The organism is Magnetospirillum gryphiswaldense MSR-1 v2 (genome assembly GCF_000513295.1).
GTDB lineage: Bacteria > Pseudomonadota > Alphaproteobacteria > Rhodospirillales > Magnetospirillaceae > Magnetospirillum > Magnetospirillum gryphiswaldense.
This window is the reverse complement of record NC_023065.1, coordinates 3595058-3710400: the sequence shown is the minus strand read 5'-3', so window position 1 is coordinate 3710400 and position 115343 is coordinate 3595058. Positions and strand designations below refer to the sequence as shown.

The following is a 115343-nucleotide window of genomic DNA, read 5'->3' as shown; positions in this document are numbered from 1 at the left end:
AGTTGGCCGGTTATCCGCGCGCGGTCGGCACCGCCGCCGGCCTGATCTTCCTGCTGTCCCTGGTCCCCAACATGCCGTTCCTGCCGTTTGCCCTGCTGGGCGGCGGCATGGCCGCCGGCGCCTTCTTCCTCGACAAGACCCAGCGGGCCAAGACCGAGCGTGAGAGCATCGAGACCGAGGAAAAGGCCCGCCAGAGCGCGCCGGTGGCGGAAGAACCCATTTCCACCGCGCTTCGCATCGACATGGTGCGCCTGGAGCTGGGCTATGGTCTGTTGCAGCTGATCAACAACCCCAAGGGCGTCAAGCTGACCGATCAGATCAAAAGCTTGCGCCGGGCCATGGCCGCCGAAGTGGGCTTCGTCATGCCAAGCGTGCGCATCCAGGACAACATGCAGCTGCCGGCCAATACCTATGTGGTCTACATCAAGGAAGTGGAATCGGGGCGCGGCGATCTCAGGCCCAACCAATTGCTGATCATGGACCCCCGGGGCGACGACATCACCCTGCCGGGGGAAAAGACCAAGGAACCCACCTTCGGCCTGCCGGCTATGTGGGTCGACCCCACCAACCGCGAGGAAGCGCTGTTCCGCGGTTACACCGTGGTCGATCCGCCCACCGTCATCACCACCCACCTGACCGAGGTGATCAAGGACAACATGTCCGAGCTTTTGTCCCACGCCGAGACGCAGAAGCTGCTGGACGAGTTGGACAAGGAACACCAGAAGCTGGTGGCCGAACTGATCCCGTCGCAGATCACCATCGGCGGCTTGCAGCGGGTGCTGCAGAACCTGTTGAACGAACGCATTTCCATCCGCGACCTGTCCACCATCTTGGAAGGCATCGCCGAGGCCTGCGGCCATACCCGCAACGTCACCATGATCACCGAGCACGTGCGGTCACGGCTGGCCCGGCAGATTTCCGACCTCAATACCGGCCATCAGGGGTTCATCCCGCTGGTCACCTTGTCGCCGGAATGGGAGCAGGCCTTCGCCGAGGCGCTGGTCGGCCAGGGCGAGGAAAAGCAATTGTCCATGTCGCCGTCGCAATTGCAGGATTTCATCACCCGCACCCGCCAGACCTTCGAGCGCTTCGCCATGCAAGGTGAAACCCCGGTGCTGCTGACCAGCCCCATGGTGCGCCCCTATGTGCGCTCGATCATCGAACGCTTCCGCCCCATCACCGTGGTGATGAGTCAGGCGGAGATCCATCCCAAGGCCAAAATCAAAACGCTGGGGCAGATATGATCGGGGGGCGCGCTTAGGCCATGAGGCTCAAATCTTTCACCGCCCCCACCATGGCCGAGGCCATGGAACTGGTCCGCGTCGAACTGGGCGACGAGGCGATCATCGTCTCGACCCAGCGGGCCGCCGGGTCCAAGGGCGTGCGCATCACCGCCGCTCTGGAACCCGCCGACGCCGATCTGGCGGTGGCGGAAATGCTGGAGGAATCCAGCCTTTCCTCTGCCGCCGACGCGGTCAAGGCGGCCTTGGAAAACCACAATCTGCCGCCCCGGCTGCTGGAGCGCCTCGTCAACGCGGCGCGTACCTCGGACATCACCGAGCCCACCTTGGCCTGCGCCGCTGCCTTGGAAGCCGGCTTCGCCTTCGCCCCCTTGCCGGAACATTCCGCCCCCCGGCCGTTCATGCTGATCGGCCCGCCCGGATCGGGTAAATCCATCGCCGCCGCCAAGCTGGCGGCACGCTCGGTGCTGAAACAGCGCCATGTCGGCATCATCACCTGCGACAACATGCGTGCCGGCGCGGTGGAACAATTGGCCGCCTTCACCCGCATCATGGAAATCGAGCTGGTGCGCGCCCGCGGTCCCGATGCGTTGCGCAAAGCGGTGGAGAACGCCACCGGCATGTTCGACCTGATCGTCATCGACAGCCCCGGCTTGAACCCGTTCAAGCAATCCGACCTGGATTTCCTGCAAGCCCTGATCGAAGCCGCCGACGTCGAACCGCTTTTGGTCATGGCCGCCGGCGGCGACCCGTTCGAGGCAGCCGAGATGGCCGAGGCCTTCGCCGGCATCGGCGCCACCCGCCTGTTCACCACCCGGCTCGACACCACCAGGCGCCTGGGCGCCATGCTGGCCGCCGCCGAGGCCGCGCAACTGGCGCTGTGCGACGTTTCGGCCAGTCCGCATGTGGCCAGCGGTCTCGCCCCCATTTCCGCCCTTTCCCTGGCCCGGCTGCTGCTGCCACAACCGCCAGCCCCTGAAAAACAAGACGAAACCTTCTGGACCCACGAGGCACCCGCATCATGACGACGGCAAGCGATCTCCCCACTTTGGCGCCCCGCCCCGCGCCGCGGGCCAAGGGCCGCAACGTCATGGCGGTGGCCTCCGGCAAGGGCGGCGTCGGCAAGACGTGGTTCTCCATCACCCTGGCCCACGCGCTGTCGCGGGCCGGGCGCAAGGTTCTGTTGTTCGACGGCGATCTGGGCCTGGCCAACGTCGATATCCAACTGGGCCTGATGCCGAAAACCGATCTGGGCAGCGTCGTCGCCGGGCGCATGACCCTGAATCAGGCCTGCGTGCCCTATACCGAGGGTGGGTTCGACATTCTGGCCGGACGTTCCGGCAGCGGCACGCTCGCCAATATTCCGCTCTCACGCCTGCAATTGCTGGGCGACGATCTGGTGGTTCTGTCCAATTCCTATGACAAGGTGGTGGTCGATCTGGGCGCCGGCGTCGAGAAGACCACCCGCAACTTCGCCCAGCAGGCCGGCACCATCATGGTGGTGACCACCGACGAGCCCACCTCGCTGACCGACGCCTATGCCTTCATCAAGGTCACCCACATGGAGCGGCCCGGCACCGACATGCGCATCGTCGTCAACATGGCCAATTCCACCCGCGAGGGCGAGCGCATCTACAACACGCTGTTGAAGGCCTGCGAAGGCTTCCTGAAGATCAGCCCGCAACTGGCCGGCGTCATCCGCCGTGATCTCAAGGTGCGCGAGGCCATCCGCAACCAGACGCCGATCCTGACCCGTTCGCCCAATTCCGAAGCCGCCGCCGACGTGGAAGCCATCGTCGAGCGTTTGCTCAGGACCTGACGCCATGTCGGCGATCCTGCCGCCCTCGGCCAATCCGGCGCCGCCCACCAGCAGCGCCGGACCGGTGCCGGTCAGCGTGACAGGAGATGCCAAGGCCCTGGCCGGCCTGCCCGCCGGCGCCCTGATCGAGGCCATGGCTCAGGCCCGTCCGACCAAGGGCGTGCTGGAAGTGATGACCGCCGACGGCCCGCTGCAATTGAAGGTCTTGCCGCCGGCCACCTTGCCGCCCATCCCCGAAGGGGCGCGCCTGCTGCTGCAAACCGGACCCAATGGCGCCCTATCTCTGATGGCCGTCAATGGCCGCGCCCTGGGTGGAGCGGCCTTGACCGGAATGCCGCCGGGCTTTCTGGGGGGGGCGGTGTTGGGCGGCGGCGTCCTCGGCACGGGGCCGCAACCACCCAATACGCAGACGGCGACAAATCCAGCGCAGCACAGCGTACAGACCGCGCCCCCTGCTACCGTGCAGACCGGTGCGGCGCCGGGGATCACCGCCACTGTGATCCGCCCGGCGCAAAATCCCGGCGCCATGGACAGCCCGACCGCGACCGGTGGATTACCGAACAATCTTCCCGCCGGCACCCAATTGACCGTGCGCATCGCCGGCATCCAGCCGCCCCAGCCCCAGACCGGTCAAATTCCCACGGGTAATCCCACTAACAATTCCCAGCCTGCCAGCGTGCCCAACCCGGCTCATGCTGCGCAGCAAGGGATGCAGCATAAACCCACAATGTCGCCGCCGGCACCGCCCGGCGGCACCGCGTCACCCCTGCCCATGACCGTCACCGCGCCATCGGCAAGCGGTGCCCCGCCCATGCTGAGCGGCACGGTGACCGCCCATCCCCCCGGTGGTCAGGCGGTGCTCAACACCAGCATCGGCACCATCGCCGTTCCCACCGCCCAGTCGGTCGCAATCGGCAGCGTCATCAGGCTTGAGGTGGTGGCGCCTCCCAATCCCCCCGCCGCCCCGCCGCCCAATGTGGCCGCCGCTAAACCCGAGGGGCTGACCGCGCAAGGCTGGCCGGCGCTGACCGACACCATGGAAACCCTGGCCACCAACGACCGCCAGGCGCTGGACATGATGATGCGAGCCATCCCCCAGGCCGGGCCGCGTCTGGCTGCCGCCATGGTCGCCTTCACCGGGGCGATGCGCACGGGTGATTCCCGCGGCATCCTTGGCGACAACACCACCAAGGCGCTGGACAAGGCCGGGCGCCGCGACCTGGCCGAACGACTGAAAGCCGATCTGTCGGCGCTGTCGGAGGAGGCTGGCAGGCCGGTCGGTGGCGGCGACTGGCGGTTGCACACCATGCCTTTCGCCCACGGCGGTCAGGTCGACCCCATCCACCTGTTCGTGCGCGGGGCCGATGGCAAGGATGGCCGCAATCAGGCCGGCAGCGCCAATGGCGATCAGCGTTTCATTCTGGATTTCAATCTGACCAGCCTGGGCCGGCTGCAATTGGACGGATTGGTGCGGCGCGAGGACAAGCTGTTCGACCTGATCATCCGCACCGGCGACCCGCTGCCACAAGAGATGCGCATGGACATCATGCATATCTTCACCCAGGCGTCGGAACTGGTGGGCACCAAGGGCAGTGTCGCCTTTCAGGCGGGTGGGCGCTGGATCGACATCCGCACCGACCAGACCGGACCGACCAGCATTCAGGCGTGATTGGACCCTATGGTGGTGACTTTAGAGCATTTTCACATCGAGCGTCCATATCCGTCGTGGGCGAAGAAATTGGCGCATTCCTCGGGCGGAAACAGGTCGATGAGTTTTCCGATCACGTCCCATAAGGTGTTGATGGTGCGGGCTTGCGCCTTTCGCAGCAGGCTCTTGAGCTTGGCGAAGGCGAGCTCGATGGGATTGAGGTCTGGGGAGTAGGGCGGCAGATACCGCAGGGTGGCCCCTCGGGCTTCGATGAGTTGCTTGACCCCTGCCACCTTGTGGGCGGGCAGATTGTCCATTACGACGATGTCGCCGGGCCGCAAGGTCGGAGCCAGGACCTGCTCGACATAGGCCAGGAAGATCGCGCCATTCATCGCCTTGTCGATGACGAAGGGGGCGGAGATTCCGTCATGCCGGAGCGCCCCGACGAAGGTGGTCATTTTCCAATGACCGTGCGGCACCGCAGCCAGCAGCCGCTGACCGCGCGGCGCCCGTCCGTAGCGCCGGGTCATGTTGGTCGATGCCCCGGTTTCATCAAGGAAGACCAAGCGGGTTGGGTCCAGCGCCGGCTGCTCGGCTCGCCAGGCGATGCGTCCTTCGGCTACGTCGGGACGTTCCTGCTCGGCAGCATGCGCACTCTTTTTTTCAGACTGAGGTCGAGCCGCTCAAGCGTGTTCCACAGGCCGCCGACGCTGATCGACACGCCCAATTCGGCCAGAACCCAGGCGCGCAACTCAGCCAGCGTGGCATCGGGCTCGACCTTGATCTGCGCCTGCAACGCCTCAAGGTGAGCCGCCAGCTTCTGTCCTGGCCGCCCAGGCCGTGGCTTCACCGTCGTCTCGCCGGTGGCCCGGCGGCGGCCTTGGGCCTTGTAGATGTACGAAACGCTCACCCGGAACAGCGGCGCCACCTCGTAGGCGCTCATGCCGCTGTCCACAGCCGCCAAAACTCTATCGCGCAAGTCCTGAGAATAGGACTGCCCTGAGCGCCACGTCATCGCATCATCCTCGGGAGCGTTGTTACCGAAGATGTTGAATCACAAAATGACCTCAGGGGGAATCCTCTACCGATTCCGCTCGGCGTGAAACCGCTCTAGTCGCACCAGCTCTGCTTGGCTCGCCCGCCATATTCCCGTGCCAGTTTGTTGGCGATCAGCAGGGCGGCCATATCCTCGCCCTTGGCGGTGATCATGCGGGCGACCACCCGCTTGCCATATTTGTCGGCGATAACATCGCGCAGGGTGACCCATTCGTCGGTGGTCAGCTTACCAGCCACGAATGCCTCGGCCTGATCGGCGGCGGCTCGTTCGGCGTCACATTTCCCGCGCTTTTCCGGGGTATCGATTCCGGCCAGACGGACACTGGTTTCCACATCCTGGCCCAGCCAGATGCGGGCGCGCACCATCACGGTGTCGCCATCGACGACCCTGAGCACGCGAGCCGGAATGGGGCCGGGCAAGCGATCATCATCGGCCCAGACCACATGCGGGACGCAAAGCACGATCACAGCCAAAGATGCGGCAACGATATTGTGTTTTATGGGCAATTTACGCGCCGTAAAGTTGCGTTATTCGTCGAATGGCCTCAAAAATTGAGGCGTCACACAAGCTTTACGGTAAAAAAGGAAACAAGGCAAGAACATTTGTGGTCAAAACACCTGCGCACCCTTGCGGCGCAAAAGCTTTCCATCCAGCGTCACCGATTCCTCCGGCGTATCGCCGACCACCGTGCACACCTTGACATCGGGTAGGGCGCGGGCGATGCAGCACGCCAGATCGAAGCGTTCCTGCAACGACAAATGTTGCAGGGGGGGATACATCTGTTCGTCATTCAATCGGATCGTTCCCATGATACCCGCCCATTTTACTGTCAGAACAGATCGATGCCGTCATCGGTCAAGTCCTCGCCGCGGAACACCACTTCGTCGCCGATCTGGCTGCCCAGACGGGCATGGACCTCGGCATCGGGGATGGTGCGGGCGATGAAGGATGCGAATTCGTACAGATATTGCGGCCCGTCCACCGTCAACGGCTGATAGCGGCTATCACGGTTGGCTTCCAGCTTGACCATGAACATGGCGTCCTCCTGTGCGTTGTTCAGATCATAGACCCGATAGGCGCACAGGGGGGTATGCCAAGAACGATGAGCGGGGCTGGCCCGAACTCATGCGCAAACACGTAAAATTGTCAGGGATTTTTAGCGCTTGAGCATGTCACCAAATTGCTTGGTGAAATCGGCGCGCACGGCTTCGGCCAGGGGTGGCCATAGATTGGGGGCAATGGTGCCGGCACTTTGCCCGCCCATACCGGTCAGGCCTTGGGCGCAAACCCAGTCGGGGCTGATGGTGTGGCCGAACAAATCGGGCCGGGCCAGGGCGCGCTGTCCGGCTTCGCCGAATTCCTGTTGGTGCTGGTGGCCGTAGCGGGCGACGATGGCCGCCTGCCGGGCCAAGCCCGAGACGGCGCGGCGTGCCGACGAATCGCGGCAGCGCCCGGCATCGTACTGGCCGCGCATCAGCGCCACCGCGTACCATTCCAGGGCCTCTGTCCCCCGGTCGGCGATCAGCAACCGGCGTGACAGGTCGAACAGATAGCCCGAGGACAGGGCCAGTTGGTGGCGGCTGGTCCAGGCGATGACCTGGGCGTCTTCGCCCGACCCCAGGGTGGCGACCCGTCCGAACAGATCGGCCTGTGCCATCCAGTCGGCGGGCGGTTGGTCGGGCAGTTCAGCGGCGCCAACGGCCAGGGGAGAGGTCAACAGGGCAGCGACAAAGGCTGCCGCCGGAAAAATACGCGGCATCATATCCCTTTCACCTGTCCCGTCGTCACCTTAACCGTCCCCCCGCCTCCCGACAAGGGAAGCGCGACGGCTCAACGCTGTTCCTCGAGAAAGCCGTGGACGGCCTGGAACAACTGGCGGCGATTCTTTTCCAGCAGCAGCATGTGGGTGCCTTCGCCGATCAGCACATAGCGCCGGGCCGAGGTGCCGGTCAGGTGGGCGAACACCGACAGGCCCATGGCTGGCGGTGTGTCGGCATCCCATTCGCCCTGCACAACCATGGTGGGGGCGGAAATGCGCTCCGGCTGCCAAGCCGGGGTTTTGGCGCCCCAGGTCTTCAGTGCGTCGGCGACGGCGCCGTTGGGCACTTTCAGCAATTGCTCGCCGCCGGCGGTTTCGGCCAAGGCGTTCATCCAGGTCCGCTTCGCTTCGGGGGTGATCAGTTCCTTGCGTTCCTTGTCGGGCAGGTTATGCCCCCAGCGCTCGCCGATCAGGAACAAAGGCACCGAGCGCCAGGCGCCCAATTCCTTCAGGGCATCGGCGGCGGTGGGTTCGTCCGAGATCCAAGGCGGCGAATACAGCACCAGCTTGTGGATCTTGCTGGAGGTATTGGCGGCATAGCTGCCGGCCAGGGTCGCTCCCCACGACCAGCCGATGATGGTCAGCTTTTCCAGGTTGCGCCGCGACAGGATGTATTCCACCGTCTTCGACACGTCGCGCAAGGCGGCGGTGTTGTCCACCAGTGGCGCCTTGCCCTCGGGTGGCTGGGCCATTTCCGCCGGCTTGCTCGAGGCACCGTAGCCGCGGATATCCAAGGCATAGACGTCATAGCCACGCCGGGCCAGATAATCCATCCAGCTTTGGCCGTCGATGGCGTGGTCGAAGGTGGCGATGCCGGGAAAGGTCGCCCCATGCAGGAACAAGACCGTGGTCTCCGGCTTGGGGCTGTAATATTCCTCGGGGTGCTTGTTGCGCAGATGCAGGCGCAAATTATCGTCGCGGGCGTCGAATTGCAGGTTTTCGGTGACGATGGCCGATGGCGGCAACACCTTTTGCGCCCAGGCGGGCGCCCAGGCGAACAGGGCCGACAAAAAGATCAGGACGCGCAGCATGACAACTCCCCAAGTGGTCAGGGAGTCATGATGGTCGCCGGCTCACGCCAAGTCAAACCCCGCCAGCGTATGGGGCCGGATCGGACAGGCCGGCATCGGCGAACCCCTTCAGCCGCAGCCGGCAGGCGTCGCAGCGACCGCAGGCGTGGCCATGGACATCGGGGTCGTAACAGCTGGAGGTCAGGCCGTAATCCACCCCCAGACGCTTGCCTTCGGCGATGATCTGGGCCTTGGTCAGCGAGATCAGCGGGGCGTGGATGGTCAGGCGACGCCCTTCCACCCCGGCCTTGGTGGCCAGATTGGCCATGGTCTCGAAGGCCTTGATGTATTCGGGCCGGCAATCGGGATAGCCGGAATAATCCACGGCGTTGACGCCGACGAAGATGTCGGCGGCGCCCAGCACCTCGGCGAAGGCCAAGGCGAAGGACAGCATGATGGTATTACGCGCCGGCACATAGGTGACCGGGATTTCCGCGTCCATCTCGGCCTCGGCCCGGTCCTTGGGCACGGCGATGTCGGCGGTCAGGGCCGAACCGCCGAAAAGGCGCAGGTCGATATCAGCGATACGGTGGTCGGTGATTCCGGCCGCAGCCGCCACCTTGGCGGCGCAGGCCAACTCCACCTGATGGCGCTGACCATAGCGGAACGACAAGGCGGCGCAGTCGAAGCCCCGTTCCGTCGCCAGGGCCAGCACGGTGGCGGAATCCAATCCGCCCGACAGCAGGATGACCGCCTTCTTTGTCATGGGCTTACAGCGAGAAATGCGAGGCGACGAAGGAGTCGATATCGGCCTCGGCCCAGCCCTTGGCCTTGAGGTCGGTGCGGATGGCGTTGACATCCACATTGGGCCAGGTGTGGCAGCTGTCCACCGTATGCTTATCGGCGTCCATGATGCGGAAATCATAGGGGCGCTGTTCGCTTTGGAAGACGTCGTAATAAAGCACCTGATCGACGTGGTTGTCGGGCAGGAAGGTGAGGATGCGCGGCTTCAGGGTATAAAGCTCTTCCGGCCCCTTGATGTAATCGGCAGCGGCGATGATCACCTCGTCACCGGTCTGGCAGGTGCGGGCGGCGGCGCCGTTCAGGATGCAGCAGCGCGATCCGGGCTGGCCGAAGATGACATAGGTGGAAATGCGGGCGCCGGAACTCTTGTTCCAGATTTCCACGAATTCCATGGGATAGATGCCGGCCAGGGCGCATTGCTCGGGGTCGAGCGTGATCGAACCGTGATAGTTCAGATCGGCGCTGGTGACGCGGATGCCATGGAACTTGGCGCGGATAACCTTCATCATGGGAAGCACCGGAGGTTGGGGCGACGGATTTCTCGCGGACATAGACTAGAAGTGCCGGGCATGGCAATGGAATCTTGCTCAGGAAGGAAATCAGGCATGATCGCGTCATTGGATCATCTGGTGCTGACGGTTGCCGACATCCAGGCCACCTTGGCGTTTTACGGCGATGTCCTGGGCATGCAGCCGGTGACTTTCGCCGGTGGGCGCCACGCCTTGGCCTTTGGCGCGCAAAAAATCAACCTGCATCAAAAGGGCCTGGAATTCGAACCCAAGGCGCAACACCCCACCCCGGGCTCCGCCGATTTGTGTTTCGTCGCCGCCATCGACCTGGACGCGGTGCAGGCCCGCCTGCGGGCCAAGGGCGTGGTCATTGTCGAAGCCCCGGTGGCGCGGACAGGGGCGGTGGGACCGATTTTGTCGGTTTATATCCGCGATCCCGACCATAATCTGATCGAGATATGTACCTACGGCGCATAAAGCCATTGATTTAACCACGGGGCCGAATCAGTATTTGGCGGTTAAGTCGACCCTGAACCCACGAGATATCGCCCATGGACGCGCAAAAGCTGGCCAAGGTGCTGGCCATGGCCGCTTCGGACAATGAAACCGAGGCGCTGCATGCCCTGCGCACCGCGCGGCGTCTGCTGGACAGCCACGGCACCGATTTCGTCGGTTTGGCCGAGCGTCTGGCCGGCGGCGGCGCCTCCGAGGCGCTGGAAGACGCAGTGTTCGACCTGCGCAACGAGGTGCGTCATTTGCGCAGCGAAAACGAACGTCTGCGGCAAGGCCGCCCGGCACAGGCCGGCACCACCGTGCCGCCATCGTTCCAAGACGCCGCCCGCGATGCCGCCGAACTGATCCGCCTGCGGGCCGAACTCGATACCCTGCGGGCCGAGATGCTGCGGGTGCAGGCGCACGAGGTCACCGTGCAGGAGCAGTTCCGCCACGCCTTGGCCGAGGCCGGGGCCTTGGGCTTGCGTCTGTCCGAGGCGGAAAGCCGGCGCATGCGGCTGGAGGCGGAAAATCGCCGCCTGAGCCATGCCAACCACGCGCTCAAGCTGGATCTGGCCGAGGCCCAGGCCCTTGCTCCGACAGCGAAGGCTGTAGTGGTCGCCAATCTGCCGGCTGAACGGAACAAGGGCAAGAAAGCTGCCGTTTCCGCCAAAGGGCGCGGACAGTACGCTCTGTTCTAGTTCGTATTAGTCCTAAAGTGCATCCTGCAGACCTGTTTTTTTCTGCTAACTTCAGGTAATGACCATGCCCCCGGCCTGACTTGCGCCGGTTGCATCTGCCTGGAGGAAAAGATGGCCTTGTTGACCTGGAGTGACGAACTCAGCGTCGGCGTCTCCGCTTTGGATCAGGATCACAGCGCCCTGGTCGACCTGATCAACGAGTTCAGCCAAGCCATCGACGAAAAGCGCGGCCCCCAGGCGGTCGGCCCGGTTCTGGCCCGGTTGCGCCAGCATGTGGGGGAGCACTTCGCCCGCGAGGAAGCCTTGCTGCACAGCAGCGGTTACCCCGAGGCCGACGACCATGCCCAGCAGCATAATCACACTTTATCCCGTCTGCGCGAGTTGGAGGCCCTGGCCGCCGAGGACGATGCCAAGGCCGCCCTGGCCGTGCTCGACTTCCTCAAAGCTTGGTTCATCAATCACGTGGTCGGCAACGACCTGAAACTACGCGACTTCTTCCGCGAAAAGGGCGTCGCCGATCTGGGCGTCGGCGATCGTCCGTCTCTGTGGGCGCGGCTGGCCTCGCGCACCGATTTCCTGCCGCTCAAGACCCGTATCCTGCTGGTCGCCTGGGCGCCCCTGGTGGTGATCGCGGCCCTGGTCCTGGTCAATCTGTCGGAAGCGGTGGAAAAGGTTGGACAGCAAAAGGAAATCATCACGCTGACCCAGTTCAGCACGGTCAGCAGTGCCTTGATCCATGAATTGCAGAAGGAACGCGGTTCCTCGGCCCTGTTCCTGGGCAGCAAGGGCACCCAGTTCGGCCCCGAACTGGCGGCGCAGCGTCAGCTCACCGATAGTCGTCTGGCCGTGTTCCGTCAGGAATCCGTGCCGATGATGGCCAGCCTCGGCGGCCCCCAGGCCGAGCGGCTGAAAAAGGCGGTGGCCGACATGGAGAAGCTGGCGGAAATCCGCCAGGGTACCGACGGCCAGACCCTGCCGGTGCCGCAGGTGCTGGGCTATTACACCGGTTCCATCACTGATCAATTGGCGGTGGTCGAGGCCATCGGCCTGCTGGCCAACGATGCCGAGCTGTCGGCCCACATCACCGCCTATGCCGCCATATTGAACGCCAAGGAACGCGCCGGGCTGGAGCGCGCCACCGGGTCCGCCGGTTTCGCCGCCGGCAAGTTCACGCCGCAACTGCACCGTCGCCTGGGGGAATTGGGGGCCGAGCAGAAGGCCTTCCTGCACGTCTTTCGCAACACCGCCGGCGGCCCGGCCATCGCCGCCCTCGACAAGGCCCAGGCCGACGAGTCGGAAAAAAGGGTGGCCGAATGGCGCACCATCGCCATCGAAAGCCCGTTCACCGGCAGCCTGAACGACATCAAGGCGCCCGATTGGTTCAAGTTGACGACGCGGCGCATCGACCAGATGAAGAGTGTCGAGGATGCCGCCGCCACCGTGCTGATGGACCATGCCGGGGCCGTACTGGCCCGGCTGACCTCATCGGCCTGGACCCAAGGCATCCTGCTGCTGGCCCTGGTCAGCGTCTGCGGCCTGACCAGCATGCTGATCGTCGCCGGTCTGGTGCCGCCGTTGCTGGCGGCGCGCAAGGCCACCGCCCGGCTGGCCGAGGGTGACCGTACGGTGGAAGTGCCCGGTCAGCAATTGCGTGACGAATTGGGCGAACTGGCCCGCGCCATCCAGTTCTTCAAAGAAAAATTGATCGCCGCCGAATTGATGAGCGCCACCACCAATGTGGACAACCAGGCCCGTATCGAAGCCATGTTGCGCAAGGAGCGCGCGGTGAGCGAATTCGACGAGCGCATGGCCCGGTTCGTGGAAGAGGTGGGCGAAAGCGCCCAGTCGCTGATGCTCTCCGCCGGCACCATGACCGAAGTGGCGTCGGAAACCACCGCCCGCAGCGACGATGTGTCGCACGCCGCCAACGATACCTCGCAGCGGGTGCAATCCACTGCCGCCGCCACCGAGGAACTGGCCGCGTCCATCCGCGAGATCGCCCGTCAGGTCCAGACCCAGGCCACGGCCACCCGCGACGCGGTGGATCAGGCCAAGACCACCAACAGCCAGGTGGACGGCCTGCGCGTCTCGGCCGAACGCATCGGCGAGGTGGTGCAACTGATTCAGACCATCGCCAGCCAGACCAATCTGTTGGCGCTGAACGCCACCATCGAGGCGGCCAGGGCGGGCGATGCCGGCAAAGGCTTCGCCGTGGTCGCCAACGAAGTGAAGTCGCTGGCCAACCAGACGGCCAAGGCGACCGAGGAAATCATCGATCAGGTCAGCGCCATCCAGTCGGCCACCCGCTCGTCCGTCGATGCCATCCGCGCCATCACCGACCGCATCGCCGGCATCAACGAGATTTCGGCGGCAGTGGCGGCGGCAGTCGAGGAACAAGAGGCGGCCACCGCTGAAATCAGCCGCAACGTTCAGGAAACATCCATGTCCACCGATCAGGTCAGCGCCAATATCGGCGAGGTTCTGCACGCCACCCAGCGGGCGGAGCAGGCGGCGCGGGTGGTTTCCGGCGCCGCCGAGACTTTGGGCGGTCATACCGAGTTGCTGCGCAGCGAGGTGCGCAAGTTCCTGGCCGAAGTGCGGTCGTGATCGGTGGGGCTGGACTTGGCCGCGCCCAGCCCCATATAACCGGGTTATGACTGATACCACTGACCACCCCTTCCTGAAGATGCATGGCTTGGGCAACGACTTCGTTGTCCTCGACGTGCGCCAATCCGGCTTTGCCCTCACCCCGGCCATGGCCCGCGCCATCGCCGATCGCCGCACCGGCTTGGGCTGTGATCAGGTGGTGGTGATCGAGACAGCGCGCTCCGGCCTGTCCGACGCCTGGATGAGCCTGTGGAACGCCGACGGCTCGGTCACCTCGGCCTGCGGCAACGCCACCCGCTGCGTCGCCTGGCTGCTGATGCAGCAGGCCGGCAGTGATCATGCGGTTATCGAAACCAAGGCTGGCCTGCTGGATGCCGAAATGCGCGGCGACAAGCTGGTCGCCGTCGACATGGGGCCGGCGCGGCTGGACTGGCGGGAAATCCCCCTGGCCAAGCCGGTCGACACCTTGCATATGGGTATCGGCATCGGTTCCCTGACCGACCCGGTCGGTGTCAGCATGGGCAATCCGCACGCGGTGTTCTTCGTCGGCGACGTCGCCGCCATCGATCTGGCCGCCCTCGGGCCGGTGCTGGAACATCACGATCTATTCCCCGAACGGGCCAATATCGAAGTCGCCCAGGTGCTCGCCCCGGATCGCATCCGCATGCGGGTGTGGGAGCGCGGCACCGGCATCACCAGCGCCTGCGGCACCGGCGCCTGCGCCACCCTGGTCGCCGCCGCCCGGCGCGGCCTGACGGCGCGCAAGGCCGACGTGGTGCTGGATGGCGGCGTGCTGACCATCGAATGGCTGCCCGACGACCATGTGATGATGACCGGGCCGGTGGCGTTGGTGGCCGAGGGGATGCTGGATTCCAGCCTGCTGTCATGACCAACCCACCCAAGGTCATCACCTTCGGCTGCCGTCTCAACGCCTATGAATCCGAGGTGATGCGCGAGCACGCCAAAGCGGTGGAAGACGGTGTCGAGACGGTGATCGTCAACACCTGCGCCGTCACCGCCGAGGCCGAGCGCCAAGCGCGCCAGACCATCCGCAAGCTCCGGCGCGACCATCCCCATGCCCGCATCGTTGTCACCGGCTGCGCCGCCCAGGTGAGCCCCGACAAGTTCGCCGCCATGGCCGAGGTGGATCAGGTGCTGGGCAACGCCGAAAAGCTGCACCCCGACATCTTCGCCCATCCGCCCGAGGACCGCATCGTCGTCACCGACATCATGACGGTGCGCGAAACCGCCTTGCATCTGGTCTCCGGCTTCGAGGGACGGGCGCGGGCCTTCGTCGAGGTGCAGACCGGCTGCGACCACCGCTGCACCTTCTGCATCATCCCCTTTGGCCGCGGCAACAATCGCTCGGTGCCCATGGGACGCATCGTCGATCAGGTGCGCGGGCTGGTGGCGCAAGGCTTCGCCGAGGTGGTGTTCACCGGTGTCGATATCACCGCCTATGGCAGCGATCTGCCCGGCACGCCCAGCCTGGGGCAGATGGCAAGGCGGCTGCTGGCGCAGGTGCCGGAGCTGCCGCGCCTGCGGCTGTCGTCGCTGGACCCGGTGGAGGTGGACGACGATCTGCTGCGGCTGGTGGCGGAGGAGCCCAGGCTGATGCCGCATTTCCATCTGTCGGCCCAGGCCGGCGACGACATGGTGCTGAAGCGCATGAAGCGCCGCCATCTGCGTGATGATGTCATCACCCTGGCGGCCAAGCTGCGCGATCTGCGCCCCGACATCGCCCTGGGCGCCGACATCATCGCCGGCTTCCCCACCGAGGACGAAGAGATGTTCCGCCGCTCGCTCGATCTGGTGGACGAGGCGGGGCTGACCCATCTGCACGTCTTCCCCTACAGCTCGCGTCCCGGCACCCCGGCGGCGCGCATGCCCAAGGTTCCCGGCGACGTGGTCAAGGAACGGGCGGCGCGGCTGCGGGCCAAGGGCCAGGCGGCCATGGATTCCTTCCTGGACTCGCGCCTGGGCCAGAGCGCCTGCGTGTTGGTGGAAAAGGACGGCCAGGGCTTTTGCGGCCATTACTTGCCGGTACGGGTGACGGATGCGCCGGCCGAAGGCCGGGTGGTGACGGTACGCCTGACCCACCGCGATGGCGCCGCGCTGGTGGGCGAGCCCACCGCCTGAGGTCATGGCCGGGCTTGACCCGGCCATCCACCCGGTGCCACAACGGGGCGTGTTTCCACCAGATTTCCATAAAAGGACCAGGGCATGAGCGGCAAGGGATTGTTCGGGCGGCTGTTCGGCGGCAAATCGGAAACGGCGGCGACGGAAGCCGATGCCGTGGCGGTGCCACCCGTCGAGGCGCCCGAAGACGAAGCCGTCCTCGTCGATGACCCCCATCCGGCGGAAATCCTGGCCGAGGCACCGCAATCCTGGCTGTCGCGGCTGAAAAGCGGCCTGACCAAGTCGTCGTCCAAGCTGACCCAGGGACTGGGCGATCTGTTCACCAAGCGCAAGCTGGACGACGAGGCCCTGGAAGATCTGGAAGACCTGCTGATCACCACCGATCTGGGGGTGGGCACCGCCGCGCGCGTCACCAAGCGTTTGGCCAAGACCCGCTTCGGCCAGGATGTGGGGGCCGAGGAAATCAAGCAGGTGTTGGCCGAGGAGGTGGCGCAGATTCTGGCCCCCGTGGCCAAGCCGCTGCAACCGGCCTGCGTGGCCCGCCCGCATGTGGTGCTGGTGGTCGGCGTCAACGGTTCCGGCAAGACCACCACCATCGGCAAGATGGCCAAGCATTTCAAGGATCAGGGCAAACAGGTGGCACTGGCCGCCGGCGATACCTTCCGCGCCGCCGCCGTCGAGCAGTTGAAGGTGTGGGGTGAACGCACCCAGTGCCCGGTTTTCTCGCGTGAGACCGGCGCCGATGCCGCTGGTCTGGTGTTCGACGCCATGGCCGAATCGGCCAAGCGCGGCGACGATCTGTTGTTCGTCGATACCGCCGGGCGCTTGCAGAACAAGGCCGATCTGATGGAGGAACTGCGCAAGGTGGTGCGCGTCATCAAGAAGCAGGACGAAACCGCACCTCACGACGTGCTGCTGGTTTTGGACGCGACGGTGGGCCAGAACGCCCATTCCCAGGTCGAGGTGTTCAAGGACATGGTCGATGTCACCGGTCTGGTGCTGACCAAGCTGGACGGCACGGCGCGCGGCGGCGTGCTGGTGGCCCTGGCGGAAAAATTCGCCCTGCCGGTTCATGCCATCGGTGTCGGCGAGAAGGCGGAAGATTTGCGTCCCTTCGACGCCAATGCCTTCGCCCGCTCCTTGGTTGGGTTGGATTAGGGATTTTCTCATTTTTAATTCATTGCCGGTGGTCCGCCGATCACCACCCCACCCGCCCCGATCCACCCTTATGGGTGGGGTAAAACCTGACCCGGGTAGGTTAATGTGCTGTGACTCCAAGGGTTTAGCTGCGAATCGTCATTTGCTGCACTGCAACCCGCGAGAAAATCGGCAATATCAAAAACTTCTAATATACTGAACGGGTGTGCCAATCCGCTTGCTCTTGGCCGCGAATCGGGTTACCTAAGCCCCCCATGGCGCATGCTGCGATGCGTCGCGGCCCACCCGTTCGTCCAGAACATCGATCACGTTCGAGGGAACTTTATCCATGGCACGCAAGAAGATCGCTCTCGTTGGCTCCGGTAACATTGGCGGCACGCTCGCCCACCTCATCGGCCTGAAGGAGCTGGGCGATGTGGTGATGTTCGACATCGCCGAGGGCATTCCCCAGGGCAAGGGCCTGGACATCGCCGAATCGACTCCGGTCGAGGGCGTCAATGCCCGTTACTCCGGCGCCAATGACTATTCCGCCATCAAGGACTCCGATGTGGTGATCGTCACCGCCGGCGTTCCGCGCAAGCCCGGCATGAGCCGCGATGACCTGATCGGCATCAACACCAAGGTCATGGTGTCGGTCGGCCAGGGCATCAAGGAAAATTGCCCCAACGCCTTCGTCATCGTCATCACCAACCCGCTGGACGTGATGGTGTGGGTGCTGCAGCAGGCTTCCGGCCTGCCGGCCAACAAGGTCGTCGGCATGGCCGGCGTGCTCGACTCGGCCCGCTTCCGTCACTTCCTGGCTGAAGAATTCAACGTTTCGCCGGAAGACGTCACCGCCTTCGTCTTGGGCGGTCACGGCGACACCATGGTGCCGTTGACCCGTTACTCCACCGTCGCCGGCATTCCGCTGCCGGATCTGGTGAAGATGGGCTGGACCACCCAGGAGAAGCTGGACCAGATCGTGCAGCGCACCCGTGACGGTGGCGCCGAGATCGTCGGCCTGCTGAAGACCGGTTCGGCCTTCTACGCCCCGGCTGCCTCGGGCATCGCCATGGCCGAAGCCTATCTGAAGGACAAGAAGCGGGTCATGCCCGTCGCCGCCCTGGTCAAGGCCGGCCAGTTCGGTCAGAAGGACGACATCTACGTGGGCGTTCCGGTGGTCATCGGTGAAGGTGGCGTCGAGCGTCTGGTCGAGATCGAGCTGTCGGCTGAAGAGCAGGCCGCTTTCGACAAGTCCGCCGACGCCGTCCGCAGCCTGGTGGCCGTGGCCAAGGGTCTGCTGTAAGCCTTAGGCGCTCGGCCCGCGATGCCGGGACGGCATCGCGGGCCGCAGGCGCCCTTTCGTTGAATTGCGCGGCGTCGCGCCGGACGGCCCTTGCGGGCTGAAGGGCGTGAGGTCACGACAGGGGAGCGTAAATCCATGAATATTCATGAGTATCAGGGCAAGCAGGTGCTGGCCAAGTACGGCGTCGCCGTGCTCAAGGGCGGCGTTGCTTATACCCCCGACGAAGCCATTCAGGTGGCCAAGGATCTGGGCGGCCCGGTGTGGGTCGTCAAGTCGCAGATCCACGCCGGTGGCCGCGGCAAGGGTAGCTTCAAGGGCGACACTTCCGGCAAGGGCGGCGTCCGCGTCGTCAAGAGCGTCGAGGAAGTCGGCGCCGCCGCCGATGCCATGCTGGGCAAGGTGCTGGTCACCGTCCAGACCGGCGAGCAGGGCAAGGAAGTCAAGCGCATCTACGTCGAACAGGGCTGCGACATCCGCCGCGAACTGTATCTGGGTCTGCTGATCGACCGTTCGACCTCGCGCGTCACCATCATGGCGTCCACCGAGGGCGGCATGGAGATCGAAGAAGTCGCGCACAAGAGCCCGGAAAAGATCCTGAAGGTCGCCATCGACCCGGTGCAGGGCTTCCAGCAGTACCATGGCCGCCAGCTGGCTTTCGGCCTGGGCCTGACCGGCAAGCAGGTCGGCGCCGCCGTCAAGTTCATGGGTGCTCTGTACAAGGCGTTCATGGACCTGGATTGCTCGATCGTCGAGATCAACCCGCTGGTGGTCACCGGCGACGATCAGCTGATCGCGCTGGACGCCAAGGTCAACTTCGACGACAACGCCCTGTTCCGTCACAAGGACATCGAAGAGATGCGTGACGAGTCGGAAGAAGATCCGGCGGAACTGGAAGCGGCCCGTCATAGCCTCAACTACATCAAGCTCGACGGCTCCATCGGCTGCATGGTCAACGGTGCCGGTCTGGCCATGGCCACCATGGACATCATCAAGCTGTACGGCGCCTCGCCGGCCAACTTCCTCGATGTCGGCGGCGGCGCCACCAAGGAACGCGTGACCACCGCTTTCAAGCTGATCCTGTCGGATCCCAACGTTGAAGGCATCCTGGTCAACATCTTCGGCGGCATCATGCGCTGCGACGTCATCGCCGAAGGCGTTGTCGCCGCTGCCCGCGAAGTCAGCCTGAACGTCCCGCTGGTCGTCCGCCTCGAAGGCACCAACGTGGAACTGGGCAAGAAGATCATGGCGCAGTCGGGTCTGCCGATCATTGCCGCCGACAACCTCGCCGATGCCGCCGAAAAGGTGGTCAAGGCCGTCAAGGAGGCCGCATAACATGGCCGTTCTCGTTAATGCCAACACCAAGGTGATCTGCCAGGGCTTCACCGGCGCTCAGGGCACCTTCCACTCCGAACAGGCCATCGCCTACGGCACCAAGATGGTCGGCGGCGTGACCCCCGGTAAGGGCGGCTCCAAGCACCTGGACCTGCCGGTGTTCGACACCGTCGCCGAGGCCAAGGCCAAGACCGGTTGCAACGCCAGCGTCATCTATGTGCCGCCGCCGTTCGCCGCCGACGCCATCTTGGAAGCCATCGACGCCGAGATCGAGCTGGCCGTCTGCATCACCGAGGGTATCCCGGTGGCCGACATGCTGACCGTCAAGCGTGCCCTGGTTGGTTCCAAGACCCGCCTGATCGGGCCGAACTGCCCGGGCGTCATCACCCCCGGTGAATGCAAGATCGGCATCATGCCCGGTCACATCCACCAGCGCGGCAAGGTCGGTATCGTCTCGCGTTCCGGCACCCTGACCTATGAAGCGGTGGCGCAGACCACTGCTGCCGGTCTGGGCCAGACCACCTGCATCGGTATCGGTGGTGACCCGATCAACGGCACCAACTTCGTCGACAGCTTGCAGATGTTCCTGGACGACCCGGAAACCGAAGCGATCATCATGATCGGTGAAATCGGCGGCGACGCCGAGGTCCAGGGGGCCGAGCTGCTGCGCTCGTCCAAGATCAAGAAGCCGACGGTTGGTTTCATCGCCGGTCGTACCGCGCCTCCGGGCCGCCGCATGGGCCATGCCGGCGCGGTGATCTCGGGCGGCAACGACACCGCCGACTTCAAGATCGACGCCATGCGTTCCGCCGGTATCGCTGTCGCTGACAGCCCGGCCTCGCTGGGTTCGACCATGCTCAAGGTCCTGAAGGGCTAAGAGGTATAAACGGCCCGATGCACCCGCCGGAGCATCGGGCCGTATCCTTGTCTTGGTTTTAGCGCCGTGACGGACGGCGCCCGGCGGCGCCGCCCCGTCCCGACTTGGCAGAAAGGGATGCGGTATCCCCCGCGTCAGCCCAATATGACGAACCAGTTCGACGAAACGTCCTTCCTGACCGGCGGCAACGCCGTGTTCATTGCCGAGCTTTACGCCCGCTATGTCGAGGACCCGTCCTCGGTGGACGCCTCGTGGGTGCAGTTCTTCACCGAACTGCGGGACGAAGGCGCGGCCATTGCGCAAGATTTCAAGGGTACCGCGGGCGCCAAGCGCGACCTGAAGATCATCGGTGCCGTCGACCCGGAAGCGGCCGCCGCCGCTGCCGCCGCCGCCAAGAAGGGCGGCAAGGATGCCAAGGCTGCCGCTCCGGCGGTTGACCCGGCGGCAAGCCGCCAGGCGGTGCTGGATTCGATCCGCGCCCTGATGATGATCCGCACCTACCGGGTGCGCGGCCATCTGGAAGCCGATCTCGATCCGCTGCACCTAGCCAAGCGCGAGCCCCATCCCGAGCTGGATTACCGCACCTACGGCTTCACCGATGCCGATCTGGACCGCGAAATCTTCATCGACAACGTGTTGGGTCTGGAAAGCGCCACCCTGCGCCAGATCATCAACGTCGTCCGTGCCACCTATTGCGGCAAGATCGGCGTCGAGTTCATGCACATTCAGGACCCGGACCAAAAGGCCTGGATCCAGAAGCGTGTGGAAAGCGTGCGCAACCACACCGACTTCACCCCGCGCGGCAAGCGCGCCATCCTCGAGCGTCTGGTCGAGGCCGAAGGCTTCGAGCGCTTCCTGCAGCTGAAGTATACCGGCACCAAGCGTTTCGGCGTCGAAGGCGGTGAATCGGTGATCCCGGCGCTCGAACAGATCGTCAAGCGCGGCGGTCAGCTGGGGGTCGAGGAAGTGGTGGTCGGCATGGCCCACCGTGGCCGTCTGAACGTCCTGGCCAATTTCATGAAGAAGCCCTATCAGGTCATCTTCTCGGAATTCCAGGGCGGCACCGCCAATCCGTCCGACGTGCAAGGCTCGGGCGACGTCAAGTATCACCTGGGCACCTCGGCCGACCGTGATTTCGACGGCAACGTCGTTCACCTGACGCTGCAGCCCAACCCGTCGCATCTGGAAGTGGCCAACCCGGTGGTGATCGGTCGCGTCCGCGCCAAGCAGCAGCAGAAGAACGACGCCGAACGCAAGAAGGTGGTCGGCATCCTGCTGCACGGCGACGCCGCTTTCGCCGGCCAGGGCGTGGTGCCGGAAACCATGCTGCTGTCCCAGCTCAAGGGCTACTGCACCGGCGGCACCATCCACATCATCATCAACAACCAGATCGGCTTCACCACCGCGCCGGAATATTCGCGCTCGGGTCCGTATTCGTCCGACGTGGCCAAGGGCTTCCAATGCCCGGTGCTGCACGTCAACGCCGACGACCCGGAAGCGGTGGTGCACGTGGCCCGCATCGCCACCGAATACCGTCAGGAATTCGGCGCCGACGTGGTCATCGACATGATCTGCTATCGCCGTCACGGCCATAACGAATCGGACGAGCCGGCCTTCACCCAGCCGCTGATGTATCGCAAGATCGCCAGCCATCCGACCACCCGGGCCATTTACGCCCAGCAATTGGTGGCCGAGGGCTCCATGAGCCAGGAAGAGGCCGACGGTCTGGTTACCGCCTTCCAGGAAATGCTGGAGCGCGAATTCGACGCCGCCAAGAGCTTCAAGCCCAACAAGGCCGACTGGCTGGAAGGCAAGTGGCAGGGCTTGGCCCAGCTGGCCGACGAAGAGGAATTCCGCGAGGAAAAGACCGGCGTCGCCATCGACACCCTGAAGGACGTGGGGATGAAGCTGGCCCAGGTGCCGGCGGACTTCAACATCAACCGCAAGATCCTGCGCCAGATGCAGGCCAAGGCGGAAATGATGCAGACCGGCCAGGGCATCGACTGGGCCACGGCGGAAGCCTTGGCTTTCGGCACCTTGCTGACCGAGGGTCATGGCGTTCGTCTGTCCGGTCAGGATTGCGGTCGCGGCACCTTCTCGCAGCGTCACTGCCGTCTGACCGACCAGGAAAACGAAAGCCGCTACGAGCCCCTGAACCATATCCGCGAAGGCAATCAGGCCTATTTCGAGGTCATCGACAGCCCGCTGTCGGAAGAGGCGGTGCTGGGCTTCGAATACGGCTATTCGCTGGCCGAGCCGAACACCCTGACCCTGTGGGAAGGCCAGTTCGGCGACTTCGCCAACGGCGCCCAGGTGATCATCGACCAGTTCATCAACTCGGGCGAGTCCAAGTGGCTGCGCATGTCCGGTCTGGTCATGCTGCTGCCGCACGGCTACGAAGGCCAGGGGCCGGAACATTCGTCGGCGCGCTGGGAACGCTATCTCCAGTTGTCGGCGGAAGATAACTGGCAGGTGTGCAACCTGACCACTCCGGGCAATTACTTCCATGCCCTGCGTCGTCAGTTGCAGCGCAACTTCCGCAAGCCCTTGATCATCATGACCCCCAAGAGCCTGCTGCGTCACAAGCTGTGCGTCAGCCCGCTGGAAGACATGGCCCTGGGCTCGCGCTTCCGTCGCGTGCTGCCGGAAGCCGAAAATCTGGTGGCCGATGCCAAGATCCGCCGCGTCGTCGTCTGCTCGGGCAAGGTCTATTACGACCTGCTGGAAGAGCGGACCAAGCGCGACATCAAGGACGTCGCCATCATCCGTGTCGAGCAATTGTACCCCTGGCCCAAGGACACCCTGAAGGCCCAGCTCGCCCGCTATCCCAACGCCGATCTGGTGTGGGCGCAGGAAGAGCCGGCCAACATGGGGCCGTGGACCTTCGTCGATCGTCGCCTGGAATTCATCTGCGACGAATTGCCCGACAACAAGGCCAAGCAGGCGCATTATGTCGGTCGCAAGGCCGCCGCGTCGCCGGCCACCGGCCTTTACAAGACCCACAACGCCGAACAGGCGTGGATCTGCGAGACCGCGCTGACCGGCAAGCCTGCCGACATGCCGGTGCCGTTCCGCCGCGCCACCGCTCTTTCGCGTCTCAACGCCTAGGTTCAAATAGGGAAACCAGAAGATGACCACTCAGATCACGGTGCCCACCCTGGGCGAATCCGTTACCGAAGCCACCATCGCCAAGTGGTTCAAGAATGTTGGTGATGCGGTCAAGGCCGACGAGCCCATCGTCGAGCTGGAAACCGACAAGGTGACCGTTGAAGTGCCGGCCCCGGCGGCTGGCGTGCTGACCGAGATCGTGGCCGCCGCCGGCACCACCGTCGAAGTCGGCGCGGTGCTGGGCTCCATCGGCGCTGGTTCCGGCGCTGTCGCCGCTCCGGCGGCCAAGCCCGCCGCTGCTCCGGCTCCGGCGGCTGCTCCGGCTCCCGCCGCCGCTCCGGCCCCGGCTGCCGCTCCCGCCGCCGCCGCTTTCCCGGCTGCCGCCAAGCTGGCCGCCGATGTCGGCCTCAACCCCATCGCCATCGCCGGTTCGGGCAAGGGCGGTCGGGTGACCAAGGGCGACGTCATCGCCGCCGCTGCTGCTCCGGCTGCCGCGCCCAAGGCTGCCGCCCCCTCGGGCCCGCGTGCCAAGGCCGATCTGGAAGACCGCGTCGCCATGACCCGTCTGCGCCGGACTATCGCCGGCCGCCTGAAGGAAGCGCAGAACACCGCCGCCATGCTGACCACTTTCAACGAAGTGGACATGGGCGCGCTGTTCGCCGTGCGCAACCAGTACAAGGACCAGTTCGAGAAGCGTCACGGCACCAAGCTGGGCTTCATGTCCTTCTTCGTGAAGGCCTGTATCTCGGCGCTCAAGGATTGGCCGGCGGTCAATGCCGAGATCGACGGCACCGATCTGGTCTACAAGAAGTACTACGACATCGGCGTCGCCGTCGGCACCCCGCAGGGTCTGGTGGTTCCGGTGGTGCGCAATGCCGACCAGCTCAGCTTCGCCGGCGTCGAGCAGGCCATCGCCGGTCTGGGCAAGAAGGCCCGTGACGGCAAGCTTTCCATGGAAGACCTGACCGGCGGCACCTTCACCATCTCCAATGGTGGCGTCTATGGCTCGCTGATGAGCACGCCGATCCTGAACACCCCGCAATCGGGTATTCTGGGCATGCACAAGGTGCAGCAGCGTCCGATGGTCATGCCTGACGGCAAGATCGAAGCCCGCCCGATGATGTATCTGGCGCTGTCCTATGACCACCGCATTATCGACGGCCGCGAGGCGGTGTCGTTCCTGGTGCGTGTCAAGGAATGCATCGAAGACCCGCAGCGCATCCTGCTGGACATGTAACAAGCTGGGGCCCCGCGCAAGCGGGGCCCCTTTGTTCTGATTAGAAATCGGGGAAACTGATCCATGAGCGAAAACAGCTTCGACGTCGTCATCATCGGTGGCGGCCCCGGCGGTTACGTCGCCGCCATCCGTGCCGGCCAGTTGGGCCTGAAGACCGCCATCATCGAAAAGCGCGGCGCCCTGGGCGGCACCTGCCTGAACGTCGGCTGCATCCCGTCCAAGGCCCTGCTGTCGGCCTCGCACGCCTATGAAGCCGCCAGCCACGAATACGCTGCCTTCGGCGTCAAGATCGGCAAGGTGGAAATCGACGTCGCCGGCATGATGTCGCACAAGGACAAGGTGGTCAGCGACAACACCAAGGGCATCGAGTTCTTGATGAAGAAGAACAAGGTGACCTACCTGATCGGCGCCGGTGAAATCACCGGGGCCGGCACCGTCAAGGTGACCGGCAAGGACGGCGAGCAGGTGGTGACCGCCAAGGCCATCATCATCGCCACCGGCTCCGACGTCACCCCCTTGCCGGGTGTCGAGATCGACGAGGAGGTGATCGTTTCCTCCACCGGCGCGCTGAAGCTGGACAAGACCCCGAAGAGCATGGTGGTCATTGGTGGCGGCGTCATCGGCCTGGAATTGGGCACCGTGTGGCGGCGCCTGGGCACCAAGGTGACCGTGGTCGAGTTCCTCGACAAGATCCTGCCGACCAATGACGGCGAAGTCTCCAAGACCATGCAGAAGATCCTGGCCAAGCAGGGCATGGACTTCAAGCTGGGCACCAAGGTGACCAAGGCGGAGAAGAAGGGCAAGGGCGTGACCCTGACGGTGGAACCCGCCGCCGGCGGCACGGCTGAAGAGATCAAGGCCGACGTGGTGCTGGTGGCCATCGGCCGCAAGCCCTACACCGATGGTCTGGGCCTGGAAAATGTCGGCATCGAGAAGGATGCGCGCGGCTTCATCAAGGTCGACCATTACTTCCGCACCAACGTACCCGGCGTCTTCGCCATCGGTGACGTCATCGGTGGCGCCATGCTGGCCCACAAGGCGGAAGAAGAGGGCGTCGCCCTGGCCGAGCTGCTGGCCGGTGAACACGGCCATGTCAATTACGACGTCATCCCCGGTGTGGTCTACACTTGGCCGGAAGTGGCTGCCGTCGGCAAGACCGAGGAACAGTTGAAGGCCGAGGGCATCGCCTACAATGCCGGCAAGTTCCCGTTCTCGGCCAATGGCCGGGCGCGGTCCATGAACGAGACCGAAGGCTTCGTCAAGGTGCTGGCCTGCGCCGCCACCGACCGCGTGCTGGGTGCCCACATCGTCGGCCCCAATGCCGGCGACCTGTTGGCGGAAATGGTCATGGCCATGGAATTCGGCGCTTCCGCCGAGGACGTGGCCCGTACCTGCCACTCGCATCCCGGTTTGGGCGAAGCGGTGAAGGAAGCCTGCCTGGCCGCCAACAAGCGCGCCTTGCATACCTAAAGTTCAGGATTGTCCAAGAAAAACGAAAGGCCGTGGGGTGGCGACACCCCGCGGCCTTTTAATTTGTCTTCGCTCTGGCCCTTGGATACCCGCTATCAGGCGGTGGGCTGAACCACCTTGCAGGCTTGCTTGGCCTTGGTCAGCCGCTTGCAGGCGGCGCGGGCCTGATCCTCGGTGAAACCGGTCAGGCGCGAGCGATAAACCACCTGCTTGCCGGATTTGGCCTTAGCCACGTCAACGGTGGCGACGGAAACCAAGGCACCCAATTTCTTGGCGGCGGTGCTGGCGGCCTTGTGGGAAGTCTTATAATCGCCGAAGGCGCCGACTTGGATGCCCCAGGAATCGGGATCGGCGTCCCCCACATCCTGATCCGCCGCCGGGGCCTTGAACGATGCCCGAGCGGTATTGCTGCCCTTGTTCGTGGGTTCACTGGCGGCGCTGGCGATCAGCTTGTCCAGATCGGCCCGGTCTTCTTCCTCGATGGCGGCGGACCGCATTTCGGCGCCGCGGCCCAGGCGAGCGAAGCCCTTGTCGAGAATCTGCGCCATGTTGTTGTCACGCCAACCGGCGGTATTGCCGCCAAAGACGACGCCGACGATGCGCTTGCCGTCGCGCTTGGCCGAGGCGATCAGATTGAAGCCCGAGGCGTTGATATAGCCGGTCTTGATGCCGTCGGCGCCTTGATAGCGCAGCATCAACCGGTTATGGGTGCTGATGGGCTGACCCTGCCAGTTGAACTGGCGGGTGGAGAAATAGTGGTAATAGCGGCCATGGTGGCGGACCAGGGCGCGGGCCAGGGTGGCCTGATCGCGCGGCGTCGAAATCTGCCCCATGTCGGGCAAGCCCGAGGCGTTGCGGTAGGTGGTCGAGTTCATGCCCAATTGCCGAGCCTTGCGGGTCATCATCTCGGCGAAGTCGTCCTCGCTGCCGCCGATGGCTTCCGCCACCACCACGGCGACGTCATTGGCCGACTTGGTTACCAGCGACAAAACCGCGTCTTCCACGTCGATACGGTCGCCCACTTTCAGGTTCAATTTCGACGGCGACTGACGGGTGGCATGGGCCGACACCGGCATGCGCGAATTCAAGGTCAGCTTGCCCTGTTCAAGCGCGTCAAACAAAAGGTACAGCGTCATCACCTTGGTCAACGAGGCGGGGTAGGACCGGCGATCGGGATTGACGGCATAAAGCACATTGCCGTTATCGGCATCGACGACGATGGACGCATAGCGATCGTCGCGGGCATGGGCAGTGTGCGGAGCCAAGACCAAAATGGTCATCAGCATCAAGGCGCGACCCACCAAGCCGGTGATGTGACGGAGCAATGGCAATGGTCCAACCTTCCCCTGGTAAAGACGGCAGATTAACAATCCGCCGAAGACCTTAAAGAAATCACAATTTCGTGTCCACTTTCCCGGCGTTCGTTCGATAACTTCCATTCAGACGTGTTGGCGGCGACGTGGATTTGAGCCTATAAAATTTGTGCGTTGGCGAAAGGATGATTCCATGCGGCGGATTTTCCCAGTCTTGCTCTCGGGTTTGGTTTTGGCCGGGTGCACTTATGGCGGCGGCGATATGGGCGATCCGCTCACCCGCAAGTTCCATTGGTTCTCGTATGTGGCCGGCGACGACATCCGCGCCACCTGTCAGGCCGGGACGCCCGATCGCTTCCGTCTGGTTTATAACGGTATTTACGACCAGCAATTGCGCCTGTACGAACTGGATTCGGTCCGCCGCGTGCTGACGGTCAAGGTGACGGCGCCGGGCAATGCGGCGGACTTGTCCGCCGACGACCTGCTGGGGCCGTGGCGGGCGAGCGAAGGCAAGGTGCAATTGGATGAGGCGGCTTACGCCAGTCTGGTCGGCGATTTCACCGCCGCCGGACTGTTCGGCCCGCCGGCGGTGGGGCGCGAATTGCCGTCGCGCGGCTATCACTGGGCGGCGGCCAGTTGCAAGGATGGCCAGTTCCGGTTTACCGGGTGGGCCTATCCCGAGACCGACCTGAACGCCCTGGCCTTCGCCGCACCGCTTTTCGCCGCCGATCCCACCAAGATCGCCGTGGCCCGGCCCGGCCCGATCCCCGTCGACCCGCAATACGAAGCGAAGCTGCGCAACGGCGAGGTGTCGACGTTTTCACTGAAGGTCGGAGCCCACGGAATGGTACGCTAGGGAGGCTAAAATTAAGCTTTTGCTGCACTGCACAAAATGACCTTGACTTTGCGCTTGGGGATCGCACACACTGCCTATATTGCGTCGCAGCATGCGCTCTTCTGGTGTGCCCGGCGCCCCATCTGATCGCCAGCCCATAGGGATGCTCCGCCAATGACTACCCCCGCCAAGCCCGCCGCCAAGAAAACCGCTGCCCCCAAATCCGCCGCCGCCAAGGTTGCAGCCAAGCCCGCCGCGACCGCCCCGGCCCCGACCCCGGTCGCCGTTGAAGCTCCGGTTGTGGCTGAAGCCCCGGTCGTCGTCGCTGCCCCGGTTGAAGTTGCGGTCCCGGCTCCGGCTGTGGTTGAAGTTGAAGCTCCGGTTGTGGTTGAGGCCGCCCCGGTGGTCGAGGTTGTCGCTGCCATCGCCGAACCGGCCCCGGCTCAAAGCGATGCCGCCGCCCGGGCCCAGGCCGCGGCGCTGAAATCCTATGAAGAATTGTCGGCTGCTGCCAAGGATGCCCTTGATGCCGTCGTCGCCTCGTCGGAAGTGCTGTCGCAGGGCTTGCAGAATTTGGGCAACACCGTCTATGGCCTGGCCCAGCAGAGCGTTGACGAAGGCGTGGCCTTGTCCAAGCAATTGATGGCGGCCAAGACCATGCGCGAACTGATCGATCTGCAATCCGCCCAGGTCAAGGCGCAGTTGGACCGCCTGTTGACCGAGGCGCCGCGCCTGGGCGACCTGTCGGTCAAGCTGGTCGAGGATGCGGTGGCGCCGTTGAACGCCCGCGTCAAGGCGGTGGTCGAGAAGTTCACCAAGCCCGGCGTCTAAGCTGGTTTTTCCTGCTATTTTGACGGCCCGGCGCAATGCGCCGGGCCGTTTTCTTTTTCGCAGACGCAAAGACCCTCTTTTCGTTCTGCGATTTTGCCCAATATGATAGGCGTGTACCGATGGGCACCAATCTCGCAAACGAGACCATGAGCGATCATAACGACGACAAGCAGAACGGCGACAATCAGACCGGGGTGGTCATCAAGACCCGCCCCAAGACGAAAAAGCCGTCCATGTACAAAGTGCTGATGCTGAACGACGACTACACGCCGATGGAGTTCGTCGTCCATGTGCTTGAGCATTTTTTCAACAAATCCCGCGAGGACGCCACGCGCATCATGCTGCATGTCCATACGCGGGGCGTCGGGATCTGCGGCGTGTACACGTACGAAGTGGCGGAAACCAAGGTGACCCAGGTCATGGATCTGGCCCGGCAGAACCAACATCCGCTGCAATGCACCATCGAAAAGGACTAGCTGCCTAACAGCCAAGGAGAGGGCCACATGCTGTCGCAAAATCTTGAACAAAGCCTGCGCCGCGCCTTGGCCCTGGCGGCGGAGCGCCGCCACGAATACGCCACCTTGGAACATTTGCTGCTGGCGCTGACCGAGGACAACGACGCCTTGGCGGTGATGCGGGCCTGCAATGTGGATGTGGGGCGCCTGACCGGGGACCTGCGCGATTTCGTCGATCATTCGCTCAATGATCTGATCAGCGACAAGCTGGTCGAGCCCAAGCCCACCGCCGGTTTCCAGCGGGTGGTACAGCGTGCCGCCATCCACGTGCAAAGCTCGGGGCGGGAAGAGGTGACCGGCGCCAACGTCATCGTCGCCCTGTTCTCGGAACGTGAAAGCCACGCCGTCTATTTCCTGCAAACCCAGGATATGACCCGTCTGGACGCGGTCAATTACATCAGCCACGGCGTCGCCAAGGCGGCGGGCCGCAGCCAGAATCGCACGGTGCACGGCGCCGACGAGGAGGCTAATCCGGAGAAGGTGGTCAAGAAGGGGCACGAGGCGCTGAACGCCTATTGCATCGACCTCAACAAGAAGGCGAGTGTCGGCAAGATCGACCCCCTGATCGGGCGCGAGGCGGAAATCGAGCGCACCATCCAGATTCTGTGTCGGCGGTCGAAGAACAACCCGCTTTATGTCGGCGATCCCGGCGTCGGCAAGACCGCCATCGCCGAGGGTCTGGCGCTGCGCATCGTCAAGGGCGAGGTGCCCGACGTGCTTAGGGGAGCCACCATCTTCTCGCTCGACATGGGCACACTGTTGGCCGGCACCCGCTATCGCGGCGATTTCGAGGAACGCCTCAAGGCGGTGGTGACCGAGTTGGAGAACTTCCCTGGCGCCATCATGTTCATCGATGAAATCCATACGGTGATCGGGGCCGGGGCGACCTCGGGCGGGTCCATGGATGCGTCCAACCTGCTGAAGCCGGCCCTGGCCTCGGGGGCGCTGCGCTGCATCGGCTCGACCACCTACAAGGAATACCGCAATCATTTTGAAAAGGACCGCGCCTTGGTGCGCCGGTTCCAGAAGATCGACGTCAACGAGCCGTCGGTCGAGGATTCCATCAAGATCCTGAACGGCATCAAGGTCTATTACGAAAACCACCACCACGTGAAATATACCAATGACGCCATCAAGGCGGCGGTGGAACTGGCGGCCAAGTACATCACCGACCGTAAGCTGCCCGACAAGGCCATCGACGTTATCGACGAAGTGGGGGCGGCGCGCATGCTGCTGCCCGAATCCAAGCGGCGCAAGACGGTGACGGTCAAGGACGTGGAAGACATCGTCGCCAAGATCGCCCGCATCCCGCCCAAATCGGTGTCCACCAACGACGTCGAGGCGTTGCGTACGCTGGAACGCGATCTGAAAACCCTGGTGTTCGGCCAGGAAAAGGCGATCGAGGCCCTGGCCAGCGCCATCAAGCTGGCCCGCGCCGGCCTGCGTGAACCGGAAAAGCCCATCGGTTGCTACCTGTTCAGCGGCCCCACCGGCGTCGGCAAGACCGAGGTGGCGCGCCAACTGGCCCGCATCATGGGCATCGAGCTGACCCGCTTCGACATGTCGGAATACATGGAGCGGCATTCGGTGTCGCGCCTGATCGGCGCTCCGCCCGGCTATGTCGGCTTCGACCAGGGCGGGCTCTTGACCGACGCCATCGACCAGCATCCCCATTGCGTGCTGTTGCTGGACGAGATCGAAAAAGCCCATCCCGACCTGTTCAACATCCTGTTGCAGGTGATGGACCATGGCCGCCTGACCGACCACAACGGCAAGAACGTGGATTTCCGCAACGTCATCCTGATCATGACCACCAATGCCGGAGCTGCCGACATGGCCAAGCCGGCCATCGGCTTCGAGCGCGAATCGCGCGAAGGCGACGACCAGGAGGCCATTCAGCGCATGTTCACGCCGGAATTCCGCAACCGCCTGGACTCGATCATCCCGTTTGCCAGCCTGAGCACGGAAATCGTGGCGCAGGTGGTGGATAAGTTCGTCATTCAGCTGGAAGCCCAGTTGAGCGACCGCGATGTCCATATCGAACTGACCGAATCGGCCCGCCAATGGTTGGTGAAAAAGGGCTATGACCGCGCCTTCGGCGCCCGTCCTTTGGGCCGGGTGATCCAGGAACACATCAAGAAGCCGCTGGCCGAGGAATTGCTGTTCGGCAAGCTGGCCAAGGGCGGTGTGGTCAAGGTGGGCGTGGATGATGACGGCAAGCTGACCTTCATCATCGAATCGACGCCGGGCAAGGCAGAGAAAGTGCCGGAACTGGTGGAGTGACCGAGGACGAGATCAAGGCCCGCATCCTCTTCAAGGACCAGGACGTCATCGTCCTGGACAAGCCGGCGGGGCTGGCGGTGCATGCCGGCCCCAATTCCCTCGACCATCTGGAACTTTATCTGGATGCGCTGAAATTCGGCTGGTCCATGGCGCCGCGTCTGGCCCATCGCCTCGACCGTGACACGTCGGGTTGCCTGCTGTTGGGCCGGCACGACAAATCCATCAAACGGCTGGGCAAGATGTTCATGCAAGGCCGGGTGGAAAAATCCTATTGGACCGTGGTCCATGGTACGCCGCCCGAGGATACGGGCGAGATATCCGCCCCCATCCACAAAGTCACCGGCAAGGGCGGCTGGCGCATCATCATCGATGCCGCCGGCCAACCGGCGGTGACACGGTGGCGGGTGCTGGGGCGCGGCGACGGGCTGTCTTGGATCGAATGCACCCCCTTGACCGGACGCACCCACCAGATCCGGGTGCACATGAAACATCTGGGCTGCCCGGTGCGCGGCGACGTCTATTACGGCCCCGACCCTGAAAGCGAGTTGGGCTTGCACCTGCAATCCCACGCCATCGGCGTGCCGCCCCTGTCGACGGGCAAGGATTGGATCAGGGCGGAGGCGCCGCCGCCGCCGCATATGGTTCAGGCCCTGTTCATGTGTGGCTGGATAGGGTAAGTCCCAGGTTTGCCGTCGTCAGGGGGAAGACATGACCGAAGCCGCCCATATCAGCGATCAGCCCTATCCCATACGCCGCCTGTTTTATAGAAGGGTGGTCCCGGCCTTGGTTCTGTCGGCCATGGTCTTGTTGGGTGGTGGTTGGGTGGCGGTCAACTCGCTGGAACGCCATGTCTATCTGGAAACCACCCAGCGGCGGGTGGAGACCACGGTGGATTTGGCGGAGCAGGCGGAACCGCAGGTGTGGATGCGGCTGTTATCGGGGGAAAGCCCGGCCAGCGTTTTCGCCGATCCGGCCAGCGCACGGGCGGCGGCCATGCTGGAGGCGGTGGCCAAGGACGGCCACGCCCTGCAACTGAAGATTTTCGACCGTCGCGGCACCACCTTGTACGCCACCGACACCGCCGATATCGGCGTGCGCGAGGAAAACGCCCTGCTGCGACAGGTATTGACCGACAACAAGCCGGCCATCGAGATTGCCCGGCGGTCGGCGGAAACCCTTTATGAAATTTATATCCCGGTGGAAACCGCCGGCCAGCGCATCGCTTTTGAGGTCTATGAACCGGCCAGCGTACTGGACGAGATCATCGCCGACAGCTTCATCCAGTTCGCGGCGCTGCCGGTGGCCATCCTGCTGGCCCTGGGCCTGTGGCTGGCCCGCATCGTCCGCAGTGCCCAGGCGGATATCGATGCCCGCGTCAGTGTCCAGCAAAGCTTGCGCCGGCAGTTGGAACGTTTCGTCTCGCAAAGCGCCGGCGCGGCGGCGCGGCTGTCGCCCGACGGCTCTGTGCCGATCACCCGTGCCGGCATGACTTTGTTCTATTCCGACGTGCGCGATTTCTCCAGCCTGGCAGAATTTCATCCGCCCAAGGCAACGGTGGATTTCCTCAACGAATTGATGACCCGGCAGGTCGAGGTGGTCAGCCGGCACGGCGGCGACGTCGACAAGATGATCGGCGACGCGCTTCTGGTGCGCTTCGAGGGCGCCGACCGCGAGGCCCGCGCCCTAATGGCCGCTCAGGAAATTCTGGCGGATCTGGCGGCGCAGCCCATGGCGCGCGGCATCGGCATCGGCATCTATGACGGCGAGGCCATCTTGGGGGCCATCGGGCCGAAGGAACGCCAGGATTTCACCGTCATCGGCGATAGCGTCAATCTGGCGGCGCGGCTGTGCTCTTTGGCCGAGGACGGACAATTGGTGGTCGACGAGATGGCGTTGCGCCGCTCGGGCCTGTCCGATGCCGATTATTCGGCGGCGGAAGACAACAAGGTCAAGGGCCGCAGCGCCCTGGTCAGCGTGCGGCGCTGGTCGCCGAAGGCGACCTGACTAACCGACGCCGAAGGCGACTTAAATACTGACATCGACCAGTTTGCCCAGACCGTTCTGGGTAGGGGATTGGGCGGGCGGCTGACCCTCGACGGCGGCGGCCACCAACTGGGCGACGGCAGCATCCTGCTGTGCCGCGTGGCGCAGCATGCGTACACCCAGATCATGGCCCTGATGGCCTTTCCATCCGGCCAGGGACAATTCGGTCATGCCGGTCACGTCCATGACATGCTTCCCTTTGCGCACAAAATCCCGATCCACCCTTATACCACAAAGCGAGGGTTGATTTTGACGGTACGAAGGTATGAGCGTGCTATAACGTGTAAGACCAGATCCCGATGAGGTCGCTCGATCGGGATTTGGCTAGGCCCAAGGGGCCGCGCGGCTTATGCCGCGGGAGGCAAGGGTTGCGGAGCAACCCGCCCGCCGCTTGAGGGCGTCGCTGATCGGTCACGATCAGCGGGATATGGTGTAAGCCATCGGGGGCGAAACACGGACTGGGTCATGGAACATCTGATCGCCATCGTCTTCACCCTGACCTATGTGGGCATGGCCTTGGGACGGGTGCCAGGACTGACCCTGGATCGTACCGGCATCGCCTTGATCGCCGCCGTGGTCTTGCTGGCCTCGGGCCAGGTGAAGGTCGAGGATGCCGGCGCCGCCATCGACATGCCCACCTTGCTGCTTTTGTTCGCCCTGATGCTGGTCTCGGCCCAGTTCCAGGAAGCCGGGCTTTATCGCGTCGTCGCCGGCAAGGTGGCGGTGTCGGTGGGCAGCGCCCATCGCCTGCTGTTCCTGACCATCCTATCCGCCGGGCTGCTGTCGGCGGTGCTGGCCAACGACATCGTCGTCTTCGCCATGGCCCCCATGCTGGTGGAGGGCATCCGCGGGCGGGGAATGGACCCACGCCCGTTCCTGCTGGGGTTGGCCGGCGGCGCCAATGCCGGCAGCGCCATGACCATCATCGGCAATCCGCAAAACATCCTGATCGGTCAGGTGGGCGGGCTGGATTTCTGGCATTTTCTGCTGGTGTGCGGGGTGCCGGGACTGGTGTCCATGCTGCTGGTCTATGGCTGCATCCGGCTGTTGTGGCGTCATCAACTGGCCATCCCGCCAGTGCCGGCGGCGGAAGGGCTGGTGCCCCCCTTGGACTACTGGCAGACCGTCAAGGGGGTGGCGGCGGTGCTGGGGCTGATGGTTTTGTTCGCCACCGACTTGCCGCGTGAGGTCGGTGCCCTGGCGGTGGCCGCCCCCCTGTTGCTGTCGCGGCGCTTGGCCAGCCGCGACATGATCGGTGCGGTGGACTGGCACCTGCTGCTGCTGTTCGCCTGTCTGTTCGTGATCACCGATGCTTTCGCCGCCAGCCCGTGGGCGGCCTTGGGGGTGGAATGGCTGGCGGAGCGGCAATGGCTGCCCGACCGCATCACCGTGATGACGCCGCTTTTGACCGTCGCTTCCAACACCATCGGCAACGTGCCGGCGGTCATGCTGATCCTGTCCATGTGGCCCATTGAAGGCGACGGTCCGGTCTATGGTCTGGCGTTGTTGTCCACCTTGGCCGGCAATCTGCTGCTGGTGGGGTCGCTGGCCAACATCATCGTCGCCGAGCGGGCGGCGGCCTCGGGGGTCAAGTTGACCTTCACCGATTTCGCCCGCGCCGGTATCCCCATGACCCTCGCCTCGCTGGCGGTGGCCTCGGGCTGGCTTTTGCTGGGCGGCTGGATGGGATGGTAGATTATTTCGGCGGCTGGGTGGCCTGATAGCGCTGCATGGCTTTTTCCATCGCCTCCTGGGCGACACGTCGACCGATGACGGCACCGGCACTCATGCTCCGTTGCAGCAGCGGCCCTTGCTGGGCGGCCATTTTCTGCCCGGTCGGAGTGCCGTAGAATGTGCGCATGTCGTCGATTTCCCCCTCGCTGAAGGTATCGCTGTACAGGGGGATGGTGCTGGCGATGAAATCACCAATGGCGTTACGGAACCCGGCGTTCAGTTCCTCCTCGACCATGGCGACCAGGGCCGGCGGGGCGTCCTTCAGGCTTTGACGGATCATCGGTATGATGTTGCCGGTCATCTGCGTCATGGAGTCCCGTATGGCTGCCTCGGTGCCGGTCTCACGGATCAGGGCGCGGATCTTATCAGATTTGGTATCGGCCAGGGCCGGGGTGGCCCAACTGATCCAGGCCAGGGCGACGATGGTGATGGCGCGCAAAAGCATCTTGTTCCCCCTATGAATTCAATCGGGGAACTATGCGATCGGTCGCGCACAAAGTACAGCCCTTGGTTTTATTGGTGCGGCCCGAGCTGACGTGTTGGGTCATAGCCGTCGCGCAGGGCCGCCAGCATGATCTCGGCGCAGGCGACCGCGTCGGACAGGGCGTCGTGGTGGTTGAGCGGCTGGGCCAGGAAGCGGCAGACATCGGGCAGCTTGGTCGGGCGCAGGTTCCAGGTGTCGCGCGCCACCCGTACGGTGCAGACGAACGGGGTCAAGGGGGCGCCATGGCCATGGGCGCGGCAGCATTCGGCCAGCACGCCCTTGTCGAAGGGGGCGTTGTGGGCGGCCAGGAACGGTGCTGCGTCGATCAGATCACGGATTTCCGGCCAGAAATGGCCAAAATCCGGCTGATCCTTGACCATGTCCCAGGTGATGCCGTGGATATGGGTGAACATCTGCGAAGCGCGCGGCGGCCGGATCAACCGATGCCAGGTTTCCGCCACTGTGCCGTTCTTCACTACCGCCAGGGCCAGCGAACAGGCGCTGTCACGGCCATTATCGGCGGTCTCGAAATCAAGGGCGATGAAATCCATCAGATATCTTCGAACTCGATGGTATTGCTGCTGGTCAGGTCGTCCTGGCTGGCCACGTGGTTGCGGCCCTGGCGCTTGGCCAGATACAGCGCCTCGTCGGCACGGTGGATGAAGGCGCCCAGGGTTTCGCCGAACTCGTATTCGGCCACCCCCACCGACAGGGTCACCTGACCCAGAACCTGACCGGTGCGGCGGTTCAGCACCTTGCGTCCGGCCACCTGGCGGCGCACGGTCTCGGCCACCGCCACCCCGTCCTTCAGGCGGGTGTCGGGCAGGATGATGGCGAATTCCTCGCCGCCATAGCGTGCCGCGGTGTCCTTGCCCTTGATACAATCCTGGATGGTACGGGCCACCAACTTCAGCACCTGATCCCCCAGCATATGGCCGTGGGTATCGTTGAACTGCTTGAAGAAGTCGATGTCGATCATCAACAATGACAGGAACTTACGGTCTTCCTCGGATTCCAAGGCGGCTTCGCGCAAAGAAACGTCGAACAGCTTGCGGTTGGCCAGCCCGGTCAGGGCGTCGGTGGTGGCCTCGCGCTTCAACTGGTCGAGATCCTCGCGCAGGCGGGCGATTTCGCCGGAACTGGTTTCCAGGCGTTCTTCCAGTTGGCGGTTGACCTCGATCATCACCTTGGTTTCATCCAGGATGGACTTGACCAGATTGCCCAGATCGGCGGAAGGCTGCGGGGTCGTCAACTCGCCGCTGAAGTTTTCCAGGGCGCTGCCGTATTGAATGGCCCCTTGGTTGGCGGTGGACAGATAATCCATCACTCGCGCCACCGCGTCCTCGATACGCTTGCCCACCGCGCGCAACTCGGCCTCGTGCTGGGACATGCCGAAAAAGCGTTCGTACAGATCGTTGCAGACGGTATCGGTGAATTTCTGCCCCGACCGCAAGATGCCGTTGATGGCCTTGGACAGTTCCGGGTCGCGGTCGGCGACGAAGGCGTACCAGACGATGAAGTTGTTGGGATGGGCGGCGACGCCATAACGATCCATCATGCCCATGGCGGCGCGGGCGCAGTGGGCGGCGATATCGACCGGATCGGTAAAGGTGATCATGGCACTGGTCCTAATTGCATTGCCCGATGGAGCCGGGGGCGCAGATGCGTTGGCCGTCGATCCAGCGCGCCCCCGACAGATCGGCATTCAGAAGGTCGGCGCCCAGCATGCGGGCACCGGTCAAATCGGCACCTTGCAGATTGGCGCGGAAGAATTTGGCCCGACGCAGATCAGCCTGTTTCAGCGAGGCGCCGGAAAGATCGGTCTTGGTGAAATCCGCTTCCACCAAAATGGCGCCGTCCAGATTGGCCCCCGCCAGAGTGGCACTGACGAAGCGGGCACGATAGGCGTCGGCACCAATCAGCCGCACCTTGGCCATCAGGCTGCGCTGAAAGCTGGTCTCGCGCAGGCGCGCCCCTGACAGATCGTGGCCGGACAGATCGCGTCCATCCACATAGCAACGCTGCCAATCCACCTTGGGTTCCCCCGGGGCGGTGCAATCCGCCGCCGAGGCGGCACCGGTGGCAACCAGCAGGACCGCCATGACGGAAAGAAGAAGGGTTTGTCGCATTTCTCTTTTTTAGACGCCCCCGGCTCTCGGCGGAAGCACTATTTGGGTATGGGCCGCAAGGTTTACCTGCGCCCCGCACAGGCGTAGGCTGTGATGACGGTCCCATGATCAGGATTGCCCAACCATGACCGATACCGCCGCAGATACCGTACTGGCTCGGGCCGAGGCCCATTGGCTGGCTGGCGAAGCCCAGCAGGCGCGCGAAGGCTTTCGCCGTGCCCGCATGTTGTTTCATCAGGCCGCCGATCCGGCGTCGGAGGCCCACGCCTTGATCCTGTTGGGTGATTTCGAGGCCGAGCATGATCGTTGGGATGACGCCGCCGCCAGCTTCGCCGATGCCCGCGCCCTTTATAATCGCCTGGGCGATCAGCACGGCCAAGGCGGCGCGCTGGTGCGATTGGGGCGGTTGTCGCAATCCCGCGCCCGGGTGACCGAGGCCGAGCACTATTATCAATCGGCGCACGAGGTCTTCGCCGCCGCCGGCGATCAGTCGGGTATGGCCCATGTGGCCAAGCGCCGTGGCCATCTGGCCCGCGACCAGGGCCGCCACGATTTCGCCCTCGACCACTATCACCACGCCTTGGACCTGTACCGCCGCGCCGGCGACACCTTGGGGCAAGCGCATGTGTTGAAGGGACTGGCCATGCTGCACCGCCGATTGGGTCACGGCGACAAGGCGCACAACGATTTCGACGCCGCCCGCGATCTTTACGCCCAGGCCGGCGACGTGCTGGGCGAGGCGGCGGCCTGCCGGGGCCTGGGGCATCTGTTGCGGCAATTGGGCGACCATGACGGCGCGGTCAAAGCCTTGGATGCCGCCCGTCATCTTTATGCCGCCATGGGCCATCTGAAAGCCGAGGCGGAAACCCGGCTGGAACTGGCCGAGGACATGGCGGCGATCGACCCGGGCAAGGCCCGCGCGCATCGCAAGCACGCCCATGATTTGTTCCTGCGTCTGGGCGATGCCGAACAGGCGGCATCGATCACGGTGGATTGAGTTGACCGTGAAAAAGTCCCTCGGCTTTGCCTCGGTGTACTTTTCCCCGATTTGAACAGGGAAAACTCGTGCTCAAGCAAGCTTTCCGCGCGGGTTTCAGTCTTTCTCCCGCCTTTGCCCGGCAAAGGCGGTAAAACGTAAAAGCGAAAAATAGGCGCAGGGCCGTCCCAAGCCTATTTTTCTCCTTTTAAATCAACGGGAAAAAGTACACTGAGCGAAGCGAGGGACTTTTTCACGGGTAACGGATTGAACCCGCCGCCGCCAGGGGTTTCCACCACCAGCACGTCGCCGGCCTCGACCTGGATTTGAGCCGTGCCGGGCAGGTCTTCCACCGACCCGTCCGCCCGCTCCACCCGGTTGAGCCCGCGCTGGCCGTCGCCGCCGCCCTGCAGGCCGAAGGGGGCAATGCGGCGGCGGTTGGACAGGATGGCGGCACTCATCGGTTCCAGGAATTTCAGCCGCCGGACCACGCCGTCACCGCCGTGCCATTGCCCCGCCCCGCCCGAACCACGGCGGATGGCGAAGCCGTCCACCAGAACCGGGAAGCGCCATTCCAGCACCTCGGGGTCGGTTAGGCGTGAATTGGTCATGTGGGTCTGCACCGCGCTGGCCCCGTCAAAGCCCGGACCGGCACCGGCACCGCCGCAGATGGTTTCATAATATTGGCGGGCATCGTCGCCAAAGGTCAGGTTGTTCATGGTGCCCTGGCTGGCCGCCATCACCCCCAACGCCGCCATCAGGCAATCGACCAGGGCCTGACTGGTTTCCACGTTGCCGGCGACCACCGCCGCCGGCGGCAAGGGTGCCAGCAGCGAGCCTTCGGGAATGATGATGTCCAGGGGCTTCAGGCAGCCCTGGTTGAGCGGAATGGAATCGTCAACGATCGAGCGGAACACGTAAAGCACCGCCGCCATGGTGATGGATTTGGGGGCGTTGGCATTACCGCGGCGCTGGGGACTGGTGCCGGTGAAGTCGATGCGGGCCGAGCGCGTCGTCCGGTCGATGGTGATGGCGACGCGGATGATGGCGCCATCGTCCATTTCCACCTGGAAACCGCCGTCGTGCAAGCTGGCGACGGCGCCGCGCACCGCCTCTTCCGCATTGGCCTGCACATGGCCCATATAGGCGCGCACGGTGTCGGTACCGTATTGGCGGCACAGGCGGACCAGTTCGGTCGTCCCCTTTTCGTTGGCGGCAAGCTGAGCCTGGAGATCGGCGATGTTCTGGGCAATGTTGCGGGCCGGATGCGGACCCGAGCGCAGCAAATCCTCGATTTCCACTTGGCGGAAGCGGCCTTGCTCGACCAGGACGAAATCGTCGATCAGCACGCCTTCGTCATGGATGGAGGTGGAATTGGGCGGCATGGAGCCCGGCGTGATGCCGCCGATATCGGCGTGATGCCCGCGCGAGGCGACGAAGAACAAAGGCTGGCCGTCGACGAAGACCGGCGTGATGACGGTGATATCGGGCAGGTGGGTGCCGCCGTTATAGGGGGAATTGAGGACGAAGGCATCGCCGGCCCGCATGCTGGCGCCGCGCGCGCGCAAGATGGTGCGCACCGAATCACCCATGGAGCCCAGATGCACCGGGATATGCGGCGCATTGGCCACCAGCCCGCCATCCGCGTCGAAAACGGCGCAAGAAAAATCCAGCCGCTCTTTGATATTGACCGAGTGCGCGGTGTTGGCCAGCACCGCCCCCATCTGCTCGGCCACGCTCATGAACAGGTTGTTGAAGATTTCCAGCATCACCGGGTCGGCGCGAGTACCGGCAGCAAAAGCTTGCGGGCGCGGCGCCACCCGGTGCAGCACCAGATGGCCCTGGGGCCGGATATGGCCCTGCCAGCCCGGTTCCACCACCGTGGTGGCGGTGCTCTCGACGATGACGGCCGGGCCGTCGATCCGGTGACCGGGGCGCAGGTCGTGGCGTTGGTAGACGCCGGCCTCGCACCATCGGCCTTGGCTGTACAGACGCACGCTTTCCCCAACCGGGGCGGGGCCGATGGCGGTGGGCAGATCGGGCAGGGCCGCAGGTTCGCCGCCGCCGGCCACTTCGATGGATACCGATTCCGCCACCAGGGCCCGGCCCGGTTGATCAAAGCCGAAGCGGGCGCGATGGGCGGCGGCAAAGTCTTGCCGCAAGCCGTCCAGATCGCCGAAGGCGACCTCAAGGGCGGTATCCGAGCCTTGGTATTTGATCTTGACGCTGCGGCTGGCGCTCATGTCCAGGCGCTCGATTCCTTGGCGTTCCAACTCGCAGCGGGCCATGGCCTCGATGTCGGCCATGGCCCGGTTGAGCGTCGGCATGGCCGCCTCGTCCAAGCCGATTTCCAGCGCCTTTTCCTTCAGCACCCGCAGATCGGCCAACCCCATGCCATAGGCCGACAGCACCCCGGCCAGCGGGTGCAGGACGACATGGTCCATGGCCAGCGCATCGGCGACCAGACAGGCGTGCTGGCCGCCGGCACCGCCGAAACAGGCCAGGGCATGGCGACCGACATCGTGGCCGCGCGCCACGCTGACCTGCTTGACCGCATTGGCCATGTTGGCGACGGCGATGGCCAGGAAACCTTCGGCCACCTGTTCGGGACCGCAGCCCATGCGGGCGGCAAGACGGGCAAAACCGTCTCGCACCGCCTGCACATCCAAGGGCTGGTTGCCGCCAGAGCCGAAGACATGGGGGAAGTGGTCGGGCTGGATCTTGCCCAGCAGCACGTTGCAATCGGTGACGGTCAGTGGCCCGCCCTTACGATAACAGGCGGGGCCGGGATCGGCGCCGGCGGAATGGGGGCCGACACGGCAACGGGTGCCGTCATAGCTCAGGATCGAGCCGCCACCGGCGGCAACGGTGTGGATGTCCATGATCGGCGCCCGCACCCGGATACCGGCGACCATGGTGTCGAAACTGCGTTCATAGGCGCCGTCATAATGCCAGACATCGGTGGAGGTACCGCCCATGTCGAAGCCGATCAGGCGGTCGAAGCCGGCCTCGGCGCTGGTGACGACGCCGCCGACCACACCGCCCGCCGGCCCCGACAAGATGGCATCCTTGCCCTGGAAGCGCTGGGCATTGGCCAGCCCGCCCGAGCTTTGCATGAACATCAACCGGCTGCATTCCAGTTCTGAAGCCACCCGGTCGACATAGCGGCGCAGGATCGGCGACAGATAGGCATCGGCGACGGTGGTGTCGCCACGCCCGACCAGCTTCATCAACGGGCTGGCCTCGTGCGACAGGCTGATCTGGGTGAAGCCGATATCGCGGGCCATGCGGCCTAGCAGCCGTTCATGGTCGGTGAAGCGATAGCCGTGCAACAACACGATGGCGACCGAGCGAAAGCCAGCTTCATGCAGGGCGCTCAGGCCGGCCAGGGCGCCCGCCTCGTCCAGCGGGCGGAGCACCTGACCTTGCGCGCTCACCCGTTCGTCCACCTCAAGGATGCGGCTGTACAGCATCTCGGGCAAACGGATGGCGCGGGCGAACAGATCAGGGCGGTTCTGCTGGCCGATGCGCAGAGCATCGGCAAAGCCCTTGGTGATGACCAGGGCGGTGGGCTCGCCCTTGCGCTCCAACAAAGCGTTGGTGGCCACCGTGGTGCCCATCTTCACCGCCGCCACCCGGTCGGCCGGAATGGTCTCGCCGTCCGCCACCCCCAACAGGCGGCGGATGCCGGCGATGGCGGCGTCGGCATAATGGCCTGGATTTTCCGACAACAGTTTCAGCGTCGACAGCGTGCCTTCGGGATCACGGGCGACGATGTCGGTGAACGTGCCGCCGCGGTCGATCCAGAATTGCCAGCCGCCCATGGGAACTCCTTGACCAAGAAGGGTGATGCTACCCCAGCTTCAACCGAGACGAAAGGTGCTTGCGCCCTTTGTCGCATGCCTGCCTGAGCAACAGTGCAGAGCGGATATCCCTCTGAGTTATGGCAAAAATCCAGTCAAAGAGTATGGTTAAGATAATTAGTACCAAGGTATGTCAGCGCGGGGGCCGCCATGTCTAAATTGCTTCATTCCCTCACCATCGCGGTCCGGCTGTGGGTGATCGTTGGGCTGACCATGGTCGGTTTCGGTATCGCCTTCCTCACCGAGATCAGCCAGCTTTCCACTGACACCATGCAGGCGCGTCAGGCCAAGGTGCGCAGCGTCATCGAAGCGGCTAGCGGCGTGGTGGCCAATTTCTCCGCGCTGGCGGATAAGGGGGAGATGACCCGCGAGCAGGCGCAGGCGGCGGCAATCGGCGCCATCAAGGCAATGCGTTACGACGGCACCGAATATGTGTGGATCAACAGTCTGGACGGTTTGATGGTCATGCATCCGACCAATCCCAAGCTGGACGGTAAGGAGCTGTTCGGCCTCAAGGATCCCACCGGCAAGCTGTTCTTCAAGGAGATGGTCGACGTGGTTCGCGCCAAGGGCGAAGGCGTGGTCGAGTACATGTGGCCCAAACCCGGTTCCGAAACCCCGGTGCCCAAGGTTTCCTACGTCAAGGGGGTGCCCGGCTGGAACTGGCTGATCGGCTCGGGCGTCTATGTGGACGACGTCGCCCTGGCGGTGCGTGATCGCGCCATCGCGCGCGGCGTGCAGACCGCCATCGGCATCGTGCTGCTGATTGCGGCGGTGGTGCTGATCGCCCGCTCCATCAGCAATCCGCTGAAGCGGCTGACCGCCACCATGAACGAACTGACCCATGGCCGCCTCGACGTCACCATTCCCGATCTGGACAAAGGGGCGGAAATCGGCGCCATGGCCCATTCCATCCAGGTGTTCAAGGAAAACGCCCAATCCATGCGCCGCATGGAAGAGGAACGGGCCGAGACCGAGCGCCGGACCGAGGACGAGCGTCGGGCCATGCGCTTGAAGATGGCCAGCGATTTCGAGACCTCGGTCAAACATGTGGTCAACATGGTCGGCCAATCGGCCCAGGCGCTGAAAGGCACGGCCCAGGCCATGAGCGACAATGCCGAGGACACCGCGGAGAAGTCGCAGGCGGTGGCCGCCGCCGCCGAGCAGGCCACCTCCAACGTGCAGACCGTCGCCGTCGCCACCGAGGAATTGTCGGCCTCGATCCAGGAAATTTCCGGTCAGGTGCATCGTTCCGCCTCCATCGCGCAAAATGCGGTGGAAGCGGCCCAGCGCACCAACGACATCGTCCGCGGCCTGTCGGAAGCCGCCGGTCGCATCGGTCAGGTGGTCGGCATGATCAACACCATCGCCAGCCAGACCAATCTGTTGGCCTTGAACGCCACCATCGAGGCGGCACGGGCCGGTGACGCCGGTAAAGGCTTCGCCGTGGTGGCCGGCGAGGTCAAAAATCTGGCCAACCAGACCGCCAAGGCGACCGAGGAAATCGTCTCGCAGGTGCAGGCGGTGCAGGTGGCCACCGGCGACGCCGTCAAGGCCATCGGTGAAATCGGCCATGTGATCGCCGAGATCAACGAAATTTCCGGTTCCATCGCCGCCGCCATCGAGCAACAGGGTGCCGCCACCCAGGAAATCTCGCGCAATACCCAGCAGGCGGCCCAAGGCACCCAACACGTGTCCGACAATGTGGTCGGCGTTCGCCAGGGGGCCGGCGAAACCGGTCGCTCGGCCGGCAATCTGCTGGATCAGGCGCAAAACCTGTCGGATGAAGCCGGCCAGTTGACCTGCGCCGTCGACCGCTTCCTGTCGGAGGTGCGGGCGGCCTAAGACCGTGGTAAAAGGCGGGGCAGGACCAACAAGGGACTTGCCCCGCCGTGCCCGCCAGCCCTGACGATCTGTTCGCCTGCTTCGACCGCCTGGAAATCGCGGTCACCACCCACCATCACGCCCCCGCCTTCACCGTCGAGCAGGGCAACGAGGTCTGGGGCGACATTCCCGGCATCCATTGCAAGAACCTGTTCTTGAAGGACGGCAAGGGCAGATTGTGGCTGGTGGTCGCCCCCGCCCATGTGCGCGTCGATCTGAAAAGCCTGCCCAAGCGCATCGGCGCCGCCCGGCTGTCCTTCGGTTCCGGCGAATTGCTGGAGCAGGTGCTGGGGGTGGAACCCGGTTCGGTGACGCCGTTCGCCCTGATCAACGATTGCGAGCGCCGCGTCACCCCGGTTCTGGATGCCTGGATGATGGCCCAGCCGCTTTTGAATTATCACCCCTTGCGTAACCATATGACCACCACCATCACCAGCGATGGCTTGCGCCGCTTCCTGACCCATACCGGGCACGCGGCCGAGGTGGTGAATTTGCAGGAGAACGCATGAATATGGCCCCCGAAGAGATGATCGCCGGTCCGGCAGGGCCGGAGCGTATTCAGGCGCTTCGGGCCGAACTGGCAGCGCGCGGGCTGACCGGTTTCATCATTCCACGCGCCGACGAGCACCAGGGGGAATACGTGCCGGCCTCGGCCCAGCGTCTGGCCTGGCTGACCGGCTTCACCGGTTCTGCCGGCATGGCGGTGGTGCTGGCGGACCGTGCCGCCATTTTCGTCGACGGCCGCTATACCTTGCAGGTGGAGCACGAGGTCGACAAAGCCTCGTTTGAAATCCGCCACATGGTCGATCAGCCCATGACCCGATGGCTGGACGAGGCGCTGAATCGGGGCGACCGTCTGGGCTTTGATCCCTGGCTGCACACCGCCGATCAGGCCGAGGCGCTGCGTCTGGTGTGCGAGCGCACCGGGGCTGAGTTGGTGGGCTGCGACACCAATCCACTGGACGCGGTATGGCGCGACCGTCCGCCGCCGCCGTGCCGCCCGGTGGTGGCGCAACCGCTGGCTTTCGCCGGACGGAATTCGGCGGAAAAGCGGTTGGCGCTGTCCGATTCGCTGCGGGCCGAGCGGCTGGACGGGGCAGTTCTGTCCGACCCGGCCTCGGTCGCCTGGCTGTTGAACATTCGCGGTGACGACGTCGCTTATGTGCCGCTGCCCCTGTCGTTCGCTCTTGTCCAGGCCGACGGTACGGTCGATCTGTTCATGGAACCGGCCAAGACCGATGATGCGCTGGTCGCCCATTTGGGCGACGGGATGCGACTGATGCGACCGGCGGATTTCCTGCCGTGTCTGGGGCGGACGCGGGGACGTATCCGCGTTGATAAATCAACGGTGCCGGCGGCGGTCGTACAGGCATTGCGGGACAGCGGCGCCAGTGTCGACATGGGCCTTGACCCCTGCGCCTTGGCCAAGGCCTGCAAGAATCCGGTGGAACTGGCCGGCAGCCGTGCCGCCCATCTGCGCGACGGTGTCGCCATGGTGCGCTTTCTCGCCTGGCTCGATGGCCAGGACGAAATGGATGAAGTGCAGGCCGCCGAGCGCCTGTACGCGTTTCGCGCTCGGGGCGACCGGTTTCGCGGCCTATCGTTTCCCACTATCGCCGGGGCCGGCCCCAATGGGGCCATCGTTCACTATCGCTCCTCCCCGGCCACCAACCGCCGATTGCTGCCCGGCCAGTTGTTCCTGCTGGATTCCGGTGCCCAGTATCAGGATGGCACCACCGATGTCACCCGCACCATCGCCGTGGGTACGCCATCGGCCGAGCAGCGAACCCGCTTCACCCTGGTGCTGAAAGGGCACATCGCCATCGCCACCGCCATTTTCCCCGAAGGCACCACCGGCAGCCAATTGGACGTGCTGGCCCGCCAGGCCTTGTGGCGCCATGGCCTGGATTACGACCACGGCACCGGCCACGGCGTCGGCTCGTATCTGTCGGTGCATGAAGGGCCGCAGCGTATTTCCAAGGTGGGAACCGGGGCGGTGCCGCTGCGCGCCGGCATGATCGTGTCGAACGAGCCCGGTTATTACAAGACCGGCGCCTACGGCATCCGCATCGAAGCCCTGGTGGCGGTAGAGGAGCGCCCGGTGCCGACGGGCGGCGAACGCCCGTTGCTGGGCTTCGAGACCTTGACCCTGGTCCCCATCGATCGTCGTCTCATGGATGTGGCGTTGCTGGATACGACCGAACAGGCCTGGATCGATACCTATCACGCCCGCGTGTATGACGACATCGCCCCCTTGGTCGAGGACGACGTGCGGGCATGGTTGCAATGGGCGACAGCACCGATCTGCTAGAGCCGTAAGGCTAGGCCTTGGGCAGCAGGAAGTGGAAGGCGGTGCCTTCGCCCAATTGTGACTCGACCCAGATGCGCCCGCCATGCATTTCCACCACCTTGCGGCAAATGGCCAGCCCGATACCGCTGCCTTCGTATTGGCCGCGTGGGTGTAGGCGCTCGAACATACGGAAAATACGATCGTGATATTCGGGGGCAATGCCGATACCGTGATCCCGGACGATAAATTCGGCCCAGTTGGGATCGCTGCCCTCCATGGCGCTGACCCGGATATGCGCCACCTCACCGGGCTTGGTGAATTTCAGGCCATTGGCCATCAGGTTTTGCAATAAGCGGGACAGAGCATCGCGCCCACCCTTGACCATGGGCAAAGGCTCGATCTCGACCATTGCGCCGCTGCTGGCGATAGCCGCCGCCAAGGCCTGAACCGCCTCGGCTGCCACCTTGTCCATGTCGACGATTTCCTGCACCGGCTCGCCCCGGCCCAGGCGGGCATAGGACAACAGATCGTTGATCTGGCGGCGCATGCGTTCCGCCCCCTCGACGATAAAGGCGATGAACTCGTCGGCTTCCGGCCCCATCTGGCCGCGATAGCGCCGCTCCAGCAACTGGGCGAAGCCGATGATGGTGCGCACCGGTTCTTGCAAATCGTGCGACGCCGCATAGGCGTATTCCTGCAATTCGGCGTTGGACAGGGCCAGATCGTGGCTTTTCGCCGCCAATTCGCTTTGTGCCTGCCGCAATTCGGCGATCTGCCGGGTCATATCGGCGGAATGGACGATGAAGGCGCCGGTCAAGGGCTGCAACAGCCAGCGCAACCCCCACACCCCCAAGGCGATGACGATTCCGGCGGCGACCATCACCCACAGCAGCAAGGTGTCCACCGCCGCGGTGGCTTCCCCCGCCGGCAACCGCAGCAGCAGCACCCAACGGGTACCGGGCAAGGCTGCGGCGGCCAGGACCACACCGTCGTGTTCCTCCATCTGCACCTGCCCGCGCTCCAGGGCCAGACCGACCAGACCTGTCCCGGCGGTATCCAGGGCAAAATCATCATGGGACGTCAGGATCACCCGTGTGGACGCCGTCGGATCGACCAGCGCCGCCTTGGTGCGTCCGCGCAAGGCCCGCACTTCGTCCACCACCGCATGCAGGGATTGGCCGGACACCACCACCAGATCGGTCCCGACCAGCACGCCGCCGCGTCCCATGATGGGCGCCGCCACCACCAGGACCGGGCCGTCGCCCCCTTGGGCCAGGGAAAGATGCAAGCGTGCCGCCGTCAGCGGCCTCATGTTTTCCGCCCCCGCGACCTTGCCCAACACCGCCACTTTCTCGCCGTCGGCGGCGAAACGGATGATACCCAGCAGATCGGGGGACAGGTTCAGGGCATCGCCCAGCTTGTCGGCGGTGAAGGTCCGCAATTCGTCCAGGCCGGTTTCGCCCTGGTTATAGCTTTCCAGCTTCTGCCGGATCACCGTGCGACTGGTCACCTGCTGCGCCAGATTGACCGCCCGCGCCACCACCTCGCCGCCGGCCATGACCTTGAGCGTCAGTTCGTGCCGCAACGCCGCCAGCGCGTCTTCCCGCAGGCGCAAGGCCAAAGGCGTGATGGCCAGAATGGCGACGACGATACCGACGGTGACCATGGCCAGGATGGCATAGGTCACAATCACCCGTCGCAGACGCAAGGCGTCCACTGGTGCCACGGAAACTCCCCCTGTATGCCTCTCCCTGCGCAGCATAGCCGCAACCGGACGGCTTTTGCACACTTATATGACTGTTATATCAACTATCCTTGACCGGGCGCGACAGGCCGGGTGGTAAACGAGTTTCCAGCGAGCACAGGGTTTTTTCCACCTGGCTCTGGGTCAGGTTTTCCACCTTGGACAGGTCAGCCTGGGACAGGTCGCACCCCATCAAGGTGGCACCGGCGAAATCGGCGCCGGACAACTTGGCCCCGGACAGGCGGGCCCCGGACAGGTCGGCGCCACGCAATTGCGCCCCTTCCAGATTGGCGAGGCGCATATCGGCATGGCGCAGTTGCGCCACCCCCAGATTGGCGCCGCCCAATTGCGCGGCACCCAGCACGGCATAGCGGAAATCGGCACCGTCCAACCGTGATTCGGCCATGAAGGCGTCGGACAGGTCGGCCTCGCGGAAGGAGGCATTGGCCAGGATGGCCCCCGACAGATCGGCTCCGCCCAGATCCATCTTGTTGAACACCGCCCGTTGACCCTCGGCCCCTTTGGAGTGCAGCCACAAGGCATGGGCGGCAACGATGGCGGTCACGTCGAGGGTGGCGACATCCTTGCCTTTTTTCGGCTTCTTGCCTTCGCGCGCCAACTCTTCCAGCCAGCGTTTCTTGCGCTTTTCCGCCAGTCTTCGGGCTTCGTCGTCGGCATCGTCGACCAGGGCGTAATCGCGCTTGGCCACGGCTTGCGTTACCAGGATGTCGTCATCGTCGAGACGACCGCCGATCCTGGCCGCCTGTGGTTGCGGCGGCACGTAAGCGGACGGACGTGGCGGCGGTGCTTGTTTGGGTTCGGCGACCGGGCGTGGCTGGGCCGGGGCGGCGACCCTGGCCGCCGGTCCCGCCATCACCGTTGGAACCGGCGGCGGCGGCGGGGTCACCGGTCGGTCCAGGGCGGCCACCGGCTTGATCGCCGGCACCGGCATGCGTGTGGGATTCTTCATGGCGTCGCTGACCCGGTGGGTCAGTTCATGCCCCGACACCCGCCTGGGCACCACCCCTTCCAGCCCCAGGGGCAGGAAGCGGGCCAGCATCTCCTTGTCGGTATTGGCCCCGATCAGCAAGACCGGCATGTCGGCATCGGCGGCGCGCACCCGTTGCAGGAAGGCTTGCGCCATATCCAGATCGCCTTCGGGGTCCAACAGGGCGATGTCCGGCCCCTGCCCCATCATCGGCGTGGCGTCGGCGGAGACACTGGTGGACAGTATCTCGCGCACGTTCAACTTGCGGAAGGTCTGGCGCACCAGGAACCGAAACCCGTCGTCGCGGCTGAACAACAGCACGCGCACGGTCTTCCAGTCGATATCGCCGCTATGGAGCATGGTGGGGTGACGCATGCGCCCACAATAAACATGGGGAAAACCGGGGGCAATGGCGGCCCCTGTGCGTTAGTGCGCTGTTGCACAATTTTTTTCATGCCCCATCTTAAAGGCCATGCGACGCCGAGACCCCTCCAATTACTTCCGCAATCCCCAATCGGGCCGGCGGAACGACCTGTCCACCATCCGCGCCCTGCTGCCCTATCTGTGGCCGCCGGGGGAAACCGGCCTGCGCGCCCGCGTGGTCGCCGCCTTGGGCTTTCTCGCCCTGGCCAAGGTCATCACCGTGTTGGTGCCGTTGATCTACAAGCAGACGGTGGACGCCCTGACCATCACCCCCCAGCAGGCCATGATCGCCGTGCCGGTCCTGCTGCTGCTGGCCTATGGCGGCGCCCGCATCCTGTCGGGGGTATTTTCCGAAGCCCGCGACATCGCCTTCGCCCGCGTCGGCCAGGGCGCCATCCGCGCCGTCGGCCTGCGCGTGTTCCGCCATCTGCACGGATTGGCGCTGCGTTTCCACCTGGACCGCCAGACCGGCGGGGTATCGCGGTCCATCGAACGCGGCACCAAGGGCATCGAGTTCCTGCTCAACTTCATGCTGTTCAACATCCTGCCGACATTGCTGGAAATCGGCATGGTCACCGTGGTGTTGTGGAGCCTGTACGATTCCCGCTTCGCCCTGGTCACCTTCGGCACCATCGCCATCTACATCGCCTATACGCTGGGGGTGACGGAATGGCGGACCAAATTCCGCCGTGCCATGAACGAAACCGACCAGCAGGCCAGCACCAAGGCCGTCGATTCGCTGTTGAACTTCGAGACGGTCAAATATTTCGGCAACGAAGCGCACGAGGCAGCACGCTACGACCAGTCGCTGGCCCGCTATGAACAGGCGGCAGTGAAAAGCAAGGTCAGCCTGGCCATGCTGAACATGGGCCAGGGCGCCATCATCGCCGTCGGCCTGACCGCGGTGATGCTGATGGCCGCCGATGGCGTGGTGAAAGGCAGTCTGACCTTGGGCGATTTCGTCCTGGTCAACGCCTATCTGGTGCAGCTTTACCTGCCCTTGAACTTCCTGGGCTTCGTCTACCGCGAGATCAAGCAATCGCTGACCGACATGGAAGCCATGTTCCGCCTGCTGGGCGAAAACGCCGAGATCAAGGACAATGACGACGCCCAAGAGCTGCGGGTGACGGGCGGCGAAGTGCGTTTCGACGACGTCCATTTCGCCTACGACCCCGCGCGTCCGATCCTGAACGGCATCGGCTTCACCGTGCCGGCGGGCAAAAGTGTGGCCATCGTCGGGCCGTCGGGCGCCGGCAAAAGCACCATCTCGCGCCTGCTGTTCCGCTTCTACGATGTCACCGGTGGGGGCATCGCCATCGACGGCCAGGACATCCGCACAGTGACGCAATCATCTTTGCGCGCCGCCATCGGCATCGTCCCCCAAGATACCGTGCTGTTCAACGACACCATCCGCTACAACATCGCCTATGGTCGCCCCGGCGCCAGCCAGGACGAAATCGAGCAGGCGGCCAGGCTGGCCCGTATCCACGATTTCGTCATCTCGCTGCCCGAGGGCTATGACACCCGCGTCGGCGAACGCGGTTTGAAACTGTCGGGCGGCGAAAAGCAACGCGTCGCCATCGCCCGCACCATCTTGAAGGCGCCGGCCATCTTGCTGTTCGACGAGGCCACCAGCGCGCTTGATACCCACACGGAAAAAGAAATCCAGGCCAGTTTGCGCGACGTGTCCAAGGACCGCACCACCATCGTCATCGCCCACCGCCTGTCCACGGTAGTCGATGCCGACGAGATCATCGTCCTCGATAAAGGCCACATCGCCGAACGCGGTCGCCACGCCGAGCTGATCGCGATGGATGGCCGCTATGCCGATATGTGGCGCAAGCAGCAGGAAGCCGCCTTGCTGCAACAGCGGCTGGAGACCGAACTGGTGGGGGCTTAAGCTCTAGACCGGTTTCAGCTAAAGCGGAAACTGGTCTAGATTTCAAAAGTGGCCCGTGACGGGCCGCTCCGGCTTATGGCATATCCACGCTTCGCGCGAAAATGCTCTAATTTTCCCCCGGCACCCAGGGGATGCGCTGGAAGGTGATGCCTTCCTCGGCCAGTTCGTCGGCCTGTTCGCTGCTCGCCTCGCCATAAATGGCGCGGGTTTCGGTTTCGCCGTAATGGATCTTGCGCGCTTCCTCGGGGAAACGTTCGCCGACGTAATCGCAATTCTCTTCCACCGATTTGCGCAATTCGCCCAAGGCTTGGCGCATGGCCCGCGCCATGTCGGGGACGTCCAGCGCCTGCCCGGTGGCCCGGTTCAAGCGCGGCGCCATGATCGCTTTTTCCACCTCTGCGTCACCGCAGATCGGGCAGGTGATGTGGCCGGCGGCGCGCTGGGCGTCAAAGGCAGCGTTATCGCGGAACCAGCCGTCGAAATGATGGTCCTTGCAGCAGCGCAACTGAAACAGGATCATGGTCGTCCAACCTTGCAACAGGACCGACTATATGGGCAACAATCCGGCCATTGCCAAGCCTTCATCCTGGGTTGCCCGTTTCGCCCCGCTGATCGCGCCCGGCGGCGCGGTGCTGGACCTGGCCTCGGGCGGCGGGCGCCATGCCCGGCTGTTGCTGGATCGGGGCCATGCGGTCACCGCCCTCGACCGCGACATCACCCAGGCCCATCTCGCCCACGGGGCCGAGTTGATCAGCGCCGATCTGGAAGACGGCAGCCCCTGGCCGTTGGCGGGCCGGGTGTTCGCCGGCATCGTCGTCACCAATTACCTGTGGCGGCCCCTGTTCGCGCCGCTGCTCGCCGCCCTCGAACCCGGCGGCGTACTGATCTATGAAACCTTCGCCCAGGGCAACGAGGCCTTTGGCCGTCCGCGCAATCCCGACCACCTGCTGCAAGCGGGCGAGTTATTGCATGCCTGCGCCGAACTGACCGTCATCGCCTATGAACACGGCATCGACGGGGCGTCGGTGATCCAGCGTATCTGCGCCACCAACGCCCCCAATCCGCGCCCGCTTAATCCCTGACCGGGGCGATGAAGGCGCGGTCGTGATCGAGGCAGGGGATTTTCTTGCGGGCGTCGTCGACCTTGCGCACATCGATCTCGGCCATGACGAAACCGGGCTGTTCCAAGCCATCGGCCAGGATTTCCCCCCACGGCGACACGATCAGGGCGTGACCATAGGTTTCGCGGTTGTTGGCATGGGTGCCGCATTGCGCCGGAGCAAAGACGTAGCAGCCGGTCTCGATCGCCCGCGCCCGCAGCAGCACATGCCAATGGGCCCGCCCGGTGGTGCGGGTGAACGCCGCCGGCACCGCCAGGAAATGGGCACCGGCATTGGCATAGGCGCGGTAAAGGTGCGGGAAGCGCAGATCATAGCACACCGATAGTCCCAGCCGGCCCCAGGGCAGCCGCACCATGGTGGCGCGGTCGCCCGGAGTGAAGGTGGCCGATTCGCGATAGCTTTCGCCGCCGCCCAGATCGACATCGAACATATGGATCTTGTCGTAGCGGCCCAGGATCAGGCCGTTCTTGTCGATGACATAGGAGCGGTTGGCGACCATGCCGCCGTCGAGCAGCACATGCAAGGTGCCGGTATGCAGGAAGCAGCCCAGTTCCTTGGCGATTTCGCGGAAAGCGGCCAGGGCCTGATGCTCGGCCTCGGCCTGCGCCTTCATGACGATGTTGGTGCGCCCCCATTCCATCATGGCGACGTTTTCCGGCATCAGGATCAACTCGGCCCCGGCGGCGCGGGCCTCCACCGCCAGCCGGGCGGCGGCATCGATGTTCTGGGTCATGTCGGTGCCGGCATTGACCTGCAGACAGGCGGCCTTGAAGGTGTCGCCGATCATCACGCGGGTTCTTTCGCCAGCAGGACATCCAGCTCGCCGGCGCCATCGAGCGAATGCAGGTCGTCGCAGCCGCCCACATGTTCGCCGTTGATGAAGATTTGCGGCACGGTGCGACCGCCATGGGCGCGCGCGGTCATGGCGGCGCGCAAATCCGGGTCGCTGGAGACGTCGTATTCCTGGAATGCCACCCCCTTGGTGGTCAGCAGCCGCTTGGCGCGGATGCAATAGGGGCAGGTCTGGGTGGTATAGATTTCAACCTGGGCCATGAAATACTCCGTCTGCACGATCCCCCCAATATAGCAAGCCTCAGGCCGGCGACAACAGCACACGACCCAAAGTCAGCACATCGACGCGGGCAGCGCCTTGGCGCAACAACACGCGACTGCATTCGCCCAAGGTCGCCCCGGTGGTCAGCACATCGTCCACCAGCAGCACATTCTTGCCGCAGACATCCAGACGTGGATGGGGGGCGAAGGCGCCGCGCACGTTGCGCTGACGTTCCGCCCGGCTGAAATGCCCCTGCGGCGGCGTCCGGCGCAGGCGCAGCAGACCGTCGGCGGCCACCGCCACCTTGCTTTCCCGCCCCAGGGCCTGGGCCAGCAAGGCCGCCTGGTTATAGCGGCGGGCCAGCAATTTCCAGCGGTTGAGCGGCACCGGCACGATCAGGTGGCAATCGATCAGCAATTCCGCCCCGGCGCGGGCCAGCCAGCGACCGAAGGCGGGGGCGCCCTCAAGCCGGTCGGCATGCTTGAAACGCAGGATCAGCGGTTTGGAGGCGTCGTCATAGCAAAACACCGCCCGCGCCCGCGCCCACGGCGGCGGCTCGGCCAGACAGCGACCGCACATCATGTCGGCCCCGCCGGGATCGGTGTCGAAGGGCTGGCCGCAGACCGGGCAAAGCGGGGCGGCGACAAAGCGCAAGCCGCTCCAGCATTGGGCGCACAGGGCACCGGGCTCGGCGACGATGGCGCCGCAGCACAAGCAAAGCGGCGGCAGGACCGCATCCAGCAGCTTGCGCCCCCAATGGCGTATGGCTGTCATCTGCCCTCTTCCCCCCTACCCCCCGGCCATGCCATAGAAGAAGCATGACCGACCCCGTCAGCATCTTCGACCGCGCCACCTTGCGCAAGCACCGCGACCGCGCCGCCCGCGGTTTCGCCGCCCACGACTTTTTGGTGCGTGAGGTGGCCGAACGGCTGGCCGACCGCCTCAGCGACGTTACCCGCGTCTTTCCGCTGGCCCTGGACCTGGGCTGCCATACCGGTGAGATGGCCGATACCTTGGGCGGGCGCGGCGGCATCAAGACCCTGGTGCAATGCGACCTGTCGCCGGCCATGGCGGCCAAGGCGGCGGCCAACGGCCACGCCACCCTCGCCGCCGACGAGGAATGGTTGCCCTTCGCCGACAATTCCTTCGATCTGGTGCTGTCGTGCCTGTCGCTGCATTGGGTCAACGATTTGCCCGGCGCCCTGGTGCAGATCAGGCGGGTGCTCAAGCCCGACGGGCTGTTCCTGGCCGCCATGCTGGGCGGCGAAACCTTGGCCGATCTGCGCCACTGCCTGCATGAAGCCGAACTGGCCGAAGAAGGCGGCATCAGTCCACGGGTATCGCCCATGGCCGACATCCGCGACATGGGGCACCTGCTGCAACGGGCCGGCTTCGCCCTGCCGGTGGCCGATGCCGATCAGGTATCGGTGTCTTACGGCGATCCCATGCGACTGTTGGCCGATCTGCGCGGCATGGGCGAAACCAACGCGGTGGTCGAACGGCGCAAGAGCCTGAGCCGGCGCACCACCTTGCTGCACGCGCTGAACCTGTATCAGCAGAAATTCGCCGATGCCGACGGTCGCTTTCCGGTGGATTTCCACATCCTTACCCTGACCGGCTGGAAACCCCATCCCAGCCAGCCTCAACCGCTGCCCCCCGGTTCCGGCCATGTGCCGTTGGCCGATGTGTTGAGCGGCGGCTGCGGTGTCCTTGCGCCGGTCAAGGACTGAGGATGAAGTTTCACGCCCCCCTGATCCGCGGCACCCTGATCAAGCGCTATAAGCGCTTCATGGCCGATGTCAGCTTGGATGACGGTCAGGTGATCACCGCCCATCTGGCCAATTCGGGGGCCATGCTGGGTACCGCCGATCCCGGCATGGAGGTGTGGCTGTCGCCCGCCGCCAACCCGGATCGCAAGCTGAAATATTCGTGGGAACTGGTGCGCGTCGACGGCCATCTGGTCGGCGTCAACACCGCCCACCCCAACGCCATCGCCGCGGAAGCCATCAAGGATGGCGCCATCCCCCAATTGACCGGCTACACCACACTCCGGCGCGAGGTGAAGTACGGAATCAATTCCCGTATCGACCTGCTGCTGGAAGCGGACGGGCGCCCGCCCTGCTATGTCGAGGTCAAGAACGTGCATTTGAAGCGCGGCGACTGGGCGGAATTCCCCGACGCGGTGACCGTGCGCGGAACCAAACACCTGACCGAATTGCGGGCCATGGTCGCCCAAGGCGCCCGCGCGGTGATGCTGTATCTGGTGCAGCGCCAGGACTGCACCGGCTTTCGCCCCGCCGCCCATATCGACCCGGTCTATGCCGCCGGTCTGGCCCAAGCCCGCAAGGATGGGGTGGAAGCCCTGTGTCATACATGCCATATGAGCCTGGACGGCATCCATATCGGCCCGATGCTGCCCATTGCCGAATGAGGACAACGACTTGAGCGACCGCGATACCAACCGGGTGACCCTGCACGGACCCGCCGATTTCCAGGCCATGCACAAGGCCGGGCGGCTGGCCGCCGAGACCTTGGACTACATCACCCCCTATGTTCAGCCCGGCGTCACCACCTCGGAGCTGGACCAGCTGTGCGCCCGTTTCATCATTGAAAACGGCGGCATCTCGGCGCCTTACAATTATCGCGGCTTTCCCAAATCCATCTGCACCTCGGTCAACCACGTGGTCTGCCACGGCATCCCCGGCGACAAGGTTCTGTTGGACGGCGACATCGTCAATATCGATGTCACCCCCATCTTCGACGGCTGGCACGGCGATTCCAGCCGCATGTATTATGTCGGCAAGGTGGGGATCAAGGCGCGCAAGCTGGTGGAAGTGACCTATGAGGCGCTGATGCGCGGCATCGAGGTGGTCAAGCCCGGCGCCACCTTGGGCGATATCGGCTGGGCCATCCAAAGCTTCGCCGAAAAGCACCGTTTTTCCATCGTCCGCGATTTCTGCGGTCACGGCCTGGGCCGCATCTTCCACGAGCCGCCCAACGTCATGCATTTCGGCAAGCCCGGTCAGGGCATGGTGCTGGAGGAAGGCATGTTCTTCACCATCGAGCCGATGATCAACGCCGGACGCTATGAAACCAAGATTCTGGCCGATGGCTGGACGGCGGTGACCAAGGATAAATCGCTGTCGGCCCAGTTCGAGCATTCCATCGGCGTCACCGCCACCGGCTGCGAGATCTTCACCGCCTCCCCGAAGGGGTGGCACTGCCCTCCCTATGAGTAGGGTTTCGTTTACGACCTGTTGACATCACCCCCCGATTGGCCGCCCTAATTATCACGCCGAGTCGCAAAACGATAATTTGCTCCGGCATGGGGGGATGGGCGCGTCGGGAAGGGTCCGGGTGCCAATGGTGTCAGGCGAGATTGCGGGAGGCGGCGGCAACGCCGTCAGGCAAGTCAACGAAGCCTTGCAGGGTTCGGTGCTGGCTGTCTTGTGCCAGTTCCTGCCCGAGCTGAAAAAGCTGCCGGCGGACCGCGCCTATGAGCGGACGCTGGACGATATCGGCTTGCTGGACCGTTGTTTCCAGGTCTTTCGCGCCAAGCGCGACAAGTTCCAATCCATCCTGGTCGACGCGGCGCAGCGCCCGGTCAACGACGATTGCACCCAGTTGGCCTGCGGCCGGTCGCTGGAACAGGTGGTGGCGATGATCGTCCGTACCGCCGCCAAACGCCACTTCCGCCGCCGCCATACCCCACATCGCCCACAGGCCCAGGCAGCGCATCAGCGCCTGCATCAGCGCCTGACCAAATTGTTCAAGACACCGCCGCTGTCCTCCAGCCTGCACGCCACCCCCTTGCGCGGGCGGGCCGAGGAATTGTACGACGCGCTCAAGGCCCATCTGCTGCATGAATGGCAGGTGCCGCTGGTTCCCACCTATGCCGAGATGTCACCCAATCTGGCCCGCTCGCTGGGGGAAAAGCTGCTGGAGCTGAAAGATATCGCACAGTTGCGCAAGGTGGTCGACGACCCCGAGGAAGCAGCCAAGCTGTTTGAAACCCCCGAGCAGCAACAATCCGCCCGCGCGCCCGGCCCGCGCCGTGACGAACGCGCCCGGCTGTCCGACATCTTGGCCCCCGGCGGCGGCCTGAAGCTGGAAGCCTTCGCCAAGGTGCTGCAAAACACGGATTTGCGCGCCCAGTTGCGCCCGCGCTCGGCCGACCAGCCCCTAAGCGCTCCTTTGCGCGAAACCGGGACCATGGCGGCCAAGCTGCTGGTGGCGGAACTGGGATTGCGGCTGGATCAGGTGGCTACCGTGCTGCTGGTCGCCCATGAAACCATCGGTCCGGATTCCTTCGCCCGCTTTTTCGGTCCCAATGCCGATGCCGCCATCGTCATCCGCCTGACTCAGCGGGCACGTCAAGCCGGTCTGACCCAGGCCTCGGACCTGAACGAATGCGCAAGCTTTGTCCGCCAATTGTTCAAACGTGCCGACCCGACCTGAGGTTTAGGACTTTGCTAACCCCTTGCGCCGATGATCGGTCGTATACGCCTGTGCCGAGGGCAATGGTTTTATGGGGAATTCCATGCGATCGACGACCGCCATCGACCATGCGGCGGTCGTCCGCAAGATCAACGCCACCCTGCAAGGGCCGGTGGTCGAGGTTTTGGCCGAACTGGTCCCCGAGGTGCGTCACCTGCCCAAGCGCAATGCGCTGGAAGCCATCCTCGACGATGTCGAGCTGCTGGATCGTTGTTTCCAGGCCTTTCGCAGCAATCCGGAACAGTTTCGCCATCTGCTGATCGACCGCCGCAAGGTGGCGGTGGACGATGCCGAAGCCTTGCTGGAATGCGGGCGCAGCCTGGATCAGGTGGTGGCCATGGTGGTGCGTACCGCCGCCAAACGCCATTTCCGCAGCCGCCTGGACGGCACCGCCAAGACCTTGCGCCAACGCCCGCGCCGTCAGGCCCAACGCGGCCTGTTGGCCCGGTTGCGGGCACTTTTGTCACTGGCCGAAACCCAATCCGCCGGCACCCGCCCAAAAAGCCGGGGCGAGATTCTGTATATCGCCTTTCAAGATTACCTGCGCCATGACTGGCAGGTGCCGATCATCCCCGAATATTGCCTGATGAGTCCCGGCATGGTCCGTCGCCTGGGACCGCGTCTGCTGGATTACCGGCTGGCCGAAGACATCCGCCGCCTGCGCGCCGACCCCGACAACCCGCCGCCGCCGACCCCGGTGGTCGAGGTGAACGAAAACGCCCAAGGCCGCCCCGGTTATCAATTGCCTGACGTGCTGGACAGCGGGCGCAAGGGCAAGCCCACCCCGATCAGCACCGCCGACAAACGGGTCAGCGACGGCATGGCGCCATTGCTGACCGACATCGTCAAGACCGACGACAAGGACCGGCGCGCCCGCCTGTCCGACATTCTGACCGCCGATGGCAAGCGTCTGAAAGCCAACGCCTTCACCATGACCCTGCTGGACCCCAAGGTGCGCGCCCTGCTGCCCAACGCCGAACAGACGGTGCGGGTCACCGGCATTCTGGGTGCGGTCAACGGTCTGGTCGGCAAGATGCTGGTGGGCGAGTTGGGGTTCCGCACCGACCAATTGGCGGTGTTCGTCATGGCCGCCCATGGGGCGCTGGGCGATGACCGTTTCAATAAGGCCTTCGGCCTGCCGGGGCGGCCCGATTATGTCGGCAAGATGGTGGAACGGGCCAAGGCTGCCGATATCAGCCAGTCCAGCGAGTTGAAGACCATCGCCGATTTCGTCACCACCATGTTCGCCGCCGCCGAAGCGGCGCAGAAACGCTAATTCACCACCGCCAGGATGAAGCCGTCCCAGCCCTTGCCGCCGACGGTTTGCAAGGCGGTGGCGCTGACCCGGCTATCGCCGGTCAGCCTTTCGGCCAGACGGCGCACACCTTGGACTTTTTCCTCGACCTGCGCGTCCAGTACCTTGCCGTCGCGCACCACGTTGTCGACGATGATCACCGCGCCGGGGCGGGAGAGCTTCAGCGCCCATTCGAAGTAATGGACATTGTTGGTCTTGTCGGCATCGATGAAGACGAAGTCGAACGGACCGGTCAGGCCGGGCAGGATATCCAGCGCCTTGCCCTCGCGCAGATCGATAACCGAATCCAGACCGGCGCGGGCGATGTTGGCGCGGGCGACGACAGCATGGGCCGGATCGGCCTCCAGCGTCACCAGCCGCCCGCCGGCGGGCAGGGCGCGGGCCAGCCACAGGGTGGAATAGGCGGCCAGGGTGCCGATTTCCAGAATGTTGCGCGCCGCCATCATGCGGGCCAGCAGGTGCAACAGCTTGCCCTGGTTGGGAGCGACATTGATGGCCGGCAGGGCAGCGTCACGGCTGGCGGCCAGGGCGGCGTCGAGCACCGGGTCGGCGGGCATCAGCGCCTGGGCGAAATACGCATCGACGGCGGTCCAGGTCTGCTTGTCCATGCGTGTCCCCTTTACCAGACGCCCTCGGCCACCCGGGTGGCGATGTTGTCCACCAACAGGGCCAGCAGCAAATCCATGACGGTGATGCCGATGGCGGCGCTGATCCTCACCCCCAGCGCCACATAGGCGACATAGCCGTGATAGACCAGCAGCAGAAAGACGAAGATCTGCACCACAAACAACAGGGCCGGCATCTGCGACAATACCGCCACCGACACCAAGGGCAGCAATAACCCCACCTGCACGACGCTGGCCCAGTTATTGGCGGCGATATAGCGCCAATAGCGGTCGAAACAGCCCAGGCTGTCGGCGACATAGATCATCAGCAGCGGATAGGACACCCAGCGAATGGTGTAGGCGATCAGCTTGACCGCGACATCGCGCAAACCGGGATCGTCGCCGAAACCGCCGGACAGGATTTCCAGGGCCATGGCCCCAGGCAGCACCAGGATGGCGGCCCAAAACGAATTCCACATGCCTTGCGGCGTCGGATTGATCCACACCATGCCGCCGGGATCGCGCCGGGCCAACCGCCAGGCGCCGTAGATACCGGCATGCATTTCGGTGCGGTCGATCACTGTGATCCCACCAAGCGTTCCAGCACGCCCAGATAGATTTGCGTCAACGCCTCCAGGTCATCGACGGCCACGTATTCATCCACCTTGTGCATGGTCTGGCTGACCAGCCCGAATTCCAGCACCGGGCAATGATTCTTGATGAAGCGGGCATCCGAGGTGCCCCCCGTGGTCGACAATTCCGGCGTCAGGCCGGTCACCGCCCGGGCGCATTCGGCCACCGCCTCGGACAAGACCCCCGGCTCGGTCAGAAAGCTTTCGCCCGAGACCTCGATCTTGCACTCATAATCGCCGCCGACGCTGTCCAAGGTGTGCCTGATCCACTGTTCCAGCGATTTTCCGCTGTGCAGATCGTTGAAGCGGATGTTGAAGCCGGCCCGCGCCTGGGCCGGAATGACGTTGGTGGCGGCATTGCCCACATCCACCGTGGTCAAGGCCAGGGTCGAGGCCTGAAAATGCGGCGAGCCGTGGTCCAACGGCTCGGCGGTCAGGGCGTTCAGCATGGCCAGCAGCCGGGGGATGGGATTGTCGGCCAGATGCGGATAGGCGGAATGGCCCTGGGTGCCGAACACGGTGATACGGCAATTGAGCGAGCCCCGGCGCCCGATCTTCATCATCTCGCCCAGCCGGCCCGGATTGGTGGGCTCGCCCACCAGACACATATCCAGGCGTTCGCCGCGCACCTTCAGCCAGTCCAGCACCTTGACGGTGCCGTCCACCGCCGGGCCTTCCTCGTCGCCGGTGATCAGCAGGCTGATGGAGCCGGCCGGCTGGCCCTTGGCGACGAAGCGCGAAACGGCGGCGACGAAACAGGCGATGGCACCCTTCATGTCGGTGGCGCCGCGCCCGTACAGGCGATTGTTCAAGATGGTGCCGGCGAAGGGCTCGACGCTCCAGCCCGACGCCCCCACCGGCACCACGTCGGTGTGTCCGGCAAAACAGAAATTGATGCCGTCCGAACCCCGGCGGGCGTAAAGATTGCGGATCAGCGGCCCACCGGTGGCGGAATCCACCGCATGGCAATCAAAACCCAGTTCCCGCAGCCAACCGGCCAACAGGTCGCGGGCGCCGGCATCCTCAGGGGTGACGCTGGCGCATTTGATCAGTTCGGCGGTCAGGCCGACGGGGTCGGACAGGTTCATCAGTCGCGCAGCAATTCGTTGATGGAGACCTTGGAGCGGGTCTGTTCGTCCACGCGCTTGACGATGACGGCGCAATAGAGATTGGGACCGGGTTCGCCGTTGGGCAGGGGCTTGCCCGGCATGGTCCCCGACACCACCACCGAATAGGCCGGGACGCGGCCATAGAACACCTCGCCGGTGGCACGGTCGACGATCTTGGTCGACTTGCCGATATAGACGCCCATGGACAGCACCGCGCCTTCCTCGACGATGACGCCTTCGGCCACTTCGGCCCGCGCACCGATGAAGACGTTGTCTTCCAGGATCACCGGGCCGGCCTGCAACGGTTCCAGCACGCCGCCGATACCGGCGCCGCCAGAGATATGGACGTTGCGGCCGATCTGGGCGCACGAGCCGACGGTGGCCCAGGTATCGACCATGGTGCCGCTGTCCACATAGGCGCCCACATTGACGAAGCTGGGCATCAGCACCACGCCGGGGGCGATATAGGCCGGACGACGGACCACGGCGCCGGGAACGGCGCGGAAGCCATGGGCCTGGAACATGCCTTCATCCCAACCCTCGAACTTGGTCGGCACCTTGTCGAACCAATGCGAGCCGTTAGGCGCACCGGAAACCGGGCGCGAATCGTTGAGACGGAAGGACAGCAGCACCGCCTTCTTCAGCCACTGATTGACCACCCACTCGCCATCCAGCTTCTCGGCGACGCGCATATGGCCGGTATCGAGCATGCCCAAGGCCATCTCCACCGCATCGCGGATCTTGGAATCGGTCTTGGCATTGATGGTGTCGCGGACTTCCCAGGCGTCCTCGATGGCTTTTTGCAGGTCGGCGAAGCTCATGGCCGGTATCCTTGTTCAGGCAATGATTGGAGTTGGCGGAAACATAGCGCGTTTACCCCCCAAGTCAACGCACCGAAGGAGGCGCCTTTGGGGTGGCAACCACCTGCTCGAGCCAGTGGGACAGGTCGTCGGTGATGTGGTGGACATGGCCCATATGGTCATGGTCGTCCATCACCACCCGGGCATCGGGGTGGTCGTCCTGGCGCACCCACACGGTGGTCATGCCCAAGGCCGCCGCCGGCGCCAAGTTGCGCTGCAGATCCTCGACCATGGCTGCGTTCCGCGGGTCGAAATCGAAGCGCCGCACCATCAGGTCATAGCATTCCGACTGCGGCTTGGGGATGAAGCGGGCGGCGGCGATGTCGAAGATGCCGGCGAAATGGCGCTCCAGCCCCAATTGCGCCAACACCTTTTCGGCGTGGCGTTCCGAGCCGTTGGTGAAGATCAGCTTGCGCCCCGGCAAGGCCGCCAAGGCGGCATCCAGGCGCGGCGCCGCCTCCAGCACCGAATGGTCGATGTCGTGGACATAAGCCAGGAAATCGGCGGGTTCCATGCCGTGCACGGTCATCAGCCCGCGCAAGGTGGTACCGAATTCGCGGTAATAGCGCTTTTGCAGGGCGAAGGCCTCGTCCAACCCCAACCCCAGGCGGTCGGCGATGAACTGGCGCATGCGCACGTCGATCTGCGGAAACAGGCTGCTGCTGGCCGGATAAAGCGTGTTGTCCAGATCGAAAACCCAGGTTTCCAACTGGTCCACGGGCGGGCGGGGATGATGGTCTTGGTTCATGCCCCCTGTGCTACGCCCGGGCGCGGCAAAAGGCAACCTTAGGGTTTTGGGGTCGTTAAACCTTGGCCGATATGCTAACACCTGAAGCATAGGATTTTTGAGTGTGGGTGGGGATGAACTTGGCTTTCGATCAGCAGCATCGTCCTGGGTCCGGTGGTGGATCGGCCCCCGTGGGCTTGGGCGCCGCCGCCTTGGCCGCCTATCCCGGCGCCGCCTTGGTCGTGACCAGTGACGGTCGCGTCATCGCCAGCAACGGTCGCGGCGAAGTCGTGCAACACGCCCTGGAGGGCGGTCTTCTACCCGACATCGCCAGCCTGCTCAACAGCGCCCGTCCCAGTGTCGCCACCCTGCCCGCCGGTAGCGGCTCGATCATCGTCGAATTGATCGCCCTGCCCGCCGATAACGGTCATTTTCTGCTGCTGGGCCGCGACATCACGCTGGAACGCAACCTGCGGTCCGCCCTGGTCGAATCGCGCCAGCGCTACAAGGATCTGGTGGATATCTCGTCCGACTTCGCCTGGGAAGTGGGCGCCGACGGTCGCTTCGTCTTTGTCAGCCCCAAAGGCGCGCTAGGCTATCTGGCCGACGAATTGGTTGGCCGCAATCCCGCCGATTTCATCGCCGAGACTCCCATGGACGAGGGCGAGACCCCGTTCGCCAGCGCCTTGGCCATGGAAGACGTGGAAGTGTGGATGAATCAGGCCGACGGCAGCCAAGCCTGCGTGCTGGCGTCAAGCACGCCGGTGCGTTCCGACGACGGGCAATGGCAGGGCGCGCGCGGCATCTGCCGCGACATCACCCAGGAACGGCTGCGCGACGCGGCGCTGTCGCGCGCCAACAACCGCGAGCGGCTGCTGTCCTATATCGTGCGGACCATCCGTGACGAGGTCGATCCCGCCGACATGCTGCGTGCCGCCGCCGAGGCCACGGCGCGCGCCCTGGGCGCCACCGGCTGTCAGATTTTCCGCCTGTTGCCGGAAGCCTCCGACTTCGCCTTGGCCGCCCAGTTCGGCGAGGGCGGCGAGGAAAAGGACGTGCTCGATTCCTTTATCGGCAGCGACCATTTCGAGGACAAGATCGCCGCCTGGCATGTTCTGGCCACGGTCAGCCGCTATCGCCATTCCATCAACGGCGCCGTGCTGCTGTGGCGCGACGACAGCCGCCCGGGCTGGAGCGACGACGACCGCCTGCTGATCGACGACGTCGCCAATCAGGTGGGCTTGGCCAACGAACAAATCACCAATCACGAACGCATCTTGCGGCTGTCGCGTACCGATTCGTTGACCGGCCTGTTCAACCGCCGCGCCTTCTTCGAGGAAATCGCGCGGCGCTTCAACCGCCTGAGCCGCGAACACAAGCCCGCCGCCCTGATCTATGTGGACCTGGACAATTTCAAGGCGGTCAACGACGTGCACGGCCACCACACCGGCGACATGGCCTTGCTGGCAGTGCGCGACCTGCTGCTGAAGCACACCCGGCCCACCGATCTGGTGGCGCGCCTGGGCGGCGACGAATTCGCCATCTGGCTGGAAGCGGCGGAAGAACAGATCGCCATCCGCCGCTGTGAAGGCATGCTGGCGGCCAGCGCCGAACTGGCGCATTTCTCCGGCAGCGCCGACAAGCCCCTGCATATGTCGCTGGGCGTCGCCGTCCATGCCGGCCCCAGTGCCGAATCCCTGGACGAGTTGGTGGCCCGCGCCGACACCGCCATGTACGAGGTCAAGCGTGACGGCAAGGGGGCATGGCGGCTGGCGCCCGCGCCCACTGGAAAGCGGGACTAGCGTCATGGTCGTTGGATTGATCAAACGTCTGTTCGGCGGCGGTGATCGCAAGTTCACCTACGAGGAAGCGCGCGAATTGGCCGCGCACGAAGACAGCGCAATCCGCGCCAAACTGGCCGCTCATCCGGAAGTGCGGCCGGAAATCCTGTATTTCCTGGTCGAGGACCCCAGCGCCGAGGTGCGGCGCCATCTGGCCGCCAATCCGGCCACCCCGCCCCAGGCGCATCCCACCCTGGCCGCCGATGACGACGATCAGGTGCGCGCCCAATTGGCCATGAAGATCGCCCGGCTAGCCCCCGGCCTGACCGCCCATGAACAGGACCGCCTGCGCCGCGCCACCTATGACGCGCTGGAATTGCTGGCTCGCGACCGCATCCCCAAGGTGCGCGAAATCCTGGCCGAGGCGCTGAAGGACGTGGCCAATGCGCCGCCCGACGTCATCCGCCGGCTGGCCCGCGACGCCGAAATCGCGGTGGCGGCGCCGATCCTGCAATTCTCACCCGTGCTCACCGACGAGGATTTGCTGGAAGTCATCGGCGGCGGCCCCATTCCCGGTGCGCTGGCGGCGATTTCCAAGCGTTCCACCGTCAATGTGCGGGTGGCCGATGCCATCGCCGCCACCGACGACGTCGACGCCATCGCCATCCTGCTGGGCAATCCATCGGCGCAAATCCGCGAGGAAACCCTGGACCGCCTGGCCGACCGCGCCACCGATATCGAAGCCTGGCACCAACCCCTGTGCCACCGCCCGCTGCTGCCGGCCAAGACCGCCGCCAAACTGGCCCGTTTCGTCGCCTCCAGCCTGTTGCAGGCCCTGGCGGCGCGTCAGGATCTCGACCGCGAGGCGGCGGTGGCGGTGGCCGCCGTGGTGGCCAAGCGCCTGGACGAAATGGAAGCCACCGGCCCCGAGCGGGCCGAGGCGCGTAAGGCGTCGGATGAAGCCGCCGCCCTGGTCCGCGCCCGCCAATTGCGGGAAAAGGGGCAGTTGGACGAAAGCACCATCGACACCGCGCTGGCCGGCAACGACCCCAATTTCGTCGTCTGCGCCCTGGCGGTACTGGCCGAGTTGCCGGTTTCAGTGGTGCGCAAGACGGTGGCCACGCAAAGCGCCAAGGGTATCACCGCCATCACCTGGAAGGCCGGCTTGTCGGTGACCCTGGCCGAGCAATTGCAGGCCAAATTGCTGCGCCTGCCCGCCCCTCGGGTGTTGCGTGGTCGCGACGGCGTCTTTCCGCTGACCGGCGACGAGATGATCTGGCAGTTGGAATTTCTGGCCGGATAAACCCTATACTTCTGCCCCCCAAGCTTCACTTGCGCTTCTCCCCCACCCCTCTAAAACTGTGCGTAACGAACGCATAATCTCTGGGGGAAGGGATACGGGGACCATGAAGGCGATTGGGTTTTGGGCTTTGGCAACATTCGGCCTGCTGGCAGGAAATTCCTGGGCGAGCTCGCCTCTGGTGCCAATGGTATTGGTGACGACACCGAAATACACCGATGAGATACGGGTGGTCGATGGCACCATCGCCGCCAACCGCCCCGGTCACCACGCCGAGCTGATGGTCGAGGCCGGCAAGCAATGCGGCGCCGCCGTCGAATTTCGCTTCGTCCCCTGGCAACGGGCCTTGCTGCAGGTCAAGAACGGCGATGCCGACGGCGCGTTCTCCTCCAGCTACGACGACGAGCGGGCGACCTATGGCGTCTATCCCATGATCAATGGCAAACCCGATTCCAGCCGCGCGCTCAAAGGCTACAGCTACAGTCTGTACGTCCCCCGCCATCCGGCCCAGGCCTGGGATGGCCGTGTCGCCGCCGAGCGCGGCTCGTCCATCATTCCCCGGCTGGTCGAGCAGGGTTTTTCCCATGTGGAAATCAACGACACCGTCACCATGCTGCGCATGGTCGCCGGCGGGCGGGTATCCGCTGCCGCCATCATCACGTCGGTCGCCGACGCCGTCCTGGCTGACGCTCCCGACTTGGCGGCGGCACTGACGCGGCGTGAACCGCCGATCGAGGACAAGTTCGGCTATGTCATGCTGTCCAAGGCATTCCATACCCGTCACCAGGGCGTGGCTGAATGCTTCTGGAGTGCGATCCGCGACATCAAGGCGACACCGCTTCATGCCGAGCGGGTTCAATCCTATCAGGCGGAAAAGTAATCGATCCCGGCAAGCCCCGTGGATCGGGGCTTGCCGGGACGTGGATCAGCCGACGATGTGGTAACCGCCGTCGATGAACAAGGTGGTGCCGGTCACCGACTTGGCCTGATCGCTGACCAGATAGGCGGCGAACGACCCGCAATCGTCGATATCGGCGAGATGATGGGTCGGCGCCTTGGCGGCGGCGGCTTCCATCAACTCGTCGAAGCGGTCGATGCCGGAGGCGGCGCGGGTCTTCAGCGGGCCGGGCGACAGGGCGACGACGCGGATGCCCTTGGGGCCGAGTTCGGCGGCCATGTACTTGGTCGAGGCTTCCAGCGCCGCCTTGACCGGACCCATGACGTTGTAATGCTCGACCACCTTGCGACCGCCGTAGAACGACACGGTGATCAGACAGCCGCCATTGGTCATCAGCGGTTCGGCCAGCTTGGCCACCCGCATGAAGGAATGGCACGACACGTCCATGGCCAACATGAAACCGTCGCGCGAACAATCGGTGACGCGGCCATGCAGGTCTTCACGATTGGCGAAAGCGATGGAGTGGATGACGAAATCCAGGCGGCCCCAGGTCTTTTCGATTTCGGCGAAAACCGCTTCAAGCTGGCCTTCCTCGCGCACGTCGCACGGCATGATGATCGACGAGTCCAGGCCCTCGGCCAGCGGGCGCACGTACTTTTCCGACTTGTCATTCAGGTAGGTGACGGCCAGTTCGGCGCCGTTGGCCCGGCAATGTAGCGCGCAGCCATAGGCGATGCTCTGGTCATTGGCGATACCGATGACCAGGCCCTTCTTGCCCTGCAAGGACAAGGTCTGGATCAGTTGATAGGGTTTGCTGGTCGCATCCATGGCACGCGTGCTCCTGTGTTTCGCTGCAATGCAACATATCGGTAGAATCCCCCTGAACTCAAGGGGGCAGCCGCCGATTTCCCGGAAACGTCATGGGGTTATTCACACTTAATCCCCTGTGATAGCACTGTGCTTGACCTTGGCCCGCCCGGACCGCTATGTATAACGCCCTGTGGTGATTTGTCCGACCGGCTTGCGGCCACATTAAACAAACGCTAAAGAGGCAATGGACGCGGAAGTATCCTTCCGTGCCCGCCCTGGTCGGGTACTTCGTGCCGAAGGGGCCATCATGACCAAGACCACCACCCGCACCTTGCGCCCGCGCACCCTGTCCGTCCGCGCCGGCACCGCGCGCACCGGCTTTTCCGAGACCAGCGAAGCCATCTTCATGAATTCCGGCTTCGTCTACGCCACCGCCGAGGAAGCCGAGCAAAGTTTCGACGGCACCTTGGACCGCATGGTCTATTCCCGTTTCAAGAATCCCACCGTCGCCATGTTCGAGGACCGTCTGGCCGCCATCGAAGGGGCCGAGGCCTGCCGCGCCACCGCTTCGGGCATGGCCGCCGTCCACGCCGCCATCCTCTGTCAACTGAAGGCCGGCGACCGGGTGGTGGCGCCGCGCGCCCTGTTCGGCTCGTGCACCTGGATCATCAACGATCTGCTGCCGCGCTTCGGCGTGCTGCCGGTATTCGTCGACGGCACCGACCTGGATCAGTGGCGGGCGGCCCTGGCGCAGCCGACAGCGGTCGTGTTCCTGGAGACGCCGTCCAACCCCACCTTGGAAATCATCGACCTGTCGGCGGTGGCGGAACTGGCCCACAAGGCCGGAGCGAAAGTGGTGGTCGACAACGTCTTCGCCACCCCTATTTTGCAAAGCCCGCTGCACTTAGGCGCCGACGTGGTGGTCTATTCGGCCACCAAGCACATCGACGGCCAGGGCCGCTGCCTGGGCGGCGCCATCCTGGGTAGCGCCGAATTCTGCAACGACGTGCTGGGGCCGTATCTCCGCCATACCGGCCCGGCGCTGTCGCCGTTCAACGCCTGGACCTTGCTGAAGGGTCTGGAAACCCTGGATTTGCGCATCGAGCGCCATTGCGCCAATGCCCTTAAGGTCGCAACCTTCCTGGAATCGCGGCCCGAAATCGCCCGCGTGCTCTATCCCGGCCTGACCAGCCACCCGCAGCACGATCTGGCCAAGCGGCAGATGACGGGCTTCGGCGGCATCGTCGCCTTTGCCCTGAAGGGCGGCAAGGATGCCGCCTACACCCTGCTCAACGGTTTGGACGTCATCGACATTTCCAACAATCTGGGCGATGCCAAATCGCTGGCCTGTCACCCCTGGACCACCACCCACCAGCGCCTGAGCCCCGAGGCCAAGCAGGCCCAGGGCATCACCGAAGGCCTGATCCGGCTGTCGGTGGGCCTGGAAGATGCCGATGACCTGATCGACGATCTGGCCTTGGCCTTGGAAAAGGTCCTATGATGGCGAACAAGGAATAACCTGGGCGGGAAGCCTGAGCATGTATTCGCAAACCACCCGCGGCATCGTGGTGACGGTACGCCCCGATTACCTGGACGACCAATCGGCGCCGGCGGAAAATCATTACGTCTGGGCCTATCACGTCCGCATCGAGAACCAGGGCGCCGACACCGTGCAACTGAAAAGCCGGCACTGGAAGATCACCGACGCCCTGGGTCGCCGGCAAGAGGTGCAAGGCGCCGGCGTGGTCGGCGAACAGCCGGTGCTGGGGCCGGGTGAATCGTTCGAGTATACCAGCGGCACGCCACTGTCGACGCCGTCGGGCATCATGGTCGGCACCTATCAGATGCAGGGGCCGGATGGCAGCATCTTCGACGTTTCCATCCCCGCCTTCTCGCTGGACAGCCCGCATCAGCCCGTACGGTTGAATTGACCGGGCGACCTTGCATTGCCGGTGGGGCGACGCCACATGGAGGATCGTGTCCATGAGCCAGGAGCCCGATGTGAACAGCCATAGCCCCTTGTCGTCCCGCCACACCGAGGCCCAGAGCAGCCATCGCCCCAGCCGCGAAGAGGCGGAAGCGGCGGTGCGCACCCTGATCCAATGGGCCGGCGACGACCCGGACCGCGAGGGTCTGGTCGGTACCCCCGACCGGGTGGTGCGGTCGTACGAGGAATTTTTCGCCGGCTACGACCTGGACCCGGTGGAAATGCTGAAGCGGACCTTCGAGGAAACCGACGGCTACGACGAAATGGTCATCCTGCGCGACATCCGCCTGGAATCCCATTGCGAGCATCACATGGTGCCGATCATCGGCAAGGCCCATGTGGCCTATCTGCCCGACCGCCGGGTGGTGGGCATCAGCAAGCTGGCCCGCGTCGTCGAGGTGTTTTCCAAGCGTCTGCAAATCCAGGAAAAGCTGACCGCCCAGATCGCCAACACCATCAACGAGGTGTTGCAGCCCAAGGGAGTGGCGGTGATCATCGAGGCGGCGCACCAATGCATGACCACCCGGGGCATCCACAAGCCCGGCGTCACCATGGTCACCAGCCGCATGCTGGGCGTGTTCCGCGATCACCCGCCGACCCGCAAGGAATTCATGTCCCTGGTCCAGGGCCAGCACGGCAGCGGCCTGTCCAACGCCTGAACGATCCGGCGCCGCAAAAGACAAAACCCGCCGCAATCGCTTGCGGCGGGTTTTTCGTTTACCGACCGATGGATATCAGGCCAGCTTTTCCAACTCGCGGATGATGGATTCACCCATGACCGAGGTCGAGACCTTGGCCTTGCCGGGGGCCATGATGTCGGCGGTGCGCAAGCCGCCCTTCAACACCGCCTTGACCGCATTTTCAATCATGTCGGCCTCGGCATCCATGTTGAACGAATAGCGCAGGCACATGGAGAAGGACAGGATGGTGGCCAGCGGATTGGCGATGTCCTTGCCCTGGATGTCGGGGGCGGAACCGTGCACCGGCTCGTACAGCGCCTTGCGGTTGCCATTGGCATCGGCAGCGCCCAAGGACGCCGACGGCAGCATGCCGAGCGAACCGGTCAGCATGGCGGCGCAATCGGACAGGATGTCGCCGAACATGTTCTCGGTGACCATGACGTCGAACTGCTTGGGGTTGCGCACCAATTGCATGGCGGCGTTGTCCACGTACATGTGGGTCAGTTCCACGTCTTGGTATTCGGTCTGTTGCAGCTTGATCATCTCTTCGCGCCACAGCACGGTGCATTCCAGCACGTTGGCCTTGTCGACCGAACAGAGCTTCTTGTTGCGCTTCCGGGCCAGATCGAAGGCGGCGCGGCCGATGCGCTGGATTTCGCTGGTGGTGTAGGTCAGGGTGTTGACGCCCTTGCGCTCACCGTTGGGCAGGGTCTCGATGCCGCGCGGCTGGCCGAAATACAGACCGCCGGTCAGTTCACGCACGATCATGATGTCCAGACCCTGGACCACATCGGCCTTCAGGGTCGAGGCATCGACCAGGGCATCGAACACGGTGGCCGGGCGCAAATTGGCGAACAGGCCCATTTCCTTGCGGATCTTCAGCAGGCCGCGTTCCGGCTTCTTGTCGAACGGCAGGTCATCCCACTTGGGGCCACCGACGGCACCCAGCAGCACGGCGTCGGCGGACATGGCATCGGCCAGGGTCTCGTCGGCGAGCGGGGTGCCGTGCACGTCATAGGCCGAACCGCCGATCAGGCCTTCGGTGATGTCGAAGGAAATGTTCCGCTTCTTGCCCATCCAATCGATGATGCGGCGAACCTGAACCATCACTTCCTGGCCGATACCGTCGCCGGGGAGGATGAGAAGCTTCTTGGCGGTCATATGCGGGTACTCCGGTTACAGCCAGGGGCTGGAGGTCTTGCGGGCGGTCTCGAAGGCGGCGATCTTGTCGTCCTTCATCAGGGTCAGGCCGATATCGTCCAGACCGTTCAACAGGCAATGCTTGCGGAAGGGATCGACGTCGAAGGCGACCTTGGAGCCGTCGGGAGCGGTGATTTCCTGCGCCGCCAGATCGATGGTGAAGGTGGCGTTGGCGCCGTTTTCGGCCTGCTTGGACAGCTGGTCGACCACGTCTTGCGGCAGACGGATGGGCAGGATGCCGTTCTTGAAGCAATTGTTGAAGAAGATGTCGGCGAAGGAAGGCGCGATGACGCAGCGGATGCCGAAATCGGCGATGGCCCACGGCGCATGTTCGCGCGACGAGCCGCAGCCGAAATTGTTGCCGGCGATCAAAACCTTGGCGGCGCGGTAGGCCGGCTGGTTGAGGACGAAACCGTCCACTTCCTTGCCGTCGGCGGTATAGCGCATCTCGTCGAACAGATTCTTACCCAGACCGGTGCGCTTGATGGTCTTCAGGAACTGCTTGGGGATGATCATGTCGGTGTCGATATTGATCATCGGCATCGGCGCGGCGACGCCGGTGAGAACGGTGAACTTTTCCATGAAACGATCTCCCCTTACAGCGAACGCACGTCGGTCAGCTTGCCGGTGATGGCAGCGGCGGCGGCCATGGCCGGGCTGACCAGATGGGTGCGACCGCCGCGGCCCTGGCGGCCCTCGAAATTGCGGTTCGAGGTCGACGCCGAACGCTGGCCCGGCTTCAACTGGTCGGCGTTCATGGCCAGACACATGGAGCAACCGGGTTCGCGCCACTCGGCGCCGGCTTCGATGAACACCTTGTCCAAGCCTTCGGCTTCCGCCTGTTCCTTGACCAGACCCGAGCCCGGCACGATCAACGCCTGGACGCCGGCGGCGACCTTGCGGCCCTTGAACACTTCGGCGGCAGCGCGGAAATCCTCGATGCGGCCATTGGTGCACGAACCGATGAAGACAACGTCGACGGCGATGTCGGTGGCCTTCATGCCTGCGGTCAGGCCCATGTATTCGAGCGAACGCTCGACGGCGCGGCGCTTGTTTTCATCGGCGATATCGGCGGGGTTGGGCACGGTGCCGGTGATGGCGATGACGTCTTCCGGGCTGGTGCCCCAGGTGATCTGCGGCACCAGGGTGCTGGCGTCCAGTTCGATTTCAGCGTCGAACTTGGCGCCCGGATCGGTGAACAGGGTCTTCCAGTACGACACGGCGGCTTCGAAGGCGGCGGCCTTGGGGGCGCGCGGCTTGCCCATGATGTAGTCGAAGGTGGTCTGGTCAGGGGCAATCAGACCGGCGCGGGCACCGGCTTCGATGGTCATGTTGCAGACCGTCATACGGCCTTCCATGGACAGGCTGGTGATGGCTTCACCGGCGAATTCCACCACATAGCCGGTGCCGCCGGCGGTGCCGATCTTGCCGATGATGGCCAGCACGATGTCCTTGGCGGTGACGCCAGCCGGAGCGGTGCCGTTGACGGTGATGCGCATGTTCTTGGCCGGCTTCTGCACCAGGGTCTGGGTGGCCAGAACGTGCTCGACCTCCGAGGTGCCGATGCCGAAGGCGAGCGAGCCAAAGGCGCCATGGGTGGCGGTGTGGCTGTCGCCGCAGACGATGGTGGTGCCGGGCAGGGTGAAGCCCTGTTCGGGGCCGACGATGTGGACCACGCCCTGGCGGATATCGTCCATGCGCAGATATTCGACGGCGAAATCACGGGCGTTGGCTTCCAGGGTTTCCACCTGGATGCGGCTTTCCTCGTTCTCGATGCCCTTGGACCGGTCGGTGGTCGGCACGTTGTGATCGGCCACCGCCAGGGTCAGTTCCGGGTGGCGGACCTTGCGGCCGGCCAGACGCAGACCTTCGAACGCCTGCGGGCTGGTGACTTCATGCACCATGTGGCGATCGATATAGATCAGGCAGGTGCCGTCGTCTTGAACGTCCACCAGATGGGCGTCCCAGATCTTGTCGAACAACGTGCGCGGCTTGGACATGGGCCTTCCTCAAGAAACGAGTGATTCGCCGATGGCTTAATTTAGCCATCACTACACCGGATATAGCAAAGTCCCGATCCTCCGCCCCCCTGGGAATCCCCCAGGGTGACGGAGACGGGACAGCAAGATTTCCAGACGCATCCCGCCGCCCCCCGAGAGGAGCGACGGCGACGGCGGAAAGCTTATTCTTCGCTGGCAGCCGAAGCGGCTTCGGCCTTGGCGGCGGCGGCGGCCTTCAAGGCATCGGCCTTGGCGGCGGCAACGGCTTCACGCTCGCCGGCGCTGACCTTGGCCGAATAGCCGGTGGTCTGCTCGGCGATACGGGCCGACTTGCCGCGACGGTCGCGCAGGTAGTACAGCTTGGCGCGACGCACGTCGCCGCGGCGCAGCACTTCGATGGAAGCGATGTTGGGCGAGTACAGCGGGAAGATACGCTCGACGCCTTCGCCGTAGGAGATCTTGCGGACGACGAAGGACGAGTTCAGGCCGTCGTTGCGACGGGCGATCACCACGCCTTCATAGGCCTGCACGCGCTCGCGGTTGCCTTCAACCACCTTGACGTTGACCTTGACGGTATCGCCGGCGGCGAATTCCGGGATGGTCTTGCCTTCGACGAGCTTGGAGATCTGCTCCTTCTCGAGCTGCTCAATGATGTTCATCTCTTCACTTCCTTGTCCTGCGCCACCCCGGGTGGACGCATTGTTAGACCATGCGACGGCTGAAACCCCTCAGGGTGTTTCCGTCCGCCGCCGGGCAGAGGCATACCGGTCCCAAAGATCCGGTCGGCGTGTCCGCGTTGCTTCTTCCGACTGGCGATGGCGCCAATCGCGTATCTTCTCGTGGTGACCCGAAATCAAAACCTCGGGCACCGCCCGGCCCTGCCACTCGGCGGGACGGGTATAGTGGGGATATTCCAGCAAACCCCACTCGAAACTTTCCTCGGCCAGCGTCTCCTGGTTGCCCAGAACCCCGGGCAACAGGCGTACCACCGCGTCCAGAAGCACCAAGGCGGGCAACTCGCCACCCGACAGGACGAAATCGCCGAGGGATATCTCGACGGCCTCGTTGGCCTCTAAAACCCGTTGGTCGACGCCTTCGAAGCGACCACACAGGATGGTCGCCCCCGGCCCCGCCGCCAGTTCCCGCACCAGCGGCTGATCCAACAGCCGCCCGCGCGGGGTCATGTACACCAAGGGGCCCGCCCCCCGATTGGCCTTGATGGCCGCGTCCAGCACATCCGGACGCATGACCATGCCGGCCCCGCCACCAAAGGGCACATCATCGACGGATCGATGCTTGTCGGTCGCGTAATCGCGAATATTGACCGCATCCAACCGCCAAGTCCCCTTGGCCAACGCCCGCCCGGCCAAGGACAGGCCCAGCGGTCCGGGAAACATCTCGGGGAAGATGGTCAACACCGTGGCATGCCACGGATCAATCCGCTCTTCCACCCTCGCCCTCTTTCTCTTCGTCCTCGGCGAAGACCGGGGGGTCGACGACCACCTGGCGCTTCACCATGTCCACCACCGGCACCGCCACTTTGGTAAAGGGAACCAGCAAACTGCCTTGGCCCGGACGGATGATATCCAACAGATCACCCGCGCCGAAATTGGCCACACCCTTGACCGTGCCGATCACCTGACCATCCAGCCCCAAAGCGCTCAACCCCACCAGATCGGTATAGAGGAACTCGTCCTCTTCCACCTCCGGCAGGCGGTCGCGGGGCACATAAAGCCCCGTTCCCTTCAACGCCTCGGCCGCGTCGCGATCATTGACCCCGTCCAGCGTGGCGAGGACGAAGCCCTTGGCTTCGCCGGTCACCTTCAGCTTGAACCGGCGTTTCCCCGCCTCGTCCTCGACCGGGCCATAGGCGACCACGTCCAAGGGATCGGCGGTGAAGCTTTTGACGCGGACCGCACCGCGGACCCCGTGTGCGCCAACGATGGCGCCGATGCACACGCGGGCCGACACCGCCAATTACTCGGCGGCCGATTCGGCTTCAGCGGCGGCGGCAGCGGCGCGCTCGGCCTCTTCCTTGGCGCGCTGCTGGGCCTTGGCCTTGGGCTGGCTCTTCTTGGTCTGCTCGGCCCGGACCGGAGCGGCGATCAGGCCCTTGTCGGCGAAAACGCGGACCAGACGGTCGGTCGGCTGGGCGCCGACGGCCAGCCACTTTTGGATGGCTTCGACGTTCAGCAGGATGCGCTCGGCGTGGTCGGTCGGCAGCAGCGGGTTGTAGGTGCCCACCTTCTCGATGAAACGGCCATCACGGGGGCAACGGGCGTCGGCCACCACGATGCGGTAGAACGGACGCTTCTTGGCGCCGCCGCGGGCGAGACGAATCTTCAGAGCCATATCTATTCCCTTTAGCTTACAAACTTGAACTCACCGGTCGCCGATCAGCGACCGAACCCTTTCATGCCCGGCGGCATCAAACCGCCCAGGCCATGTCGCATCAGCCCCTTCTGCCCCAGCTTGCCGACCTTCTTCATGACGTCGGCCATCTGCTGGTACTGCTTCAGAAGCTTGTTCACATCCTGCACCGAAACCCCCGAACCGGCGGCGATGCGCTTCTTGCGCGACGCCTTGATCAGGTCGGGGTTCTTGCGCTCGGCCAAGGTCATGGACAGGATGACGGCCTTTTGCCGGCCCACCATCTTGTCGTCGATCTTGGCGTCTTTCAGTTGGTTGGCCATCTTGCCCAGGCCCGGCAGCATGCCGATGATGCCCTTGAGATCACCCATCTTTTCGACCTGCTTGAACTGCGACAGCATATCGTTCAAATCGAACTTGCCCTTTTCGATGCGCTTGGCGAGCTTTTCCGCCTCGTCCTGCTCGATGTTCTCCATGGCCTTTTCGACCAGGGAGACCACATCGCCCATGCCGAGGATACGGCCGGCCAGACGGTCGGGGTGGAAAGGCTCCAGCGCCTCGAGCTTTTCGCCCATACCCAAAAACTTGATCGGACGACCGGTGACGGCGCGCATGGACAACGCCGCACCACCCCTGGAATCGCCATCGACGCGGGTCAGCACCATACCGGTGACGCCGACTTTCTCGTTGAATTCATGGGCCAGGGTGACGGCGTCCTGACCGATCATCGCATCGACGACCAGCAGGGTTTCCACCGGCTTGGCCACGTCGCGCACGGCGGCGACCTCGGCCATCAGTTCCTGGTCGATATGCAGGCGACCGGCGGTGTCGAGGATGACGACGTCGTAGCCTTCCTTGCGGCCCACATCCAGGGCGCGCCTGGTGATGGCCACCGGCATCTCACCCATGATGATGGGAAGCGAACCGACATCGGCCTGACGGGCCAAAATCTCCAACTGCTGCTGGGCGGCGGGGCGATAGACGTCGAGGGAGGCCAGCAGGACCTTCTTCTTGTCCTTCTTGAGACGCACCGCCAGCTTGCCCGAGGTGGTGGTCTTGCCCGAGCCTTGCAAACCGACCATCAGAATGACGGCAGGCGGCACCGCGTTCAGGTTCAGCTCGACACCATCGGTACCCAGGGTGGCAATCAGTTCGTCATGGACGATCTTGACCACCAGCTGACCGGGGGTCACCGACTTGATAACGTCCTGGCCGATTGCGCGGGCCTTGACCCGACCGACGAAATCCTTGACCACGGAAAGGGCGACATCGGCTTCCAGCAGCGCCACGCGCACTTCGCGCAGGGCTTCCGTGACATCGGCCTCCGACAACGCACCGCGACCGGTGAGTTTGTCGAATACCCCTGACAGGCGCTGGCTAAGACTTTCGAACATCGGCCTTCCTATGATTCGCCCCAAACGAAAACGCGCCAGTGCGCGTACATTCGCGGACTGACGGGTCACCGTGGTGACGGATTTCTCCAGAGACTCTGAAGAGGCTGGTTTTTTACGCCTTTCCCGGCGACCGAGTCAAGCCCGGCTTGCCTGCGAACGGATTCAGGCTTAAGAACGGCTGACTTCGTATTCCGGGGCTGATCATGAAATATGCACGCAAGCGGGTTTTGGTGACGGGTGGCGCGGGCTTCCTGGGATCGCATCTGTGCGAGCGCCTGCTGGCCGATGGTCACGACGTGCTGTGCGTTGATAATTTCTATACCGGCAGTAAGGACAACATCGCCCACCTGATCGGCAACCCCTATTTCGAGCTGATCCGCCACGACGTCACCTTTCCGCTTTATCTGGAAGTGGACGAGATCTTCAACTTGGCTTGCCCGGCCAGCCCGGTGCATTACCAGCGCGACCCGGTGCAGACCACCAAGACCTCGGTCCACGGCGCCATCAACATGCTGGGCCTGGCCAAACGCATCAATGCCAAGATTTTCCAGGCCTCCACCTCGGAGGTCTATGGCGACCCGGAAGTCCATCCGCAGACCGAGGATTATCGCGGTTCGGTCAACCCCATCGGCCCGCGCGCCTGTTATGACGAGGGCAAGCGCTGCGCCGAAACCCTGTTCTTCGATTATCACCGCCAGCATGGCTTGCGCATCAAGGTCGCCCGCATCTTCAACACCTATGGTCCGCGCATGCATCCCGACGACGGTCGGGTGGTGTCCAACTTCATCGTCCAGGCGCTGGAAGGCCGGCCCATCACCCTTTATGGCGACGGCAGCCAGACCCGGTCGTTCTGCTTCGTCGACGACCTGATCGAGGGTTTCATCCGCCTGATGAACAGCGCCGACGACGTCACCGGCCCCATCAACCTGGGCAACCCGCGGGAAATGACCATCCGCGAACTGGCCGAGGCGGTGATCAAGCTGACCGGAGCCAAATCCGAGCTGGTGATCAAACCCTTGCCCGCCGACGATCCGTTGCAACGCCAGCCCAACATCGCCAAAGCCCGGGAAAAATTGGGCTGGGAACCCAAGGTGGCGCTGGAGGACGGCCTACACCGCACCATCGATTATTTCCGCGCCCGTTTGAACGCCTAAGCGAGTTGCCGTTGCCTTGGCCCGTCTTCGCCGATACCATCCCGATTGCGTCCACCGGCAGAAGCCGCTGGACAACGGGGGGCGAGTCGTTGAGCGGTAACAACAACGCTTGGGATACGAATTCCGCCGGTGAGGGCCTGTCCTCGCCGGAAGCGTTGGCCGCGCGGTTCGCGGGGCTAACCGCCAGCCTGCCCGGTTTCGGCTTTTTGCGGCGCCTCAATGCCGACGGCACCATCGCTTATCCGTGGTTCAGCGACAACGTCACCAAGATTCTGGGCTTCGCCCCCAAAGACATGGGCGTCAACAGCAACGGCTGCCTGCACGTCATCCATTGGGCCGACCGCGACCGCCATCTGGATGCCATCCGCCACTCGGCGGCCAATATGCGCCCCTGCGACGAGGAATTCCGCGCCATTACCCAGGGCGGTCAGGTGCGCTGGCTGCGCGGCGCCTCTACCCCCCGGCTGGAAAACGGTCAGGTGGTGTGGGACGGCGTGCTGATCGACGTCACCGACGGGCGCCGCGCCGAGTTCCGCCTGGACATGCTGATGGAGCATGCCGCCGATTCCATTCTCATCCTCGACGAAGCCGGGATGATCGACAGCGCCAATACCGCCGCCGAAGCTCTGTTCGGCTGGGCCGCCAGCGATCTGGCCGGACGGGCCATGGATGATCTGCTGGCCGAAAACGGCGGGGGCAACGGCGGCTTCCTGGCTGCCGTCAGCGACGGTCGCCCGCGCGAGCTGACCGGCATCCGCAAGAACGGCGACCAGTTTCCGCTGGAACTGACCACCAGCGAAGTGCGCATGGAAGGCCATCGGCTGTTCGTCGGCATCGGGCGCGACATTACCCAGCGCAAGGCGACGGAAAACGCTCTGTTGGAAAGCGAGCAGCGCCTGCGCGCCATCGCCGGCAACATGCCGGGCATGGTGTTCCAGCGCGTCCTTGGCCCCGATGGCACCATGCGCTTCACCTATGTCAGCGAAGGTTGCCGCACCTTCCTGGGCGTCGAGCCGGAAGAATTGCTGGAAGACCCGGAACTGTTCTTGCAATGCATGACCGCCGACGAGCAAAAATTGTTCCTGGCGGCCTTGGCCCGGTCGGCGGAGACGCTGGAACCGTTGGACGAGGAAATGGCGGTGTTCGGCGCCGGCAGACGCCGGCGCTGGCTGCGCGGCCAGTCGCGCCCCAATCGGCGCCCCAATGGCTCGGTGGTATGGGACGGCGTCATGCTGGACGTCACCGAAAGGAAGACAGCCGAACAACGGCTATCCTTCCTGGCCTATTACGATCCACTGACCCGGCTGCCCAACCGCACCGCTTTCCTTGAACGCTTCGCCGGTGCCCGCGAGAACGCCGCCCGCTCGCATCAATTGCTGGCGGTGCTGTCCTTGGGCATCGACCGCTTCGGCATCATCAATGCCACCATGGGCCATTCGGTCGGCGATCAGGTGCTGACCGCGTCCGCCGACATCGTCCAATCCGGACTCAGCCGCAACGACATCATGGCCAGGGCCTCGGGTGACCGCTTCCTGGTGCTGCTGTCCGGCCACACCTCGCGCCGCGAGCTGACCGAGATGGTGGAGCGTATCCACGGCCTGGCCCAATCGGCGGTGCATGTGGCCGGCGACGAGTTCGAGGTCTCGACCTCGGTCGGCGTCGCCTTGTTCCCGCGCGACGGCGAGGACGCCGAAACCCTGATCAAGAATGCCGAGGCGGCGTTGCAGCGGGCCAAGAGCCAGGGTCCGGCGACGCTGCAATTCTTCACCAAGGAAATGAGCTCACGCGCGGCCAAGACCCTGTCGCTGCAAAACAAGCTGCGCCGCGGCCTGGAGCATGGCGAGTTCGTCCCCTATTACCAGCCCCAGGTGGATCTGGTCACCGGCGCCATCGTCGGCATGGAAGCCCTGGTGCGCTGGAACAATCCGGAACTGGGCATGGTCAGCCCCGGTGAATTCATTCCCGTCGCCGAGGAATCGGGACTGATCGACGGCATCTGCGAATCCATGCTGGCCCAATGCGCGCGGCAGAACAAGCAATGGCAGGATTCCGGCTTTCGCCCCATTCCGGTGGCCGTCAACGTGTCGGGCCGCCAGTTTCAATATGCCCGCCGCCTGATCACCGCGCTGGAAACCAGTCTGGGGGAATCGGGCCTGGACCCGCGCTATTTGGAAATCGAGCTGACCGAAAGCTCGGCCATGCGCGATGCCGACAGCGCCATTGCCGTGGTCCAGACCCTGAAGGACATGGGGATTTCCTGTTCCATCGACGATTTCGGCACCGGCTATTCGTCGCTGTCGGTGTTGAAGCGCTTTCCCATCACCAAACTGAAGATCGATCGCTCCTTCGTCATGGATGTCATCACCGATCCTAACGACGCGGCTATCGTCGATGCCATCGTCGCCATGGCCAAGGCGTTGAAGATGAAGGTGGTGGCCGAAGGCGTCGAGCACACCCAACACCTTGATTTTCTTCGCGCCTTGGGCTGCGACCAGATGCAGGGCTACCTGTTCTCGCGCCCCCTGCCGGCGACGGAAATGGGCCAGATGCTCGCCGATGGCAAGTGTCTGCACTTCGGCCCGGCCCCGCGCAATAGCGGCACCGCCCCGTAAATCTGCAAAAGAAGTTGCTGTCACCGCATTTGTAGTTGACGGCCACCCCAAACCCCGCCTATTCGTTTCGTCACTGTAAGGGATAGAGGAAAGTCCTCCGGTCATGGACGGCACGAAACAAGAACAAGGTGGGGCGCGTGGCGTCTCCGTGGTCAAGCATTCCTATACCATCCCCTGCTCCAGTGCTTTCCGCGACTCTATCGAGGCCTTGGCCGCGCGCCGGCACGTCAATGTGGGCGATATCGCCCGCTCGGTGCTGCTGGTGATGCCACCCTCGGCAATCCAAGGCTTTCCCGATCCCGGCGACCCCGAGGCCGGCGACCGCGAAACGGTAATCCTGAAATCGGGCCCGTCCCAGGGCCGCCCCTGGCGGCGCAAACCACGTTTGCAGGTGCGCATGGTCCCCGGCTACGATCCGGTGGCCATCCGTCGCGCCCTGGGTCTGGCTCTGACCCTGGATCGCGGCGACATGACGCTGAAACTGGAAGATCCCAACGCCGCGCCACCGCCGCCCGAACCCGAAATCAAACCCGAGCCCAAGCCAGAACCCATGGCCGCCGCCCCCGATCATCAGGCGCTGGCGGCGGTGAACGAGGAATTGGAACGCTTGCAGGCCATCGTCAACGTATTGGCGTTCGACCCCCTGCCCGGCGGCGTCAACTCTCGGGCGGAAGCCTTGCATGTCCTGGGTTTCCCGCCCACCGCCCGCCCCGACCGCCGTATGGTCCGCGCCCGCTTCCGCATGCTGGCCACCATCCACCATCCGGACAGCAATTACGGCAGCCACGACCGCATGAGCCAGCTGAATCAGGCCATGGAATTCCTGAAGGAGTAGAAAGTGCCGAGCCCCCGCCGTTTCGTGCTCATCGACCGCGATGGCACCATCAACGTGGAAAAACATTACCTGTCCGATCCGGCGGATCTGGCCTTGATCCCTGGGGTCGGCCCGGCCTTGGCGCGGCTCGGGCGTGCCGGTTACGGCATCGCAATCATCACCAACCAATCGGGGATCGCGCGCGGCTATTTCAGCCTGGAACGACTGGCGGAAATCCATGATCGCCTGGGCCAGCTGCTGGCGGCGGAAGGGGTGGTTGTGGACGGCATCTATATCTGCCCGCACGGTCCCGACGACGATTGCGATTGCCGCAAGCCCCTGCCCGGCATGGCCGAACAGGCCATGAAGGAGCATGGTTTCGATCCCAAACTATCCACGGTGATCGGTGACAAGGAAGTGGACGTGGAATTGGGCAAAGCCATCGGCGCCGCCACCTTCCTGGTGCGGACCGGCCATGGCGAGAAATACGCAGCCACCAGCAAGGCCGATCACGTGGTCGCCGACTTGCCGGCAGCGGTAAACATCATCTTGGGAGACGAGGCATGAGACGCTGGCTGCTGGACCTGCTGGTCTGCCCCCATTGCGTGGGCGAACAGGCGCTGACACTGGCCGTCGACTGGGCCATGGACGACGAGATCATCGATGGCAGCCTGGAATGCCCGCATTGTCGGGCCAAGTGGCCGGTGCGCGACGGTGTTCCCCGCTTCGTCGGTGCCGCCCAGGATTATTGCGGCAATTTCGGTTTTCAGTGGCAACACTGGAAAGGCCTGCAAATCGACCGCCTGTCCGGTCATTGCCTGTCCGAAACCCGCTTCCTCGCCGATTCCGGCTGGGAACCCGAATGGATCAGGGACAAGCTGATCCTGGATTGCGGCTGCGGCGCCGGACGCTTCACCGATATCGCCGCCAAGCACGGGGCGCGGGTGGTGTCGGTGGATCTGTCGGCGGCGGTCAATGCCTGCCGCGACAACACCATGGTGTGGGACGGCAGGGTCCAGCCCATCCAAGCGTCGCTGTTTGATCTGCCGCTGCGTAAGGATGCCTTCGACGGCATCTTCTGCATGGGGGTGATCCAGCACACCCCGGACCCGGAACGATTGATGCGCACCCTACCGGCACAGATGAAACCGGGTGGGCGGCTGGCCTATAATTTCTATGAGGCGGATTTCTGGCCCAAATTGCAGGTGGTCAAATACACCCTCAGGCTGATCACCCCGCATCTGCCCACCGACTGGACCCTGGCCCTGTGCCGGGGGCTGGTCGCGGGCCTGTTCCCGCTGTCGCGAGCCTTGTCGGGCATCCGTAAGGTGCGCATCATCAACCACTTCCTGCCCATCTGTTCCAGCCACGATGCCAGCCTCAGCCGCGACCAGCAATATGCCTGGACCTTGCTCGACACCTTCGACTGGTACGGCCCCCGCCACGAAATCCGGCAAAAACATACGGACGTCGCCGCCCTTCTTCAGCAATGCGGCTTGCGAAACATCCACAGCCGCCCCGGTCTGGCGGTGGCGGAAAAGCCCCAATCCGACCAGGGCTGAAATAAATGTTCGAGCCTGCTAAAGTCTCGGCCCAACCAAGGATACCCGCATGAGCCTGAAGCACACCGAGGAAGATTCCTCCTTCGACAAGTTGGCCGCCCTGGCCGACGTCGCCACGCCGGTCTCCCCTGGTGCACCCAAGGTTCTGTTCATTTCGCTCTATTGCTACAAATCTTTCCCGGTGCGCGGCTTTCATGCCCTGGCCGAGCGGGCGGGCATCGATTCCCACGCCTTGTTCTTCAAGAACAACTTCACCAACCAGCACCTGCCCATCAGCGACCATGAAATCCAGTTGCTGAAACGGGTGGTCGGCGATATACGCCCGGACCTCATCGGCATCAGCGTGCTGACCCCCTATGTGCCGGCGGCCCGGCGGGTGGTGGCGGCCCTGCGCGAGATTTGCGACGCCCCCATCATCGCCGGCGGCAAGCACCCGACCATTTCCCCCGATGAAGCCCTGACCTATGCCGATTACGCCTGTAAGGGCGAAGGTGAGTTGGTGCTGCTTGACGTCTTCGAGCGCCTGGGTGCCGGGAGCCGCGATTTCAGCGGTATCGGCGGTCTGTGGCACCATGACGGGGACGGAACCATCGTTGATCGCGGTCAGCGCCGCCTGATCCAGAACCTGGACGTGCTGCCGTTCGAGGCTTATGGCGAAGCCAAGATGTGGTTCATCGAACACGACAAGGTGGAGACCCGCGACCCCGAGTTGGATGAAGATGAAATCCTGCTGATGGCCGGGCGCGGCTGCGTCTATGTCTGCTCGTACTGCGTCAACGCCTTGCTGATTCCCATGAACAAGGGCAATGGCCGCTTCATCCGTCTGCGGTCACCCGATAACGTCATCGCCCAGGTCGAAGAGCGCCTGGCCCGACAAACCGGCGCCCGCCTGGTGTCCTTCAACGACGAGGTCTTCGGCGTCTTCGACGACTGGACCTTGGAATTCGCCGAGAAGTATGCGGCGAAAAAGCTTCCCGGCTTCAATTGCGAGCTGGTGCCCAAGCTGATCAAGGAACGCAATATCCGCCCGCTGGTCCAGGCCGGGCTGTATGAAATGCATTTCGGCATCCAGTCGGGATCGGACGAAATCCGCAACACCGTGCTGGATCGCCCGGGCAAGAACGTGGAATTGCTGGAAACCGCCCGCATGCTGGCCGGGACCGGCGTGCAGGTGCAATGCGATCTGATCTTGGGCAATCCTTTCGATACCGCCCAGGTTCTGCGCGAAACCATCCTGCTGCTGGCCGACATGCCCAAGCCGCTCAAGCTCAACACTTACAAGATGCAGTATTTCCCCCATTACCCATTCACCCAGCGGGCCTTGGCCGCCGGCCACATCACCCAGGCCGATCTGGCGGAAGAGGTGGTGGCCGAACGCACCTTGTACGATTTCGTCTATCGTCCGGTGATAAGTCGTTTCGATGAAAAAACAGTCCTGGAGAACTGCGTCTATCTGATCCCGTGGAGCAATCCGCTGGTGTGGTGGCTGGCTCTGTCGCTGGCCAAGCACCACAATCCGGTCCTCGCCGTGCTGGCCAACATCCTGGCCGCCTGGCGCTATCAGTTGGATTTCCGCGGCAATCCCGCCCTGGTCTGGCTGCGGCGCGGCTGGATCGTCGTCCGCATGATCGCGCGCGGCGAAGTGGGATCGCTGCTCACCAAGGTCAAAAGCCGCCTGCGGTTGGGTACCGCTTAAACCTGCACCCCATAGGCGGGGGAAAACGGCACGGTCAGCCGCCAAAGGACGGCCAGTTGGTCGGGGCTGGTGACAACCACCTCGTCCGCCCCGCCACCGGGGCCGTCCTCGATGACGATGGCGCCGTCCTCGATGCGCAGGCGGCGCCAGACGCTGTCGCCGAAGCCCTGGTGGCTGCCGACGAAATCCTGGCCGCTGAACCGCAGCACCCGCGCCTGGGCACTGTCGTCCAGGTGGAACGGCCCCTGGTTCAGGGCCGCCGGTTCCGCTTGGCCGCAGCGGGGGACGAAATGAGCCAGAGCGGAACGATAGGCGTTGCGGGCGGCGAGATCGCCGGTATAGGCGAAGCTGCCCGGATCACGCACCCAGGCCACGCCGTCGATTTCGATTTCCACCGCCAATTGGTCGTTATGGGCATGGGCTCCACGACCGTCATGCAGACGGCCACAGCGGATGGAAATGAAGCTGCGCCCATTCTTCCAGCCATAAAGGCCGAAATCCGGGCAGGCGAAAGTCTCCAGTCCATCCAGCGCGGTGGGATCGGCGGCAACCAGCCGCAGCCGCACCGACGGGCTTTCCGTCGGCATCGCGCCATCGATGGCGACGGTGGCAGCAAACCGGGGTGGCACCGGCAAGGCACCGCCGGACAGGGCGGTCAGCATGGCCTGGGTCAAACGACCATCGACCAGATAGCCCAAGGCCAGCGGGCTTTGGTTCGGTTCCAGAATGAAAAAACGCCCGGAATCGTTATCGCCCACCTGAACCATGTCACCCGACGGCTTGGTCACGTTCTGGCTGAAACCCAGGGCTAGAGCCAACCGTTCCACCACCTCGGGGCTGAACGGCGGCCAGGCCATGGGGCCGGGGGCGACCTTGGGAATCAGACCCCAGGCGGCGGCATCATATTCGGCGAACACCGCCTTACGGTCATCGTCCAACCCCAGGATCAGAGCGACGGCATAGAGCGCCATTTCCAGCGACAGGCGATGATAGGCGGTGGAGGCCTCGAAATTGCCGCCATCGGCCAGGAACTGATGTTTGATTTCCGCGTTCAGCTGCTGGGCGGCAAAGACCAGCCACAGATCGCTCTCGGTTCCGCGCGGCAAGGCGCAGGCAGCAAAGGCCAGACCAACTATATCGGCAAGGTAATGATTGCCGCGATGCTGGGGCGACCATTCCAGATTATGGGCGATATGGCGGGCATGGGCGGACAGCGACGAGGCCAGCTCTTCCTCGAATTCCAGACTGAAGCGGGCGCCATGGGCGGTGAAAATTTCCCAGGCCAACACCAGATTGGCGGCACGGATGGCCACATCCATGGCGCAGGCCCATTGCACCCCCCAACCGGGTGGATTAGCCCCCAAAAAGTCCAACACCTGATCGTGGAACTCGGTGGCCAGCCGCTCGTCCGCCTGGGCGGCATAGGCCAGGGCCAGATGCGGCAGGTGTTGCAGCCGCCCCAGTTCCCACGGCACCTTGACGTCGACACCGTGGCGATGGCCATAGGCGGTGGCCCCACCCCATACCCGCACCGGCCAGCGATAGCCCGAGCGGAAATCCACATGCCAATCCACCGGCACATAGCCCGGCGTCGTGATCATGGCCAGCAGGCTGGCGGCGCGCTTGCGGTTGCCGCGATGGTGACCGGCGGCAATGATGTCGCGCCAATCGGGATATTTCGCCGCCGGATGGACCACCTTTCGCGGTCCCGACCCCAGCAGGTCGAAAGTGTGGCTCGCCGCCAGCAAGGCGCGGCGGCGCAAGCTGCCATCGTCATCGGTCACCGCCAGGGCAGGCAGGCGGCGGGCCAGCGGCACCTGGCCGTAGGACGGCGGATAGGTGCAGTGATTGCGCATCAGGGCGCCGATGAAGCGTTGTTTGACCCGGCGCGCCAACACCGAAACGACCTTTGCCGCCGCCGCCTTGCGGTCCATGGCGGCCAAAACCTTCAAAGCGTGCAGGGCTGACATTACTTCGCCTCGGTGGCGCCGGTCAGGGCCAAGGCCTCGGCCGACAGGGTGTATTCCGGCACCAGCCGGCTGACGATGGCCACCGCGCGGTCACCCTGGTGGCTGCGGCAGGCGATATCCAGATCATCAAGGGCGCCGCCCAACTCGGCCCGGTCGACCCAGCGCGGCGAGGCCAGCAAGATACCCTTGGCCTCGGTCGGCATGGGCGGTTCGGAGCCGTGGAAGATTTCCTCGAACAGCTTCTCACCCGGACGCAGACCGGTGAAGGCGATCTTGACATCGGCATCGGGGCGCAAGCCGGCCAGCCGGATCATTTGCCGGGCCAGATCGACGATGCGCACCGGCTCGCCCATGTCGAGGACGAAAATCTTGCCGCGATAATCGGGATGGGCCAGACCGAAGGCCGAGGCCTGCAACACCAGTTCCACCGCCTCGCGCACGGTCATGAAATAGCGGGTCATGTCCGGGTGGGTGACGGTCAGCGGTCCGCCTTCGGCCAGTTGCTTCTGGAACAGGGGCACCACCGAGCCGGTGGAACCCAATACGTTGCCGAAACGAACCGTGACGAAACGGGTGTGCCCATCGCCGGCCATGTCCAGCGCCTGGGCGTACATCTCGCCCACCCGCTTGCTCGCCCCCATGACATTGGTGGGATTGACCGCCTTGTCGGTGGAAATCTGCACCATTACCCTGACCCCGGCCTCGACGCAGGCATCGGCGACGATGCGGGTGCCGATGGCGTTGGTGAGCAGACCTTCATCCGGGTTGCATTCGACCATCGGCACATGTTTCAGCGCGGCGGCGTGGAAGACCACGTCGGGGCGGATTTCGGCCATGGTGGCGCGGACCCTTTGGCCATCGCGCACATCGCCCAGCATGGGCCGGCGGGGGACATCCGGATGAGTCTTCGCCAATTCCAGATCGATAGCGTAAAGATTGAACTCGCCAGCATCGAACAGGGCGAGCATCTCGGGGGCATAACCGGCGACCTGACGCACCAGTTCCGAACCGATGGAGCCGCCGGCGCCGGTGATCAGCACCCGCTTGCCGGTCAGCATGGCCTGGACCCCGGCGCGGTCCAGCAGGTTTTGTGGACGGCCCAGCAAATCCTCGACGGCGATGGGGCGAAGGCTCAGCTTGTCCTCGACCCCGTCCTTCAAATCGGTCAGGCGCGGGATACGGGCCAGGGTCAGGCCCAGGCGGTCGCATTCATCCAACAGCCGGCGCACCACCGACCCGTCCAGACGGTCATCGGTGACGATCAGCCGCTGCGGTCCCTGGCCCTTGGCCCGCAATTGCTCGACCACTCCAGCGAAATCGCCGATTTCACCCAGCACGTCGACGCCATGGATATTGCGCCCGACCCGACCGGCGCCCTCGCTGATCAGCCCCACCGCCCGATATTCGGCATCGGGGGCCGAGGTGGCCCGCAAAAACAGCTCGGCCTCGTCACCGGCCCCGGCCAGTAGCACCGGAATGCGCCCGGCCCCCGCCACCTGCTTGGCGGTGCGGCGGCGGTCCTTCCACGAGCGATAGATGAAACGCGGTCCGCCCAGCAGCGCCAGCAGCACCAGCCAGTTGATGATCAGCACCGAACGCGGCAGATCCTGCAAGCGGGTAACCAAAAACATCAGCAGGTAAAAGGCGACCACGGTGACGGTGGCGCCGCGGGCGATGGTCAGCAGATCGTTGACACTGGCATAGCGCCACACCCCCTTGTACATGCGCGCGGTCAGAAACGACACGCAGGCGATGGCGGTGAACAAGGCGGTGGCAATGACCAGCATGTCTGCCCCCCAGCCGGGCACCCAGGTCGCATCCATGCGCAGGAAAATGGCGACCAGAAACGACAACGCCGCCATGACCAAGTCATGGACCAGGGCGATATGTCCGCGGTGCAATGTCAATCGGGGCATCATGGCTGCAACTGTTATCGTAACGGGTGGGCGCTGTCCAAGGGATTGCGTCAGGTCTCGATGGTGCCGGCGCGGGTCGGACCAGCCCCTGCCACCACCAGATCCAGCACATCCATGTAGCGTTTGGCCTGATACTCGCGCGAATGGCGCGGCGCGGCGGCCAGACTGGCGGCGGCCAGTTCAGCCCGATGGGCATCGTCGCCGGCCAGGGCTTGCGCCGCCGCCGCCAGTTTCCGGGGCTGGGCGGCGGGCACCCACAACCCGGCCCGGTCGTCGATGACGATGCGGCTGGCCTCGCCTTCGGGCGCCACCAGCAACAACGGCAGGCCCATGCCCATGGCCTCGAAGATTTTCGACGGGATGACCTCGGCGAAGGCCGGGTCGTCCTTCAGATGCACCAGCGCCACGTCGCACAAGGACCAGATGCGCGGCATCATCTCTTTCGGCTGCATGCCCTGGAACACCACATTGGTCAAGCCGCGCTGGGCCGCCTGATCCATCAGCATCTGCCGCTCGGCCCCGGCGCCGACGAACAAAAAGCGGATGCGGTCGTCATCCTTCAGCCGTTCGGCCGCATCCAGCACGTTGATCAGGCCATGGGCCATGCCGTGGGTGCCGACATAGCCCAGCACGAACTTGCCGGCCAGACCCCAGGCGGCGGCCAACTCGGCATCACGCGGACGCGGCGCATAGCGCGGCAGGTCGACGCCGTTGATGACCACCGCCACCTTGCGCAGATCGATGGCGCGGCGGGTCAAATCATCCTTGAAAGCGCGGGTCAGGGCGATGACCGCCGCCGAGCGGCGATACAGAAACAGTTCCAGCCGCTCCAACGCCCGGATCACCGGACTTTGCTTCATGGCGCCGACGGCGGTGATCGAGCGCGGCCACAGATCGCCCAACTCGAAGACGAAGGGCACGCGGCGGCTGGCGGCCAAGGCCCAGCCGCCGACAGCTGCGAAAAATTGCGGGGAGGTGGAAATGACCACGTCGGGCCGGTCCTCGAACAGGCCGGCGCCATAGGCGGTGGCCATGAAGCTGACGAAATCCAGCGTGCGCTTGGCGAAGCCTTCATTGGCGGAAATATAGGTCTTCACCCGCACCACCCGCAGGCCATCCATATGCTGGACCTGACGCCACTTGTTTTCCCAGCCGTCGAACAGCTTGCCCTGGGGGAAATTGGGAGCACAGGTCAGGATGGTCACCTGATGGCCGTCACGGACCCAGTAAAGCGCGCGCTCGTAGACGCGGGTGGCGGCGGCATTGGTTTCAGGCGGGAAATTCTCGGTCAGGAACAGGATTTTCAAGGCCGTACGCCCATATGGTTCACGGACGGCCAGACCATATCAGCGCCCTATTGCCCCGTCACCACCCGAATGGTCGAGACCGCCCGCTGGCCGTTGCCGTCCACCACCACCAACCGGGAAAAACCGTCGCCCTCGGGCCGCCAGAAGCGGACGTCGTCAGCCAGCGGCACGCCATCGACGATCCATTTGAGCGGCGCCACCCCGCCTTGGGCGGCCAAGGCGATGCCGTCGGCCAGCGCTTCGACGGTGGTGCCGTCGGGGGGGAACAGGATGCGTGGACGGCCCGGACCGGACAGCACCGTATCCTCACCGCGCCCACTCAGCCGGGCCAGGGCGGCGGGCGGCTGAGCGTGATACAGCGCATGGTCGGGCTGGGCCGGCGGCGAGCGACGGCCCTGGTCGGGCGGCAACAGGTCGAACAGCTGGAACAGGATCGGCGCTGCCGCCGCCAATCCGTATTGGCCCGGACGCGGGGCGCCGTCGGGGCGCCCGACCCAGACACCGATGGTGTAGTCGCGCGACACGCCGATGCTCCAGGCATCGCGGAAGCCGTATGAGGTGCCGGTCTTGAAGGCGATGGCCCGACCGCGCTGGGTCAGCCGGGCCGAGGCCACCCCCGGTGGCGGCGGCGATCCTTCCAAGGCCTGCACCACGGCGCGGGCCGCCGGCTGGCCGACCAAGGCCCGCCCGGTGGGCGTTTCCGCTCCGTGGACGAAGGCGAGCGGGCGCACCAGACCATCCTCGGCCAGACCGGCATAAAGCATGACCAGATCGACCAGTCGCATGCCGACACCGCCCAAGGCCAAGGGCAGGCTGGGCTCGGCCAAGGCGGGGAAGGCCAGTTCCGCCCCCACTTGCCGCAGCAGCGACGCCAGCCGCACCGGCCCCACCTGATCCAGCACCAGCACGGCGGGGATGTTCAAGGACCGCTGCAACGCCTCGCGCGCGGTCATCACCCCGTGGCTGTCCTGGTCGAAATTGCGTGGCAGCCACAGGCCGAAGCGTTGCGGCGCATCCTCGATCAAGGTGCCGGGATGCAATGACAGATCATCGAAGGCCAGGGCATAGATGAACGGCTTGAGCGTCGATCCGGGCGAGCGTGACGCCCGCGTCAGATCGACCTGACAGCGCCGCCAATCGCCGCTGCCCACATGGGCCAGCACCCGCCGCCCGTCATTGGCCACCACCAGCAAGGCCAGTTCGGCCCCGTCATCCCAGCCAGCGGACAGGGCACGGGCCAGTCCCTCGACCACCCGCTGCAAATTGCCGTCGATCGTGGTCCTGATCCGCTTGTCACCCTCGGCGCTCAGACGTTCGGCCAGATGCGGCGCCAACATCGGCAGGTCGCGCTGGAAGGTGGGCAAGGCCTCGGCCTTGGCCGCCTGGGCCACGTCGGCGGACAGCAAGCCGGCCCCCACCGCGCGATCCAGCACGCGGTCGCGCGCCGCTTTCGCCGCCTGCGGATGACGGTCGGGGCGCAGGCGTTCCGGCGATTGCGGCAAGGCCGCCAACAACGCCGCCTGGGCCGGGCCGAGATGGGCCGGCTCGATCCCGAACCAGGCCAGCGACGCGGCCCTGACCCCTTCCACCCGCCCACCGAACGGGGCCAAGGTGACATAGGCGCGCAGCACCCCGGCTGTCCCCAGGCGCATCTGCAATTGCACGGCGCGGGCCATCTCGGTCAGCTTGGCCGCCATAGTGCGCGGCTTGGGGTCAAGCAGTCGGGCCAATTGCATGCTTAAGGTCGAGCCGCCCGACACCACCCGGCCTTGGCTCACCGCCTGGAAGGCGGCACGGGTCAGGGCCAGCGGGTCGATGCCGGGATGCCAGCCGAAACGGCCATCCTCCATCTCGCGCAGCATGGCCAGATAAAGCGGTGCGATCCGTGCCGGGTCGCTGTCCAGCCGCCAGGTGCCGTCGGCCAGGGCGAAGGGGCGCAGCAAAGTGCCGCTGCTGTCCTCGACCACCGCCGATTGCCGGTGCAGCCGGGTCAAATCCGGCGGCAACAGCAGATCGGCCAATCCCAGCCCCAAGACCAGGGCCAGCAGCACCCCACCCACCGCCAGCAGGCGGCGGCGGGTCATTCCACGATGCCGAGCCGGCCCATGGCGGTGCGGGCGGTGATGCCCGGCGCGTACATGTGCTCGGCCAGTGCCGCCGGCATGGCGAATTCACCCAAGCCCACCGCACGCACCACATAGGCCAGCTTGACCGTATGGACCGGATTACCCTGTTCCCATTCCGGCTGATCGGGGCCACGGACATAACGCGGCAGGGTTTGCACGGCGATGAAACGGTCGTCGCCCAGTTCGCGCATGCTGGGGTCGGTGATGCCGCTCAGCCAGGGATAGCCGGGCTGATCCGCCTTGATCACCCCTTCCGCCTCCAGCCCCGCCGGCAACAGGTCGAGCAGGGCATAATCGCCGGCCCGCTTGCCGTGGGCGTTCATTTCCAGCACCACCACCAGCCGGTCGTTGCGCTTGACCTGGGCCAGATCCACGGGCTGACCGTCCAGGCTGAACACCTGCTTGGACAAGCCGACACCGTTTTCCTGGGCCGGTACTTCCTGCGCCGGGATGCCGTCCACCGACAGGGTGCGGAAGATGGCGCCGCTGCCGGTATTGTCGATGCTCACCCCACGGGTCAGGGCGGCCACATCCAGGGCCATGGCCACCGGATCGCCCTTGCCCACGGCCTTGCCGTCCACCTGCACCGCCACTTGGCCGGCATTCTTGCCGAGCGCGGCGGCAGCCATCAGAATCCACGCCTTGTCCTGAGTGGTGGTCTGCTCGGCCTGAACGTTCTGCTGAAAGCCCATGGCCAGCAGATCGGGGATTTGTGCCGATCGTCCGGCCTCGGCCATGATAGCGGCGACGGCGAAGACGTCGCGGACATAGCTGCCATAGGGCAGTGGTTTATAGCCGCTGGGATTGCTGTTCAGGGCTTGGCGGGCCCGGTCGAAGGCCAGGGCCGCGCGGGCGCGTTCACCCACACTGTCCAAAGCCGCGCCCAGATGGGCCCAGGCCATGGCCCCCTTGGGTGGAGCACTGTCGAAGAAATAACGCAGATCACTGGCATTGGCCTTGCCGGCGCGGGCCAGCAGGAAGGCGGCATAGGCCTTGACCTCGGGGCGTGAATCGGTGAAGGCGTCCGCCGCCAGCCAGCGCCGGCCCAGGGCGCGCGGCGCCTCGGGGACGTCGAAGCCCTTGGCGGCGGCGCGGTCGAGGAAGTCGAGGGCGAAAGCCGACAGCCACGCATTGGCATCGTCGCCCCACGGCCCCCACATGCGGAAGGAACCATCCACCCCCTGCATGGTCAGCACCCGGTCCACCGCCTGCTGGATGCGGGCATCGGCGTTGGCATCCTGGGCCGTGCCGGCCATGGCGGCCAGATCGTTGAAATAAAGCAGCGGTAAGGCGCGGCTGGTGGTCTGTTCCAGGCAGCCATAGGGATAGCGGTCGAGCCAGCGCAACATGCCGGGTACATCCAGCCCCTGCCAGCGCGACAGGCTGAGCGACACCTGGGCGCTGCCCGGCAGATAGGCGTCGAGGATTTGCCCATCCAGCTTTTCCTGGGCTCCGGCGGCCAGCGAGACGGTGTTCTGCACGCTGACCGGCGCCTGGGCCGGGCGCACCTGGATGGGCCAGGTGCGGCTGACGGCGAAATTGTCGGGGCCCGAGACGATCAGGCCCAGATTGGCGATGCCCGGCTGATCCGCCCGGATGGGCAGAGACAGAATGCGCCGTTCCCCCGCCGCCAGCGTTTCCGTGCGCTGTTCGGCCAGATGCACCGGCCCGTCGCTGGTCAAATCCAGGCGGAAATCCCCCGCCGCCCCGGACAGATTGTGCAACAGCACGGTGGCGGCGGCCCGGTCGCCGGGGGCGAGGAAGCGCGGCAGGATCATTTCCGCCACCACCGGATCGCGCACGGTCAGCCGGCGCTCGGTCGAGCCCAGCTTGGTGCCGTCGAAGGCCACCGCCATCAGGCGCAATTCACCCTGGAAATCGGGGATGTCCAGCTCGATGCTGGCGATACCGTCCTTAACCGGCACCACGCCGGAGAACAGCGCCACCGTGCGCGTCGGCACCACGTCGAGGCCACGGCCCATGGCATCGCCGCCCTGGTCGTCGCCCTGGCCGGGCAGGCCACGGATCAGACGACCGTAATCGTCGCGCATGCCCACGCCCAGACGGCGCTGGACCAGATAATGGCCGGTGGGCGACGGCGTCTTGAAGCGGGTCAGTTGCAAGATGCCCTGATCCACCGCCGCCAGGGTGACGAACGCCTGGTCGCCGCCCGAGACCTTGACCGGCACGGTCAGACGCTGACGCGGAATGATCTTGTCGGGGGCCTCCAGCGTCACCGCCAAGGTTCGCCGCGCCGGGTCGAGCCCCAGCCAGACGGTGCCGACGGCGCGCACCGGCGCGTGACTGACCTTGTCGGTCAACGGGCGGTACAAGGTGACCAGGGCATAGGCGCCCGGTCCCCATTCCGGCTTCATCTCCACCGCGATCTCGCCACCACCAGGGGCCAGGGTGACGCTTTGCACGTGCTGGACCCGTTCATTAGCGATGACCAGCAGGGCCTCGCCGCCCTGATCGGTTTCCACCCGCACACGCGCCTTGTCGCCCGGCGCATAACCGGGACGGTCGGCGCCCACCTTCAGGCGGTCGGGACGGTCGGCGCTGGCCTGGCCGTACCAGCCCACATAAAAAGCCTTGCTGGTGAGCACGCCTTGTTTGCGCATCTCGAGGCGATAGCTGCCCCAGCTCAGAGTCTGCCGCACCTGTGCCGGCTTGTCGGCACCCACCGTCAGGGTGCCGCCGGCGATCTGGCTTTCCTTGGCGACGCGCTGATAGCGCCATTCACCATTGGCGCGATACCATTGCCAGGTGGAGACATCGCGGAACAGGCGGTACTCGACCTGATCGGTGGCCACTGGCTTGCCGGTTTCGTCCACCGCCAGCACATCGAACACACTGTCCTGATTTTGCGGCGCCACACCGTCGAAATGCGGGCGCAGGCCCAGGGCCAGCGGCCCCAGCGCCACCGGCGCCATCACCTGATCCGAGGTGGTGCGCCCGCCCGGCTCGCGCAGGGCCACGTTCAGCACCGCCCGCACCGGCACCGGGCTGTCCATGCGCGCAGGCAACGCCCCGGTCACCCGGGTCTTGCCGGCTTCATCGGTGTCGGCCAGCTTCAGGGTCACCCGCTCGCCGGCATATTTGCCGCCATCCACCCCCCAAACGAAGCCCTTGTGTTGGGGGAACGGATTGGGATCGGCTTCCAGCGTCAGCTCGGCCTCGCCGCCCAGATGGGCGGCAGGGGCGCCATAGAGGAAGCGCCCGGCCACATCCAAGGCGATGTCCTGGCCGGGGCGCAAAAGCGCGGGCGGCGCGGCGATGTCGAGCGCCAGACGCTGGGGGACGAAATCCTGCACGTCGATCTGCACCGTGCCCACCGGCTCGCCCTTGGGGTCCATCAGGGCATTGATGCGCCACAGGCCGCGATTGGCGCTTTTCGGCAAGGGAATGGTGAGGTGATACGAGCCGGCACCGCGATCGGCGGCGGTGAAACGGCGATATTCGCGCCCGTCGGGACGCAGCACCGACAGGATGGGGGTGGCATTGGCGATGGCGCGCACATCGGGATCGCGCAGCAAGGTCACCAACTCGATGCTTTCACCGGGGCGATAGATACCGCGTTCGGTATAGAGGAAGGCATCCACCGGCCCGGCGGGGTCGCGGCCCTGGTCGCCACGGTCGGACAGGTCGAAATCGGGGCGGCGCAAATCGAGGAAATTGAAGTCGTCGCCGTCATAGGCCATGACCATCACTGGGGCCATGCCGCCCTGGCCGCGCAGCAGGCCGGGGGCGAAATGGACGCGGCCCTCGGCATCGGTCACCGCCTGGGCCAACTCGTCGTTGTTGCGGGCGATCAGGGTCAGGCGCACCCCCGGCTTGGCCTTGGCGCTGCCCAGGGAGCGCACCGACACGGTCAGGCCGTCATCACCGCGAAACGAGGTCAGGCCGAGATCGGAATGCACCACCCATTGGCCGGCGATGGGGCGGTAATCATATTCGTCACTGACGTCTTCCTTGCCGACCTTGGGCAAGGCGGCGACCAGCAGATAGGCGCCCGGCTCGGGCTTGCCCATGGCCTGGGCCAGGGGGAACAGGCTGATGGTGCTTTCGTTGCGTTCGCCCTTGATGTCCATGCCGCCCGACCACACCAGCCGGCCTTCGTCATCGGCGTACTCGCCGGCCTGATAGGGATAGACGGTTTTTTCGTCCACCAGATCCTGGCGCATGCGGGCGAGCAGGCGGTCGCCCACCCGGTACAGCTTCATCTCCAGCCGCGGCGCGTTGACGGTGGTCACCGGCAGGCCGTCGCCGCTGTGGCGCGGCAGGATGAAGCCGGGGCCGAAAGCCACCTGCGGCGGGCGGTCGCCGAAACTCACCGACAGCTTGGTATCGGCGGCCAGCTTGCTGCCGTCGGCAGCCGGCAGCCCGGCCTTCATGGTGACGGCGTGTTCGCGGCCAAAGGCAAGACCGCTCACGCACAGCCGCGCCTGATCCACCCGCAGGCCGGGGCGCGGCTGGGTCGGGATGGTCAGATAATCCTGATAGGCGATTCCTGGGTCCAGCGGGGCGGAAAACACCAGACAGGCTTCCGGCGTGTCGCTCTCGGCATTGGTGATCAGGCGTTGATAGGTCAGCACGCCAGGGCTGGGCTTGACCTGATCGAGCCCGGGATTGACCGAGGCCAGCGGCGCCACGTCACCGGATCGCGGCGGCGGCGCCTCGATGGCGGCGACGACGGGCTGCACCGCCGGACGCAGATCATGGGTGCCCCAGGCCCCCAGGGCAGCCGCCCCGGCCACGATGGAAACGGCGATGAAGGCAAGTCCGCGCTGCATGATGGTTCCCCTGGCCCACAACTGGCCGGGAAACTATCGATCAGGCGGCGGCGTCGGGCAAGGCCAGACCGCCGAAACGGGCGAAAAAGGCAGGATTGGCCTCGGGCAGCGGACCTTCGGCGGTTTCCAGCACGCTCATCAGATGGCGCTCCGCCGGGGCCTGGACCAGCCGGTACAGGTTGCGGCACAACAGCCGTGCCGCCGCCCCCGGCCAGTCGGGGGCCAGCAATTCGTCCGGCAGCATGGGATCGCGCAGCAGCGCCCGGCGATAGCCGTGGATCAGCAAGGATCGCACCAGGAAACAGGTTTCCGGGTCGGGCTCGCTCAAGCCGTCCAACGCCCGCCACAAGGGCCGGAAGATATCGAGGAAACCCAGATAGTCGTGGGCCAACCGGTCCTGGTCCCAGCAGGTGCGGATGACGTCGCGCAGCGCCTCGGGCGCCACCCAGCTTTCGGCGGAAGCGCGCATGACCACCGCCTGCTCGCCCGCCTCGGCGTCGATCAGGGCCTGACGCACCGCGGCCTGATCGGGATCGGGATGGAGCATGACACCGGGCGACAACTGGCCGAAGCCTAGCCAGCCGAGATCACGGCGCAGCGCCTCGCGCCGCTCGCCTTCGGTGCCGGTCAGATTGGTGAAGACCATGGTCCATTGCTTGTCCCAAGGCCGCCGCGCATAGGAGTAGATGCGCCGATGCGCCGCCTCGAACCGCCGCCGTCCGGTCTCGGTCAGACTGTAATAACTGCGCCGCCCCACATGGGACGAGGTCAGCCAGTCTTCCTTGGACAGCCGGAACACCGAGGTGCGGACAATGCGCTCGTTAAGGCCGAAGGGTTCGACCAGCCGGATCAGGCTGCCCAGCCAGGCGGAACCGCCATGGGGCAGGATGGCATCGCCGTAAACGGTGACGATCAGCGATTTCGCCTTGGGGCGAAGCTGTTCCAGGGTGGCTTGGACCATGTCATCCAGGCGGGATTTGGCGCTCATGCCTTGAGTGTCACCGGTGTGGCTGCGTGCGCCCATCCTAGCCAAGCGGCTTGGCGGCGCAACCGAAGTTTTTCACGCGGGTCCGCAGCATTGCAAAATTAGAGTCGATTCAATATTCTGCATCATGTAACAAGTTTCTTTATTCATAACCACGGTCGGCGCAGTGCCGTTGACAGGCTGGAACCGATACAATATGCTTCGGAAATATTCTAAAAAAGCATCATATCAGATGCGATAAAAATCAAAGATGTCCGTTACTCCGCTGATTGCCAGGATTTTTCCTTTCGCACTTGCGTTACGAAATTTTCCAATGTCGCCGGATAAAGTGGAAACATGATGGTCATAATCGACCACAGGGAGGAAAAAAGATGCGTGGATTGAAGACTCTGGCGAGTCTGGCTGTTGCCGGCTGCGCCTTGGCCGTATCCTGGACCGCCCAGGCCGCCGATCCGGTGAAGATCGGTGCGTTCCTGTCGGTGACCGGCCCTGCGTCGTTTCTGGGCGAGCCGGAAAAGAAGACCTTGGAAATGTATGTGGACCGGCTGAACAAGCAAGGCGGCGTCCAGGGTCGCAAGATCGAACTGACCGTCTATGACGACGGCGGCGCCCCGGACAAGGCGGCGACCTTCGCCAAGCGCCTGATCCAAAGCGACAACGTCGACATCCTGATCGGCGGCACCACCACCGGTACCTCCATGGCGGCGATCAAGATCGCCGACCCGGCCGGGGTTCCGTTCATTTCCCTGGCCGGCGGCATCGACATCGTCGACCCGGTGAAGAAATGGGTGTTCAAGACCCCGCACACCGACCGCATGGCGGCTGAGAAGGTGTTCTCGGACATGAAGAAGCGCGGCCTGACCAAGGTGGCGCTGATTTCGGAAAATGCCGGCTTCGGCAAGTCGGGCCATGACCAGTCGCTGCTGGTCGCGCCCCAATACGGCATCGAGATCGTCGCCGACGAGGTCTATTCGCCCAAAGACCCCGACGTCACCGCCCAGCTGACCAAGATCAAGAACACCGCTGGCGTGCAGGCCATCTTCAATTTCGGCTTCGGCCAGGGCCCGGCCATCGTCACCAAGAACTACAAGCAATTGGGCATCACCCAGCCGCTGTACCAGTCCCATGGTGTCGCCTCCAAGGACTTCATCCGTCTGGCCGGCGATGCCTCGGAAGGCGTGCGTCTGCCTGCCGCCGGTCTGGTCATCGCCAGCCAGCTGGCCGCCACCGATCCGCAAAAGCCGGTGGTCACCGCCTTCAAGAGCGAATACGAAGCCGCCTTCAAGACCGAGGTCTCGACCTTCGCCGGTCATGCCTATGACGGTTTGCAGATCGCCCTGGCGGCGATCTTGCGCGCCGGCTCCAGCGACAAGGCCAAGGTCCGCGACGAGATCGAGAAGACTTCGGGCTATGTGGGTACCGGCGGCATCGTTTCCATGTCGGCCACCGACCACATGGGTCTGAACCTGTCGGCCTTCCACATGGTGGAAATCAGCAAGGGCGACTGGAAGATGGTCGACTGACCTGAAGCGTTGCGAACTTTAACCGTCCGGGACTCCGTCTTGCCGCCGCCTTAAGGGCGGCAAGACGGGCCGCAACGGGGGCTTTCCCATGATCGAGTCGATGATCCAGTTCATCCTGGCCGGATTGACCAGCGGCGCCATCTATGCGCTGGTCGGCCTGGGCTTTTCCATCATCTACAATGCCAGCCACGTCATCAATTTCGCCCAGGGCGAGTTCATCGTCATCGGCGGCATGAGCACGGTGGCGCTGTTGGCGGCGGGCGTGCCGCTGCCTTTGGCCATCGTGCTGGCGACCCTGGTAACCATGCTGGTGGGCATGGCCTTGGCCAAATTCGCCATCCAGCCGGCCAAGGATGCCGACGTGGTCGCCCTGATCATCATCACCATCGGCGCCTCGATCTTCCTACGCGGCGTGGTGCAACTGGTGTTCGGCAAGGACATCCACTCGCTGCCGGCCTTTTCCGGTGAAACGCCGCTCAATCTGATGGGTGCCACCTTGATGCCGCAAAGCCTGTGGGTGATGGGCATCAGCTCGGCCCTGATCGTGGTGATCGCGTGGTTCTTCAACGCCACCTTGGCCGGCAAGGCCATGCTGGCCACCGCCTATAACGCGCTGGCCGCGCGGCTGATGGGGGTGGACACCAAATGGGTGCTGCTGTCGGCCTTCGCCCTGTCGGCGCTGTTGGGCGCGGTGGGCGGCATCGTGGTGACCCCGATCACCTTCGTCTCCTATGAATCGGGCATCATGCTGGGGCTCAAGGGCTTTTCGGCGGCGGTCCTGGGCGGCCTTGGCAACGGCGTCGGCGCCGTCGCCGGCGGCCTGATCCTGGGTATCGTCGAGGCGCTCAGCGCCGGCTATCTGTCCTCTGCCTACAAGGATGCCATCGCCTTCATCATCATCCTGGTGGTGCTGGTGTTCCGTCCCAACGGCCTGTTCGGCAAGAAAGGGATCGACCGGGTATGACCTCCATGCTCCCCCCCGCTTTGCAACGACATCGCGGCCTGATCGTGCTGGCGGCGGTCATCGCCGTGCTGCCCTTGGCGCTGCGCAATGACTATCACTATGACGTGGTCATCAATGCCGGGCTCAACGCCATCGTCGTCGTCGGCCTCAACCTGCTGATCGGCTATGCCGGCCAAATCAGCCTGGGCCATGCCGCCTTCTTCGGCCTGGGCGCCTATGCCTCGGCCATCCTGACCACCACCTATGGCTGGCCGGCGCTGGGGGCCATGGCCGCCGGCATCGCCGTCGTCGGCATCCTGGCCTATGTCATCGCCCGGCCCATCCTGCGCCTCAAGGGCCATTATCTGGCCATGGCCACCTTGGGTATCGGTGTCATCATCTCCATCGTCCTCAACACCGAGGCGCAGGTGACCGGCGGCCCCGACGGCATGTCGGCGGCCCCCTTCACCGTGCTGGGCTACACCTTCGCCACCGAGCAATCCTGGTACTGGCTGGTCGGCGGCGCCTTGCTGCTGACCGTGTGGCTGTCCACCAACCTGATCGATTCGCCCATTGGCCGGGCTTTGCGCGCCTTGCACGGGGCCGAGATCGGCGCCCGCGTCGTCGGCATCGACACCACCCGCTACAAGGTGCTGATCTTCGTCATCTCGGCCATGTTCGCCAGCTTCGCCGGATCGCTGTTCGCCCACCACACGCCGACGGTGACGCCGTCGATCCTGGGCTTCATCAAATCGGTGGAATTCGTGGTGATGGCGGTGTTCGGCGGCATGGCCTCGGTCATGGGCTCGGTGGTCGGCGCCGTCATCATGACGCTGCTGCCCAATGCGCTGGCCGCCTTCGAGGATTTCGAGCCGATCATCCTGGGCGGTATCATGATGGGCACCATGATCTTCATGCCCAAGGGCCTGGTTCCCACCATCGCCAAGCTGTTGCGCCGCAAGGAGGCCCCATGAGCCTGCTGAAAGTCACCAACCTGACCAAGAGCTTCGGCGGTGTCTCGGCCATCCGCGACCTGTCGTTCACCATCGAGGCCGGGACCATCCATTCCATCATCGGCCCCAACGGCGCCGGCAAGACCACGCTGTTCAACCTGATCACCGGGGTCTACACCCCCAGTTCAGGGTCGGTGCGCTTCAACGACCGCGAAGTGGGCGGGGTCGAGCCGCACAAGCTGGCCGAACTGGGCATGAACCGCACCTTCCAGAACCTGCAGATTTTCCACAACATGAGCGCGGTGGAAAACGTCATGGTCGGCGCCCATCTGCATCTGCAGAAGGGTTTGCTGCATTCCATGCTGCGGCTGCCGTCACTGGCCCGGTCGGAACGCGAAACCCGGGAACAATGCTGGGAATTGATGGATTTCGTCGGTCTGGCCCAATACCGCCACACCGAAGCCTCGGCCATGTCCTATGGCGCCTTGAAGCGCCTCGAAATCGCTCGCGCCCTGGCGGCCAAGCCCAAGCTGCTGCTGCTGGACGAACCCGCCGCCGGCCTGAACGACACCGAGACGCGCGAGGTGGACGAGGTGATCAAACGCATCGCCGCCCAGGGCATCACCGTGGTGCTGGTGGAACACGACATGAAGATGGTGATGGGCATTTCCGACCACATCCTGGTGCTGGATTACGGCGCCAAGCTGGCCGAGGGAACCCCCGCCGAAATCCGGTCCAACCCCGACGTCATCGCCGCCTATCTGGGCACGGTCGGTTAAGGAGGCCCCGATGCTGTTAGAAATCCAAGGGCTGGAAAGCCATTACGGGCGGGTCAAGGCGCTGAAGGGCGTGGACGTCGCCGTCAAGCCGGGCGAACTGGTCGCCCTGGTCGGCGCCAACGGTGCCGGCAAGACCACCTTGCTGCGGGCCTTGTCGGGGGTGCAATCGATCAGCGCCGGCAGCATCCGTTTCGACGGCCACGACATCACCCGCCTGCCCGCCCACAAGCGGGTGCAATTGGGCATCGCCCAGGTGCCGGAAGGCCGTCAGGTGTTCGGCCCCATGAGCGTCGAGGACAATCTGCTGATGGGCACCTATCGCCGTCGCGGCGCCAAGCCGGCGGACGACATGGAGCGCATGTACGACACCTTCCCCATCCTGAAGACCAAGCGCAAACAGGCCGCCGGCCTGCTGTCGGGCGGTCAGCAGCAGATGCTGGCCATGGCCCGCGCCCTGATGAGCAACCCGCGCCTGCTGCTGCTGGACGAGCCCAGCATGGGGCTGGCGCCGCTGCTGGTGGGCGAAATCTTCAACGCCGTCGAGCGGCTGAAGGCCCAAGGCATGACCATCTTGCTGGTGGAACAAAACGCCTTTCAGGCCCTGGGCATCGCCGATCGCGGCTATGTCATGGAAACCGGCGACATCACCATGGCCGACGACGCCCAGGTGTTGCTGGGCGACGAGCGGGTCAAGGCGGCCTATCTGGGGCTATAAATCCCACATTTTTTGTAATTATAAGCGCCTTGCCGCATCACAACATGCGACAAGGCGCTTTTTTAATGCCTAAAACATAAGGATTTCCGCCGTTATTTTCCAATTCACAAAGCGACACATTTTTCTTTGACTAATGACAAATGATGTATCATATTAATCCTCACAAAGGCGGTGGAACAACCACCGGCCATCGGAGGCAACCCCCGGCCAATCTTGCCGGACCACTTTAGGAGCGTCAGATGAGCGCCTCGAACGAGAAGCTTGCTCTCACCATGGAATTCCCGCCGGAAACGGAACAGCCCAACGTCTATCCGTTGTCCTGGCACGCCCAGAGCAAGAAGATGGAAGAAGTGTGGGCCGCCTCGCTGCGCGAAGCCTGGGATCCGTCCAAGCTGCCGTGGGACACCTTCGACGTTTCCACCTATACCTGGGAAGAACGCGAAGCTATCGCCTATTGGTGGACGCTGCTGTCGGTGTTCGACGCGTCGGCCCCGCCGGTCTTCGCCTCGGCCTTCATCAAGACCTATGAAATGCATGAAGAAGACCCGGTGCGCCGCTGCTTCTTCTCGGTCACCCGCGACGAGCAGAACCACGAGCAGATGTGCGGCCTGGCCATCACCAAGCTGTTGGAACATCCCGATCCGATCACCTATCAGCCCAAGACCGAGATCGGCAAGGCCCTGCAAAAGAACGCCAAGTGGCTGTATTACAACGGTGGCCGTTACTGGTCGGGCTACAAGCAGGCGGTGCCCAAGTACTCGCTGGCCGTGCTGTTCTCGTCCTTCCTGATGGGCGAAATCGCCGCCGCCACCATCTTCCACCAGATGGCCGCCGGCTGCACCGAGCCGGTGTTCAAGGAAGGCTTCCGCAACATCGGTCGTGACGAAGGCCGCCACATGGCCATCTGCATGGCGCTGATGGAACGCGATTACCCCAACCTGCCCAAGGAAGACGCCGCCACCATCACCAAGCAGGTGCGCGCCGGCTATCTGTTCCTGTCCGCCGTCCTGTTCGAGCCGCCGGCCGATTTCTGGGACTTGCCGGAAGACTTCATCGCCAACCAGCGCAAGGGCGAAGAAATCGCCCGCGGCGCCGGCTTCCACATCCCGGCTTACGACGCCAAGCTGGAAAACTGGAAGAACGCCATGCTCAACCTCAAGGGCGTGCTCGACCGCTACGGCATCCCCTTCCCGGCCATCCCGGAAGTGGGCATTTCCGGCCAGGAAGTCACCGATATCGAGATGAAGGACATCATCCCGGTCTTCTAAGCCGGCCCTTCAGTACCAAAATATGACCAGAGCCGGTGGGGGAAAACCCTCACCGGCCCTTTGTCCAAAAAAACAAGACGTCGAGGTGGGGAAATGAGTCGTATCCGTCTGCTGCCCTCGGGGCGCGAGGTCGAATGCCCTGACGGCGAAACCGTGCTGTCGGCGCTGGAAAAGGCCGGCTATGCGCTGCCCAACAATTGCCGCGCCGGCGCCTGCGGCGAATGCAAGGTCAAGGTGACCTCGGGTCAGTTCGACCAGGGCATGGTGCTGGACATGGCCCTGTCCCAGGCCGAACGCAAGGATGGCTTCGGCCTGATGTGCATGGCCAAGCCGTTGTCGGAATTGCTGGAAATCGAGTGGGGCACCGACGACGCCAAGCCCAAGCTGTTCCCCCCGCGCGAGAACATGCTGTTCGTGGTCGTCGACAAGTTCCCGCGCACCCCGCGCATCACCGAATTCGTCTTGAAGCCGGTGGGCAAGCCCATGCGCTTCTGGCCCGGCCAGTATCTGGTGCTGGGTGATGAAAGCCGGGGCGTGCCGCCCCGGTGCTATTCCATCGCCAACGCCCCCAAGCCCGACGGCGAGATCAACCTGCACATCACCCGCGTCGATGACGGCGCCACCAGCCGCTGGCTGCACGACAGCGTGAAAGTGGGCGATTTCATCAAGGTGTCGGGCGCCTATGGCACCTTCATCGGTGATCCGTCGGTGGATACCCCGGTGCTGTGCCTGGCCGCCGGCTCCGGTCTGGCCCCAATCATGAGCTTGGCCGACGCCGCCCTTAGGCGCGGCTACAACCAGCCGGTCACCCTGGTGTTTTCCGGCAAGACCAAGGAAGACATCTATTGCCAGGGCAGCATGGCGCTGTGGCAGGCGCGCAACCGCCGCTTCCGCTTCGTCCCCACCCTGACCCAGGAAAAGCATGACGGGCTGATGGGGCGCATTCCCGCCGTGCTGCCCGGCCTGTTCCAGGATCTGTCCAACCATTCCATCTTCATCGCCGGCAGCCCCGATTTCGTCGAGGCCTGCGTGACGGCGGTGAAGGCCCTGGGGGCCAAGGCCGATCAGATTCATTCCGAGGGCTATTTCCACCAACACAAACCGGAGCAGCCGCCCGCCGACCGGCTGGCGCCCGTGGTCTAACCCCACCTTCGGGTTCATGGCTGCCGGATCGCCCCCTTCCCCCCGTGGGAAGGGGGCTTTTTTGTACTCTTCAGGGTTGTCATCGTTTGGATCATTGTCCATTCTACGTGTCTATCCATAGAGGGGGCATCATGCGCTTATGGAACATGACGCTGGCAGCCCTGGTGGTCTTCGCCACCATGCCGGCCCACGCGGATGCGGTATTCTGCGCCGGTCAGAACCTAGCCAATGAATGGCAGCGCGGGCATGCGGCCTTTGACAGTGGCGATCACGCTAAAGCCTTGTCGATTTTGCGGCCCCTGGCCGAAAACGGTTTCGCGCCGGCACAGTGGTTGATGGGACGCATGGTCATCGGCGGGCAGGGGACAGCCCAGGATGACGAAACGGGATTGCTGTGGTTGCGCTTGGCCCGGCGAGGCGAAATGCCCGGAATTAATGGCGATATCCGCGCGCTGGAGAGCCGACTGCCCATGGACAAAATCATCGCCGTGCAGGAGCGGGCAGATGGTTGGCGCCCCAATTTGTCCCCCACATGCCAACCCGGCTCCATCCCTGTGCAGCTCAGCGTGGTTCCCGCCTTGATGGGGCAGCGGGAGCGCCTGTACGACTGGTGGATGCGTCTGGTCGAGAACGCCCATCACAGTCAGGTCGACGCCGGACCGTATCTGCGCTCGGTCGATTCCGTCAACTTCACCGATTCCGTCGATGTCAATGCCGCCATCGCCCGCACGCCGCAGGGCAATATGCTGGTCGTCAGCGCAGCCCTGGCGGAAATGCCTGCCGCCAAAGCGATCAGCCTGCTGATGCCTGCGGCACGGGAACTGGTGAATGACCGCATGGTGCGAATGACCGCACCACCCCCACCGGTGGAAACCTATAAGGGCATCGTCCTGCGCGGTTATGCCGGAAGAGAGAACCAGCCATTCTTCGACACCATGCGCCGAACCATGGACATGCTGCCGCGCCTGCCGCCACACCTGCGCAACCAGATGGCCGGCGTCCACGAGGTGCGCTATATGCCCAGTCTGAAATACAGCGTGTTCAGTCCGCTCACTGTTTACAAAACCACCTATATCGAAGACAAGAAAGCAACAGGGGGCGGCTATCTCGCCTTCACACGCGACCCGGTGACGGTCTCCAGTGTCGATGCCTTGGGGGCATTACTGGGACCAGCCATCGCCAAGGCCAATGCTAACCTGTCGACAGCGGCATTGAATTGCCGCATTTCCGCCGGCCTGCTGGATGCCGCCAAGTCCTTGGACTGGGACGAAACCACGCAAGCCCCCTATCGGCGGCATCTGCAAAGCGAAAAGTGCAAAGCATGAAAACGCCGCCCCCTCACGGGGGCGGCATCATTTAGCCCTTAATGGCTGTGGCCGCAGCCGCAACCGCCGCCGGACTTGATTTCCAGGGCGGCAACGCCGGGCAGGGTCTTGCCTTCCAGCCATTCCAGGAAGGCACCGCCGGCGGTGGAAACATAGGAGAAAGCCTCGTCCACACCGGCCTTGGCCAGGGCGGCGACGGTGTCGCCCCCACCGGCCACGGTCAGCAGCTTGCCTTGCTTGGTCCGCTCGGCGGCGGCTTGGGCGACGGCGTTGGTGGCCTTGTCGAAGGGATTGATCTCGAACGCGCCCAACGGACCGTTCCACACCAGGGTCTTGCAGCCGCCCAGTCGGTCGATGATCGCCTCGATGCTGGCCGGGCCGGCATCCAGGATCATCATGTCGTCGGGCACCGCATCCACCGACACCACCTTGTTGGCGGCGTTCTCGGCGAATTCAGCCGCCACCACCGCGTCCACCGGCAGGACGATGTGGCACTTGGCCGCCTTGGCCTTTTCCAGAATCTCACGGGCGGTGTCGGCCATGTCCTTTTCACACAACGACTTGCCCACTGCCTTGCCCTGAGCGAACAGGAAGGTGTTGGCCATGCCGCCGCCGATGATCAGGTAATCGACCCGCGACACCAGATTGCCCAGCAGGTCCAGCTTTGTCGACACCTTGGCACCGCCGACCACCGCCGCCACCGGCTTTTCCGGCGTGCCCAGGGCCTTGGCCAGGGCTTCCAGTTCCACCTGCATCAGGCGACCGGCAGCCGCCGGCAGCAGATGGGCCAGACCTTCGGTCGAGGCATGCGCCCGGTGCGCGGTGGAGAAAGCGTCGTTGACGTAAAGATCACCCAACTTGGCCAGGGCCTGGGCAAAGGCCGGATCGTTCTTTTCTTCTTCCGGATGGAAGCGGACGTTTTCCAGCAGGGCGATATCGCCGTTGTTCAGTTTGGCGATGGCCGCTTCGGCATCCGGGCCGATGCAATCGTCGGCCCAGGCGACGGCCTGACCCACGGCCTTGGCCAGGGGCTCCAGCAACAACTTTTGTGAATACTTGTCCTCGCGGCCCTTGGGGCGACCGAAATGGGTCAGCACGATGACCTTGGCGCCGCGCTCGGCCAGTTCCTTCAAGGTGGCGGCGGAACGGTCGATGCGGGTGCTGTCGGTGACCTTGCCGTCCTTGGACGGCACGTTGAGATCGGCGCGGACCAGAACGCGCTTACCCTTGACGTCGAAAGCGTCGATGGTGCGGAACATGGGATGTCTCCACTGAAGAAGGGATCAAGCCCGCGCGGCGACTGAGCGAGCCCGGCACGGGCGCAAAACGCACATGGAATAAGGGCCTGTTCCGACAGTCGAAACAGGCCCCAATCGCGAAACTTAGTTCTTGGCGACGTGCTGAACGAATTTCAGCATGTTGCAGGTATAGCCGTATTCGTTGTCGTACCAGACCACCACCTTGACGAAGGTGTCGTCAAGGGCGATGCCGGCCTCGGCATCGAAGATGGACGGCAGGTTGCAGCCGCGGAAATCGGTGGAGACCACCTTTTCGTTGGTGTAGCCCAGCACGCCCTTCAAGGCGCCTTCCGAGGCGGCCTTCATGGCGGCGCAGATTTGTTCATAGGTGGCCGGCTTTTCCAGTTCCACCGTCAGATCGACCACGGACACGTCCGAGGTGGGGACGCGGAAGGACATGCCGGTCAGCTTCTTGTTCAGTTCCGGGATCACCTTGCCCACGGCCTTGGCGGCACCGGTCGAGCTGGGGATGATGTTTTCCAGGATGCCGCGGCCGCCGCGCCAATCCTTGGAGGACGGGCCGTCCACGGTCTTCTGGGTGGCGGTGGCGGCATGCACGGTGCTCATCAGGCCGCGCTTGACGCCCCAGGTGTCATGCAGAACCTTGGCGACGGGCGCCAGGCAGTTGGTGGTGCACGACGCGGCGGAGACAATGGCCTCGCCCGCATACTTGGTGTGGTTGACGCCATAGACGAACATGGGCGTGTCGTCCTTGGACGGCGCCGACTGCACCACCTTCTTGGCGCCGGCCTTCAGGTGCTTTTCGCAGGCTTCCTTGGTCAGGAACAGGCCGGTGGCTTCGATCACCACGTCCACGTCCAACTCGCCCCACTTGAGCTCGCTCGGATCCTTGACCTGGGTCAGCAGGACCGGCTTGCCGTTGACGTTGAGGATGTCGCCTTCAACGCGGATCTCACCGGGGAAGCGGCCATGCACCGAATCGTACTTCAGCATATAGGCCAGATATTCGGGGTCCAGCAGGTCGTTGATGCCGACGATTTCGATTTCGGGAAAATCCTTCGTCACGGCCCGGAACACCATGCGACCGATACGACCAAAGCCGTTAATGCCGACGCGGATAGTCATCGTTTCCTCCAGTGGGATTTCAGCGGCGGAATCCAAGGCTCCGCGCGAATTCAGACGGGGAACCATATCGCATACTCGCCTCGGTGAATCCAGTCCCGAAAGTGTCAAAGTCCCGACCCGACGGGCAAAATCCGACCACCCCACCCTATCGGGGGTCACCGCCGCCGCCCGCTTGGCGACCACATTCCACCGCTGTGGGTATGACGAACGGGCCACCCGCCCGATTTGACCGGGGCGACGGAAAAAAATGTATATCGCCGATAATTAACGCCGATAAGTTTGCGACAAAGGTATGAGTTTGGTGCTAGTATCCCCGGCGGGGACGGATGCCTTTACCGTCGGGAGAATGGTGGTGCCGTCATTCCCTCGCCGCAGGCAGGCATATGGATCAGCGGCGGCGGACAGGGGATTATCCGCGCGGATGCGAAGGATGGGGTTGCCGAGTACCATGAAGATTTTGATCGCCGACGACCACGAGTTGTTCCGTGAGGGACTGCGCCACGTCTTGGGACAATTGGAAGACAACGTCGAGGTTGTCGAGGCGGGGGATTTCCCCCAAGCCTTCGCTCTGGCGGAAAGCCACCCCGACACCGATATCGTGCTCTTGGACCTGAACATGCCGGGCGCCCAATGGGATGACGGCCTGACCCGTCTGCGCGCCATTTTGCCGGGAGAAGTGCCGGTGGTGGTGCTATCCGCCGCCGACGATCGCCGCAGCGTATTGCAGGCGGTGGAGATCGGCGCCGCCGGCTTCATTCCCAAGACCTCGTCCAGCCGGGTGATGCTGTCAGCCTTGAAGCTGGTGCTGTCGGGCGGCGTCTATCTGCCGCCGGCCCTGATCGAGCGGTCGACCCCGCGCGGCGAGGGCCTGAGCCCGGCGGTGGTCGAGCAGGCCATGTCCATCCTGACCCCGCGCCAGCGCGAGGTTCTGGGTCTGCTGGGCGAAGGTAAGTCCAACAAGGAAATCGCCCGCATCCTGGAACTGGCGGAAGGCACGGTGAAGCTGCACGTCACCGCCATCTTGAAGGCGCTCAACGTCAACAACCGCACCCGCGCGGTGGTCGCCGCCGCCCAAATGGGCCTGACTTCGGCGCCGCAATAATCAACCGGGCGGCTTGAACCACGACCATCCGGGCCTATGCTGTTGCCAGCATAAAGGATCGGAGACAGGCCAATGACCGGGCAGCCATCGTGGCACGGTGTGACGGCGCAATCAGCGTGCGCGCACCTGCAATCGCACCTTCATGACGGCTTGCCACCCGATCAGGTCACGGCCCGGTTGGCCGCGCACGGCCCCAACCGCCTGCCCGAGAAAAAGGCCAAATCCAAGGCGCGCATGCTGCTCGAGCAGTTTCAAAGCCTGCTCACCCTGGTGTTGCTGGGCGCCGGCATCCTGGCCGGCATCATCGGCGACACCACCGACATGGTGGTCATCTTATCGGTGGTCGTGTTCAACGCGCTCTTGGGCTTCCATCAGGAATACCGGGCCGAACGCATCCTGGAGACGCTGAAATCCATGCTCGCCCCCCAATCCAGGGTGCGGCGCGGCGGCAGCAAACAGGAAATCCCGGCGGAACAACTGGTGCCCGGCGATCTGGTGCTGATCGAGGCCGGCGACCGCGTTCCCGCCGATGGCCGACTGGTGGCCAGCCATGGCCTGGAAATCGATGAAAGCAGCCTGACCGGCGAATCGGTGGTGGTCGGCAAGGACCATTCCAACCTGCACGATGCCGACACCCCCCTGGCCGAACGTTCCAACCTGGCCTTCATGAACACCGTGGTTACCCGGGGACGCGGCGAGATGCTGATCACCCAGACCGGCGCCACCACCGAGATGGGCCGCATCGCCGGTATGCTGGCCGACACCCCGGAAAGCCGCACGCCGTTGCAGGAGCGGCTCGACGGCCTGGGTCGTCGTCTGGCCCTGATCGCCGCTGTCGTCGTCGGCATCATCCTGGCGGTGGGCCTGCTGCGCGGCCAGCCTTGGGGCGAATCGGTGCTGACCGCCGTCGCCCTGGCGGTCGCCGCCATCCCCGAAGGCCTACCGGCGGTGGTCACCGTCACGCTCGCCATCGGCATGTACCGCATGGCCCGTCACGGCGCCATCGTCAAGCGGCTGGCGGCGGTGGAGACCCTGGGCTCGACCACCATCATCTGTTCCGACAAGACCGGCACGCTGACGCTCAACCAGATGACCGCGCGGACCGGTTGGGCCTTGGGCCAACGCTTCGCCGTCAGCGGCGACGGCTATGGTGGCCAGGGCGCCATCACCGCCATCAGTGGCGAGACGTTGCCCGACCTGCGCCCGGCCCTGTTGGCGGCGGGATTATGCAACGATTCCCACCTGGGCGCCGACGGCACCCTGGTCGGCGACCCCACCGAAGGCGCGCTGCTGTCGCTGGCCCTGAAAGCCGGCATCACCGAGCAATGGCCGCGAGTGGCCGAGATGCCCTTCGATTCCGCCCATAAATTCATGGTCACCATTCACCGCGCCCCCGACGGCCTGCGCCTGCTGGTCAAGGGCGCCCCCGACGTGGTGATGGAACGCTGCGGTTTCGTCGCCCTGGCCGATGGCGACCACGCCTTGACCCAACAATGGCACGACCAATTGGCGACCGAGAACGAACACATGGCTAGTCAGGCCTTGCGCGTTCTCGCCCTGGCGGAAGCGCGGGTGGATGAAGCGGCCCTGGCCGACCCGTTGGCCGCCGCCCGTGCCCTGACCCTGACCGCCCTGGTCGGGCTGATGGACCCGCCCCGCCCCGCCGCCCGCGACGCCATCGCCGCCTGCCGTGCCGCCGGTATCGGCGTCAAGATGATCACCGGCGATCACCGCGTCACCGCCGCCGCCATCGGCCGCCTGCTGGGACTGGACGGCGAGGTGGTGACCGGGGCCGAGCTCGACCGCATGGACGATGCCCAATTGGCCGACCGGGTCGAGGACATCGCCGTGTTCGCCCGCGTCGCCCCCGAACACAAGGTGCGCATCGTCGCCGCCCTTCAGGCCAAGGGACACGTGGCGGCCATGACCGGTGACGGCGTCAACGACGCCGCCGCGCTGAAGCGGGCCGATATCGGCGTCGCCATGGGCCGCACCGGTAGCGACGTGACGCGCGAGGCCGCCGCCATGGTGCTGACCGACGACGATTTCGCCTCGGTGGTGCGGGCCGTGCGTGAGGGCCGCACCATCACCGACAACATCGTCAAGTTCGTGCGTTTCCAATTGTCCACCAACATGGGGGCGCTGTTGTCGGTGTTCGTCGCCCCCTTCATCGGTCTGATCAGCCCGTTCCACGCCATCCAGATCTTGTGGGTCAACATCATCATGGACGGCCCACCGGCCATGGCCCTGGCCTTCGACCCCGCCCGCGCCGGGCTGATGACGGAAAAGCCGCGCCCGCGCAGCGCCCCCATCCTGCCCGCCGCCCGGCTGCGGCGGCTCTTGGCGTACGGCGCCACCATGATGGTCGGCACCTTGGGGGTGTTGTGGTGGGCGCAAGGCCAAGGCGACCTGGAGCGCGCCCGGACGCTGGCCTTCACCACCTTTGTGCTGTTCCAGTTCTTCAACATCTTCAACGCCCGTGTCGGATCGGAATCGGCCTTCGGCCCGCATCTGTTCCACAATGCCAAGCTGTGGCTGGCCTTGGGGGGCGTGCTGATCTTGCAGGTGGTGGCGGTGCATTGGGGGCCGGCGCAGGCCATCTTCCATACCACGGCGCTGTCCTGGTCCGATTGGGCCTTGGCGACGGCGGTGGCATCATCGGTGCTGGTGCTGGATGAAATCCGCAAGCTTGCCGAACGCCTGGTGCGTCCCCATCTGGGGTAGATGACACCGACCCTGTTCATCTGCGTCAATCGCCGTCGTGGCGCCGGCTCGTGCTCGGGCGGCGGTGCCTATGAGGTGATGGCGGTGCTGCGCACCGAAATCGAGGCACGCGGGTTGGGTTGGGACATCCGCCTGTCGCCCTGCCTGGGCCATTGCGCCCTCGGCCCCAACATCAAGGCCAGCCCCAACGGGCCGTTGCTGCACGGCTGCACCGACGGCAAGGAGGTGATGGCGCGCCTGCTGGAATGGCGACGCGGATGAACGGCGGCTGAACAAGCCGTTCAGGCTTGGTTACTGTAGAATCCGCCATTGTCTTCACAGACGAATTCCCCACTGTGGAGACCATCATGAAGACCATCGCCACTGCCATCATCGCCACCGTTCTGGGCGGCGCCATCCTGTCGGCCCAAGCCTTTGCCGCCACCCCCGACAATGGCCACCTGCCGCCCACCTATATCGTCTACAAGCTGGTTCAAGACGGCGTTCAGTTGCGCAAACTGGAGACCGAACACAATGTCTACGAGGCCTGGGTCGATGCCGGTGACGGCACCCTGGTCAAGGTCGGCGTCGATCCGCACAATGCGGAATTGACCGCCGATTTCAACGACAGCCGCAACAACAACCATCAATCCCCAGCGGTGGACGCCGCCCAGGCGGTGCA

At 64.4% G+C, this 115343-nt stretch carries 100 protein-coding genes, 1 pseudogene and 1 riboswitch (2 of these 102 running past the window's edge); of the genes and pseudogenes, 58 read left to right on the top strand and 43 right to left on the bottom strand.

The genetic code is table 11. The annotated features are described in order from the left end of the window. The 4 genes and pseudogenes from flhA to MGMSRV2_RS17785 form a co-directional block, all read left to right on the top strand. Positions 1-1244 (top strand): annotated as a pseudogene (flhA, locus tag MGMSRV2_RS17800) (flagellar biosynthesis protein FlhA) (it extends 879 nt beyond the left edge of the window). Positions 1245-1264: 20 nt separating this feature from the next. Next, positions 1265-2266, top strand: coding sequence for a flagellar biosynthesis protein FlhF (locus tag MGMSRV2_RS17795; protein ID WP_024081766.1), 1002 nt, complete (start codon positions 1265-1267; stop codon positions 2264-2266). Then, positions 2263-3060: a MinD/ParA family protein gene (locus MGMSRV2_RS17790; RefSeq protein WP_024081765.1), complete on the top strand. Its 798-nt coding sequence runs from the start codon at positions 2263-2265 to the stop codon at positions 3058-3060. The genes MGMSRV2_RS17795 and MGMSRV2_RS17790 overlap by 4 nt, the downstream gene beginning before the upstream one ends. Positions 3061-3064: 4 nt before the next feature. After that, the gene (locus tag MGMSRV2_RS17785; RefSeq protein WP_024081764.1) at positions 3065-4729 is read left to right on the top strand and encodes a hypothetical protein; all 1665 of its coding nucleotides are present in this window, start codon (positions 3065-3067) and stop codon (positions 4727-4729) included. A 32-nt stretch (positions 4730-4761) separates the two neighbouring features. On the opposite strand, the gene MGMSRV2_RS17780 is transcribed toward MGMSRV2_RS17785, so the two are convergent. The 8 genes from MGMSRV2_RS17780 to MGMSRV2_RS17750 form a co-directional block, all read right to left on the bottom strand. Then, positions 4762-5723 (bottom strand): IS630 family transposase gene (locus MGMSRV2_RS17780; RefSeq protein ID WP_144084247.1). Its coding sequence is split into 2 segments (ribosomal slippage): positions 4762-5375 and positions 5375-5723, totalling 963 coding nucleotides; the frame shifts between segments, so codons are not numbered across the junction. Positions 5724-5818: 95 nt separating this feature from the next. After that, positions 5819-6226, bottom strand: a complete 408-nt coding sequence (locus tag MGMSRV2_RS17775; protein ID WP_144084338.1) for a thermonuclease family protein — start codon at positions 6224-6226, stop codon at positions 5819-5821. 147 nt (positions 6227-6373) lie between these two features. Next, positions 6374-6559, bottom strand: coding sequence for a hypothetical protein (locus tag MGMSRV2_RS21220; RefSeq protein ID WP_106002827.1), 186 nt, complete (start codon positions 6557-6559; stop codon positions 6374-6376). A 35-nt stretch (positions 6560-6594) separates the two neighbouring features. Then, entirely contained in the window at positions 6595-6801 is a 207-nt protein-coding gene (locus MGMSRV2_RS17770) for a hypothetical protein (protein WP_024081761.1), read from the bottom strand. 120 nt (positions 6802-6921) lie between these two features. Further along, positions 6922-7527, bottom strand: coding sequence for a hypothetical protein (locus MGMSRV2_RS17765; protein WP_024081760.1), 606 nt, complete (start codon positions 7525-7527; stop codon positions 6922-6924). A 68-nt stretch (positions 7528-7595) separates the two neighbouring features. Next, entirely contained in the window at positions 7596-8615 is a 1020-nt protein-coding gene (locus MGMSRV2_RS17760; protein ID WP_024081759.1) for an alpha/beta hydrolase, read from the bottom strand. Positions 8616-8667: 52 nt separating this feature from the next. After that, positions 8668-9360, bottom strand: coding sequence for a 7-cyano-7-deazaguanine synthase QueC (queC, locus tag MGMSRV2_RS17755; protein ID WP_024081758.1), 693 nt, complete (start codon positions 9358-9360; stop codon positions 8668-8670). Positions 9361-9364: 4 nt separating this feature from the next. Further along, positions 9365-9907: an aspartate 1-decarboxylase gene (locus tag MGMSRV2_RS17750; RefSeq protein WP_024081757.1), complete on the bottom strand. Its 543-nt coding sequence runs from the start codon at positions 9905-9907 to the stop codon at positions 9365-9367. 96 nt (positions 9908-10003) lie between these two features. Between MGMSRV2_RS17750 and MGMSRV2_RS17745 the strand changes: the two genes are divergently transcribed. The 12 genes from MGMSRV2_RS17745 to lpdA all read left to right on the top strand — a co-directional run bounded on the left by MGMSRV2_RS17745 (position 10004) and on the right by lpdA (position 26313). Continuing rightward, on the top strand, positions 10004-10384 hold the full coding sequence (locus tag MGMSRV2_RS17745; RefSeq protein WP_024081756.1) for a VOC family protein: 381 nt from the start codon (positions 10004-10006) through the stop codon (positions 10382-10384). 74 nt (positions 10385-10458) lie between these two features. Then, positions 10459-11100: a DUF2786 domain-containing protein gene (locus MGMSRV2_RS17740; RefSeq protein ID WP_024081755.1), complete on the top strand. Its 642-nt coding sequence runs from the start codon at positions 10459-10461 to the stop codon at positions 11098-11100. A gap of 111 nt (positions 11101-11211) precedes the next feature. After that, positions 11212-13707 (top strand): bacteriohemerythrin, encoded by a 2496-nt coding sequence (locus MGMSRV2_RS17735; protein ID WP_024081754.1) that lies wholly within the window; start codon positions 11212-11214, stop codon positions 13705-13707. A 46-nt stretch (positions 13708-13753) separates the two neighbouring features. Then, positions 13754-14596, top strand: coding sequence for a diaminopimelate epimerase (dapF, locus tag MGMSRV2_RS17730; protein WP_024081753.1), 843 nt, complete (start codon positions 13754-13756; stop codon positions 14594-14596). After that, complete coding sequence (mtaB, locus tag MGMSRV2_RS17725) at positions 14593-15846, top strand: tRNA (N(6)-L-threonylcarbamoyladenosine(37)-C(2))-methylthiotransferase MtaB (RefSeq protein ID WP_024081752.1); 1254 nt, start codon at positions 14593-14595, stop codon at positions 15844-15846. Before dapF ends, mtaB begins: the two co-directional genes overlap by 4 nt. A gap of 84 nt (positions 15847-15930) precedes the next feature. Further along, entirely contained in the window at positions 15931-17004 is a 1074-nt protein-coding gene (gene ftsY, locus MGMSRV2_RS17720; RefSeq protein WP_024081751.1) for a signal recognition particle-docking protein FtsY, read from the top strand. Between the two features lie 328 nt (positions 17005-17332). Next, complete coding sequence (gene mdh / locus MGMSRV2_RS17715) at positions 17333-18289, top strand: malate dehydrogenase (RefSeq protein ID WP_024081750.1); 957 nt, start codon at positions 17333-17335, stop codon at positions 18287-18289. 135 nt (positions 18290-18424) lie between these two features. Then, the gene (gene sucC / locus MGMSRV2_RS17710; RefSeq protein WP_024081749.1) at positions 18425-19621 is read left to right on the top strand and encodes an ADP-forming succinate--CoA ligase subunit beta; all 1197 of its coding nucleotides are present in this window, start codon (positions 18425-18427) and stop codon (positions 19619-19621) included. 1 nt (position 19622) lies between these two features. Next, a complete protein-coding gene (sucD, locus tag MGMSRV2_RS17705) occupies positions 19623-20498 on the top strand; it encodes a succinate--CoA ligase subunit alpha (protein WP_024081748.1) in 876 nt (291 codons plus the stop codon). A 144-nt stretch (positions 20499-20642) separates the two neighbouring features. Beyond that, entirely contained in the window at positions 20643-23606 is a 2964-nt protein-coding gene (locus MGMSRV2_RS17700) for a 2-oxoglutarate dehydrogenase E1 component (protein WP_024081747.1), read from the top strand. Between the two features lie 22 nt (positions 23607-23628). Further along, complete coding sequence (odhB, locus tag MGMSRV2_RS17695; protein ID WP_024081746.1) at positions 23629-24843, top strand: 2-oxoglutarate dehydrogenase complex dihydrolipoyllysine-residue succinyltransferase; 1215 nt, start codon at positions 23629-23631, stop codon at positions 24841-24843. A gap of 63 nt (positions 24844-24906) precedes the next feature. Further along, positions 24907-26313 (top strand): dihydrolipoyl dehydrogenase, encoded by a 1407-nt coding sequence (gene lpdA / locus MGMSRV2_RS17690; protein WP_024081745.1) that lies wholly within the window; start codon positions 24907-24909, stop codon positions 26311-26313. A gap of 95 nt (positions 26314-26408) precedes the next feature. Here the strand turns inward: lpdA and MGMSRV2_RS17685 are convergent, their stop codons facing one another. Further along, entirely contained in the window at positions 26409-27638 is a 1230-nt protein-coding gene (locus MGMSRV2_RS17685) for a D-alanyl-D-alanine carboxypeptidase (protein ID WP_242410700.1), read from the bottom strand. A gap of 181 nt (positions 27639-27819) precedes the next feature. On the opposite strand from MGMSRV2_RS17685, the gene MGMSRV2_RS17680 reads away from it, so the two are divergent. The 6 genes from MGMSRV2_RS17680 to MGMSRV2_RS17655 all read left to right on the top strand — a co-directional run bounded on the left by MGMSRV2_RS17680 (position 27820) and on the right by MGMSRV2_RS17655 (position 34094). After that, positions 27820-28482: a hypothetical protein gene (locus tag MGMSRV2_RS17680; protein ID WP_024081743.1), complete on the top strand. Its 663-nt coding sequence runs from the start codon at positions 27820-27822 to the stop codon at positions 28480-28482. A gap of 153 nt (positions 28483-28635) precedes the next feature. After that, positions 28636-29292 carry a phasin family protein gene (locus tag MGMSRV2_RS17675; RefSeq protein WP_024081742.1) on the top strand — a complete coding sequence of 219 codons (657 nt, stop codon included), beginning with the start codon at positions 28636-28638 and terminating at the stop codon, positions 29290-29292. Positions 29293-29438: 146 nt separating this feature from the next. Further along, on the top strand, positions 29439-29768 hold the full coding sequence (gene clpS / locus MGMSRV2_RS17670; protein ID WP_041634794.1) for an ATP-dependent Clp protease adapter ClpS: 330 nt from the start codon (positions 29439-29441) through the stop codon (positions 29766-29768). Positions 29769-29795: 27 nt separating this feature from the next. Further along, positions 29796-32090 carry an ATP-dependent Clp protease ATP-binding subunit ClpA gene (clpA, locus tag MGMSRV2_RS17665; RefSeq protein ID WP_024081740.1) on the top strand — a complete coding sequence of 765 codons (2295 nt, stop codon included), beginning with the start codon at positions 29796-29798 and terminating at the stop codon, positions 32088-32090. Continuing rightward, the gene (locus MGMSRV2_RS17660) at positions 32087-32767 is read left to right on the top strand and encodes an RluA family pseudouridine synthase (protein WP_024081739.1); all 681 of its coding nucleotides are present in this window, start codon (positions 32087-32089) and stop codon (positions 32765-32767) included. Before clpA ends, MGMSRV2_RS17660 begins: the two co-directional genes overlap by 4 nt. Positions 32768-32798: 31 nt before the next feature. Then, the gene (locus MGMSRV2_RS17655) at positions 32799-34094 is read left to right on the top strand and encodes an adenylate/guanylate cyclase domain-containing protein (protein ID WP_024081738.1); all 1296 of its coding nucleotides are present in this window, start codon (positions 32799-32801) and stop codon (positions 34092-34094) included. Positions 34095-34115: 21 nt separating this feature from the next. Here MGMSRV2_RS17655 and MGMSRV2_RS17650 read toward each other — a convergent pair whose 3' ends face one another. Next, the gene (locus tag MGMSRV2_RS17650; protein WP_024081737.1) at positions 34116-34319 is read right to left on the bottom strand and encodes a hypothetical protein; all 204 of its coding nucleotides are present in this window, start codon (positions 34317-34319) and stop codon (positions 34116-34118) included. 279 nt (positions 34320-34598) lie between these two features. Between MGMSRV2_RS17650 and MGMSRV2_RS17645 the strand changes: the two genes are divergently transcribed. After that, positions 34599-35828, top strand: coding sequence for an anion transporter (locus MGMSRV2_RS17645; protein WP_024081736.1), 1230 nt, complete (start codon positions 34599-34601; stop codon positions 35826-35828). Position 35829: 1 nt separating this feature from the next. Here MGMSRV2_RS17645 and MGMSRV2_RS17640 read toward each other — a convergent pair whose 3' ends face one another. The 4 genes from MGMSRV2_RS17640 to MGMSRV2_RS17625 all read right to left on the bottom strand — a co-directional run bounded on the left by MGMSRV2_RS17640 (position 35830) and on the right by MGMSRV2_RS17625 (position 38480). After that, the gene (locus MGMSRV2_RS17640; protein ID WP_024081735.1) at positions 35830-36312 is read right to left on the bottom strand and encodes a DUF2059 domain-containing protein; all 483 of its coding nucleotides are present in this window, start codon (positions 36310-36312) and stop codon (positions 35830-35832) included. 68 nt (positions 36313-36380) lie between these two features. Then, the gene (locus MGMSRV2_RS17635) at positions 36381-36902 is read right to left on the bottom strand and encodes a 3'-5' exonuclease (RefSeq protein ID WP_024081734.1); all 522 of its coding nucleotides are present in this window, start codon (positions 36900-36902) and stop codon (positions 36381-36383) included. Beyond that, positions 36902-37969 (bottom strand): GGDEF domain-containing protein, encoded by a 1068-nt coding sequence (locus MGMSRV2_RS17630; protein WP_024081733.1) that lies wholly within the window; start codon positions 37967-37969, stop codon positions 36902-36904. The genes MGMSRV2_RS17635 and MGMSRV2_RS17630 overlap by 1 nt, the downstream gene beginning before the upstream one ends. Before the next feature lie 10 nt (positions 37970-37979). Beyond that, entirely contained in the window at positions 37980-38480 is a 501-nt protein-coding gene (locus MGMSRV2_RS17625) for a pentapeptide repeat-containing protein (RefSeq protein ID WP_041633751.1), read from the bottom strand. 124 nt (positions 38481-38604) lie between these two features. On the opposite strand from MGMSRV2_RS17625, the gene MGMSRV2_RS17620 reads away from it, so the two are divergent. Beyond that, on the top strand, positions 38605-39477 hold the full coding sequence (locus MGMSRV2_RS17620) for a tetratricopeptide repeat protein (RefSeq protein ID WP_024081731.1): 873 nt from the start codon (positions 38605-38607) through the stop codon (positions 39475-39477). 173 nt (positions 39478-39650) lie between these two features. On the opposite strand, the gene MGMSRV2_RS17615 is transcribed toward MGMSRV2_RS17620, so the two are convergent. Continuing rightward, on the bottom strand, positions 39651-43280 hold the full coding sequence (locus MGMSRV2_RS17615) for a hydantoinase B/oxoprolinase family protein (protein ID WP_024081730.1): 3630 nt from the start codon (positions 43278-43280) through the stop codon (positions 39651-39653). Positions 43281-43469: 189 nt separating this feature from the next. Between MGMSRV2_RS17615 and MGMSRV2_RS17610 the strand changes: the two genes are divergently transcribed. Genes MGMSRV2_RS17610 through MGMSRV2_RS17600 form a run of 3 tightly spaced genes read left to right on the top strand, consistent with a single transcriptional unit; the run spans position 43470 to position 47514 of the window. Beyond that, on the top strand, positions 43470-45164 hold the full coding sequence (locus tag MGMSRV2_RS17610) for a methyl-accepting chemotaxis protein (protein WP_024081729.1): 1695 nt from the start codon (positions 43470-43472) through the stop codon (positions 45162-45164). Positions 45165-45211: 47 nt separating this feature from the next. After that, positions 45212-45712 (top strand): prolyl-tRNA synthetase associated domain-containing protein, encoded by a 501-nt coding sequence (locus MGMSRV2_RS17605; protein WP_024081728.1) that lies wholly within the window; start codon positions 45212-45214, stop codon positions 45710-45712. After that, a complete protein-coding gene (locus tag MGMSRV2_RS17600; RefSeq protein ID WP_024081727.1) occupies positions 45709-47514 on the top strand; it encodes an aminopeptidase P family protein in 1806 nt (601 codons plus the stop codon). The genes MGMSRV2_RS17605 and MGMSRV2_RS17600 overlap by 4 nt, the downstream gene beginning before the upstream one ends. 10 nt (positions 47515-47524) lie before the next feature. Here MGMSRV2_RS17600 and MGMSRV2_RS17595 read toward each other — a convergent pair whose 3' ends face one another. Beyond that, positions 47525-49219, bottom strand: coding sequence for a sensor histidine kinase (locus MGMSRV2_RS17595; protein ID WP_024081726.1), 1695 nt, complete (start codon positions 49217-49219; stop codon positions 47525-47527). 79 nt (positions 49220-49298) lie between these two features. Beyond that, positions 49299-50600 carry a pentapeptide repeat-containing protein gene (locus MGMSRV2_RS17590; RefSeq protein WP_024081725.1) on the bottom strand — a complete coding sequence of 434 codons (1302 nt, stop codon included), beginning with the start codon at positions 50598-50600 and terminating at the stop codon, positions 49299-49301. A gap of 97 nt (positions 50601-50697) precedes the next feature. Here MGMSRV2_RS17590 and MGMSRV2_RS17585 point away from each other — a divergent pair, with 97 nt between their 5' ends. Next, complete coding sequence (locus MGMSRV2_RS17585) at positions 50698-52548, top strand: ABCB family ABC transporter ATP-binding protein/permease (protein ID WP_024081724.1); 1851 nt, start codon at positions 50698-50700, stop codon at positions 52546-52548. 106 nt (positions 52549-52654) lie between these two features. Here the strand turns inward: MGMSRV2_RS17585 and MGMSRV2_RS17580 are convergent, their stop codons facing one another. Further along, positions 52655-53068: a DUF1178 family protein gene (locus MGMSRV2_RS17580; RefSeq protein ID WP_024081723.1), complete on the bottom strand. Its 414-nt coding sequence runs from the start codon at positions 53066-53068 to the stop codon at positions 52655-52657. A 31-nt stretch (positions 53069-53099) separates the two neighbouring features. On the opposite strand from MGMSRV2_RS17580, the gene MGMSRV2_RS17575 reads away from it, so the two are divergent. Continuing rightward, positions 53100-53630 carry a class I SAM-dependent methyltransferase gene (locus MGMSRV2_RS17575; protein ID WP_024081722.1) on the top strand — a complete coding sequence of 177 codons (531 nt, stop codon included), beginning with the start codon at positions 53100-53102 and terminating at the stop codon, positions 53628-53630. On the opposite strand, the gene MGMSRV2_RS17570 is transcribed toward MGMSRV2_RS17575, so the two are convergent. Genes MGMSRV2_RS17570 through MGMSRV2_RS17560 form a run of 3 tightly spaced genes read right to left on the bottom strand, consistent with a single transcriptional unit; the run spans position 53620 to position 55497 of the window. After that, positions 53620-54456 (bottom strand): carbon-nitrogen hydrolase family protein, encoded by an 837-nt coding sequence (locus tag MGMSRV2_RS17570; RefSeq protein WP_024081721.1) that lies wholly within the window; start codon positions 54454-54456, stop codon positions 53620-53622. The genes MGMSRV2_RS17575 and MGMSRV2_RS17570 overlap by 11 nt on opposite strands. Then, positions 54456-54722: a glutaredoxin 3 gene (gene grxC / locus MGMSRV2_RS17565; RefSeq protein WP_024081720.1), complete on the bottom strand. Its 267-nt coding sequence runs from the start codon at positions 54720-54722 to the stop codon at positions 54456-54458. The genes MGMSRV2_RS17570 and grxC overlap by 1 nt, the downstream gene beginning before the upstream one ends. A gap of 40 nt (positions 54723-54762) precedes the next feature. Then, positions 54763-55497, bottom strand: a complete 735-nt coding sequence (locus MGMSRV2_RS17560; protein ID WP_024081719.1) for a ComF family protein — start codon at positions 55495-55497, stop codon at positions 54763-54765. Positions 55498-55541: 44 nt separating this feature from the next. On the opposite strand from MGMSRV2_RS17560, the gene MGMSRV2_RS17555 reads away from it, so the two are divergent. From MGMSRV2_RS17555 to MGMSRV2_RS17535, 5 genes are all read left to right on the top strand, one after another. Continuing rightward, complete coding sequence (locus MGMSRV2_RS17555; protein ID WP_024081718.1) at positions 55542-56453, top strand: methyltransferase domain-containing protein; 912 nt, start codon at positions 55542-55544, stop codon at positions 56451-56453. 2 nt (positions 56454-56455) lie between these two features. Next, positions 56456-57154 carry a DNA/RNA nuclease SfsA gene (gene sfsA / locus MGMSRV2_RS17550; RefSeq protein ID WP_024081717.1) on the top strand — a complete coding sequence of 233 codons (699 nt, stop codon included), beginning with the start codon at positions 56456-56458 and terminating at the stop codon, positions 57152-57154. 10 nt (positions 57155-57164) lie between these two features. Next, positions 57165-57962 carry a type I methionyl aminopeptidase gene (map, locus tag MGMSRV2_RS17545; RefSeq protein ID WP_041633747.1) on the top strand — a complete coding sequence of 266 codons (798 nt, stop codon included), beginning with the start codon at positions 57165-57167 and terminating at the stop codon, positions 57960-57962. 118 nt (positions 57963-58080) lie between these two features. Next, positions 58081-59181, top strand: a complete 1101-nt coding sequence (locus MGMSRV2_RS17540; protein ID WP_144084337.1) for a hypothetical protein — start codon at positions 58081-58083, stop codon at positions 59179-59181. A gap of 82 nt (positions 59182-59263) precedes the next feature. Continuing rightward, on the top strand, positions 59264-60496 hold the full coding sequence (locus MGMSRV2_RS17535) for a hypothetical protein (RefSeq protein ID WP_024081714.1): 1233 nt from the start codon (positions 59264-59266) through the stop codon (positions 60494-60496). Here the strand turns inward: MGMSRV2_RS17535 and MGMSRV2_RS17530 are convergent. The 5 genes from MGMSRV2_RS17530 to MGMSRV2_RS17510 form a co-directional block, all read right to left on the bottom strand. Further along, the gene (locus MGMSRV2_RS17530) at positions 60493-61143 is read right to left on the bottom strand and encodes an O-methyltransferase (RefSeq protein ID WP_024081713.1); all 651 of its coding nucleotides are present in this window, start codon (positions 61141-61143) and stop codon (positions 60493-60495) included. The two genes, MGMSRV2_RS17535 and MGMSRV2_RS17530, sit on opposite strands and share 4 nt — an antisense overlap. Positions 61144-61154: 11 nt before the next feature. Then, entirely contained in the window at positions 61155-61721 is a 567-nt protein-coding gene (locus MGMSRV2_RS17525) for a hypothetical protein (protein ID WP_024081712.1), read from the bottom strand. Then, positions 61718-62860 (bottom strand): succinyl-diaminopimelate desuccinylase, encoded by a 1143-nt coding sequence (gene dapE, locus MGMSRV2_RS17520; protein WP_024081711.1) that lies wholly within the window; start codon positions 62858-62860, stop codon positions 61718-61720. Before dapE ends, MGMSRV2_RS17525 begins: the two co-directional genes overlap by 4 nt. Then, a complete protein-coding gene (gene dapD, locus MGMSRV2_RS17515) occupies positions 62860-63702 on the bottom strand; it encodes a 2,3,4,5-tetrahydropyridine-2,6-dicarboxylate N-succinyltransferase (protein WP_024081710.1) in 843 nt (280 codons plus the stop codon). The genes dapE and dapD overlap by 1 nt, the downstream gene beginning before the upstream one ends. A gap of 64 nt (positions 63703-63766) precedes the next feature. Next, complete coding sequence (locus MGMSRV2_RS17510) at positions 63767-64489, bottom strand: pyrimidine 5'-nucleotidase (RefSeq protein ID WP_024081709.1); 723 nt, start codon at positions 64487-64489, stop codon at positions 63767-63769. A 113-nt stretch (positions 64490-64602) separates the two neighbouring features. Between MGMSRV2_RS17510 and MGMSRV2_RS17505 the strand changes: the two genes are divergently transcribed. From MGMSRV2_RS17505 to MGMSRV2_RS17495, 3 genes are all read left to right on the top strand, one after another. Further along, a complete protein-coding gene (locus tag MGMSRV2_RS17505) occupies positions 64603-66270 on the top strand; it encodes a sensor domain-containing diguanylate cyclase (protein WP_041633745.1) in 1668 nt (555 codons plus the stop codon). A 4-nt stretch (positions 66271-66274) separates the two neighbouring features. Continuing rightward, positions 66275-67552: a DUF2336 domain-containing protein gene (locus MGMSRV2_RS17500; protein ID WP_024081707.1), complete on the top strand. Its 1278-nt coding sequence runs from the start codon at positions 66275-66277 to the stop codon at positions 67550-67552. Positions 67553-67730: 178 nt separating this feature from the next. After that, positions 67731-68429, top strand: coding sequence for a transporter substrate-binding domain-containing protein (locus MGMSRV2_RS17495; RefSeq protein ID WP_158497786.1), 699 nt, complete (start codon positions 67731-67733; stop codon positions 68427-68429). Between the two features lie 45 nt (positions 68430-68474). On the opposite strand, the gene fabI is transcribed toward MGMSRV2_RS17495, so the two are convergent. Then, entirely contained in the window at positions 68475-69275 is an 801-nt protein-coding gene (gene fabI / locus MGMSRV2_RS17490; RefSeq protein WP_024081705.1) for an enoyl-ACP reductase FabI, read from the bottom strand. 162 nt (positions 69276-69437) lie between these two features. Further along, a riboswitch (SAM riboswitch) is annotated at positions 69438-69515 on the top strand. A gap of 49 nt (positions 69516-69564) precedes the next feature. On the opposite strand from fabI, the gene metZ reads away from it, so the two are divergent. Genes metZ through folE form a run of 3 tightly spaced genes read left to right on the top strand, consistent with a single transcriptional unit; the run spans position 69565 to position 71903 of the window. Beyond that, the gene (gene metZ / locus MGMSRV2_RS17485) at positions 69565-70758 is read left to right on the top strand and encodes an O-succinylhomoserine sulfhydrylase (protein ID WP_024081704.1); all 1194 of its coding nucleotides are present in this window, start codon (positions 69565-69567) and stop codon (positions 70756-70758) included. Positions 70759-70795: 37 nt separating this feature from the next. After that, a complete protein-coding gene (gene apaG / locus MGMSRV2_RS17480) occupies positions 70796-71188 on the top strand; it encodes a Co2+/Mg2+ efflux protein ApaG (RefSeq protein WP_024081703.1) in 393 nt (130 codons plus the stop codon). Positions 71189-71240: 52 nt separating this feature from the next. Continuing rightward, positions 71241-71903 carry a GTP cyclohydrolase I FolE gene (gene folE, locus MGMSRV2_RS17475; protein ID WP_024081702.1) on the top strand — a complete coding sequence of 221 codons (663 nt, stop codon included), beginning with the start codon at positions 71241-71243 and terminating at the stop codon, positions 71901-71903. 75 nt (positions 71904-71978) lie between these two features. Here folE and leuB read toward each other — a convergent pair whose 3' ends face one another. The 8 genes from leuB to ffh form a co-directional block, all read right to left on the bottom strand. Continuing rightward, complete coding sequence (leuB, locus tag MGMSRV2_RS17470; RefSeq protein ID WP_024081701.1) at positions 71979-73085, bottom strand: 3-isopropylmalate dehydrogenase; 1107 nt, start codon at positions 73083-73085, stop codon at positions 71979-71981. Positions 73086-73100: 15 nt separating this feature from the next. After that, positions 73101-73706 (bottom strand): 3-isopropylmalate dehydratase small subunit, encoded by a 606-nt coding sequence (gene leuD, locus MGMSRV2_RS17465; protein ID WP_024081700.1) that lies wholly within the window; start codon positions 73704-73706, stop codon positions 73101-73103. Between the two features lie 14 nt (positions 73707-73720). Continuing rightward, positions 73721-75124, bottom strand: a complete 1404-nt coding sequence (gene leuC, locus MGMSRV2_RS17460) for a 3-isopropylmalate dehydratase large subunit (protein WP_024081699.1) — start codon at positions 75122-75124, stop codon at positions 73721-73723. A 182-nt stretch (positions 75125-75306) separates the two neighbouring features. Continuing rightward, on the bottom strand, positions 75307-75783 hold the full coding sequence (gene rplS / locus MGMSRV2_RS17455) for a 50S ribosomal protein L19 (RefSeq protein WP_024081698.1): 477 nt from the start codon (positions 75781-75783) through the stop codon (positions 75307-75309). A gap of 69 nt (positions 75784-75852) precedes the next feature. Beyond that, positions 75853-76575 (bottom strand): tRNA (guanosine(37)-N1)-methyltransferase TrmD, encoded by a 723-nt coding sequence (gene trmD / locus MGMSRV2_RS17450; RefSeq protein ID WP_024081697.1) that lies wholly within the window; start codon positions 76573-76575, stop codon positions 75853-75855. Then, entirely contained in the window at positions 76559-77095 is a 537-nt protein-coding gene (gene rimM, locus MGMSRV2_RS17445) for a ribosome maturation factor RimM (protein ID WP_024081696.1), read from the bottom strand. The genes trmD and rimM overlap by 17 nt, the downstream gene beginning before the upstream one ends. 6 nt (positions 77096-77101) lie before the next feature. Further along, positions 77102-77476 (bottom strand): 30S ribosomal protein S16, encoded by a 375-nt coding sequence (gene rpsP, locus MGMSRV2_RS17440; protein WP_024081695.1) that lies wholly within the window; start codon positions 77474-77476, stop codon positions 77102-77104. A gap of 44 nt (positions 77477-77520) precedes the next feature. Further along, positions 77521-78888 (bottom strand): signal recognition particle protein, encoded by a 1368-nt coding sequence (gene ffh / locus MGMSRV2_RS17435; protein WP_024081694.1) that lies wholly within the window; start codon positions 78886-78888, stop codon positions 77521-77523. A gap of 203 nt (positions 78889-79091) precedes the next feature. Here ffh and MGMSRV2_RS17430 point away from each other — a divergent pair, with 203 nt between their 5' ends. From MGMSRV2_RS17430 to MGMSRV2_RS17405, 6 genes are all read left to right on the top strand, one after another. Beyond that, on the top strand, positions 79092-80042 hold the full coding sequence (locus MGMSRV2_RS17430; RefSeq protein ID WP_024081693.1) for a UDP-glucuronic acid decarboxylase family protein: 951 nt from the start codon (positions 79092-79094) through the stop codon (positions 80040-80042). Between the two features lie 89 nt (positions 80043-80131). Beyond that, positions 80132-82654, top strand: coding sequence for a sensor domain-containing protein (locus MGMSRV2_RS17425; RefSeq protein ID WP_084028322.1), 2523 nt, complete (start codon positions 80132-80134; stop codon positions 82652-82654). A gap of 103 nt (positions 82655-82757) precedes the next feature. Continuing rightward, positions 82758-83489 carry a J domain-containing protein gene (locus MGMSRV2_RS17420; protein ID WP_024081691.1) on the top strand — a complete coding sequence of 244 codons (732 nt, stop codon included), beginning with the start codon at positions 82758-82760 and terminating at the stop codon, positions 83487-83489. A 3-nt stretch (positions 83490-83492) separates the two neighbouring features. Beyond that, a complete protein-coding gene (gene gmhB / locus MGMSRV2_RS17415) occupies positions 83493-84035 on the top strand; it encodes a D-glycero-beta-D-manno-heptose 1,7-bisphosphate 7-phosphatase (RefSeq protein ID WP_024081690.1) in 543 nt (180 codons plus the stop codon). Continuing rightward, positions 84032-85030, top strand: a complete 999-nt coding sequence (locus MGMSRV2_RS17410; RefSeq protein WP_024081689.1) for a methyltransferase domain-containing protein — start codon at positions 84032-84034, stop codon at positions 85028-85030. Before gmhB ends, MGMSRV2_RS17410 begins: the two co-directional genes overlap by 4 nt. A 49-nt stretch (positions 85031-85079) precedes the next feature. Then, on the top strand, positions 85080-86726 hold the full coding sequence (locus MGMSRV2_RS17405; RefSeq protein WP_024081688.1) for a B12-binding domain-containing radical SAM protein: 1647 nt from the start codon (positions 85080-85082) through the stop codon (positions 86724-86726). Here MGMSRV2_RS17405 and MGMSRV2_RS17400 read toward each other — a convergent pair. From MGMSRV2_RS17400 to paaX, 6 genes are read right to left on the bottom strand one after another with little or no spacing between them, the layout of a single operon-like run. Next, a complete protein-coding gene (locus tag MGMSRV2_RS17400) occupies positions 86723-88696 on the bottom strand; it encodes a heparinase II/III family protein (RefSeq protein ID WP_024081687.1) in 1974 nt (657 codons plus the stop codon). The two genes, MGMSRV2_RS17405 and MGMSRV2_RS17400, sit on opposite strands and share 4 nt — an antisense overlap. Beyond that, positions 88696-90612, bottom strand: coding sequence for a polysaccharide biosynthesis protein (locus MGMSRV2_RS17395; protein WP_052589129.1), 1917 nt, complete (start codon positions 90610-90612; stop codon positions 88696-88698). The genes MGMSRV2_RS17400 and MGMSRV2_RS17395 overlap by 1 nt, the downstream gene beginning before the upstream one ends. A gap of 50 nt (positions 90613-90662) precedes the next feature. Next, positions 90663-91919 (bottom strand): glycosyltransferase family 4 protein, encoded by a 1257-nt coding sequence (locus MGMSRV2_RS17390; RefSeq protein ID WP_024081685.1) that lies wholly within the window; start codon positions 91917-91919, stop codon positions 90663-90665. A gap of 47 nt (positions 91920-91966) precedes the next feature. Continuing rightward, complete coding sequence (gene pbpC / locus MGMSRV2_RS17385; RefSeq protein ID WP_024081684.1) at positions 91967-94003, bottom strand: penicillin-binding protein 1C; 2037 nt, start codon at positions 94001-94003, stop codon at positions 91967-91969. After that, positions 94000-98838: an alpha-2-macroglobulin family protein gene (locus MGMSRV2_RS17380; protein ID WP_024081683.1), complete on the bottom strand. Its 4839-nt coding sequence runs from the start codon at positions 98836-98838 to the stop codon at positions 94000-94002. Before MGMSRV2_RS17380 ends, pbpC begins: the two co-directional genes overlap by 4 nt. A gap of 40 nt (positions 98839-98878) precedes the next feature. Next, complete coding sequence (paaX, locus tag MGMSRV2_RS17375) at positions 98879-99826, bottom strand: phenylacetic acid degradation operon negative regulatory protein PaaX (protein ID WP_041633741.1); 948 nt, start codon at positions 99824-99826, stop codon at positions 98879-98881. Positions 99827-100194: 368 nt separating this feature from the next. Between paaX and MGMSRV2_RS17370 the strand changes: the two genes are divergently transcribed. From MGMSRV2_RS17370 to MGMSRV2_RS17335, 8 genes are all read left to right on the top strand, one after another. Continuing rightward, on the top strand, positions 100195-101346 hold the full coding sequence (locus tag MGMSRV2_RS17370) for an ABC transporter substrate-binding protein (protein ID WP_024081681.1): 1152 nt from the start codon (positions 100195-100197) through the stop codon (positions 101344-101346). An 88-nt stretch (positions 101347-101434) separates the two neighbouring features. After that, entirely contained in the window at positions 101435-102310 is an 876-nt protein-coding gene (locus MGMSRV2_RS17365; RefSeq protein WP_024081680.1) for a branched-chain amino acid ABC transporter permease, read from the top strand. Then, positions 102307-103263 (top strand): branched-chain amino acid ABC transporter permease, encoded by a 957-nt coding sequence (locus MGMSRV2_RS17360; RefSeq protein WP_024081679.1) that lies wholly within the window; start codon positions 102307-102309, stop codon positions 103261-103263. The genes MGMSRV2_RS17365 and MGMSRV2_RS17360 overlap by 4 nt, the downstream gene beginning before the upstream one ends. Beyond that, complete coding sequence (locus MGMSRV2_RS17355; RefSeq protein WP_024081678.1) at positions 103260-104021, top strand: ABC transporter ATP-binding protein; 762 nt, start codon at positions 103260-103262, stop codon at positions 104019-104021. The genes MGMSRV2_RS17360 and MGMSRV2_RS17355 overlap by 4 nt, the downstream gene beginning before the upstream one ends. Before the next feature lie 10 nt (positions 104022-104031). Then, positions 104032-104736, top strand: coding sequence for an ABC transporter ATP-binding protein (locus MGMSRV2_RS17350; RefSeq protein WP_024081677.1), 705 nt, complete (start codon positions 104032-104034; stop codon positions 104734-104736). Positions 104737-104975: 239 nt separating this feature from the next. Further along, the gene (locus tag MGMSRV2_RS17345; protein WP_024081676.1) at positions 104976-106004 is read left to right on the top strand and encodes a hypothetical protein; all 1029 of its coding nucleotides are present in this window, start codon (positions 104976-104978) and stop codon (positions 106002-106004) included. Between the two features lie 93 nt (positions 106005-106097). After that, complete coding sequence (locus MGMSRV2_RS17340) at positions 106098-107147, top strand: 2Fe-2S iron-sulfur cluster-binding protein (RefSeq protein WP_024081675.1); 1050 nt, start codon at positions 106098-106100, stop codon at positions 107145-107147. A 131-nt stretch (positions 107148-107278) separates the two neighbouring features. Further along, complete coding sequence (locus tag MGMSRV2_RS17335) at positions 107279-108472, top strand: SEL1-like repeat protein (protein WP_024081674.1); 1194 nt, start codon at positions 107279-107281, stop codon at positions 108470-108472. Positions 108473-108510: 38 nt separating this feature from the next. On the opposite strand, the gene MGMSRV2_RS17330 is transcribed toward MGMSRV2_RS17335, so the two are convergent. Both MGMSRV2_RS17330 and gap read right to left on the bottom strand, forming a co-directional pair. Next, positions 108511-109731 carry a phosphoglycerate kinase gene (locus MGMSRV2_RS17330; RefSeq protein WP_024081673.1) on the bottom strand — a complete coding sequence of 407 codons (1221 nt, stop codon included), beginning with the start codon at positions 109729-109731 and terminating at the stop codon, positions 108511-108513. Between the two features lie 123 nt (positions 109732-109854). After that, positions 109855-110856 carry a type I glyceraldehyde-3-phosphate dehydrogenase gene (gene gap / locus MGMSRV2_RS17325; protein WP_041634769.1) on the bottom strand — a complete coding sequence of 334 codons (1002 nt, stop codon included), beginning with the start codon at positions 110854-110856 and terminating at the stop codon, positions 109855-109857. A gap of 448 nt (positions 110857-111304) precedes the next feature. Between gap and MGMSRV2_RS17320 the strand changes: the two genes are divergently transcribed. The 4 genes from MGMSRV2_RS17320 to MGMSRV2_RS17305 all read left to right on the top strand — a co-directional run. Beyond that, positions 111305-111958: a response regulator gene (locus MGMSRV2_RS17320; protein ID WP_041633740.1), complete on the top strand. Its 654-nt coding sequence runs from the start codon at positions 111305-111307 to the stop codon at positions 111956-111958. A 72-nt stretch (positions 111959-112030) separates the two neighbouring features. Continuing rightward, on the top strand, positions 112031-114682 hold the full coding sequence (locus tag MGMSRV2_RS17315) for a cation-translocating P-type ATPase (protein WP_024081670.1): 2652 nt from the start codon (positions 112031-112033) through the stop codon (positions 114680-114682). After that, entirely contained in the window at positions 114683-114943 is a 261-nt protein-coding gene (locus MGMSRV2_RS17310; RefSeq protein ID WP_024081669.1) for a (2Fe-2S) ferredoxin domain-containing protein, read from the top strand. A gap of 86 nt (positions 114944-115029) precedes the next feature. Further along, on the top strand, positions 115030-115343 hold the 5' portion of the coding sequence (locus tag MGMSRV2_RS17305) for a PepSY domain-containing protein (protein ID WP_024081668.1). It continues 136 nt past the right edge of the window; 314 of the gene's 450 nt are visible here — the first part of the coding sequence; the start codon lies at positions 115030-115032; the stop codon falls past the right edge of the window.

Excerpts from the sequence above, each read along its gene's own strand:
- MGMSRV2_RS17420 (WP_024081691.1), top strand. The coding sequence starts at position 82,758 with ATGGACGGCACGAAACAAGAACAAGGTGGGGCGCGTGGCGTCTCCGTG.
- sucD (WP_024081748.1), top strand. The coding sequence starts at position 19,623 with ATGGCCGTTCTCGTTAATGCCAACACCAAGGTGATCTGCCAGGGCTTC.
- MGMSRV2_RS17620 (WP_024081731.1), top strand. The coding sequence starts at position 38,605 with ATGACCGATACCGCCGCAGATACCGTACTGGCTCGGGCCGAGGCCCAT.
- MGMSRV2_RS17680 (WP_024081743.1), top strand. The coding sequence starts at position 27,820 with ATGCGGCGGATTTTCCCAGTCTTGCTCTCGGGTTTGGTTTTGGCCGGG.
- MGMSRV2_RS17400 (WP_024081687.1), bottom strand. The coding sequence starts at position 88,696 with ATGTCAGCCCTGCACGCTTTGAAGGTTTTGGCCGCCATGGACCGCAAG.
- MGMSRV2_RS17760 (WP_024081759.1), bottom strand. The coding sequence starts at position 8,615 with ATGCTGCGCGTCCTGATCTTTTTGTCGGCCCTGTTCGCCTGGGCGCCC.
- MGMSRV2_RS17535 (WP_024081714.1), top strand. The coding sequence starts at position 59,264 with ATGCGATCGACGACCGCCATCGACCATGCGGCGGTCGTCCGCAAGATC.
- MGMSRV2_RS17745 (WP_024081756.1), top strand. The coding sequence starts at position 10,004 with ATGATCGCGTCATTGGATCATCTGGTGCTGACGGTTGCCGACATCCAG.
- MGMSRV2_RS17430 (WP_024081693.1), top strand. The coding sequence starts at position 79,092 with ATGAAATATGCACGCAAGCGGGTTTTGGTGACGGGTGGCGCGGGCTTC.
- MGMSRV2_RS17405 (WP_024081688.1), top strand. The coding sequence starts at position 85,080 with ATGAGCCTGAAGCACACCGAGGAAGATTCCTCCTTCGACAAGTTGGCC.
- metZ (WP_024081704.1), top strand. The coding sequence starts at position 69,565 with ATGACCAAGACCACCACCCGCACCTTGCGCCCGCGCACCCTGTCCGTC.
- dapE (WP_024081711.1), bottom strand. The coding sequence starts at position 62,860 with ATGAACCTGTCCGACCCCGTCGGCCTGACCGCCGAACTGATCAAATGC.
- MGMSRV2_RS17585 (WP_024081724.1), top strand. The coding sequence starts at position 50,698 with ATGCGACGCCGAGACCCCTCCAATTACTTCCGCAATCCCCAATCGGGC.
- MGMSRV2_RS17645 (WP_024081736.1), top strand. The coding sequence starts at position 34,599 with ATGGAACATCTGATCGCCATCGTCTTCACCCTGACCTATGTGGGCATG.
- grxC (WP_024081720.1), bottom strand. The coding sequence starts at position 54,722 with ATGGCCCAGGTTGAAATCTATACCACCCAGACCTGCCCCTATTGCATC.
- MGMSRV2_RS17560 (WP_024081719.1), bottom strand. The coding sequence starts at position 55,497 with ATGACAGCCATACGCCATTGGGGGCGCAAGCTGCTGGATGCGGTCCTG.
- leuC (WP_024081699.1), bottom strand. The coding sequence starts at position 75,124 with ATGTCCAAGCCGCGCACGTTGTTCGACAAGATCTGGGACGCCCATCTG.
- MGMSRV2_RS17790 (WP_024081765.1), top strand. The coding sequence starts at position 2,263 with ATGACGACGGCAAGCGATCTCCCCACTTTGGCGCCCCGCCCCGCGCCG.
- MGMSRV2_RS17370 (WP_024081681.1), top strand. The coding sequence starts at position 100,195 with ATGCGTGGATTGAAGACTCTGGCGAGTCTGGCTGTTGCCGGCTGCGCC.
- MGMSRV2_RS17345 (WP_024081676.1), top strand. The coding sequence starts at position 104,976 with ATGAGCGCCTCGAACGAGAAGCTTGCTCTCACCATGGAATTCCCGCCG.
- clpA (WP_024081740.1), top strand. The coding sequence starts at position 29,796 with ATGCTGTCGCAAAATCTTGAACAAAGCCTGCGCCGCGCCTTGGCCCTG.
- mtaB (WP_024081752.1), top strand. The coding sequence starts at position 14,593 with ATGACCAACCCACCCAAGGTCATCACCTTCGGCTGCCGTCTCAACGCC.
- MGMSRV2_RS17575 (WP_024081722.1), top strand. The coding sequence starts at position 53,100 with ATGGGCAACAATCCGGCCATTGCCAAGCCTTCATCCTGGGTTGCCCGT.
- ffh (WP_024081694.1), bottom strand. The coding sequence starts at position 78,888 with ATGTTCGAAAGTCTTAGCCAGCGCCTGTCAGGGGTATTCGACAAACTC.
- rplS (WP_024081698.1), bottom strand. The coding sequence starts at position 75,783 with ATGAACATCATTGAGCAGCTCGAGAAGGAGCAGATCTCCAAGCTCGTC.
- sucC (WP_024081749.1), top strand. The coding sequence starts at position 18,425 with ATGAATATTCATGAGTATCAGGGCAAGCAGGTGCTGGCCAAGTACGGC.
- apaG (WP_024081703.1), top strand. The coding sequence starts at position 70,796 with ATGTATTCGCAAACCACCCGCGGCATCGTGGTGACGGTACGCCCCGAT.
- MGMSRV2_RS17500 (WP_024081707.1), top strand. The coding sequence starts at position 66,275 with ATGGTCGTTGGATTGATCAAACGTCTGTTCGGCGGCGGTGATCGCAAG.
- MGMSRV2_RS17320 (WP_041633740.1), top strand. The coding sequence starts at position 111,305 with ATGAAGATTTTGATCGCCGACGACCACGAGTTGTTCCGTGAGGGACTG.
- MGMSRV2_RS17740 (WP_024081755.1), top strand. The coding sequence starts at position 10,459 with ATGGACGCGCAAAAGCTGGCCAAGGTGCTGGCCATGGCCGCTTCGGAC.
- MGMSRV2_RS17650 (WP_024081737.1), bottom strand. The coding sequence starts at position 34,319 with ATGGACGTGACCGGCATGACCGAATTGTCCCTGGCCGGATGGAAAGGC.
- MGMSRV2_RS17580 (WP_024081723.1), bottom strand. The coding sequence starts at position 53,068 with ATGATCCTGTTTCAGTTGCGCTGCTGCAAGGACCATCATTTCGACGGC.
- MGMSRV2_RS17340 (WP_024081675.1), top strand. The coding sequence starts at position 106,098 with ATGAGTCGTATCCGTCTGCTGCCCTCGGGGCGCGAGGTCGAATGCCCT.
- pbpC (WP_024081684.1), bottom strand. The coding sequence starts at position 94,003 with ATGACCCGCCGCCGCCTGCTGGCGGTGGGTGGGGTGCTGCTGGCCCTG.
- MGMSRV2_RS17675 (WP_024081742.1), top strand. The coding sequence starts at position 28,636 with ATGACTACCCCCGCCAAGCCCGCCGCCAAGAAAACCGCTGCCCCCAAA.
- MGMSRV2_RS17770 (WP_024081761.1), bottom strand. The coding sequence starts at position 6,801 with ATGTTCATGGTCAAGCTGGAAGCCAACCGTGATAGCCGCTATCAGCCG.
- MGMSRV2_RS17505 (WP_041633745.1), top strand. The coding sequence starts at position 64,603 with ATGAACTTGGCTTTCGATCAGCAGCATCGTCCTGGGTCCGGTGGTGGA.
- MGMSRV2_RS17655 (WP_024081738.1), top strand. The coding sequence starts at position 32,799 with ATGACCGAAGCCGCCCATATCAGCGATCAGCCCTATCCCATACGCCGC.
- MGMSRV2_RS17640 (WP_024081735.1), bottom strand. The coding sequence starts at position 36,312 with ATGCTTTTGCGCGCCATCACCATCGTCGCCCTGGCCTGGATCAGTTGG.
- MGMSRV2_RS17355 (WP_024081678.1), top strand. The coding sequence starts at position 103,260 with ATGAGCCTGCTGAAAGTCACCAACCTGACCAAGAGCTTCGGCGGTGTC.
- MGMSRV2_RS17330 (WP_024081673.1), bottom strand. The coding sequence starts at position 109,731 with ATGTTCCGCACCATCGACGCTTTCGACGTCAAGGGTAAGCGCGTTCTG.
- MGMSRV2_RS17625 (WP_041633751.1), bottom strand. The coding sequence starts at position 38,480 with ATGCGACAAACCCTTCTTCTTTCCGTCATGGCGGTCCTGCTGGTTGCC.
- sfsA (WP_024081717.1), top strand. The coding sequence starts at position 56,456 with ATGAAGTTTCACGCCCCCCTGATCCGCGGCACCCTGATCAAGCGCTAT.
- MGMSRV2_RS17395 (WP_052589129.1), bottom strand. The coding sequence starts at position 90,612 with ATGCCCCGATTGACATTGCACCGCGGACATATCGCCCTGGTCCATGAC.
- MGMSRV2_RS17360 (WP_024081679.1), top strand. The coding sequence starts at position 102,307 with ATGACCTCCATGCTCCCCCCCGCTTTGCAACGACATCGCGGCCTGATC.
- MGMSRV2_RS17530 (WP_024081713.1), bottom strand. The coding sequence starts at position 61,143 with ATGGACAAGCAGACCTGGACCGCCGTCGATGCGTATTTCGCCCAGGCG.
- MGMSRV2_RS17615 (WP_024081730.1), bottom strand. The coding sequence starts at position 43,280 with ATGGGCGGCTGGCAATTCTGGATCGACCGCGGCGGCACGTTCACCGAC.
- MGMSRV2_RS17765 (WP_024081760.1), bottom strand. The coding sequence starts at position 7,527 with ATGATGCCGCGTATTTTTCCGGCGGCAGCCTTTGTCGCTGCCCTGTTG.
- MGMSRV2_RS17610 (WP_024081729.1), top strand. The coding sequence starts at position 43,470 with ATGTCTAAATTGCTTCATTCCCTCACCATCGCGGTCCGGCTGTGGGTG.
- MGMSRV2_RS17750 (WP_024081757.1), bottom strand. The coding sequence starts at position 9,907 with ATGATGAAGGTTATCCGCGCCAAGTTCCATGGCATCCGCGTCACCAGC.
- gap (WP_041634769.1), bottom strand. The coding sequence starts at position 110,856 with ATGACTATCCGCGTCGGCATTAACGGCTTTGGTCGTATCGGTCGCATG.
- rpsP (WP_024081695.1), bottom strand. The coding sequence starts at position 77,476 with ATGGCTCTGAAGATTCGTCTCGCCCGCGGCGGCGCCAAGAAGCGTCCG.
- MGMSRV2_RS17590 (WP_024081725.1), bottom strand. The coding sequence starts at position 50,600 with ATGCGTCACCCCACCATGCTCCATAGCGGCGATATCGACTGGAAGACC.
- MGMSRV2_RS17700 (WP_024081747.1), top strand. The coding sequence starts at position 20,643 with ATGACGAACCAGTTCGACGAAACGTCCTTCCTGACCGGCGGCAACGCC.
- paaX (WP_041633741.1), bottom strand. The coding sequence starts at position 99,826 with ATGAGCGCCAAATCCCGCCTGGATGACATGGTCCAAGCCACCCTGGAA.
- clpS (WP_041634794.1), top strand. The coding sequence starts at position 29,439 with ATGAGCGATCATAACGACGACAAGCAGAACGGCGACAATCAGACCGGG.
- MGMSRV2_RS17380 (WP_024081683.1), bottom strand. The coding sequence starts at position 98,838 with ATGCAGCGCGGACTTGCCTTCATCGCCGTTTCCATCGTGGCCGGGGCG.
- leuB (WP_024081701.1), bottom strand. The coding sequence starts at position 73,085 with ATGACCGCCAAGAAGCTTCTCATCCTCCCCGGCGACGGTATCGGCCAG.
- MGMSRV2_RS17630 (WP_024081733.1), bottom strand. The coding sequence starts at position 37,969 with ATGATCACCTTTACCGATCCGGTCGATATCGCCGCCCACTGCGCCCGC.
- dapD (WP_024081710.1), bottom strand. The coding sequence starts at position 63,702 with ATGAGCTTCGCCGACCTGCAAAAAGCCATCGAGGACGCCTGGGAAGTC.
- MGMSRV2_RS17365 (WP_024081680.1), top strand. The coding sequence starts at position 101,435 with ATGATCGAGTCGATGATCCAGTTCATCCTGGCCGGATTGACCAGCGGC.
- MGMSRV2_RS17785 (WP_024081764.1), top strand. The coding sequence starts at position 3,065 with ATGTCGGCGATCCTGCCGCCCTCGGCCAATCCGGCGCCGCCCACCAGC.
- folE (WP_024081702.1), top strand. The coding sequence starts at position 71,241 with ATGAGCCAGGAGCCCGATGTGAACAGCCATAGCCCCTTGTCGTCCCGC.
- MGMSRV2_RS17335 (WP_024081674.1), top strand. The coding sequence starts at position 107,279 with ATGCGCTTATGGAACATGACGCTGGCAGCCCTGGTGGTCTTCGCCACC.
- leuD (WP_024081700.1), bottom strand. The coding sequence starts at position 73,706 with ATGGAAAAGTTCACCGTTCTCACCGGCGTCGCCGCGCCGATGCCGATG.
- MGMSRV2_RS17315 (WP_024081670.1), top strand. The coding sequence starts at position 112,031 with ATGACCGGGCAGCCATCGTGGCACGGTGTGACGGCGCAATCAGCGTGC.
- mdh (WP_024081750.1), top strand. The coding sequence starts at position 17,333 with ATGGCACGCAAGAAGATCGCTCTCGTTGGCTCCGGTAACATTGGCGGC.
- MGMSRV2_RS17795 (WP_024081766.1), top strand. The coding sequence starts at position 1,265 with ATGAGGCTCAAATCTTTCACCGCCCCCACCATGGCCGAGGCCATGGAA.
- MGMSRV2_RS17570 (WP_024081721.1), bottom strand. The coding sequence starts at position 54,456 with ATGATCGGCGACACCTTCAAGGCCGCCTGTCTGCAGGTCAATGCCGGC.
- dapF (WP_024081753.1), top strand. The coding sequence starts at position 13,754 with ATGACTGATACCACTGACCACCCCTTCCTGAAGATGCATGGCTTGGGC.
- MGMSRV2_RS17600 (WP_024081727.1), top strand. The coding sequence starts at position 45,709 with ATGAATATGGCCCCCGAAGAGATGATCGCCGGTCCGGCAGGGCCGGAG.
- MGMSRV2_RS17735 (WP_024081754.1), top strand. The coding sequence starts at position 11,212 with ATGGCCTTGTTGACCTGGAGTGACGAACTCAGCGTCGGCGTCTCCGCT.
- MGMSRV2_RS17310 (WP_024081669.1), top strand. The coding sequence starts at position 114,683 with ATGACACCGACCCTGTTCATCTGCGTCAATCGCCGTCGTGGCGCCGGC.
- odhB (WP_024081746.1), top strand. The coding sequence starts at position 23,629 with ATGACCACTCAGATCACGGTGCCCACCCTGGGCGAATCCGTTACCGAA.
- MGMSRV2_RS17410 (WP_024081689.1), top strand. The coding sequence starts at position 84,032 with ATGAGACGCTGGCTGCTGGACCTGCTGGTCTGCCCCCATTGCGTGGGC.
- MGMSRV2_RS17510 (WP_024081709.1), bottom strand. The coding sequence starts at position 64,489 with ATGAACCAAGACCATCATCCCCGCCCGCCCGTGGACCAGTTGGAAACC.
- lpdA (WP_024081745.1), top strand. The coding sequence starts at position 24,907 with ATGAGCGAAAACAGCTTCGACGTCGTCATCATCGGTGGCGGCCCCGGC.
- ftsY (WP_024081751.1), top strand. The coding sequence starts at position 15,931 with ATGAGCGGCAAGGGATTGTTCGGGCGGCTGTTCGGCGGCAAATCGGAA.
- queC (WP_024081758.1), bottom strand. The coding sequence starts at position 9,360 with ATGACAAAGAAGGCGGTCATCCTGCTGTCGGGCGGATTGGATTCCGCC.
- fabI (WP_024081705.1), bottom strand. The coding sequence starts at position 69,275 with ATGGATGCGACCAGCAAACCCTATCAACTGATCCAGACCTTGTCCTTG.
- MGMSRV2_RS17635 (WP_024081734.1), bottom strand. The coding sequence starts at position 36,902 with ATGGATTTCATCGCCCTTGATTTCGAGACCGCCGATAATGGCCGTGAC.
- MGMSRV2_RS17555 (WP_024081718.1), top strand. The coding sequence starts at position 55,542 with ATGACCGACCCCGTCAGCATCTTCGACCGCGCCACCTTGCGCAAGCAC.
- MGMSRV2_RS17350 (WP_024081677.1), top strand. The coding sequence starts at position 104,032 with ATGCTGTTAGAAATCCAAGGGCTGGAAAGCCATTACGGGCGGGTCAAG.